General features: G+C 45.4%; 90 protein-coding genes, 1 pseudogene, 1 riboswitch and 1 other annotated feature. Of the genes and pseudogenes, 37 read left to right on the top strand and 54 right to left on the bottom strand.

The features are described 5' to 3' along the window. Window positions 1-141: pseudogene (locus KI655_RS21580) on the top strand (IS110 family transposase); the annotation flags it as partial. A 33-nt stretch (window positions 142-174) separates the two neighbouring features. Here the strand turns inward: KI655_RS21580 and KI655_RS21575 are convergent. Continuing rightward, window positions 175-867, bottom strand: coding sequence for a hypothetical protein (locus KI655_RS21575; RefSeq protein ID WP_285408552.1), 693 nt, complete (start codon window positions 865-867; stop codon window positions 175-177). Between the two features lie 232 nt (window positions 868-1,099). Here KI655_RS21575 and KI655_RS21570 point away from each other — a divergent pair, with 232 nt between their 5' ends. Further along, window positions 1,100-2,074 carry an integron integrase gene (locus KI655_RS21570; protein WP_285408550.1) on the top strand — a complete coding sequence of 325 codons (975 nt, stop codon included), beginning with the start codon at window positions 1,100-1,102 and terminating at the stop codon, window positions 2,072-2,074. Between the two features lie 127 nt (window positions 2,075-2,201). After that, window positions 2,202-3,407: a GTP-binding protein gene (locus tag KI655_RS21565; protein ID WP_285408548.1), complete on the top strand. Its 1,206-nt coding sequence runs from the start codon at window positions 2,202-2,204 to the stop codon at window positions 3,405-3,407. Window positions 3,408-3,469: 62 nt separating this feature from the next. Here the strand turns inward: KI655_RS21565 and KI655_RS21560 are convergent, their stop codons facing one another. From KI655_RS21560 to KI655_RS21535, 6 genes are all read right to left on the bottom strand, one after another. Further along, on the bottom strand, window positions 3,470-4,348 hold the full coding sequence (locus tag KI655_RS21560) for a 6-carboxytetrahydropterin synthase (RefSeq protein WP_285408546.1): 879 nt from the start codon (window positions 4,346-4,348) through the stop codon (window positions 3,470-3,472). 277 nt (window positions 4,349-4,625) lie between these two features. After that, entirely contained in the window at window positions 4,626-5,426 is an 801-nt protein-coding gene (locus tag KI655_RS21555) for a PhzF family phenazine biosynthesis protein (RefSeq protein ID WP_285408544.1), read from the bottom strand. A gap of 74 nt (window positions 5,427-5,500) precedes the next feature. Then, a complete protein-coding gene (locus tag KI655_RS21550) occupies window positions 5,501-6,001 on the bottom strand; it encodes a GNAT family N-acetyltransferase (RefSeq protein WP_285408542.1) in 501 nt (166 codons plus the stop codon). A 118-nt stretch (window positions 6,002-6,119) separates the two neighbouring features. Then, complete coding sequence (locus KI655_RS21545; RefSeq protein WP_285408541.1) at window positions 6,120-6,713, bottom strand: hypothetical protein; 594 nt, start codon at window positions 6,711-6,713, stop codon at window positions 6,120-6,122. A 94-nt stretch (window positions 6,714-6,807) separates the two neighbouring features. Beyond that, the gene (locus KI655_RS21540) at window positions 6,808-10,083 is read right to left on the bottom strand and encodes a mechanosensitive ion channel domain-containing protein (protein ID WP_285408540.1); all 3,276 of its coding nucleotides are present in this window, start codon (window positions 10,081-10,083) and stop codon (window positions 6,808-6,810) included. 199 nt (window positions 10,084-10,282) lie between these two features. Beyond that, window positions 10,283-10,519: a hypothetical protein gene (locus KI655_RS21535; protein WP_285353431.1), complete on the bottom strand. Its 237-nt coding sequence runs from the start codon at window positions 10,517-10,519 to the stop codon at window positions 10,283-10,285. Window positions 10,520-10,797: 278 nt separating this feature from the next. Between KI655_RS21535 and KI655_RS21530 the strand changes: the two genes are divergently transcribed. Continuing rightward, complete coding sequence (locus tag KI655_RS21530) at window positions 10,798-11,688, top strand: LysR family transcriptional regulator (protein ID WP_285408539.1); 891 nt, start codon at window positions 10,798-10,800, stop codon at window positions 11,686-11,688. 138 nt (window positions 11,689-11,826) lie between these two features. Here KI655_RS21530 and KI655_RS21525 read toward each other — a convergent pair whose 3' ends face one another. The 5 genes from KI655_RS21525 to KI655_RS21505 form a co-directional block, all read right to left on the bottom strand. Beyond that, the gene (locus KI655_RS21525; protein WP_285408538.1) at window positions 11,827-12,345 is read right to left on the bottom strand and encodes a membrane integrity-associated transporter subunit PqiC; all 519 of its coding nucleotides are present in this window, start codon (window positions 12,343-12,345) and stop codon (window positions 11,827-11,829) included. Beyond that, complete coding sequence (pqiB, locus tag KI655_RS21520) at window positions 12,345-13,970, bottom strand: intermembrane transport protein PqiB (RefSeq protein ID WP_285408537.1); 1,626 nt, start codon at window positions 13,968-13,970, stop codon at window positions 12,345-12,347. The genes KI655_RS21525 and pqiB overlap by 1 nt, the downstream gene beginning before the upstream one ends. Before the next feature lie 24 nt (window positions 13,971-13,994). Then, window positions 13,995-15,242: a paraquat-inducible protein A gene (locus KI655_RS21515; protein ID WP_285408536.1), complete on the bottom strand. Its 1,248-nt coding sequence runs from the start codon at window positions 15,240-15,242 to the stop codon at window positions 13,995-13,997. Window positions 15,243-15,436: 194 nt separating this feature from the next. After that, window positions 15,437-16,786, bottom strand: coding sequence for a polysaccharide lyase family 7 protein (locus KI655_RS21510; RefSeq protein WP_285408535.1), 1,350 nt, complete (start codon window positions 16,784-16,786; stop codon window positions 15,437-15,439). A gap of 223 nt (window positions 16,787-17,009) precedes the next feature. Beyond that, window positions 17,010-17,879 (bottom strand): LysR family transcriptional regulator, encoded by an 870-nt coding sequence (locus KI655_RS21505; RefSeq protein WP_285408534.1) that lies wholly within the window; start codon window positions 17,877-17,879, stop codon window positions 17,010-17,012. Between the two features lie 110 nt (window positions 17,880-17,989). Between KI655_RS21505 and KI655_RS21500 the strand changes: the two genes are divergently transcribed. Both KI655_RS21500 and KI655_RS21495 read left to right on the top strand, forming a co-directional pair. After that, window positions 17,990-18,361 (top strand): nuclear transport factor 2 family protein, encoded by a 372-nt coding sequence (locus KI655_RS21500; RefSeq protein WP_285408533.1) that lies wholly within the window; start codon window positions 17,990-17,992, stop codon window positions 18,359-18,361. A gap of 231 nt (window positions 18,362-18,592) precedes the next feature. Then, complete coding sequence (locus KI655_RS21495) at window positions 18,593-19,324, top strand: HAD-IIB family hydrolase (RefSeq protein WP_285408532.1); 732 nt, start codon at window positions 18,593-18,595, stop codon at window positions 19,322-19,324. Window positions 19,325-19,396: 72 nt separating this feature from the next. On the opposite strand, the gene KI655_RS21490 is transcribed toward KI655_RS21495, so the two are convergent. From KI655_RS21490 to KI655_RS21470, 5 genes are all read right to left on the bottom strand, one after another. Beyond that, window positions 19,397-19,609: a TIGR02450 family Trp-rich protein gene (locus KI655_RS21490; RefSeq protein ID WP_285408531.1), complete on the bottom strand. Its 213-nt coding sequence runs from the start codon at window positions 19,607-19,609 to the stop codon at window positions 19,397-19,399. 123 nt (window positions 19,610-19,732) lie between these two features. Then, a complete protein-coding gene (locus KI655_RS21485; protein ID WP_285408530.1) occupies window positions 19,733-21,958 on the bottom strand; it encodes a TonB-dependent siderophore receptor in 2,226 nt (741 codons plus the stop codon). A gap of 353 nt (window positions 21,959-22,311) precedes the next feature. Continuing rightward, window positions 22,312-22,782 carry a DUF2846 domain-containing protein gene (locus KI655_RS21480; protein ID WP_285408529.1) on the bottom strand — a complete coding sequence of 157 codons (471 nt, stop codon included), beginning with the start codon at window positions 22,780-22,782 and terminating at the stop codon, window positions 22,312-22,314. Window positions 22,783-23,032: 250 nt separating this feature from the next. After that, window positions 23,033-25,480 (bottom strand): molybdopterin guanine dinucleotide-containing S/N-oxide reductase, encoded by a 2,448-nt coding sequence (locus KI655_RS21475; protein WP_285408528.1) that lies wholly within the window; start codon window positions 25,478-25,480, stop codon window positions 23,033-23,035. A gap of 24 nt (window positions 25,481-25,504) precedes the next feature. Continuing rightward, entirely contained in the window at window positions 25,505-26,599 is a 1,095-nt protein-coding gene (locus KI655_RS21470; RefSeq protein WP_285408527.1) for a NapC/NirT family cytochrome c, read from the bottom strand. 317 nt (window positions 26,600-26,916) lie between these two features. On the opposite strand from KI655_RS21470, the gene KI655_RS21465 reads away from it, so the two are divergent. Beyond that, window positions 26,917-27,192, top strand: coding sequence for a nitrogen fixation protein NifW (locus KI655_RS21465; protein WP_285408526.1), 276 nt, complete (start codon window positions 26,917-26,919; stop codon window positions 27,190-27,192). Window positions 27,193-27,266: 74 nt separating this feature from the next. Then, window positions 27,267-28,391 carry a M14-type cytosolic carboxypeptidase gene (locus tag KI655_RS21460; RefSeq protein ID WP_285408524.1) on the top strand — a complete coding sequence of 375 codons (1,125 nt, stop codon included), beginning with the start codon at window positions 27,267-27,269 and terminating at the stop codon, window positions 28,389-28,391. Window positions 28,392-28,547: 156 nt separating this feature from the next. Here KI655_RS21460 and KI655_RS21455 read toward each other — a convergent pair whose 3' ends face one another. Together KI655_RS21455 and KI655_RS21450 are read right to left on the bottom strand one after the other, a co-directional pair. Next, window positions 28,548-28,904 (bottom strand): PilZ domain-containing protein, encoded by a 357-nt coding sequence (locus KI655_RS21455; RefSeq protein WP_285408522.1) that lies wholly within the window; start codon window positions 28,902-28,904, stop codon window positions 28,548-28,550. A 192-nt stretch (window positions 28,905-29,096) separates the two neighbouring features. Then, window positions 29,097-29,723 carry a LysE family translocator gene (locus KI655_RS21450; protein WP_285408520.1) on the bottom strand — a complete coding sequence of 209 codons (627 nt, stop codon included), beginning with the start codon at window positions 29,721-29,723 and terminating at the stop codon, window positions 29,097-29,099. 178 nt (window positions 29,724-29,901) lie between these two features. On the opposite strand from KI655_RS21450, the gene KI655_RS21445 reads away from it, so the two are divergent. Beyond that, the gene (locus KI655_RS21445) at window positions 29,902-31,134 is read left to right on the top strand and encodes a DEAD/DEAH box helicase (RefSeq protein WP_285408518.1); all 1,233 of its coding nucleotides are present in this window, start codon (window positions 29,902-29,904) and stop codon (window positions 31,132-31,134) included. 375 nt (window positions 31,135-31,509) lie between these two features. Beyond that, window positions 31,510-31,731, top strand: coding sequence for a hypothetical protein (locus tag KI655_RS21440; protein ID WP_285408517.1), 222 nt, complete (start codon window positions 31,510-31,512; stop codon window positions 31,729-31,731). Between the two features lie 133 nt (window positions 31,732-31,864). Here the strand turns inward: KI655_RS21440 and KI655_RS21435 are convergent, their stop codons facing one another. Continuing rightward, a complete protein-coding gene (locus KI655_RS21435; RefSeq protein ID WP_285408516.1) occupies window positions 31,865-32,032 on the bottom strand; it encodes a hypothetical protein in 168 nt (55 codons plus the stop codon). Window positions 32,033-32,128: 96 nt separating this feature from the next. Next, complete coding sequence (locus KI655_RS21430) at window positions 32,129-32,392, bottom strand: DUF1289 domain-containing protein (protein ID WP_285408515.1); 264 nt, start codon at window positions 32,390-32,392, stop codon at window positions 32,129-32,131. A 177-nt stretch (window positions 32,393-32,569) separates the two neighbouring features. Here KI655_RS21430 and KI655_RS21425 point away from each other — a divergent pair, with 177 nt between their 5' ends. From KI655_RS21425 to KI655_RS21405, 5 genes are all read left to right on the top strand, one after another. After that, window positions 32,570-33,016 (top strand): META domain-containing protein, encoded by a 447-nt coding sequence (locus KI655_RS21425; protein WP_285408513.1) that lies wholly within the window; start codon window positions 32,570-32,572, stop codon window positions 33,014-33,016. Window positions 33,017-33,341: 325 nt separating this feature from the next. Further along, window positions 33,342-34,505, top strand: coding sequence for an ABC transporter substrate-binding protein (locus KI655_RS21420; protein WP_285408511.1), 1,164 nt, complete (start codon window positions 33,342-33,344; stop codon window positions 34,503-34,505). Window positions 34,506-34,510: 5 nt separating this feature from the next. Further along, window positions 34,511-36,211 (top strand): thiamine ABC transporter permease, encoded by a 1,701-nt coding sequence (locus tag KI655_RS21415; protein ID WP_285408555.1) that lies wholly within the window; start codon window positions 34,511-34,513, stop codon window positions 36,209-36,211. After that, window positions 36,177-36,824 carry an ATP-binding cassette domain-containing protein gene (locus tag KI655_RS21410; RefSeq protein ID WP_285408509.1) on the top strand — a complete coding sequence of 216 codons (648 nt, stop codon included), beginning with the start codon at window positions 36,177-36,179 and terminating at the stop codon, window positions 36,822-36,824. The genes KI655_RS21415 and KI655_RS21410 overlap by 35 nt, the downstream gene beginning before the upstream one ends. Then, entirely contained in the window at window positions 36,817-37,434 is a 618-nt protein-coding gene (locus tag KI655_RS21405; protein ID WP_285408507.1) for a CDP-alcohol phosphatidyltransferase family protein, read from the top strand. Before KI655_RS21410 ends, KI655_RS21405 begins: the two co-directional genes overlap by 8 nt. A 132-nt stretch (window positions 37,435-37,566) precedes the next feature. Here KI655_RS21405 and KI655_RS21400 read toward each other — a convergent pair whose 3' ends face one another. The 4 genes from KI655_RS21400 to KI655_RS21385 form a co-directional block, all read right to left on the bottom strand. After that, window positions 37,567-38,514 carry a class I SAM-dependent methyltransferase gene (locus KI655_RS21400; RefSeq protein ID WP_285408505.1) on the bottom strand — a complete coding sequence of 316 codons (948 nt, stop codon included), beginning with the start codon at window positions 38,512-38,514 and terminating at the stop codon, window positions 37,567-37,569. A gap of 8 nt (window positions 38,515-38,522) precedes the next feature. Next, a complete protein-coding gene (locus KI655_RS21395) occupies window positions 38,523-39,221 on the bottom strand; it encodes a TIGR01621 family pseudouridine synthase (protein WP_285408503.1) in 699 nt (232 codons plus the stop codon). A gap of 131 nt (window positions 39,222-39,352) precedes the next feature. Then, window positions 39,353-40,969, bottom strand: coding sequence for a methyl-accepting chemotaxis protein (locus tag KI655_RS21390; protein ID WP_285408501.1), 1,617 nt, complete (start codon window positions 40,967-40,969; stop codon window positions 39,353-39,355). A gap of 193 nt (window positions 40,970-41,162) precedes the next feature. Further along, the gene (locus KI655_RS21385; protein WP_285408500.1) at window positions 41,163-42,596 is read right to left on the bottom strand and encodes a sodium-dependent transporter; all 1,434 of its coding nucleotides are present in this window, start codon (window positions 42,594-42,596) and stop codon (window positions 41,163-41,165) included. A gap of 368 nt (window positions 42,597-42,964) precedes the next feature. Here KI655_RS21385 and cls point away from each other — a divergent pair, with 368 nt between their 5' ends. Together cls and KI655_RS21375 are read left to right on the top strand one after the other, a co-directional pair. Further along, complete coding sequence (gene cls, locus KI655_RS21380; RefSeq protein ID WP_285408499.1) at window positions 42,965-44,419, top strand: cardiolipin synthase; 1,455 nt, start codon at window positions 42,965-42,967, stop codon at window positions 44,417-44,419. Window positions 44,420-44,741: 322 nt separating this feature from the next. Next, complete coding sequence (locus KI655_RS21375; protein WP_285408498.1) at window positions 44,742-45,926, top strand: cystathionine beta-lyase; 1,185 nt, start codon at window positions 44,742-44,744, stop codon at window positions 45,924-45,926. An 81-nt stretch (window positions 45,927-46,007) separates the two neighbouring features. On the opposite strand, the gene KI655_RS21370 is transcribed toward KI655_RS21375, so the two are convergent. From KI655_RS21370 to pspA, 9 genes are all read right to left on the bottom strand, one after another. Continuing rightward, on the bottom strand, window positions 46,008-46,478 hold the full coding sequence (locus KI655_RS21370; RefSeq protein ID WP_285408497.1) for a hypothetical protein: 471 nt from the start codon (window positions 46,476-46,478) through the stop codon (window positions 46,008-46,010). Beyond that, on the bottom strand, window positions 46,466-47,377 hold the full coding sequence (locus KI655_RS21365) for a winged helix-turn-helix domain-containing protein (protein ID WP_285408496.1): 912 nt from the start codon (window positions 47,375-47,377) through the stop codon (window positions 46,466-46,468). Before KI655_RS21365 ends, KI655_RS21370 begins: the two co-directional genes overlap by 13 nt. 133 nt (window positions 47,378-47,510) lie before the next feature. Further along, entirely contained in the window at window positions 47,511-48,077 is a 567-nt protein-coding gene (locus tag KI655_RS21360) for a DNA-3-methyladenine glycosylase I (RefSeq protein ID WP_285408495.1), read from the bottom strand. An 87-nt stretch (window positions 48,078-48,164) separates the two neighbouring features. After that, window positions 48,165-51,260, bottom strand: a complete 3,096-nt coding sequence (locus tag KI655_RS21355; RefSeq protein ID WP_285408493.1) for an efflux RND transporter permease subunit — start codon at window positions 51,258-51,260, stop codon at window positions 48,165-48,167. Beyond that, window positions 51,253-52,338: an efflux RND transporter periplasmic adaptor subunit gene (locus KI655_RS21350; RefSeq protein ID WP_285408492.1), complete on the bottom strand. Its 1,086-nt coding sequence runs from the start codon at window positions 52,336-52,338 to the stop codon at window positions 51,253-51,255. Before KI655_RS21350 ends, KI655_RS21355 begins: the two co-directional genes overlap by 8 nt. Window position 52,339: 1 nt before the next feature. Next, a complete protein-coding gene (locus tag KI655_RS21345; protein WP_285408491.1) occupies window positions 52,340-53,374 on the bottom strand; it encodes an efflux RND transporter periplasmic adaptor subunit in 1,035 nt (344 codons plus the stop codon). Window positions 53,375-53,532: 158 nt separating this feature from the next. Further along, entirely contained in the window at window positions 53,533-53,919 is a 387-nt protein-coding gene (gene pspC / locus KI655_RS21340; protein WP_285408490.1) for an envelope stress response membrane protein PspC, read from the bottom strand. Further along, on the bottom strand, window positions 53,912-54,145 hold the full coding sequence (gene pspB / locus KI655_RS21335) for an envelope stress response membrane protein PspB (protein ID WP_285408489.1): 234 nt from the start codon (window positions 54,143-54,145) through the stop codon (window positions 53,912-53,914). Before pspB ends, pspC begins: the two co-directional genes overlap by 8 nt. A gap of 14 nt (window positions 54,146-54,159) precedes the next feature. Further along, window positions 54,160-54,831 (bottom strand): phage shock protein PspA, encoded by a 672-nt coding sequence (gene pspA, locus KI655_RS21330; protein ID WP_285408487.1) that lies wholly within the window; start codon window positions 54,829-54,831, stop codon window positions 54,160-54,162. A gap of 241 nt (window positions 54,832-55,072) precedes the next feature. Between pspA and pspF the strand changes: the two genes are divergently transcribed. The 7 genes from pspF (at window position 55,073) to KI655_RS21295 (ending at window position 62,247) form a co-directional block, all read left to right on the top strand. Further along, window positions 55,073-56,086, top strand: coding sequence for a phage shock protein operon transcriptional activator (pspF, locus tag KI655_RS21325; protein WP_285408485.1), 1,014 nt, complete (start codon window positions 55,073-55,075; stop codon window positions 56,084-56,086). A 102-nt stretch (window positions 56,087-56,188) separates the two neighbouring features. Then, window positions 56,189-57,814, top strand: a complete 1,626-nt coding sequence (gene sapA / locus KI655_RS21320; RefSeq protein WP_285408484.1) for an ABC transporter substrate-binding protein SapA — start codon at window positions 56,189-56,191, stop codon at window positions 57,812-57,814. After that, window positions 57,814-58,776 (top strand): ABC transporter permease subunit, encoded by a 963-nt coding sequence (locus KI655_RS21315; RefSeq protein WP_285408483.1) that lies wholly within the window; start codon window positions 57,814-57,816, stop codon window positions 58,774-58,776. The genes sapA and KI655_RS21315 overlap by 1 nt, the downstream gene beginning before the upstream one ends. Next, entirely contained in the window at window positions 58,763-59,650 is an 888-nt protein-coding gene (sapC, locus tag KI655_RS21310) for a putrescine export ABC transporter permease SapC (RefSeq protein ID WP_285408482.1), read from the top strand. The genes KI655_RS21315 and sapC overlap by 14 nt, the downstream gene beginning before the upstream one ends. Continuing rightward, on the top strand, window positions 59,650-60,651 hold the full coding sequence (locus KI655_RS21305; RefSeq protein ID WP_285408481.1) for an oligopeptide/dipeptide ABC transporter ATP-binding protein: 1,002 nt from the start codon (window positions 59,650-59,652) through the stop codon (window positions 60,649-60,651). The genes sapC and KI655_RS21305 overlap by 1 nt, the downstream gene beginning before the upstream one ends. Beyond that, window positions 60,648-61,430, top strand: coding sequence for an ATP-binding cassette domain-containing protein (locus KI655_RS21300; RefSeq protein ID WP_285408479.1), 783 nt, complete (start codon window positions 60,648-60,650; stop codon window positions 61,428-61,430). Before KI655_RS21305 ends, KI655_RS21300 begins: the two co-directional genes overlap by 4 nt. A 37-nt stretch (window positions 61,431-61,467) precedes the next feature. Next, on the top strand, window positions 61,468-62,247 hold the full coding sequence (locus KI655_RS21295; RefSeq protein WP_285408478.1) for a DUF2927 domain-containing protein: 780 nt from the start codon (window positions 61,468-61,470) through the stop codon (window positions 62,245-62,247). A gap of 9 nt (window positions 62,248-62,256) precedes the next feature. Here the strand turns inward: KI655_RS21295 and KI655_RS21290 are convergent, their stop codons facing one another. Both KI655_RS21290 and KI655_RS21285 read right to left on the bottom strand, forming a co-directional pair. Next, window positions 62,257-62,646 (bottom strand): DUF2750 domain-containing protein, encoded by a 390-nt coding sequence (locus KI655_RS21290; RefSeq protein ID WP_285408477.1) that lies wholly within the window; start codon window positions 62,644-62,646, stop codon window positions 62,257-62,259. Window positions 62,647-62,842: 196 nt separating this feature from the next. Further along, on the bottom strand, window positions 62,843-63,748 hold the full coding sequence (locus KI655_RS21285; protein WP_285408476.1) for a manganese-dependent inorganic pyrophosphatase: 906 nt from the start codon (window positions 63,746-63,748) through the stop codon (window positions 62,843-62,845). A 216-nt stretch (window positions 63,749-63,964) separates the two neighbouring features. Here KI655_RS21285 and KI655_RS21280 point away from each other — a divergent pair, with 216 nt between their 5' ends. Continuing rightward, entirely contained in the window at window positions 63,965-64,495 is a 531-nt protein-coding gene (locus tag KI655_RS21280) for a putative manganese transporter (RefSeq protein ID WP_285408475.1), read from the top strand. 246 nt (window positions 64,496-64,741) lie between these two features. Here KI655_RS21280 and torA read toward each other — a convergent pair whose 3' ends face one another. The 3 genes from torA to torE are packed head-to-tail and all read right to left on the bottom strand — an operon-like array spanning window position 64,742 to window position 68,643. Then, window positions 64,742-67,204, bottom strand: a complete 2,463-nt coding sequence (gene torA / locus KI655_RS21275) for a trimethylamine-N-oxide reductase TorA (RefSeq protein WP_285408474.1) — start codon at window positions 67,202-67,204, stop codon at window positions 64,742-64,744. 24 nt (window positions 67,205-67,228) lie between these two features. After that, window positions 67,229-68,410, bottom strand: coding sequence for a pentaheme c-type cytochrome TorC (gene torC / locus KI655_RS21270; protein WP_285408473.1), 1,182 nt, complete (start codon window positions 68,408-68,410; stop codon window positions 67,229-67,231). 50 nt (window positions 68,411-68,460) lie between these two features. After that, entirely contained in the window at window positions 68,461-68,643 is a 183-nt protein-coding gene (gene torE, locus KI655_RS21265; protein ID WP_285408472.1) for a trimethylamine N-oxide reductase system protein TorE, read from the bottom strand. 437 nt (window positions 68,644-69,080) lie between these two features. Here torE and KI655_RS21260 point away from each other — a divergent pair, with 437 nt between their 5' ends. Then, window positions 69,081-69,875, top strand: coding sequence for an ABC transporter permease (locus KI655_RS21260; protein WP_285408470.1), 795 nt, complete (start codon window positions 69,081-69,083; stop codon window positions 69,873-69,875). 283 nt (window positions 69,876-70,158) lie between these two features. On the opposite strand, the gene focA is transcribed toward KI655_RS21260, so the two are convergent. Next, window positions 70,159-71,001 (bottom strand): formate transporter FocA, encoded by an 843-nt coding sequence (gene focA, locus KI655_RS21255; RefSeq protein WP_285408468.1) that lies wholly within the window; start codon window positions 70,999-71,001, stop codon window positions 70,159-70,161. 359 nt (window positions 71,002-71,360) lie between these two features. Then, the gene (locus KI655_RS21250) at window positions 71,361-72,674 is read right to left on the bottom strand and encodes an ATPase (protein WP_285408466.1); all 1,314 of its coding nucleotides are present in this window, start codon (window positions 72,672-72,674) and stop codon (window positions 71,361-71,363) included. 263 nt (window positions 72,675-72,937) lie between these two features. Between KI655_RS21250 and KI655_RS21245 the strand changes: the two genes are divergently transcribed. The 3 genes from KI655_RS21245 to KI655_RS21235 all read left to right on the top strand — a co-directional run bounded on the left by KI655_RS21245 (window position 72,938) and on the right by KI655_RS21235 (window position 74,822). Next, window positions 72,938-73,168 carry a TIGR02647 family protein gene (locus KI655_RS21245; RefSeq protein ID WP_285408465.1) on the top strand — a complete coding sequence of 77 codons (231 nt, stop codon included), beginning with the start codon at window positions 72,938-72,940 and terminating at the stop codon, window positions 73,166-73,168. Between the two features lie 183 nt (window positions 73,169-73,351). Then, window positions 73,352-74,194 carry an NAD-dependent epimerase/dehydratase family protein gene (locus tag KI655_RS21240; protein WP_285408464.1) on the top strand — a complete coding sequence of 281 codons (843 nt, stop codon included), beginning with the start codon at window positions 73,352-73,354 and terminating at the stop codon, window positions 74,192-74,194. Continuing rightward, window positions 74,187-74,822 carry a YdcF family protein gene (locus tag KI655_RS21235; RefSeq protein WP_285408462.1) on the top strand — a complete coding sequence of 212 codons (636 nt, stop codon included), beginning with the start codon at window positions 74,187-74,189 and terminating at the stop codon, window positions 74,820-74,822. Before KI655_RS21240 ends, KI655_RS21235 begins: the two co-directional genes overlap by 8 nt. Window positions 74,823-74,934: 112 nt before the next feature. On the opposite strand, the gene KI655_RS21230 is transcribed toward KI655_RS21235, so the two are convergent. Then, window positions 74,935-75,513 (bottom strand): thymidine kinase, encoded by a 579-nt coding sequence (locus KI655_RS21230; RefSeq protein ID WP_285408460.1) that lies wholly within the window; start codon window positions 75,511-75,513, stop codon window positions 74,935-74,937. 97 nt (window positions 75,514-75,610) lie between these two features. Further along, window positions 75,611-76,993 (bottom strand): cysteine--tRNA ligase, encoded by a 1,383-nt coding sequence (gene cysS, locus KI655_RS21225; protein ID WP_285408459.1) that lies wholly within the window; start codon window positions 76,991-76,993, stop codon window positions 75,611-75,613. A 191-nt stretch (window positions 76,994-77,184) separates the two neighbouring features. Between cysS and KI655_RS21220 the strand changes: the two genes are divergently transcribed. From KI655_RS21220 to KI655_RS21205, 4 genes are all read left to right on the top strand, one after another. Continuing rightward, window positions 77,185-77,679: a peptidylprolyl isomerase gene (locus KI655_RS21220; RefSeq protein WP_285408457.1), complete on the top strand. Its 495-nt coding sequence runs from the start codon at window positions 77,185-77,187 to the stop codon at window positions 77,677-77,679. Between the two features lie 79 nt (window positions 77,680-77,758). Further along, window positions 77,759-78,502 carry a UDP-2,3-diacylglucosamine diphosphatase gene (gene lpxH / locus KI655_RS21215; RefSeq protein WP_285408456.1) on the top strand — a complete coding sequence of 248 codons (744 nt, stop codon included), beginning with the start codon at window positions 77,759-77,761 and terminating at the stop codon, window positions 78,500-78,502. Window positions 78,503-78,618: 116 nt separating this feature from the next. Then, a complete protein-coding gene (locus KI655_RS21210) occupies window positions 78,619-79,836 on the top strand; it encodes an EAL domain-containing protein (RefSeq protein WP_285408455.1) in 1,218 nt (405 codons plus the stop codon). Between the two features lie 100 nt (window positions 79,837-79,936). Further along, on the top strand, window positions 79,937-80,446 hold the full coding sequence (locus tag KI655_RS21205) for a YchJ family protein (protein ID WP_285408453.1): 510 nt from the start codon (window positions 79,937-79,939) through the stop codon (window positions 80,444-80,446). A gap of 216 nt (window positions 80,447-80,662) precedes the next feature. On the opposite strand, the gene hisIE is transcribed toward KI655_RS21205, so the two are convergent. The 9 genes from hisIE to KI655_RS21160 form a co-directional block, all read right to left on the bottom strand. Next, complete coding sequence (gene hisIE / locus KI655_RS21200; RefSeq protein ID WP_285408452.1) at window positions 80,663-81,298, bottom strand: bifunctional phosphoribosyl-AMP cyclohydrolase/phosphoribosyl-ATP diphosphatase HisIE; 636 nt, start codon at window positions 81,296-81,298, stop codon at window positions 80,663-80,665. After that, the gene (hisF, locus tag KI655_RS21195; protein ID WP_032552105.1) at window positions 81,295-82,068 is read right to left on the bottom strand and encodes an imidazole glycerol phosphate synthase subunit HisF; all 774 of its coding nucleotides are present in this window, start codon (window positions 82,066-82,068) and stop codon (window positions 81,295-81,297) included. The genes hisIE and hisF overlap by 4 nt, the downstream gene beginning before the upstream one ends. Then, entirely contained in the window at window positions 82,050-82,787 is a 738-nt protein-coding gene (hisA, locus tag KI655_RS21190; protein WP_012604374.1) for a 1-(5-phosphoribosyl)-5-[(5-phosphoribosylamino)methylideneamino]imidazole-4-carboxamide isomerase, read from the bottom strand. The genes hisF and hisA overlap by 19 nt, the downstream gene beginning before the upstream one ends. A 44-nt stretch (window positions 82,788-82,831) precedes the next feature. Continuing rightward, window positions 82,832-83,446 (bottom strand): imidazole glycerol phosphate synthase subunit HisH, encoded by a 615-nt coding sequence (gene hisH / locus KI655_RS21185; protein WP_285408449.1) that lies wholly within the window; start codon window positions 83,444-83,446, stop codon window positions 82,832-82,834. A 9-nt stretch (window positions 83,447-83,455) separates the two neighbouring features. After that, the gene (gene hisB / locus KI655_RS21180; RefSeq protein WP_285408448.1) at window positions 83,456-84,544 is read right to left on the bottom strand and encodes a bifunctional histidinol-phosphatase/imidazoleglycerol-phosphate dehydratase HisB; all 1,089 of its coding nucleotides are present in this window, start codon (window positions 84,542-84,544) and stop codon (window positions 83,456-83,458) included. Window positions 84,545-84,636: 92 nt separating this feature from the next. Next, window positions 84,637-85,677: a histidinol-phosphate transaminase gene (gene hisC / locus KI655_RS21175; protein ID WP_285408447.1), complete on the bottom strand. Its 1,041-nt coding sequence runs from the start codon at window positions 85,675-85,677 to the stop codon at window positions 84,637-84,639. 16 nt (window positions 85,678-85,693) lie between these two features. Continuing rightward, window positions 85,694-87,004, bottom strand: a complete 1,311-nt coding sequence (gene hisD / locus KI655_RS21170; protein WP_285408554.1) for a histidinol dehydrogenase — start codon at window positions 87,002-87,004, stop codon at window positions 85,694-85,696. Continuing rightward, window positions 87,004-87,900, bottom strand: a complete 897-nt coding sequence (gene hisG, locus KI655_RS21165; protein ID WP_285408446.1) for an ATP phosphoribosyltransferase — start codon at window positions 87,898-87,900, stop codon at window positions 87,004-87,006. The genes hisD and hisG overlap by 1 nt, the downstream gene beginning before the upstream one ends. Before the next feature lie 53 nt (window positions 87,901-87,953). After that, window positions 87,954-88,090, bottom strand: a sequence feature (His leader region). Between the two features lie 190 nt (window positions 88,091-88,280). Further along, window positions 88,281-89,873 carry a Na+/H+ antiporter NhaC family protein gene (locus tag KI655_RS21160; RefSeq protein WP_285408445.1) on the bottom strand — a complete coding sequence of 531 codons (1,593 nt, stop codon included), beginning with the start codon at window positions 89,871-89,873 and terminating at the stop codon, window positions 88,281-88,283. A gap of 114 nt (window positions 89,874-89,987) precedes the next feature. Then, window positions 89,988-90,165, bottom strand: a riboswitch (Lysine riboswitch). A 366-nt stretch (window positions 90,166-90,531) separates the two neighbouring features. Here KI655_RS21160 and KI655_RS21155 point away from each other — a divergent pair. Further along, window positions 90,532-90,942: an H-NS family nucleoid-associated regulatory protein gene (locus KI655_RS21155; protein WP_285408443.1), complete on the top strand. Its 411-nt coding sequence runs from the start codon at window positions 90,532-90,534 to the stop codon at window positions 90,940-90,942. A 933-nt stretch (window positions 90,943-91,875) separates the two neighbouring features. On the opposite strand, the gene KI655_RS21150 is transcribed toward KI655_RS21155, so the two are convergent. Both KI655_RS21150 and KI655_RS21145 read right to left on the bottom strand, forming a co-directional pair. Continuing rightward, window positions 91,876-93,180 carry an inosine/guanosine kinase gene (locus KI655_RS21150; RefSeq protein WP_285408442.1) on the bottom strand — a complete coding sequence of 435 codons (1,305 nt, stop codon included), beginning with the start codon at window positions 93,178-93,180 and terminating at the stop codon, window positions 91,876-91,878. Window positions 93,181-93,282: 102 nt separating this feature from the next. Then, window positions 93,283-93,552: a hypothetical protein gene (locus KI655_RS21145; protein ID WP_285353861.1), complete on the bottom strand. Its 270-nt coding sequence runs from the start codon at window positions 93,550-93,552 to the stop codon at window positions 93,283-93,285. A gap of 204 nt (window positions 93,553-93,756) precedes the next feature. On the opposite strand from KI655_RS21145, the gene mnmA reads away from it, so the two are divergent. The 3 genes from mnmA to purB all read left to right on the top strand — a co-directional run bounded on the left by mnmA (window position 93,757) and on the right by purB (window position 97,067). Beyond that, on the top strand, window positions 93,757-94,893 hold the full coding sequence (gene mnmA, locus KI655_RS21140; RefSeq protein WP_285408440.1) for a tRNA 2-thiouridine(34) synthase MnmA: 1,137 nt from the start codon (window positions 93,757-93,759) through the stop codon (window positions 94,891-94,893). Window positions 94,894-94,936: 43 nt separating this feature from the next. After that, window positions 94,937-95,554 (top strand): high frequency lysogenization protein HflD, encoded by a 618-nt coding sequence (hflD, locus tag KI655_RS21135; protein WP_032552093.1) that lies wholly within the window; start codon window positions 94,937-94,939, stop codon window positions 95,552-95,554. A gap of 142 nt (window positions 95,555-95,696) precedes the next feature. Further along, window positions 95,697-97,067, top strand: coding sequence for an adenylosuccinate lyase (gene purB, locus KI655_RS21130; protein ID WP_285408439.1), 1,371 nt, complete (start codon window positions 95,697-95,699; stop codon window positions 97,065-97,067). Window positions 97,068-97,082 lie beyond the last annotated feature (15 nt).

Below are 97,082 nucleotides of genomic sequence, written 5' to 3'. Positions count from 1 at the left end.
AAAGCCACTTATGCTCGACTTCTAGCAGCAGGAAAGCCCAAGAAAGTCGCAATAATCGCGTGTGTAAGAAAGATGGTTGTGACCCTTAATTCTATGCTCAGAGATGGCGCCATGTGGGATGAAAATATAGCCAAAAACTAATCATTGACGCCATAGTCGTTTGTTATAAAGCAGTTACACCGCATTTCTCACGTCAATCATAGCACTTTCTCCTAGTTTGGCAGTTGTAATATACAGCTCCATTGGAGTACCAGTTAAGCCACCATTAAAAGCGATTCGGAAAAACTGTAAGCTAGTATCAAGCATCAAAGTCGAGTTCACAGCAATAGACTGGCGACTACAAACGATTTCTCCTGATTTAGCGAGCCTAGCATAATCAGACGCTAATGATTTAAACCGTTTTGCAGGTCTGAGGAAGTCATCAATGTCATAAACCATACATTCTGATACCGATAGATTATTTCGTGATGAAGTATCTAACGTATAAAACAACTTTATTGTGTCGTTAAGTTCGATGATACATTTATCTAGTTGGTCATTTAGATCATTTTCACCAGCGAGTAAAATGTGCTTTGACAAGGTACGGTCTAGTATAGAAATGTTCTTAATAATATCTAGCTTTACACCAATGATAGATTGATCTAATTGTTGGCTATGCCATGATTTATATACATGAATCGCTAAAATAAAACCCAGAACGGTTACAACCGCAGAAATAATAGTAGCAATAAAGCCACCTAGATCAAAAATCGTTTTCGTTGGCACCTCTTCCACTTCAACATATACAGTTTCAACGCCAAGCCAGAGACCAAAACAACCACCAATAAATAAAATTAAGACAGCCAACAAAATTTCATAGATTTTCATACGTTCTCTCTGCTTTATAACAGCTATATTAGACAGAAAAATTCTGCACTTAAATACGGAATTATTCTGTCTAGTATCTTAATGACGTAAACGATACCCCGTTTTTATGAAAACTAACAGTAACTTAAGCACTACAGCTCTCTGCCTACATCCCAAAATACAGAATTTTTCTATATAACATGAATTGGTGTGCCAAACTGAAACTTATGTATGCATAACCAGTTAAAGTTTAATGAAAAAATCACCATTTCTGTCGTATATACAAGAATATATGCTTGGACGACACTATGCCCTTCGTACAACGGAGGCGTACATCTATTGGATCCACCAATACATTCTTTATCATGATAAAAAGCACCCAAAGACCTTAACCTCTAGGCATGTAGAGGATTTTCTAACGCATCTGGTTGTTAACAAAAAGTCAGCAAGGAAAACGCAAAGTCTAGCTCTCAATGCATTAGTCTTCTTATACAAAGAAATTATTCAAGAACCCATAAAACTTGATATGCAGTTTCGGCGCTCAGATAAATCAAGAAAATTACCAACAGTCATGACTCCAGAGGAGATTGTTAGGCTATTCAATCACTGTTCACCTAACTACAAATTACCTTATCAATTAATGTACGGGTCAGGGTTGCGTTTAATGGAATGTTTACGCTTACGCATACAAGATATCGACTATACATATAAGTCCGTACGTGTATGGCAAGGGAAAGGAGGTAAAAACCGCGTAGTTACAATAGCACCAGAGATTTTTCCCGCTATCAAGCAACAGCAACAGAGATCCGCGAGTTACTATCATCAAGACATGAATGACACAGTTTTTTCTGGTGTATATATTCCTGAAGCTCTCGCTAGAAAATACCCAAACGCAGAAAAGAGTCTAAATTGGCAATTCCTTTTTCCTTCTAACCGTTTGTCATCAGATTTACGAACGGGCGAGCTACGTAGGCACCATATTCACCCAACAGCGCTTCAAAAACACATTAAGATAGCTGGCCAAAAAGCCAACATTGAGAAAAACATCTCATGCCATACTTTAAGGCATTCATTCGCTACGCATCTTCTTCAAAGCGGAGCGGATATCAGAACCGTCCAAGAGCAACTTGGGCACACCGATTTGAAGACAACACAAATCTATACTCATATCATTGATAGAGGTGCGAACGGTGTCGTAAGCCCTCTATCTAAACTCTTCAACACTTAAAAAGTGTATTCCAAATACCAAAACAGAAGCTCTGCCATCAATTGTGACTCTTTCACAAAGACCCTTACGACAATAGTTATTGTTATGTTATAACGTTTACTTTGTTTTCTAGTTAAAGGTTAAAGACATGTCTACCATCCCAGTTACCATTTTGCATGGCTTTCTTGGTTCGGGTAAAACCACCTTGTTACGCAATATCCTTCAGCAAGCCAGCGACCAGCAGATCGTTCCATCGGTTGTGGTTAACGACATGAGCGAACTGGACGTTGATGGGGTGTTGATTGCCAATACCGATGTGGTTAATGAAGAGCAAGGCAACTTCGTGACCATTAGTGGCGACAGTGTCAGTAGCCCGAGTGGGATTGTGCAGCTTGAGCAAGCCTTAAAAGAGCTTTGTGAAAAGCAATCACCAAGTTGGATCGTGATTGAAACCTCTGGAAGCAGCCACCCTCTCCCATTAGTTGAGTTCTTCAAGCATCGACCTCAATTTGCGCTCAAAGATGTGATTACCTTAGTTGATGCTATTTGGTTACGCGACGATTACCGCCAAGGTGTAGATTTGATTCCGAAATGGCAAGAGAACCTTCAGAAAGGGATTCGAGGTATTGAAAACCTGTTGGTTGAACAGATCATGTTCTCTAATCGTGTGCTGTTAACCAAAACAGACCGACTCGATGACGATAGTGTGGCTAAGATAGCACAGGCGATACATCCGCTTAATATCTATGCCAATATTATCAAGACTTCTTGGGGCAACATTAATATTGCGTCCATTAACAACCAACAAGACTACAACTATTTTCTGGTTGAACAACTCACTGAAGAGTTGCGTGGTGGCGTAAACACACCATTGAACTTGTCAGGAAAGGCCAATCAAAGCTTGGTCTCTAAAGTGCTTAAAGATGACCGCCCTTTCCACCCTCAACGTTTGTGGGACACTTGCCATCAATACATGACTAAGGGTGTTTTTCGTAGCAAAGGCTTTTTCTGGTTCCCAACTCGCGATGACGTGTCGCTACTTTGGAGTCAGGCAAATGGCAATGTAGGTTTAGAAGTCACCGGGTTCTGGCGTGCTTCTGTCATCAATGATGAGTCTCAGAACTACACCGAAGAGCATCGAAAAATCCTTCAAGATAAAATAGACAGTGTCGATAGCCGCTTTGGCGACCGTCGTTGCCGTTTAACGGTGATCGGGCAGCAAGACGAAGTAGATAGCTTTATGCTTGCGCTAGAAAAGTGCTTTTTGAGTGATTTTGAATTGGAACAGTGGGCAAATGGAGCGAGCTTTGAGGACCCTTGGCCACAGCAAGTCGCCAAGTTGAAACAGCCTTAGAGAGCTGCTCAAAATGGAATTGCACTGATGACACACCATGTATCATCAGTGCATTTATCTGATTATCTGAACGCCATAGCGCCTTTACCGACACCTTCGTACGCCACAATCTGAAGAGACTGCCCATCGTTTAGGCTCGGCTTCACTTGGTCTGCAATGTAGCCAGCTAGCAATTCAACCGTGGTGTCGGTTGGAAGAATTTCGGTTTCACTTTTAGCGATCGCTAGCTCGAACTCACCTTGTGGCGCGGTATAGCGGAACGCGTAGTGGCTTTCGTCGGTAACGGCTTGTGCGTTCTCGCTCAAGTTAAGCGCTTCCAACATCACTACGTCTTCTTGAGAGCCTAGGTAGATATCTTCCCAACGCTGTGCAAAAGCCTCTTCTCTTTGCGAATCACGGCTACCATCCACCACAATCTCAACTGGCGAGCGGTGACCATGAGCAATACGCTGACAGTTACCATCGTGCTTTTTAAGGCCATGCGTGTAGTGGTAAAACGCACCATCAATCTTTTCGTGGCGTAGCGTAATTTCAAGGCCAGTCACATTGCTTGGTAGGTTATCGCGCAGGATATCGTAGACATGAGCAGTAATGCTTTCGATGGTGATCGCTTCTGCGTCAATCAAGCAATACGCTTCATCAGGGCATTGTAGGTGAATGCTCTTATCGCCACGCATGACATCAAGTGTTGAGTAACCTGGCTTGGTCGCCTGATGGATGATGGCTGGGTTTTTCATTGGCACCAGTAAGCGATGGTCAACATACTCATCAACAAGGTGTTTGATCTGTTTCTTTACCCTGCTGAAATCTAGCACCATGCTCATTTCATTGAGCTCGCCAGACATGATGACATCTAAAATCCAACTATCTCCCACGACTCCTCTGTGTTCACAGATGTATGAAGAATCGATAACGGTAAGATCTCTTACAAATAGGTTCAAGTTGAACTCCTTACTATTAATGAGATACGGGAGGCTGATTAACATTTCAGCAGACACTTCGTCTCATTGCTTAGGTTGAATGAAATTGGAGACGCAGGATGGTACAACCGCTTTGTAAAGTCCACCTTTTTAACGCGCCTCTCATAAGAAAAGACCAATCTCTGTACGATTTTCTTGAAAGCCTCGCTCAAAGCCTAATTCAACGCTACGAAGTCAACGCAACCTCAAAGCTTATCATTACATTTAGTAAGGGTTTGTTGCATAGTCGCGATAATAACTACATGCTCATCACGCCCTTAATGGTGGTCTTGGCAGTCCCTTTTAGTTTAATGCGCTGGTTGGAAAGCACTTCAACTGTGATATCACCGCCTCGCTTCGATGCCTGATACGCTGTTAGCGTAGTTTTATCCAATTTTTGGCACCAGAACTGACCGAGGGCACAATGGGCCGAACCCGTTACCGGATCTTCATTTACACCGACCCAAGGGGCAAAATAGCGCGAGATGAAATCTAACTGTGGTTGCTCTGATTGAGCCGTCACCACCACACCTCGTCCAACAAGCTGCTTCATCGCATCGAAGTTAGGCGTAAGAGCAAGCAACGCGCTTTCACTGTTCACTTGAATAAAGACTTTAGAATCGAATTCGCCATATGCCGCAATATCTTGAGGCTTAATACCTAACGCTTCTAACAATGGTGCATTAAACTCTTGGTCTAATTGAAGGTTGGTTTGCGGAAAATCGAGCTCAATTCCGTCTTCTAATACCGCCGCATTCAAAGGACCAGACAGAGTTTGAAAGGTGACACTTTCTCCGACATTCAAATCACCGCGCTCAACCAGAATGTGCGTCATAGCTAAAGTACCGTGTCCGCACAATTTCACCTCAATTTCAGGGGTAAACCAACGCAGCCTCATGTCACTTAGCGTGAGAAATGCGGTTTCTGATACGGCCATCTCTTGAGCGATGGAAAACATTAGCTCTTCACTCAATGGCTGTTCGGTAATACAAACACCCGCGGGATTGCCCTTGAAAGGCGATGAGGTAAACGCATCGACTTGGTAAATATCTATATTCATGTCACCTTCTTATCCTTTGTCTGGTTCATCTGAACTGGCTTATCCTAATCAATGATAGAAGTTGCTTAGCTCGACTATAAGAACTTCTCGATTAGAACTTCATCAACGTATACGCCGTCGATTTTGGCGTGCTTTTTCGCGGTGCCGACCACTTCAAAGCCTTGACGTATATAGGCAGCTAATGCGCGCTCGTTGTCTGCTCGAACATAAGCAAACAGTTTTTCATAGCCTTTCTGTTTTGCTACTTCAAACGTCGATTGGAACAGCTTTTTAGATACACCCTGTCCACGGCTTTCGCTATCCACAAAGGTACCAATAATACCCACATGATCAAAGGCTTTGGTATAAGAAGCAAAAGGCTCGATGTTTTGGAAAGCGATGACTTTGTTTTGCTCTTCATTCACAGCAACAGTAAACACGCCTTGCTTTGGGAAATCCGCAATAAAGCCCTTCTCTTCTTCAACCGTGAATGTGGTGTCGAGGATGGTGTACAAACCTTCTTCAATGATTGGGTTAAGCACTTCAGTGATGCCTTGCGCATCTTCGATGGTGACTTGTCTTACTACTAAACTCATGCAATTACACTCTTATTCTTGTTTGAGCGTTCGTTGTACATCAGTTGCATGGCTTCAGCAATGGGCTGAGGTATTGATATATAGATTCTTTCTATTCACTGACATAACTGATCAAGTTCTAAACGACGACCGCTTTCACAGACAACACAATCGTACACTGACCAAGACCTGCGCCATAAAAACTCGAACATAAATAGCCACTATCTGGGAAACGAGTGAGTAGCTCATTGGTAGCCTGCTCATATTGCGACAGTTCAACTGTACCATGAGCCAAGTAAACACCTCCGACGACTTTACCAAGGTTCTGTGCATCTAGAAAATCGAGCGCAGCGCTGTGGTTATCAAACCCAAACAGCAAATCACCGCTTTCAGACAGATTACGCAAATCCGCCACATCAATGTTATTCGGCATTTCGTGGGATTGAAGTTTGCCCATCAGGTTATCTATCACGCGAGCCACTGCCGCCGCATCGTTCGATGGGTTTTCAAAACAAAGCAGCGAGGTGTTGCTTTTCTCACAGAGGCTAATTAGACATTCAGACTGTTCTTCATCGAGCGCTGAAACCAACAATGCGTCTAGCTGTTTATTATTAAAGGTTGCCTCAGATAAATCAGATTCCGACAAGTTGTCAGAGGTATTCGTCAACTCGCTGTTATTTAAATAACTGGCGATCTTAAGTGGGTCTAACTCTTCCGTGCTTGGTTCAAACATACCCCCTAGGCCCTTAATTATTGGTATTGATGGAACATGAAAAAGGCTGTCATAATCCACAATCGACAGCCTTCAGTTTTAATCAAATCTCGCTTTAACCGGGTTGATTCGGCCAATCGCGAACGTGAATGTCCATTTGTGGGAAGGCGATTTCAATGTTGTTCTCACGAAACAGCTTATCAATATTCTTGTTGATGAGGTGAATCGTCGTTAAACGGTGTTCAATAGCCGTGATATGGACACGTAATTCAAAATCTAGACTGCTCGCACCAAAGGCAAGAAACACCACATATGGAGAAGGCTCTTCAAGCACTAAAGGATTGTCGTTAGCAATTTGATAGAGAATCGATTCAACCTTCTCCACATCTGTTCCATAAGCGACGCCAATTGGGATCACAACACGGGTGACCGGATCGGTCAGCGACCAGTTGATCAACTTCTCGGTGATGAAGGCTTTATTCGGCACCACAATCTCTTTGTTATCCCAATCGATGATCGTGGTTGCACGGGTTTGTATCTTGCTCACAGTTCCTGACAGGTCATTAATCGTCACGATATCACCAATACGGATCGGTCTTTCAAACAGCAAGATCAAGCCAGAGATGAAGTTAGCGAAGATCTCTTGCAAACCAAAACCTAAACCGACACCAAACGCCGCCACCAGCCACTGCAAGCGTGACCATTGGAAGCCAAGCATCGCAAACACCGTTAGCACGCCGCCAACCAGAATCAGGTATCTCAATAATGTAGTAATCGCGTAGCCTGAACCCGGAGCAAGGTCGAGTCGTCTTAAGATAAGCAGCTCAAGCACGCCGGGTAAGTTACGCACCCCTACCATAGTCACCAATAGCGTGATCACCGCATAAATCAGCGATTGTATGGTGATGTCCACCAGCCTAGCACCCGTTTCGGTGGTTTCGCTCACCTGCCAAACCACAACATTATTTAGCTGACTGGTCATCTCTAACGCACTCGACCACAGGGTCAACAGCGCTATCACAAGACCAATCAGTGACAAACCTCGGAGCAAGGTGATGGATTGCTCACTGACCTGTTCACTATCGAGCGCTCGCTCTTCTACATCGGGTAAGGAGTCTCTCAGCTCCGCTAATTCTGGTGGTTCATCGGCTTGCTCTTGCTGCTGGGCAATCAACTCTTCTCGGCGTTCTAATAGGCGTTGATACGTGAGTTGACGATGCTCCAGCTTTAAGAAGCGCTCGGCTAGCTGATAGATAAACAAACCACCTAAAATGACGAAAATAGTCAGCTGCTGATAAATCAATAGTACCCAAGATGCGACATACAAACCGACAATCGCCATGGCCAGAATGCCAACAAACGATCCTAATACCACGGCTCGAATCACAAACAGCGATACACCTTGGTTAAAAGGCGAAGGAAAGGTGGAAGGCAGATGCTGCTTTTTGAGCAGTGAGCTATACACAGCTAGCATTGAGCCAATCAGCACTAGAAATAGGACTCGTGAAATCTCCGCCTCTTTGGTTCCTGCTGCCAGTTCAGCGGCATAAATAGAGACCAACAACAGGATTAACGGCCATCGAACGCGTTTCGCGCCAGAGTGCAAGTATTCGCAGATATAGCTTGGCCAGCTTAGGTGCAGATCCAGCACCCCTTTAGGCGAGCTCAATGAAAACAGTACTTCGACGACAAACAAGCCGCTCATGGCAGCGAACGTGATGGTTTTTATCTCCTCGGAGCTGGTGATCGGCCATATCCAATGCACAACATACGCCGTCACCCCAAACCATAGCGGTAAGGCGACCGCTCTTAACGATGCCATTAATGACAAAATCAGAGTAAAGCGGAATTTGTCTTTCAATGGGTGGCCAAAGATTTTCTGATATTCCAAACGCCGGCTAATCGCTCGTTTAGAAAAACGCACATAAAGGACAAACAACGTCGCACTGTAGAAAGCAATTAAGGAGCCAAGACTGATGAGTTGTTCTCGGGTTAGCTGATCAAAGCGCTCAATAAACGGACGCGGATCGCCCAGCCATACCTCGCGGTCAAAACTGGTGAGGTGCTCCCACAAAGGCACATTACTGCGGCTCCAGAGTTGCTGTTGTTGTAAGAAGGTGCGCGCACCATTGACCTCTAGGACATATTGGCTTTTTGAGGTCTGCAGTTTGCTGAGGGCGATAATCAATTTATCGTAGCTGTCTGTTAACTGCTTTAAAACAAGTTGCGTCAACTGGCTCAACTCATCAACGGGTTCTGTACTCTGCTGAATCTCAGAAACAGATTTGTTTACCGCAAGATCATCTAATGTCTGCCCAATTTCATACTTCCTGATGTGCGCATTCGCAATGCTGTTGGGAATTTCGCTGCTGTCGACAACCGCTGGCAATCGCTGTAGCTGAGCACGAATGGAGTCCCCAAAGGCGGTACTGTCACGCAGCCAATTGAGGTTATCCTTAATCAAACGCAGTTCACTGGTGAGGCTTCTTCGTTCTGAATCTACTTCATGTACTGTGATTCTCGCTTGGTCTATTTCAACCAGAACTTGCTCTAACTCCATTGCAAAATCAGTGAGTCGATCCACTCTTTGCTGCTCAGGGATCGTCAGAGTATCTCGCTGCTCTCTGAGCGTGTTGGCTTGATCAATCAGCTCACGCACCGATGCTTGTTCGACTTGAGTTAAACGCTCTTGAAGATCAACCACCAGCGGGGTCGCCAATTTGATTTTTCTATCTAGCAGCTGACGCTCTAATCGAACAATCTCGGTACGTTCATCCAGACTTTGTAACTCTGCGGCCAACACTTCTCGGTCAAGCTTTAAACCTGTAAGGTTACTCAGCTCTAACCACTGGTCGATCAATTCACCTTTGCCACTCTTTGCTAAGTTGGCTTTTTCGATCTGTCTATCGAGCTGAGCTAAGCTGCGCGGTAACTCCGTTCGAGCCGTGCCCAGTTGTTTGGCTTGTTCTGATTTGGCTTGATAAGAGGTGCGCCACTCGACCAATGCGGCTTGCAAGGAAGCGATGGCCTGCGACAAATCACTGAACTTAACGAGCTGATCCGTTTTGAAGATATCTAACGATTCAACATCGTTAATGTTGGTCATTAGGCGTTCGCGTTGAACAGGGAATTGAGTGATCGCTTTAAGGTAATTATCACGCTTGTTGCGTTTTTCTTCGTGACTTGCCACACCCGCCTTTAAGGTCTCATATTGACCAATAAGCCCCTCGTTTTTGGGATTCTCCGCGCTCAGTTTGGTGATTTCACTGTCTATGTATTCTAGATCTGGTAACGCTTGCGCCCACGCGTTCACGGTTGTCACCGCAACACACAATGTCAGTATCCATAACATCAAAGCCTTTGATGCATGACTAGGCCTCCAATTGAACACACTTTTCTCCCTACACAGGCTAACTAAACTTACCTAAGTGTAGGAACGATTTAACGATTCTGCTTTTTAATTCAATTAATTAGATGAAAATAAAACAGCCCGCACATTTTCAGTACGGGCTGTTCGATAAGACAATGAATTTCACAAGATTTTGGCTCTATAAAGGCTTAAGCTTCCTCAATACTGAGCACTTTCTGTGTTAGTCACGACGACCGTTAAGCACAAACTCATGCTTGTCAGAAGGTGTCATGAAACGCACACCACCGTCAGACGCTTCGTTGCGACCCTGCAGTTTTGGCTCTGGTGCAATGCGTTCAGATTGAACTTGGTTGTCTGAGGTAAGGGTCATATCAATCGTGCCTGTGTAGTTACCGTCAGAAGCAAAAGCAGTATTCATTGAGATTGCCATTAGACCTAGTGCGATTAGCTTTTTCATACATCACCTCATTTTTCTTTCTGTATTATTCGTTGAGTCGATATCAATTGCTGTTCAATTGAATCTTTCGTTTTGGTGTCTTCCGTTTCGATGTAGTTACTTTAGCGCTAAGCCCTTATTCTCACGAGGAAAACCAAGATTTCCAAAATAGAAACTCACTCGCGGCGCCCCATCTATCAAGGCACATAGATAAGTAAATAAGATTTTGACGTGCCCCTGTCTTTCCAACTAATACTTAAGATTAGGATGAGCGTATGGATGCGTATTCGGAGAAGGAAATGAACACCAATCTCGATATTCAAAATATTTTAGTGTTAAAGAAGATGTACGAGCTGCGCCATGTTGGATTGGTCGCTGACGCGTTGGGTAAGACCCCAAGTGCCATCAGCAAAAATCTATCAAAGCTCAAAACGCAGCTCGACGACCCGTTGTTCATTCAAACTAAACAGGGCTTTGAGCCCACTTCATTTGTGGAAGCGAACATTAAGCACTTCGACAGCATTCTTGATAGCGTTGCATCAATTAAACCCGAAGGCTTTTCGCCAGAAACCTACCAAGGGTCGATTAAGATCTATGCCAATAACCATTTTTGGCAACAGCTCGGTGATAAGCTGTATCTGGCACTGTTAGAGCAGGCACCTAAGGCCACCGTTTCATTTTTACATTGGGACAATAATGCAAGAAACCGACTGATTGATGGTGAGAGTGCGGTTGCGGCGCACTACTTTGATGAAGGGTTGCCTCAGTCTATTGCTCAAGCTGAATTTGGGCGAGGAACCGTAGTGTTCTTTGTTCGAAATGGTCACCCCGCAACCGAGTTCGAGGAGCTCGCTCAATACCCAATGATTATCTATAAATCTGCGGGCTGGAATGACAACAAGTACCCCTTGGTTGAGCGTCTGTCGAATATTGGCTTTAAATTTACACCAAAGGCCGAAGTTGCCCATCCACAGACAGTGCATGAGATTGTGATGCAAACTGACCACTTTGGTGTGATCACCGATGGTAGCGTGCCCAACGGATGCCGCAGTATTCACCTACCACAAGACCTAAATATTGAGCTCTCTTTCGTGATGAGCTGCCGACGCTCTCAACAATATGACCCGATTAACCAGTGGTTGCTGCGTATTTTAAAACAGACCATCATCGCCAACCGCAGTCAGAATTAACACAGCCGACATCCCCCACCGAATTAGGTTTGATTTAACGGGTATGTGAAGAATCAAACAAACAACAAAAAGCCCGCGTTATTGTTCATCTGAAGTAGATCAATAACGCGGGCTTTTTGAATATTAGACTGAGTACTTTTACTGATTAGAGCTTTGTTTTAATTGCGACTGAATATCGGCCAGCACCTCATCCAAGCCTTCCCCTAGAGCTTCGACAAGCGACTCATACCCTGACTCTTTTAACGGTGTCATAGATTCAAATTCCGCTCGTGCCAGTTCCACGTCTTCCTCGCTCAGTACCCAAGTTCCTTTTACTTCAGCATTACCAGTGTAAGAGCCGTTGAACTGTTCGAAAGTAATGGTCAACTCTTTATCCGATTCTCCTGATACATCGGAAGAGTCAATACGCTCTTCAAGCAGCCCTTCAAGGTTTTCAGCCCACACATGTTTACGCGCAGAAACCAGTTCATTTTCAGACTTGCGATACGCAATGCCGATAGTGTCGAGATAATCAGGCAAATCGACTCGAGTCTTCACCTTAAAAATCGGCTTATCCAATGTACTCTCTGGTAGAAGATAGGCATGAGTGCCATCTGTGGGAGAAGTGCACCCTAAAAGCCCGAACGATACAAACAGTGATATAAATAGTTTTCTCATTATTCCACTCCCTTAACTGGAATCGGGTCTTCTTCCGCATCGCTCCCAAACACCAACGCATTGGGTTTGTCGTTTAGTACTTTGATTAACGGGCGAAGCTCTTTAAGCACATGCTCTAACTCTTCAGATGCGCTAATGAGCTGTTTGTAAGCATCTGAGTCATCATCATAACTATCTAACGTCGCCTCAAGCTGCTTCATGGTTTCACTGATGTCTTGTGGCAAGGCTTTCGCTCCTTCGCTATCAAGCAGTTCATCCATACTCTTCAGCGTACTGTCTAACGAAGCCAATGAACCATTTAAATTTGCGATCGTGGCGTCTAGTGGAAGCTCATTGACCTTATCTAAGAAATCGGTGATCTGTTTTTGAATTTCCGTTAAACCACCAGCCACAACTGGGAACACGGGATAACCATCAAACTCTCTTGGTTCGTAAGGCTCTTCGTCTTCATAAAAGTTAATATCGACAAACAGTGCCCCGGTAAGAAGGTTACCCGTTTTTAAGGTTGCTCTTAGCCCCTCGCCCATCTGCAGTTTGACGCGTTCTGCAAAGGCTTCGGCATTCACGGCTTTGAATACTTCAGAAACTCGTTCAATTTCGAGTTTAATGAGAATAGGGATACGGTTCGAAACCTTGCCTTCTTTGTCCATACGTATCTGCAACGGCACGGTATCCACCGTACCAATTCGCACCCCTCGATACTCAACCGGTGCACCTTTTCTTAACCCACGGACCGACTCTTCGAACAGCAGTACGTAATCAAGTGACGTGGTGTATTTACCCTCTACTACCGCATCGTAATTATCATAAAGCGTGTACTCTTTTAGGTTCTCTTTGATTTGGGCCCCCGGTTTAATGCTCTCCGCCACATCAAAACTTACCCCACCAGTCAAAATACTCTCTATCGAAGCAAAGTTGACATCTAAGCCATTAGCACCAAACCTCACATCAATGCCAGAAGAGAGCCAAAACTGTGTTTTTTCAAAGATAAGCCCATCATAGGGAGCAAAGATGAAGAGTTGATATTTGCCCTCTTTCTTTTGATAGTCGAAACTGGTTTTCTCTACTCGCCCTACCACAAAACCATGATGCAACACGGGTTCACCGACTGCGAGCTGATTCGCTTTCTTATGAGAGACAACCACCCTGATCCCTTTAGTATCTGGCCCTGCTACTGGAGGTGTATCTAGCACATCAAACCTCAATTGGTCTTCACTCGATTTACCCGGTTTCAGCTCGATGTACGAGCCCGACAAAATAGTCTCAAGCCCACTAATACCATCGGTTCCGACATGCGGCTCCACGACCCAAAACTGGGTATCAGCATTGATCATACGAGAAGCTTTCTTGTCTATTTGAGCTTTTGCAATGATGTACTCATAGTCTTCACTCAAGGCGACATCGGTAATGGTACCCACATGAACATTCTTAGATTTAATCGCCGTTTTGCCCGCTTCAATACCAGATGCGTCCGGTAAGATCAGGGTGATCTCTGGCCCGCGATTATTGAAGTATTGAAACAGCATCCAACACCCCACCAAAACCGCAATGATTGGCACAATCCAAACTGGCGACAACTCGCTTTTTTTGGATACCTTCGCATCCGAAGTACTTTGCTTTTCCATCTGTTCCACACCTCTTTGAGGAGATTACTTCCATATAATTCGAGAATCGAAAATCATCGCTGATAACATCGTAAATATTACAACCGCCGCAAATGACAGCGCCGCAGGCCCCGGGTAAATGGCCATAACACCATCCAATTGAACCAATGCCACCAATATTGCAACGACGAAAATGTCTATCATCGACCAGCGACCAATGAATTCCGTCACGCGGTAAACCTTAAGGTAGCGATTCGCTTTTTGCTCAGTCAGCCCATGCACCCTTTTCGCATTCCAATACAGGTAAGCCAAGGCGACCATCTTCGCCATCGGAATGAAAACGCTCGCAATAAGAATGATCAGTGCCACGGGGTATGAACCCATATTCCAAAGTAAGATGACCCCCTCCATGATGGTTGAACCTTCACTGGTTCCAAATGCAGAGGTATACATCATCGGATACAAATTGGCTGGGATATAAAACACGACTGACGTGAACAACAACGCCCATGCGATTTGTAGATTTTTAACTGGATCAAAGCGATGCAAATGAGTATTACAACGAGTGCAATGGTGAAGGCTGTCGCTGTACTGGTGTACCTGCCCACAGATATGACAAGCAAGATGCTGCTTACTTTGAAATAGACTCCCGACCATTGGTTCTTGCGGGGCGTTATTTGGGACTAAGCGGTCCCACAGCCAACCAAAATCGACTAAAGAGATGGTCTTAACCACCAGCATGGCATAAATACAAAACGCCCAGAAAGACAAGCCCATTGAAACGTCAGCCAAGGCGGCTATCTTAATCAAGCTCACCAACACACCAATCAAGAACACATCGACCATCAGCCACGGCTTTGCCCAACTCAGAGACTTGAGAGCCAGAAATGTAAATCGATTGGAGGCATAGTTAATTCGTTTTTTGCGCTCTACCAACAGGCAGAACCACAAGGAAAGCACCAGAAAATAAGCAGGCAAAAGAATCACTGCCAAAAACAACAATATGGCGATCAAACTGTTATCCATGCGATTCATCATGTCGACCGCTTGATATAACGTGATCTGTTGGCTGATACCTTGAACGCTGAATGACATGTACGGAAAAGTCAGACTCATGATTAAGGTAATCAGGCTCGCCAACGCATACGCTATTACCCCCTGCTGCTGATGGTGTCCAACGCTCGATAAAGTATGAGAGCATCTTGGACAAGACGCTTCACTGCCCGCAGACAACTCTTCAAACTGACTGACCAGCCCGCATTCGTGGCATGACTTGGTAAAACGTTCAGGCAAAGACGTCCCCTTTGAAATTAATAAGCAACTAGACACTCTAGGTAACTATAAGTACGGGTTGGTTTTTTTGCCAATCTGCACACCATTAAAGGGGCTCGATATATTAGAAGTGAGAGGTGAAAAGATAAAAAAAGAGGTGACCAATTGGCCACCTCTACGTTAAGTATTCCAAGTTTCCTTATCGACTAAAAAAACTAGTTGTGACTATTTTCCAGCTGATAGAAGGTCACTTGCGCATAATCGCTGTCGTTACTGGTGTTATCTTGCAAGTAGATACCCGCTTTGAAATACATGTAGTTATCTTCGTCGTCATAACCACTGTTTTTCATGTCGACCTCTTTCGCTGCAAGCTCAGTCCCATTCTGACTGATGGTGGTAATCAACTTATCACCCTCAACCACAATCGAATATGAGAAGGTTTCATCCAGCACGATACCATCACTTGGGTTACTTTCACTGTTCAGGTCACCTGATGATGTCACCATGTTTCCAAGCAGGTTGTACCAAGTTTCATCGCCGCCCGTAGACTTCGAGGTTTCATGTGCAAAGTAGATGGCACCTTTGTCGTTGTTTGGCAGTTTATGATAGTAGAGACGAATCGGCTCATTCTTCTCTGCATGGATTTGACCAATCACAATTCGACCAACTTGTTCGGTATTTGAGGTGGTGGTTGTTACATGATTAACTGCCAAAGTGGCATTCAGTGTGCCGTCAATGCCACCAAAGGCGGCTTGCTCGCTCGAAGGAATCGAAGAGAACGCCCAGTTATTATCTTTGCCAGACGTTGAGTAAGACGTATCACCACGGCGTAGCATTTCACGCAGCTCAGTTCGCACATACTTAGTACCGCTTGATGTGGTAACCCCTTCCACTGGCGTATAGAAGACCAAGCCACCATCACTTCCAGTGTAGAAAAACTCATCTTCGTAGCCCGCGTCTAGCGTGTTCTCTTTGATTGACGTCGCGTAACCGTCGCCCTCATCGACAGGAATACTCACGTACCAATCCAACAGGTCAAAGTTGTCTGAAGGTGGAGCATTCGGGTCGAGGCCGTAATCTGGGCTGTCATTACCGTGAATTTCTACTTCGGTAATGTTGGTCCAAACGCTTTCAGCGCTATTCGAGAACACCTTAATTCGAAGCCAGCGAGCTTGAACATCTTCCACATCGTAGGTTTCAAATTGGGATGTCGTGCCACTGCTGTAGCCATAGTAAACCTTATCCCAGTTGCTTGAGCTCTCGTCGGCTAATGCCCGAATCTCAAACTTGTAGGTTTGCTGTTCACCTTTGCCCCAAGCGATCTTAACGTCTTGAACGTTTTGAACAGAGCCGAGATCGAGAACCAGATTAACCGGAGCGTTTTGCGCCGCCCAACGGGACGACCAATTAGTATCGCCGTCGATAGCGTTTGAAGCAGGATAGGAAGAGTGTGCCCCACCCCAATCTGATGCAGACTGAATCGTTAATGTTTCAGCGGCAACACTGCCAGAAAAAAGAGCAGCAAGCACGGCATAAGACAGCGGTTTGCAGGGTTTAAAAATCATACAAGTCTCCATGATTTGTTTCACGTTTATTATTTTATTTTCATAGATTGCACAGCGTCCTCTGTGCAACGACAAATAATATAGATGAAGATTTGTACGACAAGTTAGCTAAACATCACACTAATGAATTATTATATTACAAATATCTTAATGTGTGATATCACCCACCCTTATACCAGAAGGTACATCTAACAACGCGGCGATATCATTGTTGAGGTTAATATTAGGGAGTCAATTCGCGAGAGAGTCGAGTCTCTAGCGCTTGTATACACAAAGACACAGCCGGCGGTGTATGACGAGAATAAGGGTTTAAGGCATAGACGGTATTGATTGGAAGCTGATGATCCGGAAGAAGATTTACTAAGTCGCCCCCAATCTGACGGAGATAGAAATCCGGTAGCACACCCACGCCAGCCCCTGCCTTAATCAGTGCGACACAGCTATGGATCGAGTTCGTGACGCAGTTTGCTCGTTTATGCAGACTAATGTTCTCGACTGTATCTGATATAAAATGATGCTCAATGTGCTTGCCTTGCCATGCATTCGCAACATATGGCAACTCACTGACTTGTCGATTCTGCATTTCAGCCACACCACATAATTGATCTCTAAAACCGCCTAAACGCTTTTGTTTTAGCGTGCTATCGGGAGAGCTGCCAACACGAATCGCAAGGTCGATATCATTATTCATGAAGTCGAGTCGCTTATCATCACTCAGCAGCTCAGGTTGCAGCTTTGGATAAGTTTTCATGAGTTCTGCTATCACTGGCGCGACGAGCACATCCATCAATGCATTCGGTGCAGTGATCCTAATTCGCCCTTGTGGCTCTCCTTGTTCTGCTTGTGCCACTTCCCACGCAGAATCTGCCAAGCTATTGAGGTCTTTACAACTTAAGTAAAAACGCTCGCCCATTGGAGTAAGAGTTTGTCGACGAGTCGTTCGCTTTAATAAAGCAGAGCCCAACTCTTGCTCCAACTTTTTCAAGTGCTGACTGACCACAGATTTTGAAAGGTCGAGTTTAGCCGCTGCCGCAGAGACAGAGCCTTGCTCGACGATGTGCGCGAAGATCGACATCTGTCTTAGCTTATTCAATTTATTGTTCTCTTTTTATAAACAGTCATTTCTATTATCTCTGTTTTTCAAATTAAAGAGTAGACCTAAACTGTATCCCAGTTAATCAACACGACAAATTGGAGTTAGAGATGAGTAATCAAGTATTAGAAGCGTGTAAGAAAGGTATCGCAGCGTGGCAAGTTGCTTTCAATAGCCAAGACGCAGCTGGCTGTGCAGCCCAGTACAACGAAACATGCGTGATGCATGCACGCCCATTTGGCACCTTTGAGGGGCGCGAAGCAATCCAAGGCTTTTGGCAGAACATCATTGACCAAGGCTTTAAAGACGTTGATTACACCGATGTGAAGTGGGAAGAGCACCAAGATGGCGGCTACATTCTGACATCGAGCTGGACCATGAATAAGGCGTTTGGCGTTGTACACCGTGAACATTGGGTTATTGAAGAAGATGGTCACGCTCGCCTAATCAGCGATGACTTCGAAGTGCAAGGCGAACGCTAGAAGCTAGAACAAGAATACGTCTCAGGTCGACCTCTATGTAGTGGTCGGCCTTTTTTGTTTTCCCCTCCGACAATCGTTTTGCAATCAATTAAACAAAGCAAACACACCGAGTGTGATACTAGCGGCAAACTGATCTTTTTGTCATAGCATGACGTAATCTGACCTTGTTATTCACGACTTAGTAGGCCAACCTTGAATGAGGTAATGGCGGACGTTAATGGAGCTAAAACAATGATTAAGATGCTAGTGTGTGATTTCGATGGCACGTTAGATGGCGGTTCATCTGATGGTGTCAATCAACTGTTCGACTACTTAAGTGACCAGCCTAGCATTCGTTTTGTCATTGCGACCGGGCGGACTCTGCCCTCTATAAAAGTCGGTTTAGCGTCCGATAACTACCCAACACCGCACAGCATCATTAGCGACGTCGGTACTCAGATTCACCATCATCAGCCTATCCACCAGCCTGACACACACTGGCATCAACAGCTCAAAGCGACGTGGGACAAACAAAAGGTCGAACAAGCTTTGTGTGATTTCGATTTTATGGGAAAACTCGATCCTAACCATCAAGGCGACTACAAGGTAACGTTTGAAGGGTCTCTCACACCCCATCAAAGAGAGCTAGTTGCTCGAGCTCTTGCCGCTCATGGTGCGCAAGTCGATCTCACTTACTCCCATGACTGGTATTTGGACGTAACGCCGAAAAACGTCAATAAAGCCTCAGCCATCCATCACCTACTAAAACAGCATGACCTCAACATTGATGAAGTTTGCGTAGCGGGTGACTCAGCCAATGACACATCGATGCTGACGATCAATGGCGTTAACTCAATATTGGTCGCCAATCACTACCCTGAAGTCGCACACCTTTCACAACGTGACAATGTGTACACCAGTAAGGCAACTCATGCAGCGGGTGTTTTAGAGGGGCTGCAATACTGGCAAGGTCAACCGCGATAGTATCCTATGCTTGTCGATTGAAAGTCGAGGGATAATGAGAACGGCCAAGGCAATGGAAGCTCGAGATTAGGCTCACTTCCAACCCATTTTCCACTGTGAGTTGTCTGTCAGATCATGCCAATCTATATCACGTGCTCGCTTCGTCATGACTGCTTCAAGAACACAGCGCACAACCACATCTTCTTCGAATTCCATCTCAGTGATCATGAAGTGTTTCTCTCGATTGACTGGAGAAACTGCCGTCCACTTACTGTGCAGTAACTTCCTGGGGTTGATTCGATTCATACTACTCTCCTACTTTCTGATTTTGTCTATAAGCTTCAAAGAGTTATTTAGATCACTTTCAAACAAAAAAAGCATGGTGCAACTATCACCATGCTTTCAAACTCACCTGCGTTTAAGTGAAAATTACCAGTCGTAAGTCAAGCTCGCGATAACATTGCGACGGTCGCCGTAGTAACAGTAATAATTACAGGTTGCGACGTACTCTTTATCAAACAAGTTCTTTGCAGCGACTTGCAGTTTGTAATCAGCAAATCGGTAGCTCACGGTTGCGTCATAGAGGGTATAAGACGGTACTTTATTTTGTTCAAAGTTATCGCCATAAGTTTCGCCAATGTATCGAACGCCGCCACCGATGCTCAATCCATCTAGCGCACCATCAAAGAACTGATACTTCGCCCAAGCAGAACCAATCATATCGGCCACTTGTGCTGGCGTTTTACCGACTTGATTCTGATCTTGGTCTTTAGTGATTTCAGAGTCTACAAACGCTAGGTTACCGATCAGCGTCAGTGATTCAGTCACGTTAGCTACAGCGCCCAATTCAACGCCGCGGTTACGGATTTCACCAATTTGATTGACTTGGTTGCTGCCAGTAATTACATCGACAACGTCTTTCTTAGTCGCCTCATATACCGCGACATTAAACTGCCCTTCAAAACTCTTAGGTAGGTATTTCACACCCGCTTCGTAGCTCTCACCACGTTCTGGTTTCGCCGCTTGATTGGCAACGGAGGTTTTGATGATAGGCTCAAAAGACTGTGCATAACTAAAGTAAGGTGTGAACCCTGCCGACGTTACATACGCGACACCTAGATTGGTTGTCCACTCCTCGTAATCCGCTTTAACTGTATTACCAGTGGTCTTATTAGATTGCTCATTTGATGTGTCGTCGTAACGAAGCCCAGCTTGAACAATCAAATCATTAAATCGAATTTGGTCTTGAATGTAGAAGCCTAACTGACGATTCTTAGTGACTGAATTTTGCAGGTCAGCATCAGACACAGGAGATAGAGTCGGTGAACTTGGGTCAAGCAAGATAATGTTGTTTGTATAACTTGGGTTGTAAACATTGAAGGTTGGATCATAGACACCTAGCCCAGTTAGTACATTGCCATCGGCAACAATCGGATCCGCGGCATAATCATTACTATCAATGTCGATCATTTGGTAGTCAACACCCGTTAGTAGGGTATGCTCGACAGATCCAGTTCTGAAGTTAAACACTAATCGATTATCGGTATTAAAGGCATCTGAATGTCCTTCCTCTGTAGACGCCTGACGAAGCACCGTTTGTCTCGACCCTGTAGGATCTAAAGCTGCACCAAATGTTGGGTGATCCGCGGCATACATCAGTGAATAAATCTGCTTTAAGTTAATATCCATACGGCTATAGCGTGCTGACTGACCAAAGCTCAATGCTGAATTAAACTCATGGTTAAACTCATACCCTAAAGAGAGCTGCTCACGTTCGAAGGTTTCCCAATCTGGGTTACCCACTGCCGTATCATCCGAGATTTTACCGTTAGGGTTATCGGTTAATGTCCCTTCCATAGGCAAGAACTGTAAGTATGGGTCCGAATCATCTTCTTGGTAACTGGCTAGGAATGTGATGTCTGTTTTGTCACTCATTCTCCAAGTGAGTGATGGCGCGATCATCAATCGTTCCGCTTCTACATCATCCACCTTGGTGCCGTTCTTTCGGCCAAGCGCCACTAAGCGGAATGCCACATCATCACTCACCTCTGTATTCACATCCAGAGTCACCTGTGTACGGTCAAAAGAACCAACATCAATGCCCACTTGACCTGAACCCCCATCAAACTGTGGGCGCTTACTGACAACATTAATCAGACCACCCGGTGGGTTTTGTCCATATAGCACAGACGCGGGACCACGGAGTACTTCTACACGTTCTAAAGCGAACGGGTCAATTTGCCAACTGTAGAAACCCGCAGAGTAAAGGCGTGTCCCGTCTTGGTATAAACCCGTACCTGCTTGCTGGAAGCCACGCACAACAAACCAGTCTTGTTTGTTATCTTCGCCAAAATAGTTAGTTTGAATACCCGGAGTATATTGCAAAGCGTCTGAGATACTGATCGACGCTCGATCATCCATTTGCTCACGAGTGACTACAGAGATAGCTCTCGGGGTTTCATGGATAGCCAACGGTGTTTTGGTTGCGGTTTGGCTTTTCTCGCCGACATAACTAAAGTCCGGGCCAACAGCAGTGTCATCAACTTGTTGTCCAATCACGATGACGGTTTCGTCTTCTTCTGCATGAGCAACTCCTCCACTCAGCAGTGCAGTCACTGCAATTGAAAGCGGGGTGAGCTTAAATTGCCACTTCATTCCTTTCTCCTTAACGAAATCCACACAAATAAATGTTGAATGCAAATTATTATCATTAATATTCATAAGCGAGAGATAGTAATCAGTGAAATAGCGAATGGGAATTTATAAATCAAACAGATACCAATAAAGTGATCGATAGCACATGTAAATGGTTGACTATGTGGTTAATTGCATTGGGAGAACGTTGAATAGCCCTGTAAGTAAGATGCTAAGGAGCTAAGAAAAAGACGTGGTTAACGGGAGGGATAAGATCTACAAGAAATAAAAAAGCAAGCTAAGTATTGCTACTCAACTTGCTCTATCGATTCGCTTCAGTAAACATCAGTGCTAAAAACTGATTTGTCGCTACACTACTCCGCTGAAGCGGTACAAATGCCTTTCACTGCTAGGTCTGTTTTAGCGACTTCTGCTTTGCCTTTCTCTTCATCAACTGGCTCTAGTGCCGCACCGCCGACAAACACACCCATTTTGATGTACTGCTGAACAAAGTAGTTGCGGCCTTCTTCTGTGTACAGAGTGATGTCGTTAGCGGAAAATTCTGATTCTGTACTGATGGTGTGCTCTTTATCACCCGCAACTTCTTGGTAGAAGAATACGCCCGGAGCCGTTTCGCCAATACACTCACCATTGATGTAAACATCTTTCTTCAAAGCACCGCCAAGGTGTGAATTGTCACGATACACGTAGACGCCAGATTTACCCTCAGATGGTGCATCAAACTGTTTAAGTTGATTCGATTCTGATTTATCAGCCGTTGGAACTGTTGCACAACCAGACAGAATAGACAGTGCAAATGCACTTAAAATAAGTTTAGTTTTCATTATGTTACCTTTGCCAAATTACGTATTTGTATAATTCATCGAGATAATATATTTCTAACATTATAAAATCCTGCAGTTTTATAAACCCACGCGACTTGGGTAACAGAATGGGTAAAGAGGCTGTTTAAATTTTTAGGTTGCCTCACAAAAAGTGAAGGTGTTTTATCTCCATTTTCAGTTGTAGTTAGTTGTTTTTCATAAAAAAAGCCAGCTATGCGCTGGCTCTTTGGATTAGATTTAATGGGGTCGATTATCCGTTTTTAGGTGGGACAAACGCCGTTAGCTCTAATGCTGGTCCTGTGTATTTCTCGATCTTCACTAGCGCGGAGTTCGCTGCACAGCCATTTGCTAGGCGTGACGTTGGAATGTCTAGCGTCAACACGTTAGCACCACCGTTTTTACATAGACCTGTCTCTTTATCAAGATCTGGCCAGCCACCCTCGTGAATACAAACAGCACCTTGCTTAATACCATCTGTTACCAAGGCACCGACAAGTACCTGACCACGGTCATTGAATGCGCGTACTAGGTCACCAGTTTTGATACCGCGTGCTTTCGCATCTTCGGTGTTGATCGAAATAGGTTCACGGTTCGCAATCGCGTACTCATCACGGATCTTCGCGTAGTTGAACTGGCTGTGTAGACGGTGCGCCGCGTGCGCTGTCATCAGTTGCAATTCACCATCTTTTGATTTGCCGAAGAACTCTGTTGGCTCCATCCATGTTGGGTGAGCCGGACAATCTTCCAGTTTGTAACCTTCAATCGTCTTAGAGTAGATCTCAATCTTACCTGACGGTGTGCCTAGCGGATTCATTACTGGGTCTTTACGGAAGTCTGCATGACGAACGAATTGAGCTGCCTTCTTATTGAACTTCATCTCAATCAGTTGGTTGTCATCCCAGAACTTACCGAATTTAGGCATACGAACGCGCGCTTTCTTACCCGCTTGCTGAGCTGCATCGTAGAAGCCTTTCAGCCAACCCATTTCATCTTTGCCTTCAGTAAAGACATCACGGCCACCCGGTTTGATCATCTCTGCCATATCAGCAAATACGTCAAAGTCATTACGCGCTTCACCTTGAGGCTCAACCACTTGCTTCATTGGAACTAGGTGTTGGTTTGAGTAGTCACCAGTCATCGTCATATCATTACGCTCAAATGAGGTCGTGATTGGTAGGACGATATCGCCGTGTTTCGCTGCCGCAGTCCAGTAAATTTCAGAGATAACCACCAGCTCAGGTTTCTGCCATGCATCGATTAGACGGTTAGTGTCTTGGTGGTGAGTAAAGTTACCACCGCCTGCCCACCAGATCATCTTGATATCAGGGAATGTAAGTTCATGACCATTGTGCATGAATTTAGCACCTGGATTCTCTAGCGCTTCAACAATACGTGCCACAGGGAATGAGTTCACTGCGCCTGAAACTGCCCAATCGTTACCCGCAGAAGAACCACCACCGATAGAAGCAGAAATGGCAGGAAGTACACCCGCATCGCGAGTTGGGTTACCACCGTTTGAGTAGTGGTAAGAAAGACCAAAACCACCGCCTGGTAGACCGATCTGACCCAGCATAGCGGCTAGCGTTACTACCATCCAGTGACGTTGCTCACCGAACTGTTGACGTTGAATACCCCAACCTGCCATCAGCATAGTGCGGTTTTCGCTAAAGATGTCAGCCAACACTTCCATCTGCTTAGCCGGTACGCCAGTGATCTCTTCAGCCCAAGCCGGAGTCTTCTCAATTCCGTCTTCTTTACCCATCAGGTACGCTTCAAACTTGTCGTAGCCTGCTGTGTACTTGTTTAGGAAATCTACATCGTGTTTGCCTTTCTTAACCAACGAGTGAGCAATACCCATCATCATCGCCACGTCAGTCATTGGACGTGGTGCAATCCACTGAACAGCGTCACCAAAGAATTCGATGGTTTCCGACTTCATTGGGTCAATCGCAATGATAGTCTTGCCTGATTTTTTCAGCTGGTTGAAGAACTCTAAGCCAGAGCAGTCCGTTGAGCTCCATGCGATCTTAAGCGTGTTCAGAGGGTTCATACCCCAAAGAACGACCACATCAGAACTCTCTAGAACAACTGGGTGTGTCGTTTGCTGCTCGTACACCTCAATCGAGCCCATAACGTGAGGCATGATCACTTGTGCAGCACCTGTCGAGTAATCACCTAGGTGACCCGAGTAACCGCCCGCCATACTCATGTAACGTTGTAGAAGAGTTTGCGCCTTGTGCAGCACGCCACTTGAACGCCAGCCGTAAGAGCCTGCAAATACAGACTCAGCGCCGCTCTCTTTACGAATACGCATATGCTGTTCGTGGATCAGCTTGTACGCTTCATCCCAAGAAACACGAACAAACTCATCATCACCACGCTTGCCTGTTGGCGCAGCTGGATTCTCTAAGAACCCTTTACGAACCATAGGGTATTTGATTCGAGCTTTAGTATGAACTTGATCTGGGCCTGTTGTTTGTAGGCTGTTTGGCACTGTTTGAGCAAGTGCATTGGTCGTTGATACCAGTTTGCCATCTTTCACTTCACAGAGCATTGGCCCCATACGACCAGCGGTTAGAACGCCTTTGCCACGCTTGTTTGCAGCTGCGGCTGTCATTGGTGTGAGCGATGTGAAGGCTAGAGCCCCGGCTGCCATGCCTGTTCCTTTAAGGAACCCGCGACGAGTAATATCAGTCATTATTGTTATCCTTTCGTTTCTAATTTAATGGCCAGCCACATCTTTGGCGTGGTTCTGGAAGAATTTGGTTAGAAGTTCTAAGTCTTCAGAGGAGATATCGGTGCGGTCACCCATGCCTTTCGCAACTGGGCCCCATGCGTTAACCGTAAAGTGGCCTGCTGGAATTTTTGCGTGACACGTAGCGCAGTACACGTTGTCGAGCTCTTCTGCGTAGTCCCAGATAGGCTCAAGAGAGTCCAATACATCTGCATCGATCTGCGCTGTAATTGCTGCTGTACGCCACTCATTGCCGTATTCATCAGCGTGGTATTCACCGGCTTCTACAGCGTTTTGGCCCGCTTCTGTCAGCATTGCGACGATAGCGCGTTGGCCTTCACCGTAGTAAAGCACTTGTTCGGCACCTTTCATTTGGTAAGCATGCAGCTCTACTGTGCGTTGCGTGCCTTCTGTCGAAACAACATCCAGTTTCGCCGTCGGGTTAATCGTGCCAAGCTCACCCATCTCGATGGTTTCAACTGGGTAAACCACTTTTGCATCTGGTGATGTTTTCTCTGTGAACGCCATTAAGTTATCGAACGCTTCGCTGTCCATTTCTGGCTCTGGAGCAAAGTGCGCCACGCCTTTATGACAATCAATACAGGTTTGCTTGTTCTCTTGAGCGTAAGCGTGCATTTTGGCTGCGTCTTCAGATTGCTCGTAGCTGTCCATCGCATCAAAGGTGTGGCAAGAACGACACGTTGCTGAGTCATTTTCACGCAGTTGTGCCCATACCGTTTCGGCCATCGCCATACGGTGTTCTTCGTACTTCTCTTCGGTATCAATTTTGCCCGTCACAAATTCGTGATAGATGTCCTTAGAGGCTCTGATTTTTGTGATTACGTAGTCAATAGGATCCGAAGGAATGTGGCAATCTGAGCATTCTGCTCGAATCCCTTTGGCGTTACTGAAGTGAATAGAACCTTCATATTCTTCGTATGGGATCTGCATGGTGTGACAAGAAACGCAGAACTCTGTGCTTGATGTGTAGTGCATGACCGCAGCCGTGCCCCCTAACGTCAACCAGCCGATTCCTATACCTACAGCGGCGATAACAGCGATGTAACGTTTTTTAATAGACATATTTAGTAATCATCTTTAACAATTAGTTGCAATTGCGATCAGACTAATACTTTAGGGCTACCCCTTATTGATTTGAGTCATAAATTGTCATTATTCATAATAAATATGGCGTACAGTGGGAGCTAGATTCAAGATTTCATAACCTCTGAATGCGCACCCAATATAAATATCAATAGGTATATGCGAATCCTATAAACAACCCAAATAAATCCAAATTAACTGCGCGCCTAAAAAGCCATCTTTTCAGGGGTTATATCAAGTTAAAATTCCGTTAATTGAGTTAAAGTCATCGACAATTTCTGAACCATGAGACGATGATGAGTCAAACTGAACTTCTGCAAAAAATTGCTGGTTTTACCCGTATTGAACAGGCGCTTGATTATTTTGAGATTGGCTTTGATAGCCGATTTATAGAAGAGAACTGTACAGAGTTAGTAAAACGCTTTAACGGCTACCTGATTTTGACCAAACCTGATGATTGGTTTTCAGGCCGAAGAGCACTCAAAAACGCCTACTGTAAGGTTCAGCGGAGTAAGTTAGACAAACATACGCGCTCAGCGTGTCGCGGTTGTACATCCTGCCAGCGTCGTTAGGCCAGTTCAGAGTAGTTTGGTTGAAATGAAGTGTGCTAATCTTAGTGCAACTCAACCACGAGATAATAACTACAATGAAAATTTTCAGTAATTTCGAAAGCGGCAACATCAATGTCGTTAACGCAGATTCACCACAAAACATCCAACTGACCATTCCAGCAGATAAACACACCGATATTGCGCAGTGGTTTCACTTCCGCCTAGAAAGTGAGGCGCAACTTGCTCACCACTTTGAAATTCAAGGCCTAGCAAAATCGGCATACCCTGAAGGTTGGAAAGACTACGATGTGGTTGCTTCTTACGATCGCGAAGAGTGGTTCCGCATTCCTGCAGACTTCGATGGCGACACTGTAAAGTTCGACATCATCCCTGAACATGAGTCAATGTTCTTTGCTTACTTTGCGCCTTATTCTTACGATCGCCACCAAGACCTGCTGCACAGCGCACAAACACACCCTGCATGTAAGCTAGAAACACTTGGTGTGACTAACGACAACAATGACATCAGCCTGCTGACGATTGGTGAACCAAGCCCAGAGAAAAAGAACATCTGGATCATTGGCCGCCAACACCCGGGTGAGACAATGGCAGAATGGTTCATTGAGGGCTTCTTACAGCGTCTTCTCGATGAAACTGACACGGTTGGTCGCGCGCTGCTGGATAACGTAGTGATCCGAGCGGTACCAAACATGAACCCAGATGGCAGCATCCGTGGTCACTTGCGTACCAATGGCTTAGGCGTCAACCTAAACCGTGAATGGCAAACACCATCAATGGAGCGCAGCCCAGAGGTTTACTTAGTGCGTGAGCGTATGCTGGAAACCGGCGTTGATATGTTCCTAGACATTCACGGTGATGAGGCTATCCCTTATAACTTTGTTGCAGGTAGCGAAGGTATCCCATCTTACGATGCGCGCCTGAAAGGCCTTGAAGATCACTTCAAACAAGCTCTATTCACGATCACACCTGAGTTCCAAGACGAGATTGGCTACGATAAAGATGAGCCGGGCAAAGCGAACCTGACTGTAGGCTCTAACTGGGTAGGCGAACAATTTAAGTGTCTTTCTTACACGGTTGAAATGCCATTTAAAGATCACATTAGCCACGCAGATGAACTTTACGGCTGGTCGCCAGATCGCAGTGTCGCGTTTGGTCACGACATGCTAGCAGCTGTTTGGGCGACAGTGCCAAAACTGTAACCCCTCAAACCATCTGCAGGTAGCTTAATACCATCTACAGTTAGCTTTACAGAGTTATCATCACTGTAAATACAAAAAGCCCGAGAGTTCTTTCACTCTCGGGCTTTTTAATGTTCTCAACGACTTTAATCGACTCAGCTACTTTAATCTACTCGCCTATGCCGCTCTTAAACTTGCGAAAAATGCGGGGTAGCGTTGGCGAATGTGGCGTTGTTCCGACACCATGTCTTTAAAGCTTGGGCCACGAGATAATTGAATAATGACTTCATTACCATCAAAGCGTAATACCGCGCCAGTGACATCGACCTGCTTTTCATCATGTAGATCGAGTGTACCCGCCATCGAGAGTCCACGATAAAAGTGACTGACATTTCGTGTCATGACACGCACGCCCTTCTCCGAGACCTCACTGACCTGAAACAGCTCATCTTTAATGCGCATGATCGGCCTAGCCCCCTTCGGGTATTTTAAGCGGTAGTACTGACGTTTTTGGGTAAATGCCCCGTCACTCATTTATCTGTCTCCCTGCCTGTGATGTTGTGTACCAATAAACATCAACTCAATATCCATTCAGCCAACATCCATTCCATCAATCAACCAGTGAATGAAGATAGCACAAATCATAACTCTATTTAATTATCGGCCACGCTAGTCAGACCTTTAGCGCGAATATCCATGCGTTAGAAAATTTATAACTCACTGAAATTATAGCTGAAACAAAGCCAGTTGTACGCTGAACCCCACGAACAGGCATCCACAGACTAAATTCAACATTTGCGACGTACGTTTTTGTGTCAGCAGTTTTTTGAAGGTATCGGCCATAACAATCACCACCAAAAACCAAGCCGCTACGACTGTTGCTTGTAAGCCACCTAATATTAAGCTCTGTGTGATCACGTGCTCAGGAGAGACAAACTGAGGAAAAATCGATAGGTAGAAAAGCACAATTTTAGGGTTAAGCAGATTCGTTAACAGCCCTTTGGTGAACTGCTGGTACAGATGTTGCCCCGAATTTTTGACCACAGCGAGCACACCATCTTGAGCAAACCTTGCTGCCTTAAAGTGGTTGTAACCAAGCCAAATAAGGTAACAGACACCAAGCCACTTCAATCCTTGGAACGCCACTGGTGTTTGCGTTAGAAGCAGGCTCATCCCATTTGCTGAGATAAATGCGTGGAACAGAAATCCTAGCGAAACACCCAAGATATTAACAAAAGCGAATAGCTTTCTTTGAGTCAATGCGGTGCTTAAAACCAAAAGTGCATTAGGCCCCGGGATCACAGCAATAAAAAACACGATGACGACAAACAGCCAGATACTTTCACCGCTCATGGAGATCTTTTTCCTACTCTAATTAAGAGCCCGCATTGTACGACGATAAATGGCTATTACAATACAACCTGCGATTAAATCAGAACGATTCTGAGAACTTAACTGTGATACGCTAAAATGGTTCACTAAGCCGATCACCGCTGTTAGACTCCTCGTCCATTTTCAATTGGTTCACACTATGACGTTCAACTCATTAAACCTGCATTTAGAACTTATCGATGCCCTACCACCAGCGTTACAAAAGCCAACCGAAATCCAATCTAAAGCGATTCCCGCGATTTTGGAAAAAAGAGATGTGTTGGCTCTGGCTCAAACTGGCAGCGGTAAAACGCTCGCATTTGGCCTAGGTGGGTTACACAACATTGAACGTCAGTTAGAGACACTGCAGTGCCTTGTCATGGTGCCAACTCGTGAACTGGCTACCCAAGTAACCAAAGCGCTGCAACCCTTCGCAAGTGCCTGCTCGATTCGTATGGCGACACTCATCGGCGGCATGAACCAAAAAGATATTGACGATGTTGTTAACTCATCACCACAGATAGTCGTTGCCACACCCGGACGTTTGGTGTCCCTAGTTGAGCAAGGCTCACTTTCGCTAAAAGATTGTCAAACCTTGATACTGGATGAAGCTGATCGCCTTGTGGACATGGGATTCTGGCCAGATGTTCAAGCGGTCAAAAAGTCACTACCCGCGAAGCATCAAACGTTATTTTTCTCTGCGACACTGCCGAAAGAGTTAGAACAGCAAACCGATGATCTGTTGTTCAAACCAGTCAAGATAACCGTCCACCCAGAAAACAGCGTCGCTGAAAACATCCAAGAGACCTTGTATCTGGTGAACAAAGGTAGCAAACCGCAAGCGCTGATCAGTCTGTTGCAGCAAAACCAAAGCACTCAGACACTCGTTTTTATCGGAGCAAAGGATAATGCCGATGCCCTAACCAAACGACTAAAGAAAGCGAAACTGAGCGTTGAGGCACTACACGGAAATAAGAGCCAAGAAGAGCGTAATCAGATCCTTGACGATTTTAAACAGGGGCGCATTGAAACCCTGATCGCCACTGATGTGATGGCGCGTGGCATCCATATTGATGCATTACCACTGGTGATTAACTTTGAACTCCCAATGCACTCTGCAAGCTATGTGCATCGAGTGGGTCGTACTGCCCGTGCTGGCGCGAGTGGTCAAGCTATCTCTTTAGTTAGCCATAGTGAAACAGACACCCTAGAAGCAATACGTAAGCTCACTGGCAGAGCGTTACCTGTTCAGTCACTTGACAGCTTTCCCGTGACCGATAAGCCGGCTACGGAAGGAGCACAGCGCAAGCGTCCGCCAAAAGACAAACAAGCGAACCGCCGTACAGCGAAGAAGAAAAGCATCAAACAATTTAAGAGTAAGCCTTCTCGCTAACCTTGATGTGATACCAAAACAGACATTCACCAACCTGTTTTCGAATTAATCACGCTTTCGATTAAATCGCGTTTTCGTTTAAATAGCGTTTTTGAGTAAATAGTGTTTTCGAGTAAAAATAACACTTTCAGCCAAAGCCCGGTTAATAACTGGGCTTTTTCACACCTGACACTCTTCAAATAATCACCTGAACACATATTAAACAGCCTATTTTACCGCTTGCTCCCTAACGCATTTAGATGACATTTTTATGAATAACGCGTCCAACTGATTGATTCCTCGTTGCTCAAAAAAAATACTTCAAAATCGCGTTGACGGTCACAAAACCGCCAACTAGATTTTTCTATTAGTGTCTATAACCAGGAGGTCATTGAAATGAAACGTGCTAGCTCTGCATACCGATTACAACTGATAAAAGAAGTAGCGACCCGACGCGATCGTCAACGTTCAAATGACCCGATGGCCAACTACATTCAAACGCTACTAGACAACAAAGACGAGAGTGATAATTCCGTAGAACGAAATCATCGATTCAGTGGTAATCATTTTGATGAGCATATAGGTGGTTGGGTAAGCGACCACTGGGGTTCGAAATAGCTAAACGGTCGAAAAAGGCCAATCAAGCCAGCAAATACGTAAAAGCCACCCAATTGGTGGCTTTTTTAGTGCTTCGATTTTTGAGCGTAGGCGTGTCACTGTTTAATGGCAGCTATGGGAATATTCCATAGCACTATTGGAAAGGCATATCGGACAAGTGAGACAGCACTTCCATCTGCTCTTCTTCCGTCATACTGTGCCAATCACGCGGGACTTTCTCTGGATCGTCCTTATCTTCAATGCGTTTCTTATCGAGCGCGTTTATGGGTTTGCTCTTTATTTTTCTCTCTTTCTTACTCATACCAACATCATCCCTTCTGGCATCGTATTCTCTTTAATATTACACCCGCCGAATGATGTAAAGAGTTTGTTAATGATCGAGCTAAATACGTCGCAGTTATCCAAAAAGATCTTGTTGCGGACTGTTTGTCTCTTCTGCTGGTTGATCCGGTTTCGCCCCACTATTTAGCTGAGCAAGGCGTTTTCGTCTGTAGCGTTGTCGACATAACTTAATCACATGCAACTGCTGAGAGGGTGTCATCGACATCCAATTGAAGCGCTCTTCACGCTTGCGCATACATCCGTTGCAATAGCCCTTTTCATCGGTTGAACATACGCCAACACAGGGGCTTGGAACTTGAAAAAACTCTAACTGCTCCACGACTCCTCCTGAGTATTCCATGTGCCTAAAACAATGATTATTAAATCATCGAACCTAACGAAAACATACTAAACTATGACCGTATACTGACACATATAGCGTTTTGTTAACTATACTTTTCACCAATCAAGTTACGCATATTTGGTAACTTCGTTTATTCCTTTGGAGCCATATTATATGAAGTTTAGTTCAAAAAAATTACTAGCAGTAGCCGCTTTACCTATCATGTTAGCTGCATGTACAACAACAGGTGATGACGCAATGCAAGTAACAGCTACCGATCTACAGCACCATAATTGGGAACTGGCACAAATCGACGGCAAAGACATTGAGAAAAGCGAACATCAAGCAGCACCTCGTCTAGAAATTGGCGAAAAGATGACGGCGAACGGCATCGCAGGTTGTAATAATTTCTTCGGTCAGGGTGAACTGAAAGACGGTCAGTTCCGCATTAAGCAAATGGGCATGACGATGAAGATGTGTCACGGTGCAGCAATGGACATCGAACAGTCTGTATCTGCAACACTTGCTGAATGGAGTGACGTAACACTGACTAAAGACACGTTGGTACTGAAAAATGACGTACACACTCTGACTTACACACTGAGCGATTGGAAAAACTAATCCAATCAGTATTTCAGTGACTGCTAGCCTAGAGTAGGCAACAAGTCAGACAGCCACCACGGCTGACGTGATAAGAACCCTTTAAAAGGAGCCAATTGGCTCCTTTTTTCGTATCTGATGGTTATTTCCGGCCTATTTGAAAAATTTACGATTTGTTCTGTAATTATTTACGGTAAAACACGGTCATAGGTAAGGTCACAGAATTTAAGTAGTAATTGGTTGAATTTACTATTGAATTAGAAATTATTTCAGAAATAGATAGAATAACCTTAAGGAAGTAACAAATGCACTGCCCTCACTCGTTCACAAAAATATGGAAAGCTTTATGAACAAACTAGTTAGTACGATTGGAATTTTGGCCACAACTGCCTATAGCGCAACACTTTATGCAGACAACACAAACACTCAGGAGTGGAGTCAAATCGAACGTGAAGCAGAAGGACAAACTGTCTACTTTCACGCTTGGGGTGGTAGCCAAGAGATCAACCGCTACATTCAATGGGCAGGCAAACAGCTGCAACAAAACCATGGTGTAACACTCAAACACGTTAAAGTGACTGACATAGCGGAGACGACCACTCGTCTGGTCGCTGAAAAAGCCGCAGGTAAAAACAGTGGCGGTAGTGTTGATATGGTCTGGATCAACGGTGAGAACTTCCGTTCTATGAAAGACAACGCGCTACTGTTTGGTCCTTTCACGCAAACACTGCCTAACTGGCAATATGTCGACAAATCACTTCCGATTGATGTCGACTTCTCAGAGCCAACCGAGGGCTTAGAAGCACCTTGGGGCGTTGGTCAACTGGTCTTCATTCACGACCAAGAGACATTAAACAATCCGCCTAATTCATTCTCAGAGATGTTGAGCTACGCGCAAGCTTACCCAAATCGTCTGAGCTACCCTCGCCCACCGGAGTTTCATGGTACAAGCTTTGTTAAGTCTCTGCTGATTGAGCTGACCAAGAATAACCCTGCTCTGTCTAAGCCGGTCGATGAGAAAACCTTCCAAGCCATCACTCAACCGCTTTGGGCCTATCTTGATGAGTTCCATAAGGTCGCATGGCGTGGTGGTAAGCAATTCCCAGCCGGTACCTCAGAGAGTATCCAACTTCTTGATGACGGCCAGATTGATCTAGCAATCACCTTCAACCCAAATGCGGTTTTCTCAGCGCAAGCCAACGGTACACTGGCAGAGAGCACCAAGGCATTTGCTTTTGAAAGTGGCGCTCTATCGAACATTCACTTCTTAGCGATTCCGTGGAATGCCAATGCCTCAGCAGGCGCACAAGTGGCCATTAACTACCTTCTGAGCCCAGAAGCACAATCACGTAAAGGCGACCTCAATATTTGGGGTGACCCATCTGTGCTGAGCAGTAAGTACCTAACCGGAAGCGCTCGCAATACACAGCAGTTCAAATCTGTTGACGAACCACATCCAAGCTGGCAAACCGCACTCGAGTCTGAGTGGTTAAAGCGTTACGGTAACTAGGTTTGATTCTTCACGCTCTATATTTTGTTGTTATAGCGGTGTGCATTCTCCCAACTATCCCCGGGGTAGTTGGGGTTATTGCCTCATCACTCAGTTATATACCACCACTGGGTTTAGACGAGTTTTCTGCGACAGGCTTTCAACAGGTGTTCGCTTGGGAAGGCGTTTTCCATTCGATTGGTTTAACCCTTAGCTCTGCAGTCATCAGCAGTTACCTAGCCTGTTTTCTTACTTTCTGTATTCTGCAAGCGAGTTGGGACAAGCCTTTCTGGCGCAAGATTGAATTAACACTGTCACCGATGCTGGCCATCCCTCACGTTGCTTTTGCTATCGGCTTCGCCTTTCTATTTAGCCCAAGCGGCCTTGGCATGCGTGCATTGCAAGGCGTCTTTGGTGAACCTTCAACAAACAGTGAATTAGCACTACTTATCAAAGATCCATACGCGCTTGGTTTGATCGTGATGCTAGCATTAAAAGAGATCCCATTTCTATTGCTGATGAGTATCTCTATCTTGCAGCAGTTAGATATTCCCAAAATCTCCAAGGTCAGCGCATCGCTCGGTTATAGCCGCTCACAAATATGGTGGAAATGTATCTTCCCACAATGGTTCAACAAGCTGCGTTTCCCAATGCTAGCCGTGCTGGCTTATAGCTTATCTGTGGTCGATATTGCGCTCATCATTGGCCCTACCAATCCACCCACGTTTGCCGTGTTAGTGTGGCAGTGGTTCAACGACCCAGACCTCAACCTACTGCCAAGAGCGGCAGCCGGTGCCATGGTATTATTTGGATTAGCCAGCCTTCTGATTGCCTTCGCTCGATTCGTAGAATGGGCAGTGTTGAAATACTTCCGTCAATGGCAATTCTCTGGTCGTCGTGGCATTACCCTTCCAGGTCGCAGTCTGTTTTCTTTCCTTGCACTACTGACCGCTGCGATGTTCCCACTAATGTTGTTATGGAGTGTCGCACAACGTTGGCGTTTTCCTGATCTGCTTCCAAGCCGCTACAGCACCCGCTTTTGGGAGTATGAGTGGGATGCGATCACCAGCACTATTGGTCAAAGTTTATGGATAGCGCTGATCTCTGCCACCATCGCCTTGGCACTGGCCTTGATTGCGCACGAATATCGTATTAAGCATCGCTGGCAGGTTCCGGGATATATTATCGCGATTCCAATGCTTATCCCTCAACTATCTGTACTGTTTGGATTGCAGGTTACCACTCTCTACCTCAATAGCACCGCTTATGAGTTTTGGGTAATTTGGTCGCATGTGTTTTTTGCTTTTCCCTTCGTCTACCTGTCATTGGACGGCCCTTGGCGCAGTTTCGAACCTGGCTTGATCAAAGCGGCGCTCAGCCTTGGAAAATCGCCACTTCAAAGCTGGCTCACGGTTAAATTACCGATTCTGTTACCAGCAATGGTTTTTGCATGGGCTGTCGGCATTAGTGTTAGCCTTGCTCAGTATTTACCAACCTTGATGTTAGGTGCAGGTAGAATCAGTACCATCACCACAGAAGCGGTTGCACTAACCAGCGGATTTGATCGTCGGGTCACTGCGATTTACGCCATTTGGCAAGCCTTGTTGCCTCTGTTCTTTTTCTCTTTTGCGATTCTTATCAGCCGCTTACAGGTGAAGTATCGCCGTCTTTCATTCAAAGGTTTATTGCCTAATGAGTCTATCTCTCAACGACCTCGCCATCCATAAGCTCGATGGAAGCGAGTTATTCTCATCGCTCAGTCTTCATTTAGAATCCGGCGAAGTGCTGGCATTAATGGGGCCAAGTGGCTGTGGCAAGTCGACTCTGCTCGACGTGATCGCAGGTCACCTTAGCAACGAGTTTGAATACACAGGACAAGTCCACGTCAACGACATGCGAATTGATCAAATCGCTCCGCACCAACGTGAGGTGGGAATCCTGTTTCAAGACGATCTGCTCTTTCCCCACCTAAAAGTGTGGGAAAACCTTGCTTTTGCTCTACCGAATCACATCAAGGGCAAAGAGCGCCAACAACGCGCGTTCGATGCTTTGAAAGATATTGAATTAACTCGACTTGCCGACTCTTTTCCCGACCAGATCTCGGGCGGGCAACGAGCGCGTGTCAGCTTAACCAGAATGTTACTGGCAAAGCCTAAGGTCGCCCTGTTAGACGAACCGTTCAGTAAGCTTGATCCTGAACTTCGTGTGCAATTTCGGGATTGGGTATTTGAGCAGCTATCTAAGGCGAATATTCCAACCTTAATGGTGACTCATGACGAGGCGGATATTCCGACCTCAGCACGTGTACTGACTTGGCCATGGAGTGTTGAGCATGCTTGATAAATATTCGATTAAGGTGATTCGCTGGCCGCTCACTCAGTCAGCCAAGGTACTAAATAAAGCGGGTGTCACTGCCAACCAAACCACTTTTTTTGGTTTCTTGATTGGTTGTTTGGCCTTCCCATCACTTGCATTTCAACAATATGAATTGGCACTGCTATTCATTGTTCTAAATCGTGTTTGCGATGGGCTTGATGGTGCACTTGCGCGTATCCAAGGGATTACCGATGCTGGCGGATTTCTCGATATCAGCCTCGATTTCTTGTTCTATTCATTGATTCCGTTTGGCTTCGTGATTGCCAACCCTGAGGCCAATGCCGTCGCAGGCGCCTTTCTGATTTTCTCCTTCATTGGTACAGGCAGCAGCTTCTTAGCGTTTGCGGTAATGGCTGGAAAACAAGGCATCGAGAACCCGGTTTATAAGCACAAATCGCTCTATTACATGTCGGGATTAACTGAAGGGACAGAAACCATCGCCAGCTTTATCGCTTTCTGCATCTGGCCGCAACACTTTGCTATGATTGCTTACGCATTTGGCGCCGCGTGTTGGCTAACGACGTTCATGCGCATCTATTTTGGTTTCCAAACCCTCAACAACGCAAACGCCTAGAGCCAGAGCATCTAGTTCATTAGCCTGTTGCTCTATTCAACTATTGATTTGGATTTGGCTAATCGCTTTCTGTAGATACAAAAACGCCGCACTGTGATGATGCGGCGTTTTTATTGATATCGGTAAACGATATTACTCAGCAGATTCCAGCTTGAAGCGAAGTACTTTTAGACTCGATTCTGTATCCACATCGACAAACTCAGGCGGATTAGCTAAACGCTCTAGGAACTTAACGTTTGGTGCCTCTTCTGCCATGGTATCAATCAAGAAGTTTGGTGACACCATTGGAGAGTTAACACAAGCAATCACTTCACCGCCCTCTGTAAGAAGCTCAGGGAGACGACGCAGAATCCTTTTATAGTCTTTGGTTAGAGCAAAACTGCCTTTTTGGAAAGAAGGTGGGTCAATGATCACCAAGTCGTAAGCTCCTCCCTTCTTGATTTTTCCCCAACACTTGAAGATGTCATAACCAAGAAAGTTCACTGAACGCATGTCATGTTCATTTAAGCGGTGGTTATCACGGCCTTTGCTTAGCGAACCACGAGACATGTCCACATTAAGACACTGACGTGCGCCACCTGCTAGAGCGGCTACAGAGAAGCCACAAGTGTATGCAAACAGGTTTAGTACGTTCTTACCTTTCGAGTTCTCTTGTACCCACTGACGGCCATTGCGCATGTCTAAGAACAAACCAAAGTTCTGGTTACGACCAATATTCAACTGATATTTAAGACCATGCTCAACAACCACTGGTGATGAGTCTAGCTCACCCCAAATCACTTCTGATGGGCTACCTTCAGCATAACGATGTTGCAAAACGACACTGGTACCTTGCTTCTGTTGCCAAATAGGTTGTGCTGTCAGGTTTAGAAGCCCTTCCTTCAAACCCGCTAGGAATTCCTCATCAACCTGTTTAAAAATGTTGACTAATAGCTGACCATCAACCCAGTCACACGTTAACTGTTCTAGCCCAGGCCAGTATTTACCACGACCGTGAAAAATACGACGTAGTTCGTTAGGCACTTCGTTTAACTGTTGTTCAATATGTTCAAAAAAGACCGGTAAAGCAGATGCTTCCATTATATCTCTCACTTAATGTTTAGCTTTGGCCACGCCAGTGACCAAGGTTCAAGCCAAGTATCCAACCCTGTTGATACGATCTCATGCGACCACTTTTGGCCTAGCGACTGATGTGTTCTCGGGTCACACACGTGCTCAAATACTTGAGATTGATAGGTGAATCGGATCGCAAAGGCATGCAGATAGCCACGATCAGATTGACTCGATGAATTATAAATTGGGTCGCCGACGATAGCAGAGCCTATAGACTTCATCGCCACGCGAATTTGATGAGTGCGCCCAGTATAAGGCTTGCAGAGTAGTAGTCTTTCACCCGGCTCTGCCGCTGCAGATAAAAACTGCGTTACCGCTGGGTTCTGTTTGGTGTTGATCAGCTTCCAGCTAGAGCGTCGCGAACGCTCCATGTCACCCACGATCAGCCCCTGCTTCTTCTTCGGCTTTTTAGAGCCAATCGCAAGGTAGTACTTTTCTACCTCTCTATTCGCAAACAACTGAGACAGCTCACTGGCCGCTGCTGCATGTTTGGCGAGTAATAGAATGCCTGATGTCATTTTATCTAAGCGATGCACAAGGTAGAGCTTTTCAATGTCGAGTGATCTAGCCACCTCTTGAAGCAGCATCGTATCACCGTCATCCTTATGGACACTAACGCCCGGATGCTTATTGATAAGTAAAAAATCTGAGTGGTTTACAAGAATGTCGAACATGAAAAGGCTTACTCCGTAATCGAGCGTGAAGTATACCTTGTCTAACACCAGATAACAGTAATGAAAAAGCCCACGACTGATTGTTCAACAGTCGTGGGCTCAATAATGCCTTCCCCCATCTTTACGATGGTTTAAGCAAGTTTAAATTGACCAAGTAAGGTTTCTAGCTCTTTAACCTTAGCGTTCAAGCTCATTGTGCTCTCTGAGCTACGCGTTGCCAGTTGCAAAGAAGATTCAGAGATATCACTGATTGCAGTGATGTCAGCAGCAATCTCTTTAGTTACGGCTGTCTGCTCTTCTGCCGCGGTTGCAATTGAGTTAACCATGCTTTGTACATTGGCTGCTCCGTTTACAATCGCTTCTAGAGCCTGAACTGCACCTGAGCTCTGCTCAACACCAATGTCCACCAATCGGCAGTTATCTTGAGTATAAGTCACCGCTTCTTGCGTACCCGATTGAATCGCTTGAATGATGCCCGAAACCTCTTGAGTCGCTTTGGTCGTACGCTCAGCTAGCGCTCGAACCTCATCCGCTACCACTGCAAAGCCACGACCAAATTCACCGGCACGCGCCGCTTCAATCGCCGCATTCAATGCTAATAGGTTAGTTTGCTCAGCAATATCTTCGATCACTTTAATCACGCTGCCAATCTGCTCACCGTGAGAGCCAAGCGTATTCATCTGCTCTGACATCTCACCCATTTGCGTCGATACTTGCTGGATGCTCGTCACCATATCTACGATCACCGAGCGACCATCTTCTGCTGAAGTCTCTGAACGACGTGCTTCTTCATAGGTGGATGTACCCTGCTGAGCAACTTCTGAAATCGTCAAGCTAAGCTCTTCAGCTGCCGTTGCAATCAGCGTCGCTTTATCAGCTTGTGCAGAAGCACCAGATACAATGTCACGGCTGATAGAAGAGAGCTCACCCGTCGCTGTTTGAACTTGGTTTGTCACAGAGGAAATAGATCCGATCAGGCCGACGAGCGATTTCTGCATCTGATTGATCGACTGACCTAAGTACGCCAGTTCGTCATCAGAACTATCCACAATATCTTCCGCAGTCAGGTCGCCACTCGCCACTTTGCGTGCAACCTGCTCCACTTTTGTCAGACGACTCGTAATTGAGTTCGACAATAGGTAAGCGATAACCGCACCTGTCACGATTGATACTGCCGTCAGGATTAGAATCATACGTTCCATTGACGTAAATGAGTCTGTAAGTGTTAGTAGCGCCTTGTCCGTCTGAACTTCCTCAGCAATAGATGCTTCGTCAAGTAGGGCTTCGATGGGCACTAGGTACTGCTCATAAAGGCTACGTAAATCGCGGATATTATCTAAGAATGCACTCTCTTGGTTGGCTCTAGGCGCTATTTGATTCTCAAATGCTGCCGAGAAGTCTTTCATTAAGCTCTCAACACGCTCAATTCGACGGTAATCTGGAGTCCCTACGCTCTCTAGTGCCTTGACCTTATTAATCGCTTCAAAGAACTGACCTTTGTTTGCGCGGTAGTCGTTAATCGCACCATTCACATGGGTAATCGTACCCATTGCGTCACGGTATACGTCCGCTGTTTCGTCAACCAGAACGAGGTAGTTCACCAACTCTGGTACGTCATCCATTCGGATCTCGTCCGCGACACGGTGAGAACTGGTCACTTCAATCCAGACAAAAGACACCAATACAATCATTAGCGCCAAAATAGAGCTAAAGCCTGCATACAGTTTTTTTCTTACAGACAATTTCACGTTTCACCTTCCTAAGGGAGTCAATATTCACTTCGCATATCTTTATGCTAAATATATATCGACAACTATACGAATAACTTTAGAAAAAACAGAACGAGAAACTATTAAAAATATTAAGGAGTTGGTAATGGGCACAAAAAAACGAGAGTCCTAAGACTCTCGCTTTCGATTCGTTTGACTTTGAAGGTCGTGATTACAATTTCTTAGAAATTAGCGCTGAACCTGCAATGATACCGATACCTAGAAGCATGATTGCACCTTTACCGCTATCGAAACCAGAAGAGATACCCATGAATGCAACGATTGCGATTGCTACTGGGATAACAAACTTAACTAGGTTGTACCATAGACCGAATAGTGGGAAAGATACTTCACCGTCGTTAGTGATTTCTTTCTCTAGGTCTGCACGGTTTAGTCTCCAACCAGCGAAGATACATACCAACATACCGCCAACTGCTAGGAAGATCTTGTCAGTTAGTAGGTCGAAGATGTCGAATGCGCCAGTGTCGAATAGTGTTGGACCTACGCCGCCTAGTGATAGAGAAGCGAAGATACACAGTGTCGCCATTACTACACTTGCAGACAGTACAGCTGTTACACGCTTCATGCCCTTCTCGTCGATTAGGTAAGAAACCACAACCTCAAGTAGAGATACTGAAGATGTTAGAGCCGCAACACTTAGACCGATGAAGAACATCAGTGCAAACAGAAGACCGATTACGCCGCCCATTTCAGCAAATAGCTGAGGAACAACAACGAATACTAGACCAGGGCCTGCTGCTGGCTCCATGCCGAATGCGAACATTGCAGGGAACATTGCAACACCAGCTAGGATAGCAACACCTGTATCCATTGCTGTAACCATTGCTGTTGTTTGAACTAGGTTTTCTTTCTTCTTAAGGTAAGAACCGTAAGTCAACATACAACCCATACCTAGAGATAGAGAGAAGAATGCTTGACCAAGTGCAGCAAGAATTACATTGCTGTCTACCTTAGAGAAATCAGGGCTGAATAGGAATTCTAGACCCGCCATCGCGCCCGGAAGCATGATGCCTTTGATAGATACTACGATAAGGATGATGAACAGAAGTGGCATCAGGATCTTACCTGCTTTCTCGATACCGCCCGAGATACCTTTCATAACAATAACAATGTTTAGAAGTAGGTATAGGCCCATCCACATTAGTGGTTGAACAGGGTTCGAGATGAAGCCACCGAAGCTGTCGCCGATTGCTTCAGGTGCGTCTAGAAGACCACCAGCAATCTTACCGATGTATGCGATAGACCAGCCACCTACTACAGGGTAGAAACCCATGATAAGTAGACCACTTACTACGCCGATAACACCAGCGAACGTCCAACGACGGTCTGTTGTTTTGAATGCACCTACTGCTGATTTTTGCGTATGACGGCCAATAGCAAATTCAGTCAGCATGACGCTGAAACCAATGAAGATTACAAAGAATAGGTAGATTGCAACGAACGCACCGCCGCCACTCTCACCTGCTGTGTAAGGAAATTTCCAGATGTTACCTAGACCAACAGCAGAACCTGCTGCAGCCATTACGAATCCAAGTTTCGAACCCCAGGTATCACGAGGTTTTGTGGTTGTATTACTAGTAGCCACTTTAACTCCAAAATTTGTATGTTGTGTAATGTTGTGTGTTGCTTTGGGTGGCGTCTTATTAAAAGAAAGGTGTAAATCTTTGTTTACATCCTCAAGAATTTGATTGACGCTCAATGTATAGCAAGTAAACCAGTTTAAGATTAAAATTGGAAGCCCGAACCGTACATATTTCGTTACCAATGTAAAATTTTATGGTTAAATGCCGACTTTTCATACAAAACAATCGTTTTCTTCTTAAGTTAACTTAAACTTAACAACTTTCACCTATTTACAGCTTTAGCTCTAATTTGTAAATAGTTGTTCTCTTAAATTCCCATATTGTCAAAATAGCATTACTATCTAAGTGTCTCTTTTTTCGAGTATTAGATGTGGAAAAGCTCTATCACTTTTTGACTTTGGCAGCCGTTGTACTCTATTGGGTACTGGTCGCCGGTGTTACGCTACGAGTTGTACTGAAAAGACGCTCTGTTAGCGTATCGTTATCTTGGCTTCTCGTCATTTACATAGTCCCAATTGTGGGCGTTGCCTGCTATTTTTTATTCGGTGAACTCAATCTAGGAAGAAAAAGAGCGGAACGTGCCCAGCGTATGTTTACTCCTTTCGGCGACTGGTTCCGTCAACTCAATCATTGCCAAGTGCATTTGCCTGGCAAAGTAGGCTCACCGATCCATAAAATCGATGAGCTGTGTAATAACCGTATGGGCATTCCAGCGCTCAGCGGCAATACCCTCTCTCTTCAATCTTCACCGAATGAAATCTTACATTCGATCATTGAGGACATCGAAAACGCGCAAACCAGCATCAAGATGGTCTTCTATATTTGGCACCCTGGCGGACTTACTGATTCTGTTGCTTCAGCATTAATCCGAGCGGCTAAACGTGGAGTGGATGTCAAAGTATTATTGGACTCAGCGGGGTCACCACGTTTCTTCAAAAGTCATTGGCGTTCAATGATGAGAGATGCGGGTGTTCAAGTCGTTCAAGCTCTTGAGGTAAGCCCTTGGCGTATGTTCCTTCGCCGCCTCGACCTCAGACAGCACCGTAAAATCATCGTCATCGACGAAGCCGTTGCCTATACAGGCTCAATGAACATGGTCGATCCAGCGCACTTCAAGCAAGGCGCTGGTGTTGGACAATGGATCGATGTCATGGTGCGCGTTACAGGCCCAACCGTAAATGTGCTATCAGCAATCCACGGTTGGGACTGGGAAGTAGAAACTGGCGAACGTATTCTGCCTGCGCTCCCGGAATGCAAAGTCGAAGACTCTGAGGTTAGACACCCGGTACAAGTAGTACCATCGGGCCCTGGCATGCCTGAATACCTCATTCTTCAGGTATTGAGTATTGCAATCAATCAAGCTAACCGTTCGGTTCGTATCACTACTCCTTACTTTGTTCCGAGTGCTGATTTGCTTGAGACCCTGAAAATGACCGCGCAGCGAGGCGTCAATTTTGAGCTGGTGATCCCACAAAGCAACGATTCGCTAATGGTGAAATGGGCCTCTCGCGCCTTTTATACGGAATTGCTCGAAGCGGGTGTGAAGATCTATGAATTCTATGGCGGCTTGCTGCACACCAAGTCCGTAGTGATCGATGAGGAGTTCTGCTTGATCGGTACGGTCAACATAGACATGCGCAGCTTCTGGCTCAACTTTGAGGTGACGTTAGCCGTCGATGACGTCAGCTTCACGCGCCAACTGGCTGATCTTCAGGAATCGTACATCGAAACGTCTCACCCTGTTAGCCTAGAGAAGTGGCAAGAGCGAAGCTTACAATCTCGCTTCTTCGAGCGTCTATTTTACCTGTTCAATCCATTACTCTAGGTTTTGAATTCCTTCCTCTATAGTTTTCCTAGACCCTTTTTCAACAAAGGGTCTGTATACCAATCGTAGTAAATAATTGCTCATTCTAGCTTGTTAAAAGGCTTGATAACTGCGTTAGAATTTTTGATTGTAGGGCTACTACTTATCGAAGCTTCCCTATTGTAGAAAAGCTGCCTTGTTCTCAAGCCTTTTCCCTGCGCTATCTCTGCTCACTTACTTACTGTGATTGGTATTAATTACAAAAACTCTTTAACTCCCCTTGCTTTCGTACCCAATGGCATGTTTTAAATAGAGCATAATAGATAGATAAGGAATTCAGAGTATGTCCGAAAGCAAAACAACCAAATTGATCACGGCGGGCCGCGATAAGAAGTGGACCAATGGTGTGGTAAACCCACCCGTTCAACGTGCATCAACCGTTGTGTTTGATACCGTTGCTGAAAAGCACAAAGCAACCGTAAACCGTGCCAACAAGACCCTCTTCTACGGCCGCCGTGGCACAAACACACACTTTGCTTTCCAAGATGCAATGGTCGACCTTGAAGGTGGTGCGGGTTGTGCCCTATATCCATGTGGTACGGCGGCGATTTCTAATGCCATCCTTTCGTTTGTAGAAACTGGCGACCATATTCTGATGGTCGACACTTGTTACGAACCAACACGTGACTTCTGTGACACCATCATGAAGAAGATGGGCGTTGAAACAACCTACTATGAGCCAACCATTGGCGAAGGCATTAAAGACCTAATTCAGCCGAACACTAAGGTGCTATTTACCGAGTCTCCGGGTTCTATCACCATGGAAGTGCAAGACATCCCAACGCTTGCACGTATCGCGCATCAACACGATATTATTGTCATGCTTGATAATACGTGGGCAGCAGGTTTGAACTTCTCGCCGTTTGACTACGGTGTCGATATCTCAATTCAGGCAGCAACCAAATACATCGTTGGCCACTCTGATGTGATGCTTGGTACAGCTGTCGCGAACGAAAAGCACTGGGATCAACTGCGTGAACAAAGCTACCTAATGGGTCAATGTGTATCACCAGATGATGCATACCTAGGGCTACGCGGTATTCGAACGCTGGATGTACGCCTGCGTCAACATGCCGAGAACAGCTTGAAAGTGGCTCAATGGCTACAGAGTCGTCCAGAGGTTGATCATGTTCGTCACCCTGCTTTAGAAAGCTGCCCAGGTCATGAATTCTTTGAACGCGACTTCACAGGCGGTAACGGCCTATTTTCATTCGTGCTTAAAACTACCTACCCTCGTGCAACCACAGCACTGCTCGATGGTATGAAACATTTCAGCATGGGTTACTCATGGGGTGGCTTTGAGAGCCTGATTCTTGCGAACGAGCCGAAGAGCTTTGATAGCCTGCGAACAGTTGCTAACCCGAACTTTGAAGGCACACTTATCCGCCTACATATCGGTCTTGAAGACGTTGAAGATTTGATTGCAGATTTAGAAGCTGGCTTTGAGCGTTACAACGCGCTACTTTAATCGAAGTGCTCAGATTGAGCATACCGAGATAACCAATGAAGAAGGCAGCCAATGAGCTGCCTTTTTTGTGCGGAAAGCCTACTAATTCACTTGATAACACGTCGAGTTAAATATCTCTGAGCGGCTGTCATTAAACAGATAGAGGAAGTTATCTTTGAGCTGATAATTGTAGTCAATCGTGACACCTTGATACTCACTATACTCTTTGTTGATCACCAAGTCTGGATGCTCTACCAAGGTGCGCACATCATCAACCGTCACCGAGATGTGATCGCCACTCTTCTTATAGTGTCCGCTATATAGGTTTTCGACATCGTGCCTCGACTGGTCTTTGCCAGTTATGGTGACAAACTCTTTGATGCTAAACGTTTCATCAGATTGAAAAGTGAAGATCATCCTCTCATACATAGACTGATAGGGCTGATAGGCTTGAGAAAGAAAATCGGTTTTCATGGTTTTACAGTGCCAACGCGTGCCAGAAAGAGACTCTGTATCTAGGGTAAAGCTCATCCCTGCAACCAACATCAACACCACTAATATTACAATCCGCATAGGTAATCTCTTGTCACTACATACTCTGAAAGCGAATCAAAGGACGTTTTGGGGTCAAAGATAGAGGCAGAGTAATTAAACGAATGCCCACTCCCATTAAGTATGAACAGGCTCAAGGCATCGTCGTCCGGTGAGTCAACCGATGGGTAGATACGCATAAACACACTCAATTGGCATGGCTTTGGCAACAGCCTCGCGAGTACAAGCTTTAACTCTTCAATGGAGTAACGCCCCTCTCTCACCACATGTAGATAGTGATGGTTACTGCCATCTACTTGGCTATATTTATAATTGGACTTGTCGACGAAATAAGGCAATGAAGAGTCAAAAGTTCGATACAAGTTAAATACCACCACCGCTAGGCACAGTGCGACTGCCACAAAAAATCCAACATTGAGATAACCACGAGATTGCTCTTCTAAAGCCACTGTTTTTGGATTTACACTCGATGTCGCGGATTGTTCTGGTGTTTGTTCAGACTGCTGTGATTGAGTAGGTTGCGATTGAGTCTCAAAATCTGCATTCTGGCTTGCGTTTTCTGTGCCAATTGAAGGCTCATCTGACTTATCTAGCTCATTGGGTTTTAGTGATGAGACCTCAAGTAAGTAGCCTGTCTTGCTGACCGTTCGAATCGTTGCACAATCACAGGTTACTTTGGCGAGCGTTTTACGCAGCTTTGAAACAACGTTGGTCAGCGCTTGCTCGGAGACAATCACATCCCCCCAGCATTCATTAAAAAGTACGCTGCGTTCGACACAATCGCCTAGGTTCTGTAATAAGAAAAGGAAGACTTTTCCTTCAAGTGGAGAAAGGGTTTCAACCTCACCATCATTGAAGTGAAACTGCCTACGTAGTGGATCATAGGTGGCCTCACATATTTGATAATTTTGTCTTTTCACAATCTTTTATAAATATTACGCATCAGCCGTATATAATATTGAAAAGTATAGAAAAGACTAGTCCATTTTCCACTAGAGACTAAATAGGCTGTGTTTGGTGATGCCCCTTCCTAGTGTCAAACAAGCTATTTGGTTACCTCTTTGGGCAATCAACCAAATGGTCGTTTACCATGCCTACAGCTTGCATAAACGCATAACAGATCGTCTCTCCAACAAACTTAAAGCCGCGCTTCTTGAGAAACTTGCTCATTGCCTTCGACTGCTCGGTTGACGCCGGAACTTCCGACATCTCTTTCCAATGATTCATCACGACTTGATGGTCGACAAATTGCCACAGTGCATTGGAAATTGAGCCGAACTCTTTCTGCAACTCTAACGCTGCTCGAGCATTGCCAAACACAGAGGCAATTTTCCCTTTATGCTTCACCACATCGTACTGTTCGATAATGCCGGCTACATGTGATTCATCCATCGCAGCCAGTGCCTCTAAATCGTATCCTTTAAACGCAGCGCGGTAGCCCTCTCTCTTTTTCAAGATGGTAATCCAGCTTAAGCCAGCCTGTGCTCCCTCAAGAGTTATAAACTCAAACAGAACCTTATCATCATGAACCGGAATGCCCCACTCGTTATCGTGATACTCCCTTTCCAGTTCATGTTTCAATGCCCATGCGCAGGTCTGTTCAGCTTGTTGTGATGTCATTATTCTTCTCCAGTGTGGTCAAACGGCCGACCAAACAAATAGTGCCCCAGCTAGGGGCACTATAGTGATTAACTCCAACCTAAAATGTTAGGCAACTTTGATTTTGTGGAATAGGCGATACAAAACTGGCACTACGATTAGCGTAAGTACGGTTGCAAAACCCAAACCAAACATGATGGTTACCGCCATCGGCTTGAAGAAGATATCAGGAAGCAGCGGAATCATACCCAGAATCGTGGTGATTGCAGCCATACATACTGGTCTTACACGGCTTAAAGCCGCGTCGACTACCGCAACGTATGGGTCTTTACCTGACTTCATTTCAATATCAATTTGATCGAGCAGTACGATACCATTCTTCAAAAGCATGCCTGATAAACTCAAGAAACCAAGCAGTGCCATAAAGCCAAACGGCGTATTAAGCGCCAGCAAGCCCGTGGTAACACCAATGAGGGCAAGCGGTACGGTACACCAGACGATCAACGGCTCTTTGACCGAGTTGAACAGGAATACCGTGATCAAGAACATAAACAGGTAACCCAATGGCATGGTGGTAAACAGTGAAGCTTGCGCGTCAGTAGAAGACTCATATTCCCCACCCCACTCTAGTGAATAACCCGGTGGCATCTCAATCGCTTCAATCTCTGGCATTAAGCGTTTTTGAAGCGTAGAAGCGGTCTCTTCACCTAGCAAATCGGGGTCAGCAAAAACCGTCAGCATACGCTTACGGTTCTTACGAATGATAAGTGGATCTTCCCATTGCAGTTCATAACCCAAAGTCACTTGTTGCAAAGGGATAAACTCGCTCAATGCTGGGCTCCAGATTTTCATCCCTTCGATATTACGAATATCGATACGCTCATCATCAGGGAGACGTGCCACGATAGGCATCAGCGTAGTACCGTCACGATATACACCAATTGATTTACCAGAGAACGACATCGCAAGGAAATCATCCACATCGGATTTGGTAATACCGTAACGACGCGCTTGGCTCTCATTGAACTGAGGCTCTAAGACCTTGGTTCTTTCACGCCAATCGTGACGAACGTTAAAGGCACCCGGATCAGCGTGCATAATGTCCATCACCTGCGCAGCAATAGAACGCAGCACGGTTGGATCAGAACCCACAATGCGCGCTTCAATCTTCGCACCGCCACCAGGACCAAGTTCAATCTGCTTCAACTTGTAGTTAATTTCAGGGAAGCTAGCGTCCACATACTCTCTAAAGCGAACCATCAGCGGAGCAAGCACTTCATAACTTTTCACACGTGTCGTGATCTCACCATAAGCACTGTAGCTCTTCTCTGGCGAGTACGTCAGCATGAAACGTTGTAAACCCTTACCGGCGGTCGTCGTGATATGTTCGACCTCTTCTTGCTCAGACAGCCAGTTTTCCAACACTTTTAGTTTAGTGTTGGTTGCTCGGATATCCGTACCTTCTGGCATCCAAACATCCACTTGGAACATCGGTGTCGTCGACGATGGGAAGAAAGCTTGCTTAACAAAGCCAAAACCATACACGCTCGCACCAAGACCAACGATCAATACAACAACCGTCAACCATGCGCGTTTCATACAAAACTCTAAGAATTTCTTATAGATAACAAACACCATACCTTTGTATGGGTCGTTATCTTCACCCTCTCCGCTCAGCTTTTGTCCTCTAAAGAAGATGTCTGCAAAGAAAGGCGTGATAGAAATCGCGGTGAACCAACTCAGCATCAGAGAAATCAGCAGAACCGTAAACAAGGTACCACAGTACTCACCCGTCGCATCTTCTGATAAACCGATCGGTGCAAACGCTGTTACGGCTATCACCGTCGCCCCTAATAGTGGCCATTTGGTTTGGGTAACGATGTCTGTGGCGGCTTGCATACGCGTTCGGCCTTTTTGGGTGCCTATGAGTATGCCTTCCACCACCACAATGGCATTGTCCACCAGCATCCCCAGTGCGATAACCAAGGCCCCCAATGAGATACGCTGTAGATCAATCTTGAAGTACTGCATGAAAATGAAGGTACCAAACACGGTGAGCAGCAGAATCAGACCAATCAACAAACCCGAGCGCAGTCCCATAAAGAACAGCAGTACCACAATTACGATAGCTACCGCTTGACCGAGACTGACCACAAAGCCACTAACTGATTTATCCACCTCTTTCGGCTGGTTGTATACCTCGGAGATATCAATACCGACAGGTTGTTGATATTTCAACTCAGCAAGGCGTCGGTCGAACGCTTCACCCACCGCCACTACGTTAACCCCTTGTGCAAAGGAGATCCCCAAGTTAAGCGCGAGTTTGCCATTGTAGCCAATGATATTGGTTGGTACTTCGATGTAGCCGCGCTTCACTTCGGCTACGTCTTTTAGGTAGATGAGACCCTGTGCGTCTCCCTCGGTTAAGATTAAGTCGCCCAACTGTTCGACATTTTCGAATTCGCCGGTTGGGTGAATACGGATATATTCGTCACCAATTCGAACCGCACCAGCATCCGAAACCACATTCTGGGTGGAAAGTAAGTTAAACACCGTATTGGGAGAAATACCCAAGGAGCTGATCTTTTTCATCGAGATCTCGATAAAGACTTGCTCTTGCTGCTCCCCAGAGACCGAAACCTTACTCACCCCTTCCACCAGCTCTAATTCTCGACGCAGATAGTCAATATAATCAAGCAATTCTCGGTAGGAGTACCCTTCACCGGTAACGGCAAGTAAAATCCCGTACACATCACCAAAGTCATCTATTACTTGAGGGTCGTTTACACCCGGAGGCAATTGCCCCTTCAGGTCATTGACTTTACGACGCAATTCATCCCAGATCTGAGGAAGATCATCTGGGCCATAGTTATTTTTCATGGTCACCGTGACTTGAGATAAACCACGACTCGAAATCGAGTTCACCTCATCCACATAAGTCAGCTGCTGAATCGCTTTCTCAAGTGGGTAGGTCACCTCTTCTTCAACTTGTTGCGGCGTAGCCCCCGGATAAGAGGTAACAACCATAGCATCTTTGATGGTGAAGGCTGGGTCTTCTAAACGCCCCAAACCAAAGAAGGCAGAAACACCACCAATCAAGAAAATAAGGGATAGCATCCAACTGATCACCTTATTGCGAATGAAATAGGCGGCAACGCCCGTTACTTCATCGTCGCTTTGAGGCTTGCTATTCACTTCACTCATTATTCGTCTCCTGAGACAATACGTCCACTGTCATCCCATCTCTTAGCTTTGAAACGCCGGCTATTACAATGCGCTGCCCAATCTCCAGACCTTTGATAACTTGTAGTGTCTTTTGGTTGGCCTTGCCGAGTTCAATCTGCTGTTTTGATACTGTGTTGTCTTCGTTAAGCACCCACACATAAGAGTCTTTATTATCGAGTGGATCCCCATCGGCATTAAATACTGCCTCAATCGGGATAAGCACACCGGCTTTCAATTCAAGACCGATATCTCGTCCATAAGAGGTCACTTCCACCGCCATGCCATCGAGAATTAAATCATCTGCTGGCATCGGCAGCGCCAGCGTTACTGTAAAGGTTCCAGTACTTGGATCTGGCTCTGTTGTGAACTCTTTAATCCCTGCTTCATACTCATTACCACTTGGTACACGAACCAGAGCGCGGATATCGGAAACGAGAGTTTCGGTGGGTTGATTCACATAAATACGGTCAGGTAGCTGGATAATGACTTCAACATCTTCAACGCTGTGAATATTGACAATCTGTTGCCCAACTTGAATATTCTCAAACTGGTCAACACTGACGCGTGAAATGATGCCATCTACTGGTGCACGTAACTTGGTGAAAGACAGGCGCAGTTTTGCCAGCTCCAACTCAGAAAACGCAATTTGACGTTGCGCGGCAATTTCATCGAACTGCGACTTTGCCAATAAGCCTTTCTTGACCAAAGGGCTAGAACGCTTGTATTGGTTGTTCACCACCGTGTAGCGGGCGCGAGCATTATCCACTTCTAACTGGTAATCGGTTGGGTCTAACTCAGCAATGATGTCGCCTTTCTCAACACGCTCACCTTCTTTAACAGTCAGCCTATTAATCTCTCCAGCAACGCGAAAACTCAAACGCGCTTTTTCTGCTGCATTCGCCACCGCAGGGAAATACAACTTATCGTGAAAATCGAGCACTTTCACTTCCATCGCACCGACCAGAGGCACATAAGTTTCAGGAGTCACAACGGCACGCTCACAACCTGCTAGCAATGCGATACAAGAGAGCCCAACAACCTTTTTTAGATTATTCATATTACAGACCTCTCTCTTTAACCCATTCGCGAACTTTTTCGCCGGATTGCAATTCGTTGACACCTGACGTCACGATACGGTCACCGTCATTAAGGCCCGACACAATATGTCTTTTCTCATCTATCACAATCGCGACTTTTTCAACGATGCCGTTATTGTTAACCCGCCATACATAGGTATTGTCGTTCTCTGAGATCATCGCAGCGGTCGGGATCTTGGTTGCCGCACCACGGTTCGAAGAGAGGTAGACGTTACCCGACATGCCCGGCAAAATCCCGATATCACTTGGACGCTCCATTACCATGGTGACTTTGTATGAGCCCGTTTTAGGGTCAGCCTCCGTATCAACCTCTTGGAAGGTCAACGGATAGGAATAGTCAGGGAAGGCATCAAAGATCATCTTTGCTTCAGTTTCAAAACCGGCAGAATATCGAGTAATTAACTGGTCAGGGAGTAGAAAGACTACCTTCATGATCTGGTTAGTCTGGATGTTCATGATCCCTTCTTTGGCCGCGATGTATTCATGATTTTCAGCTGGGATAATGGAAATCGTACCGTCATATGGAGCAACAAGTGTGGTATAGCGAAGGTTCGCTTGAGCCTGGTCTAAAACCGCTCTAGCGGAGTTATGATTAGCTTTAGCTTCATCGAAGTCTTGCTCAGAAACGACGCGGTCTTTGCGCAGTTTTTTTGCTCGCTCATATTGAACATCAGCCAATAGATAGTTCGCCCGCGCCTGTTTCTCTAAAAGTTGGTATTCGTCAGGGTTTAGCACCGCCAATGGATCACCTTTGGTAACTTCCTGGCCTGCGTTCACCTCAATACTTTGTAAGAGTCCGGGAACTCGGAATGCTAGAACGGCTTTGTCACCGGCTTCTGTTGTGGCTGGGAAATCGCGTTTAAAAGAGTTGTTGCCTACAGAAACGGTGAAGAGTTTGGCTGGACGTGATTCGGGTTCGGGGACAGGAGGGAGCTCCTTACCGCACCCAGACAGCCCTGCTAATGCTGTCACAAGGACAAGGGAGGCTTTGTACATTTGAGATCATCCATATCTATAAATATTTTATTAACATAGATGAATCGCATCTAACTTACCAGTTAATGCCCGGATTTCTTTTGAGAAAATATCCAAAAAAAATAACGGCTTGGATAGAATTCATCCAAGCCGTTATCTTCAATTAAAGGTGTGGCGACCTATATGTTTTTAAAGGCGCGATTTACTTTAAAAGTATCGGATGTGACATACGCTTCGATATTGCGCACATCGCGCTCTAACTTTTCAAAATCACCCTCTAAGGTGTTGAGAAGGGACTCTGGTGTTTGCCCCTGCTCCCACGGTTTTTGCTTGAGGGTGTGCTCCTGTTTTGACTTTAATTCGTCGACATAATGCCTTGGTTGCTTTTCTAGCATGAAGGTCATTGCCAAGTAAGCCAGAATCACGAGGAAGCTGCCGCCCAACAGTGCCGCTGAGATCACCATGATGCGAACCAACCACACTTCTAACCCAAAGTAGTTTGCCAAGCCTGCACAGACACCAGACAACTTGCCGTTTATTGGGTCTCGATACAGTTCTCTACTCATAAGTTCGTCTCCAGCTTGGGGACTCCGCGTCTAGAATCTTCTCTAAGGTTTTAACACGCTCTTGCATAGACTCAGCCTGTTGCGACAGCGTATGCAAGCGTTGTAAATCTGTTTCCGATAAACCGTTGCTCGACTTCTTCTTACTGCGGTAGTGCAAAAATAACCATAGCGGAGCAACAAAAATCAGAAAGACAATCAGTGGGCCAGCTATTAGAAATGATGACATAGATAACTCCTAGGTTATTTATCGCGGTTTTCGACTTGCTCTTTTAGTTTTGCGAGCTCTTTTTCAATCTCGTCTTGAGCTTGCAGTTCAGCAAATTCTTGGTCGAGGGATTTCGCACTACCTGTTTTAGCATACAGATCCGCTTCTGCCTCAAGTTCATCAACTTTACGTGACATTTGCTGGAATTTCGCCATTGCTTCATCGGTTTTGCCTGAATGAAGGTGTCTTTGAACATCACGGCGGTTGCTCGCTGCAGTATTACGAATCGCTAGAGCCTGCTGCTTTGCACGTGTCTCTGCAATCTTGGTTTCTAACTTACCAATTTCGCTGGTTAACTTCTCGATGGTCTCTTCAACCAGAGTTTGCTCAGTGTGAAGGCTCTTGATGACATCTTCTAGTTTTTGCTTCTCGATTAGAGCCGCTCTTGCTAGATCTTCACGTTGCTTTGTTAGCGCCAGCGTCGCTTTTTGTTGCCAATCAGAGATTTGGTTCTCGATTGATTCAACTTTACGAGCCAACTCTTTTTTGTCCGCAATGGCTTTTGCTGAGTTAGTGCGTACTTCGACTAGCGTATCTTCCATCTCTTGGATGATAAGGCGAATCATTTTTTCTGGATCTTCAGCCTTGTCGAGAAGTGCGCTGATGTTTGAATTTACGATGTCTGCAAAGCGAGAAAAAATACCCATAAGGAACTCCTTAAATAATCAACTTAGCCAATGGTATAACCATGGATACTGTGCGAATGGTGTTATCACTCGCGGATAAACTTACTCTTAGTAATCCAAATTACGTGCCAAATTTATACCCATTAAAAATCAACAACTTAATATTATATGGTGATTATACCAACAGATGCTATGATGAATTTAACCAAGAGTTGGTATTTTTCACCACTGATAAAACAGCATCACATTAAGAAGGTCGTCCATGCAGCAAAACTTAATTGGAGAGTCTCCGAGTTTCCTTTCTGTTCTCGATAAAGTGTCACAGCTTGCCCCAATCGAAAGGCCAGTTTTAATTATCGGTGAACGTGGTACCGGTAAAGAGTTGATTGCACAGCGTCTTCACTACTTATCAAGACGTTGGGATCAGCCACTCATCTCGCTCAACTGCTCAACGTTGAGCGAAGGCCTGATTGATTCTGAGCTGTTTGGTCATGAGTCCGGCTCATTTACTGGCTCGAAGGGTCGCCATCAAGGTCGATTTGAGCGAGCGGAAGGTGGCACTCTATTTCTTGATGAGTTAGCCACCACGCCACTTGCCGTCCAAGAGAAGCTGCTGCGAGTGATTGAATATGGGCAGTATGAGCGTGTGGGTGGTCAAAAAGCGCTGAATGCGAATGTTAGATTGGTGTGTGCAACGAACGCCGACCTTCCCGATATGGCAAGCAAAGGGGAATTTAGAGCCGACCTGCTCGACCGCTTGGCGTTTGACGTGATTACCCTGCCACCACTTCGAGAACGAAAAGAGGACATCACACTCCTTGCTGAGTACTACGCCATCAAGATGTGTCGCGAGCTAGAACTTGAACTGTTTGTCGGTTTCTCCCCAGAAGCAGCCCAAGCTCTGTTGGACTACCCATGGCCGGGTAACGTGCGTGAATTGAAGAACGTCATTGAAAGAGCAATCTACCAACATGGTCGTAATCCTAACCCGATTGAATCATTGGTGTTTAATCCATTCCAACCAACGTGGGATGAGACTTCCATCGAAACTGACAATGAGGCATCAAGCGACCATACTTCTAATGAGCGTACATTTTCTCTGCCACTGGATTACAAGGCGTGGCAGGAAGAACAAGACATAGCCCTTCTTAATCAGGCACTAAAAACAAGCAAGTACAATCAAAAACACGCCGCTGAACTGCTTGGCCTCACTTACAACCAACTGAGAGGGATGGTGAGGAAGTATTCGATAGTCGGGCAAAACAGCGATAAATAACTGCTAGCACTGGATTATTATTTGGAGCGCAATAAATAAAATGTTAAATTGTCCGGATCTTGAGGCACCTCTTCCGCCTCGTTTCGAAAAGTATTTCTTTTTATGAAAGCACTATTAAGACTGTCACTAGGTATCTTCACTCTTGGCTTTTTAGCTGGATGCGGAGAGAGCGTCGATCACGACCAAATCCGAGAAAAAGGCTTTATTTATTGCGGCCAAGGAAACCCGAGTACCTTCAATCCACAACTGGTGGATAGTGGTATCACCGCTGAATCTTTAAGCCCTCAGATTTTCGATACCTTGCTGCAACTTGACCCAGAGACTTATCGTCCACAGCCAAATATCGCTACCGAATGGTCAGTGAACAAGGCGGGTACCGAGTACACCTTCAAACTGCGTCCTGATGTGAATTTCCAGACAACAGACTGGTTCACCCCAACACGTACCTTAAACGCACAAGACATCGTATTCAGCTTCGAGCGTATTACCAACAGCAGCCACCCATTCCACTATGTGGGCGGCGGTCTTTACCCTTGGTTCGCCGGGATCGACTTTCAAAATTTGGTAGAAAACATTGAAGCGCTCGACGAGCTGACGGTTAAATTTACATTAACGCGCCCTGACAACTCTTTTCTGACCAATATCGCCACCAGCTATGCGGTGATCCATTCAAAAGAGTACGCTAATCAACTCATTGAGCTGGATGAAAAAAACCGTCTCGATTCAAACCCTGTCGGAACCGGTCCTTTTTATCTCGATGATTATCAGATCAACGATCTTGTTCGTCTGAAAAAGCACGCTGGTTACTGGAAGAGCGACGTAAAGATGGATCAAGTGGTATTTGATACCTCTCAGCGTGGTACAGGTACACTCGCCAAGTTGCTGCGTAATGAGTGTGATGTGTTGAATTCTCCAATCTCCAGTCAGATTCCGATCATTCAAGCTCAAGAAGAGCTAGAGATCACGGCAACACCCGCTGTGAATGTGTCGTTTATTGCCCTAAACACTGAGCACCCTGCCCTGCGCGATGCTCGCGTGCGTAAAGCGTTGAATCTAGCGATCAACCGCCAGAATATTTTGGATTCGGTTTACTACGGCACAGGCAGCAAAGCTTATACCTTATTGCCGCCAACCTCTTGGGCATATCAAAAAGACCAAGTACAGGTGCGTTACGACCGAAACTACGCTGTCGCTCTTCTAAAAGATGCAGGCGTAGAACCGGGGCTTGAGCTTTCAATGTGGGTTCCACTTGAACCAAGAGCCTACAACCCAAGTCCGCGTAAGACGGCGGAGCTTATTCAAGCCAACCTCGCTGATATCGGCATTAGCTTAAAGCTCTACACAGACGATCGATTCGATCGTACTCAGCTCTCTTCAATCGCATCGACCGACCTATTGCTCACCGGTTGGATTGGTCACACTGGTGACCCAGACAACTTCTTGCGTCCGCTGCTCTCTTGTCAGTCTGAACGCGCAGGGTTGAACGTTTCGATGTGGTGTAATTCCGATTTCGATTTTCTTCTCGACCTCGCTTTAGAGATTAATCAACAGAGACACCGTGTGAACCTGTACCACCAAGCTCAGAATATTCTTAATGAAGAGTTCCCTGTGATTCCACTGGCTCATGGCGTGCAATTCCGTGTACACGATCGTTCGTTAACGGGCTTCAAGCAAAGCCCATTCAACGCACAGCCTTTCGACCAAGTTCGTAGAGAGGTGCAGCCGTAATGTTTTGGTATACGTTAAGACGCATCAACCTCTTTGTTATTACGCTAGCGATTCTGACGATTGTTGGTTTTGCTCTGCTGCGATTGGATCAAACTTCCCCTTGGGCAATTCAAGATTTCTGGCCGGGGTGGCTTAGCTATATCGGTGAACTGTCGACGCTGAACTTTGGTATCAGCAAGCACGGTGTGCCGATTTATGATGAGCTGGTTGTAGTGTTCCCTGCCACTCTTGAGTTGTGCTTCTTTGCCTTCGTACTGGCGCTACTGATCGGTATACCACTTGGTACGGTAGCGGGCATGCGTCAGGGTAAATTTGTTGATACTACGATCTCATTTACTTCAATGGCCGGCTATTCAGCGCCTATCTTTTGGGTTGCGCTGTTGATGATCATGATTTTCTCTCTGCACTTTGAGATGTTCCCTGTCGGCGGTCGTTACGACCTGCTTTATCAAATTGAGCCCGTTACAGGTTTCGCGATCATTGATGCCTTCTTTGCTGAAGGTAAATACAAGGCGCACGCACTGCAAAGTGTGATTGAGCATATGGCACTGCCATGTTTGGTGTTAGCCCTCGCTCCAACCACACAAGTTATTCGTTTGATGCGTGCTTCTGTAGCAGAAGTCATGACCCAAAACTACATTCGAGCGGCTCGTATTAAGGGTCTATCAACTCGCGAGATCGTGACGCAACACGTACTGCGCAATGCGATTCCACCGATTGTTCCTAAAGTCGGTGTTCAGTTATCCAGTATGTTAACGCTCGCTATCATCACAGAGTCCATCTTTAACTGGCCGGGCATTGGCCGCTGGCTACTTGATGCACTGTCGAATCAAGATTATGTCTCGATTCAGGCAGGCGTTATCGTAGTGGCAACGCTGGTTTTAACAGCCAATATCCTATCGGATTTGATCGGCGCGATGATTAATCCTCTAGTAAGGAAAGAGTGGTATGCTAACAAGTAACGTTTACCAAGAAGAGCGCATCCCGACTCAGTTTGAGCGTTTCTGGCGCAGTTTCCGCAATAACAACCTAGCGATGTTTGGTCTGTGGTGCTTGGTACTGATTATCTTCGTCACTATCACCGCGCCTTGGCTAGCACCTCATGATGCCCAAGAACAAACAGGCCACTTGTTGACGCCACCATCGTGGGATCCAGCGGGTACTGTTGAATACTTCTTAGGTACAGATGACCTTGGACGAGATATCCTGTCACGGCTGATCATTGGTTCACAATTAACCTTCGGCGCAGCGGTGGTGATTACTTTCATTGCGGCTGTCATTGGTTGTTTGATTGGCGTATTGGCGGGTATGACTCGAGGCTTGTTATCAAGTACCCTAAACCACCTGCTTGATACAGTGATGTCTATTCCTTCACTGCTACTGGCGATCATCTTTGTCGCATTCCTTGGCTTTGGTGAATTCAACATTCTGCTCGCGATCTGCTTAGCGCTGATCCCGCGTTTTATCCGCTCGGTTTATATCGCTGTGCACGCAGAGGTTGAGAAAGACTACATCATGGCATCTCGTCTGGATGGCGCGAACGACTTCTACCTGCTGTGGAACTCGATATTGCCGAACATCCTTACCGTGGTCGCGTTAGAAGTGACGTTGGCACTGTCCGTTGCCATTCTCGATATTACTGCTCTGGGCTTCCTAGGATTAGGCGCTCAGGCTCCAAGTACAGAATGGGGCTCAATCCTTGGTGACTCTGTAGAGCTTATCTACCTTGCGCCTTGGACCGTAACCCTGCCCGGCCTTGCCATTATGTTTACAGTTATTGTCATCAACTTAGTCGGTGAAGGCGTACGCCAAGCACTTAACGCAGGAATCGAATAATGCCGTTACTAGATATTCGACATCTGACTATTGAAATCGAAACACCACAAGGCCTAGTGAAGGCTGTGGACCGCATGAGTATTACCCTTAATGAAGGGGAAATTCGCGGTCTAGTGGGTGAATCAGGTTCAGGTAAGAGCTTGGTTGCTAAAGCGATCGTTGGCGTATGTAAAGAGAACTGGAAAGTCTCCGCCGACCGTATGCGCTTGGGCAATATTGACCTACTACAGCTGACACCGAAAGAACGTCGTCGAGTAATTGCCCGTGATATCGCGATGATATTTCAGGAGCCTTCTACCTGTCTCGACCCTTCTGAGAAGGTTGGACACCAGCTGATTGAAGCGATTCCGTCGCACGCCTTTGAAGGCAAATGGTGGCAACGCTTCAAATGGCGGAAGAAACAAGCCATTGCGCTGCTGCATAAAGTCGGCATTAAAGACCACTCACGTCTCATGGACAGCTATTCCTATGAGTTAACCGATGGTGAGTGTCAGAAAGTCATGATCGCAATGGCGATCGCAGCCAAGCCGAAGGTATTGATTGCCGATGAACCAACCAACGACTTAGACCCAATCACTCAGTCTCAGATTCTACGTCTGTTGAGCCGAATGAATCAGCTCCACAACACCACCATCATTCTGATCGGGCACGACTTAACAACGATCACTCAATGGGCTACACGAATCACGGTAATGTACTGTGGACAATCGGTTGAATCAGCGGATACGCCTAAGCTGCTCGACGCGCCTAAGCACCCGTATACCGTGGCTCTGCTCAAGGCGATGCCAGATTTTAACGACTGGATACCGCACAAAGAAAAACTGCAATCTCTACCGGGTTCAATACCGCCACTGCAACATTTACCGATTGGCTGTCGCCTTGGTCCTCGCTGCCCTTACGCGCAAAGACAGTGTGTTGAGATCCCGCACACCAGTCGCGTTAAGAATCATAAGTTTAGTTGTCACTTCCCGCTGAATATGGAGAAGAAAAAGAAATCATGAGTGCATTATTAGAAGTCAGCGATCTTTCCAAAGATTTCACGACACGCTCTGGGCTTTTTCGTAAGAAGATTCATCAGGCGGTGAAACCGGTGAGTTTTACTCTAGAAGCGGGTCAAACCATTGGATTTATCGGTCAAAACGGCTCGGGTAAATCGACACTTGCCCGTATGTTGGCTGGCATGGTTGAACCAACCTCCGGCGAAATTCGCGTAAACGGCGAAAAGCTCGAGCACAAAGACTACTCAACACGTTGTAAGCTGATCAGGATGATCTTCCAAGATCCCAATACGTCACTGAATCCACGAATTCAGATCGGTCGTATTCTTGAAGGTCCACTCAAGCGAAACACCAATATGCCGCCAGAAGCGCGTATGAAGCGTGTAAAAGACACTCTACTGCGTGTGGGTCTGTTACCCGAGCACGCTTACTTCTACCCGCAGATGCTTGCGGCAGGACAAAAGCAGAGGGTTTGTTTGGCGCGAGCATTGATTCTGCAGCCTTCCATCATCGTTGCTGATGAGGCGTTGAACGGTCTTGATATGGCAATGCGCTCACAGATCATCAATCTGTTCCTAGAGTTGCAAGAAGAGATGGGCGTTTCATTCGTTTACGTGTCTCAACATATCGGCATCGTAAAGCACATCACCGACAAAATCATCGTCATGCATGAGGGGGATGTCGTAGAAGCGGGAGAAACCCACGAAGTGCTATCGAACCCTTCTCACCAAATCACACAACGTTTGGTAGAGAGTCACTTCTTCAAAGCACCAAACTACTAGTCACAGTCGTTAAGCACTCAAACAATTAAGGGAATAAATGAAACAATACCGGTTCTACATTTATTCCCTTTTTTTGGCGTGCTGTTCAATACCAGTTCAAGCGGCAGGGTTGACTTGGCTTGACCCAAGCTTTGTTGAGCGGGCCTTCTACAGCGTTGCGCTTGAGCGCGAATATACGAAAGGAAGCCATCCCCTTGCCAAGTGGAGCCAACCCATACGTATTTGGGTAGATCACAAAGTTGGCGACCAAGACCTTCACCAAGAGCTCGCTGAGCTGCACGTCCAACACTTAGCGAACATCACCGGGTTTTCAATTGAATTTGTCACCAATCGATCAGAGGCGAATGTCGTCTGGGTATACACGCGTGAATCACGCTGGATAAAAGATGCCAAATCAACGCTCAATCTAAAATCCACTCAACACTTACGAACGGCAATATGTACTGCTGGTTATAAAACCGATTCGAGCGGTCACATCGTATCTGCAGGTATCGTAATACCCGTCGATTTAGCGAGATCCCGAGGAAAGTTATTGGCATGTGTGGTTGAGGAGATCACACAAGCACTAGGGCTTCCTAATGATTCAGAGCACGCTTACCCTTCAATATTTAACGATCACACACCAGAAGAGCTCCTAGCGCCTTTAGATGTGGTTTTATTAAAGCTGCTCTATGAACCAGAGTTGCAAGCGGGAATGTCTCTCTCGGAGGTGAAACCAATCGTAAAGCGACTGGTGAGGAAGTATCAAATAGAAGGGAAATTAAACAGCGCCACAAAGGAAGCCAGACAGGCTCCCTTATATGAACTGTTTCGTTAGCAACGCAGATTAGCGCTTAGCTGCTTGCTTCTTTAGTTCGAAATCAAACTCATCAGGGAAAAGTACAACGCCCTCTTCCTGCTCATTTGGGAACACAACAACAGCCAATTCGTCATCTTCTAGGCCCATTGTCCAACGGCTGTGCCACTTGTTCAGCGAAATAGCTTCTGCTTTACATTCAGACCATTCACCCGTTGCCCAAGACTCAGCAAACTCTTTGTTTGGCCAAACAGGAACACAGTCTTCGTCTTCTGTGTTCAACATTACACAACCGTGTTCGTCAGTTAAGATCCACACTTCACGGTTAGCTACAATTTCTTTTACACAGTATTTTAAGCGTTGCTCACCTGTGTACTTGTTGATTTCTGCGATTTTTTGCTCGTCTAGAGGTGTAGTCATTGTTGTTTCCTACTTTTGTCAGTGCGTCGCTCTCATACAGTGTATCCCGAGCTTTTCGAACTGCAAATACTTCTATTCAAAGAAATAGTCTAATGAGATGCAATTTATTGCCAAAGAAATAGTCTAATGAGATGCAATTTATTGCCAAAGAAAAACGCCTGCTAAAAAGCAGGCGTTTATTAAGTCAGCGGCTTGATTAAGCAAGCTCACCTTGAAGCCAAGGCCAACCTTGCTTCTTACGGCTTAGTGTATTTTCCATCATCAATACACCGTCTTGCTCGTGCTTAACTAGCTTCTCAGCCCACTCACCTTTGTAAAGAAGGCGAGTTTGAGCCGTTGTGATATCAGTCAGCATTACTGCAGCAAATGCTAAACCGTCTTTCTCACAACGAGCTTCTAGGTCAGCTTCAAGTGCTTCAATCATGCCGTCTACTTGCTCAAGAGTTGCAAGCTCAACTTGACCAACAACAACATCACGACCGTTGAACGGGTAACCTTTCAGGTCTTTTTCTACTAGCTCAGCTGCAGATAGACCTTCAATGTTTGTTTTCGCGATAAGTAGTGCTTTGATGAAAGCATCTACGTCAGTTACGCCAGCGATTTCTGCTAGTTCAGCAACTGCATCTTTGTCTTTTTGAGTACAAGTTGGAGATGCGAAACCTACAGTGTCAGACAGGATAGCAGACATCATAAGCTTAGCGATTGTCTCGCTGATCTCGTGACCTTCAATCTTGAACATGTTGAATAGTACAGTGTTTGTACAACCTACAGGCCAGATCCACGCTTCCATTGGGTTTACTGTCATCACGTCACCTAGACGGTGGTGGTCAACAATACCAAGGATTTCTGCGTCAGCAACGTCGTCTGGTGCTTGAGCTAGGTCTGAGTAGTCTACTAGCCAAATTTTTTCACCAGCAACAGAAGTACGAAGCTCTGGCATGTCAGCGCCAGCTACTTCTAGAATGTGTTGAGTTTCGCGGTTGATCTCGCCTTGGCGAATTGGTGTCGCTTCTTCGCCACGAGCTTTAAGAAGCTCAGTTGCAACTAGCGCGCTACAAATACTGTCACTATCAGGGTTTTTGTGACCAACAACTAAAATCATGTTTCTTCCTATTACACTAAAATTACAGCTCTACCTAATAGAGCATCTCTTTATTCCGCCTACTTTACCCTATTTTTTGACAATGATCATCGCTTCGTTGCTGCCTGTTAGACTATTTGCGTATGCGAAGTGGTAAGAAAACCACCCAATACAATTGATAATCATTCTTATTCGTATATAGTTGTATCTAAGCCTTTATATACTGGGTATATTGTTATGAATCGAAGAATCCAATTCGCACCAGAACATCACAACACGGAATCAATGCCATCATCCCTATTTCGTAAGCGAATATTTCTTACCGTTCCACTTGCTGCTCTGATTGTGACTGCCTTGCTATTGGATCTCACGGTCATAACGATGACAGACTTCGCTTTTGCCTCCTTGCTCTACACACTCTTGAGCTTAGTGGGCTACCAATGGCTAACTCTCAACGCCGATGACGAGCAATTACTCACACATCAATGCCGCTCCAATCAAATCGTTTGTGCTTCTGTGATGGCCGCAATCCCGGGTTGTGGCGGTATGGTGTCAGTCATGTCTCAGTTTGTTTCTGGGAAGCTAGGCATTGGTGCGCTTGTCGCAGCCCTAATCAGCACACTGGGTAACGCGACTTTCTTGTTCGTTGCCAGCGACGTTAGTACCGGCATCGCCGCGATCGCATTGAGTGTGATTGTGGGAAGTGCTTTGGGCAAAATTATCAATCTATCTCATGTCGATGACTTACTCCGTCTGAACAAGCTTTAAGAGCAAATCATCTCGGTCTTCAATTATCCATTTCCGCGTTTCCGTTCGTTCCAAGGTTGCCAGTCAGGATTACTGGTGACCTTGGAGCGTTCTCCATAGCCCCTGCTTATACGCATAGAATGCCTTCAAAGGCTCGTAGACGATTCCAAATAATAAAAGCTCTAACAACCTCAAATGTAAAAAAGCCCCTGTGAGCATCGCTTACAGGGGCGTTTAATTATCTTTCAGTGTTTGATATCGATCGCATTAAGCGACTTCGATTGGACCACCGAATGAAGTAACTGGAGGCAGCTTGCCAGTGAACTTCTCAAAGTCGACTAGACATGTGTTTGCAGATGTCGCCTGAGCCAGTTCAGAACTTGGAATATCCTGAGTCAGTGTGTTTGGATCGCCGTATGTATCTAGCGCGCCCACTTTCTCGTTCATTGGACCGTACCAAGCACCTTCTTCGATACGTACAACGCCCGGAGCGTAGCTATCCATAAGAACAGCACCCGCCAGAAGTTGACCACGATCGTTGAACACACGTACTACGTCACCGTCTTTGATGCCTTTCTTCTTAGCATCTGTTGGGTTGATGTAGATTGGCTCACGACCTTGTACCGCGTAAGTCGCACGCCACTCTTCAGATTCACACATCTGAGAGTGAAGACGCTTATCTGGGTGACAAGATTGTAGCCAGTACGGGTGTTTGTCAGAGCCTGGACCACCGTGTGAACGTTCAGATTTCTCGAACCACATTGGGTGTTCTTGACAGTGCTCGTAGCCCATGTTGCCAACAGTACGGCTTGTGATTTCGATGAAACCAGAAGGTGTACCTAGTGCGTTGATCTCTGGATCTTCACGGAATGAAGCGTGACGAGTCCATGGCTTACCTTTACCGAAATCTAGGAAACCTTTCTCCCAGAACTCAGCGAACTCAGGCATCTCGAAGCTGCCTTCGTTTGAAGCGCGACATTCGTCGTACAGTGATTTAACCCACTGCATCTCATCCATACCACGCGTGTAATCGTCGTAACGACCCCAACGCTTGGTCAGGCTAGACATGATCTCAAAGTCAGTCTTAGACTGGAATAGAGGATCCACTAGCTTGTGCATCGCGATCAAACCGCGACCAGAGTACGCGCCGTAACCATCAATATCGTTACGTTCCCACTGAGTACATGCTGGAAGCACGATATCAGAGTGACGACAAGTTGCAGTCCAAGCGAAATCAACAGCCACTACAGTTTGTAGGCTCTTGAATGCTTTACGCATCTTGTTGCGATCTTGGTGGTGATGCCACGGGTTGTTACCACTGAATACCATCATCTTGATATCTGGCAGTGTTACCGTTGCGCCATTCGCTTTAATCTTCTTACCTGGTTCAACTAGGCTGTCTACCCAACGTGCCACTGGGATTACGCGGCTGTAGCCGTTGTAATCTGTATTCGTGTACTTAGGCTTCTGACCTTGGTCGATGTTCAATGGGAATGAACCCGGAGCTGAGAAGCCCGTTGAAGAAACACCGATACCAGAGTAGTGGTGACCGTAAGAGATACCACCGCCCGGTAGACCAATTTGACCAACCATTGCTGCGATAACTGCACACATCCAGTAAGGCTGTTCACCGTGCTCTTGACGTTGAATACTCCAACCAACAAGAATCTGTGTACGACCGTTTACTAGCATCTTAGCGAAGTCACGGATAGAGTCTGCGCTTGCGCCACAGATAGCCGCAGCCCACTCAGGTGTCTTCTCAACTTTATCTTTCGTTTCACCTTGAACGTACTTGATGAAGTCTTCAAAACCTAGACAGTAAGTCTCAATGAACTTCTTGTCGTATAGGCCTTCGTTGTAAAGAACGTGAGCCACACCTAGCATGAACGCCACGTCAGTTTGTGGGTTGATGTAGAACTGTTCGTTCTCTAGGTAGCGACCTGTTTTGTTCTTAACCGGGTCAACCGAAACAACGTTGATCTCTTTGTTAGCAACTTTTTCTTTCAGTTGTTCTAGGTATGCGAAAGACTCGTGAGTTTCACATGTCCAACCTACCTGCAGGTTCTTAACTGGATCGTTACCCCAAAGGATAATGTTGTCACTGTTTTCTAGGATAAGTTCCCAAGATGTACCTTGTGCGTAAACTTCAGTAGAACCTAGCACGTAAGGCATGATCGTTTGACCAGCACCTGTTGAGTAGTCACCGATTTTCTTCACAGAGTAGCCGTGAAGCGCCATTGCACGTTGCATGTGGTTAGTACAGCTGTGGAACTGACCAGTTTGTCTCCAACCAGTTTGACCTGTGTGAAGCGCCCATGGACCGTAATCTTTCTGTACGCGCTCAAGCTCGCGGTAAACAAGGTCTAGTGCCTCATCCCAAGTCACACGGATAAAGCGGTTGTTACCACGTGTGTCTGCGCTGTACTTGTGCTTCTTCAACCAATCTAGGCGAACCATTGGGTAACGCACACGAGATGGGCTGTAAATAATACCTTTGATACCTTTCAACATCTCTGTTGGGTGGTTATCGATTTCTAGCGGCTTAATTTCTTGAACTTTACCAGCGTAAACACGTGCACGGAATGCACCCCAGTGAGAACCTGATACTTTCCAAGTGCCGTCAGTTTCTGCTGCAGATGCAGACGCCGACACTAATAGGCTTGGGCCCATAACCGATGCCGCACCTGTTGTCGCGACACCTTTCAGAAAACTTCTTCTTGTAATTGCCATTGTGTTACTCCAATTGACGTCTTATTAGTGATGGCCTTCAGAAAAATCTGATGAGTGCTTCTGTAGATACTTAAGAACAAGTGCTTCTGTATCAGTGTCGAAGTTAACGAATGCGATCATACCATCTAGCATGCCTACCCAGCCGTTTGCACTGAAGTGTGCTTCGTCTGGCTGTGAGTGACACGTTGAACAGTTAGACTGGTAAGCCTGACCTGCTGCATTCCAGATTGGATCGAAGTTATCAACCATAGACTCTTTCTTCATCCATAGCGCTAGGTTAACTTCTTCCCATGGAAGACCTGTTAGCTCATCTTCTTTCTTCTCACCAATAGTGATAACGTCGCTTTGAGACACTTCTTTGGTCAAGATTGCAGTAGAGATGTTCATACCGAAATCTTCTTGGATTACACGACCGAAGCCTTTCGCTTTACGCCAGCCATCGATCTGAACCTTGATCATGTCGCCTTTTTCGTCGATCACTGCCACTTTACTTGCAGGGCTTAGTAGACCGGCTTCAACTTCACCCGTTTCGTCTGTGTACATTGGTAGGTGACGGATTGAAATCACATCAGAACCATTTGCGTAAGACGTGCTACCTGCAACTTGCTCTAGCTCACCAACGATGCCGCTCGCCGATTCCATATCTAGAGGAAGGTTGTGCGCGATACCTTTGTGACAGTCAACACAGCTCTGGTCACGCTCTGCTGCATTCTTCATTTGAATACGCGCAGTAGGACGCATGTTGTCGAAGTCCATAGAGTCGTAGTTGTGACAGTTTTTACACTCTAGAGATTTGTTTGCAGAGAAACGATCCCATTCGTGTTTTGCTAGCTCGATACGACGTGCTTCGAATTTCTCTGGTGTATCTAGGTCACCAAATACTTGTGCGAATACTTCTTTAGATGCTTGCATCTTACGAGCGATTTTAGCTGTCCATTCGTGAGGAACGTGACAGTCTGGACAAGTAGCACGAACACCAGATGTGTTTTTCCAGTGAACTGTTTCTTGTAGTTCTACGTATACATTGTCACGCATGGTGTGACAGCTGATACAAAATTCTTCAGTGTTTGTTGCTTCTAACGCGGTGTTGAAACCACCCCAGAAGATAACACCCGCGATAAAACCACCCATGGTTAGTACACCAAGGCTGATGTGTACTGCAGGGCGAGTCATAGTGCGCCACAGTTTAACTAAAAATGACTTCATGATTAGCTCTCTTAAATATTTGGTCTAAAAAATGTTGTTACTAGAGGGCATTACATGCCGCCGTGAGCACCTGGAGGTCCGAATACGAACACTTGCAGAGCCCAAACTATGAAGCCATAGCCGCCTACAAAAGCAACACTCAATATAGGAAAGAGAACCACTGCGATGAAGAGGAATGACTTCCACTCCAACGAGCGTTTTTCGCCAGTTTCAATTTTATTAACATCACTCATACATTTTGCCTATTTTGTATTTAGTAATTTCGATAAGCCCATTCTAAGGGGCTAAAGTTCATCAGTATCTAACACCAAATTTTAGACCATACTCAAAGTAGGGTTCAATCAAATCCCCCCTCTTAACCCTTGCTAATCAATACTTTTTTGAGCTCATCCAGAGTTGTTTTCAGTTAAAGAAACATATTAAAAAGTATTAACAAATGTGAAGAATTAAGCAGATCTGCAATTTGTTAAAATGACACTAAATGCTTACATTAAGGCAACAATTTGTAACCTTTTACCTACTAAGTAGTAGCCAAATTAGACGAAAACAGCGAGATTTATGTGCAAATTTTGTTAAATTTTTGGTGTCAAAGCACAGTGCAATATGGCTCAGAGAAAATGAATTCAAACTCGGTTTCAGATATGATGGAGGGATAAAAAAAGGAAGCTTTATGCAAGACGTAATCGATATCTCATGGTGGCAATTGCTGCTCTTCAGCTCGCTACTGATTCTTCCCTTCGGCATTAATCATCACTTTAAACTCGGCCTAGCGAAAGAGGCCAGTATCAGCATAATTAGAATGGCAGTGCAGCTGTTCTTGGTCGGATTATATCTTGAATATCTTTTTGAGCTTGATAGTGCATGGATAAACCTTCTTTGGTTAACCATCATGATCGTGGTGGGTGCCAGTTCCATCGTCGATAAAGCAAAACTGCCCAAAAAGCTGATTTTAGTGCCCGTCGCAACAGGATTAACCGTTACCTGCATTCCAATTGTCCTTTTCATCAGCTTCTTTATTATCAAGCCTACTCCACTGCTAGGTGCGCAGTACTTAATCCCGATTGCAGGGATGTTACTCGGTAACAGCTTGAGCAGTAACATTGTTGCGTTGCAGAACCTGTTTGGTTCGTTCGAGACGCAAAAGTCAGAGTATGAAGCGGCAATCGCCTTAGGTGCCTCTCCTAGGTATGCATCTGCACCATTTGTACGTAATGCTATGCAAAAGGCAATGTCACCCATTATGGCCTCTATGGCGACGACAGGCCTAGTGACGCTGCCAGGTATGATGACAGGCCAGATCTTGGGAGGAGCTTCTCCAATGATCGCCATAAAGTATCAGTTGATGATCATGCTCGCCATCTTCATTATGATGAGCTGCTCATTAGCCGTTGCTTTGAACCTCTCGTTAAAAGCTTCTGTAACCAAAGAAGGTCGCGTAAAAGCAAAGATCCAAAATAATGCTTGATCACGCTTTTGATCCTTATAAATAGGGTTACTCACGGAATTTAAGACAGGTTATCCACAGAAATTGTGGATAACCAAATGCAACAAAGGTGACCCAGTCACATTCGACTTATCAACAGGTCAAGTCAACCTCATCTCTCCCCTTTTCAAGGATATATAAACACCCTTTACCGGATAGCTGATTTTTCAAGCAACTTTAGGGCTTGGTGAGAAGTCTTGGTTGTCCACAATCGAAAACGGCCCACTGAAGTGAGCCGTTAAAACTATCAATAAATTGGTCAGGATCAGTCTCGTAAGTAGATCAGCCAGTACCACATGCCAACGAAAATACCGCCACCAATAATGTTACCTAGAGTCACAGGCAATAAGTTGTTCATTAAGAAGTCCAGCATATTCAAGTCTACGTAATCTGCAGGGTTCGCGCCTGTCATCGTCCAAAATTCTGCCGGAGCAAATGTTTTGATACCAATCGCTAGCGGTACTTGGAACATGTTAGCAATACAGTGTTCAAAACCCGCCGAAACAAACATGGCAACCGGAAGGATCATCACGGCAATTTTATCTGTCAGTGTTCGACCGCTAAAAGTCATCCATACAGCAATACACACCAATACGTTACACATAATGCCCAAGGCAACAGCTTGAATAAAATCATGGTGAAGTTTGTGCTGAGAAATCGCCATAGCATTCAGGCCAACCTGACCATGGTCAAACATGTATTGCTTGGTCAACAGCATACAAGCCACCAGCAACAATGCACCAATCAAGTTACCGATATAAACTGTCGCCCAATTTTTGATTAAGGTTTTCCAAGAAATCTTACCGCTTGCTCGTGCGACGAGCGTCAGTACCGAACTGGTAAACAGTTCACCACCGGTTACAACCACTAAGATAAGACCCAAGCTAAAAGCAAGGCCACCAATCAAGCGTGTGATACCCCAAGGTAAATCACCCGCTCCTGTCGTCACTATGGTATAGAAAACAAAGGCGATACCGATATGAATACCTGCTGAGATAGCCAGTAAGAAAGATTTGATCGGATCTTTAGTTGCTTTACCTACGCCGATATCTGCAGCGCGCTCAGCCATTTGAGGCGGTAATAATGAGTCAAATTGATTTAGGTTCATGGTTGTTTACATTTTGAAACATGTCGTCGGGAGCGCGATAATCCTCTCTTTTATTTTGTATTTCAAGTGCTATTTTTGATGCTAATTATAGTGATCCAGATCTCATTGAAAAAATGCATAGAATTTTGCTAAAAACATACGACTTTAGGATTAGACCACATCGAACTACTCTTTTAGCCTGTTGATCTTAGAGATAGACAACTTATTAAAATTCAATAGATTAGCTAAAAACACTAAAGCGAACCCTCTTAAGAAGGCGTTGATTCATTGTCCAAAAGATAAATTTTGACATAGATCAACAGAAAGCAAAAAAGCGCCGTTAGGCGCTTTTTGTCTAATGAAACGGTCGTGACTTGTGGTTATGAATTTTCAACATCCACAGCCGTTTCCGTATCGGCTTGAGGCTGTGTCACTTCCGTTACTGGATCAGCCACTGCATCAACCGCCGGTTGCTCAACAGATTCAGACGATGCCGTGTTAGCTTGAATCTTTAAGCTCGACACAAGGTCTTCTAAGCTCTTGATATGCGCATCACTTTTCGAAACTTGTTCGGTCAGTAGCTCACTCTGCTTACTTGTATCAATCAATTGCTGTGCTTGCTTCTGGTTCTCAGTCTCTAACTTAGCCAGTTTCGCGGTAAGCGATTCAATTTCCTGCGTCAGTTCAGAGGTTAAATCAGAGCTTTTTAACTTCTTCACGCTATCGACAATCTTCTGAGACTGAATACGTAACACAACGTCGCGATAATCTTGGTCGTTGATCGCTTTAGAGATGCTCAGTAGCTGATTCTCTGCACTTAATACCGCTTGTTCAAACTTGTCGTCTTCAATACTCGCAAGCAGCTTCACTTCATGAGCAACACTACGAACGTGGTTTAGCTCGAACTCAGCTGCTGTTACCGCATCTTCAATAATCGACTTTTCACGTGGGCTCGCTTTGATTTTGTTCTCAGCCAATTCGATTTGCGAATTCGCTTTAGCAAACGTCAAAGGCACCACTTCATGGAAGTCTTCATCTTCTAGCAACTCTAGCTTCTCTTTCAGCGGCGTAATGTACTTCTTATGCGCGACTTTCACTTCAAGCACGCGAGCGTTGTTCAAAAACTCGACCTGCGCTTCTTGAGCATCTTCCAGCTCATCTACTAATACATAATTAAAGAGCTCGCTGTACTCTGAATAAAGTCGCTCGTAGTTCGACTTAAACATGGTGTCAGCACCGAGCAGCTTCAGATAATCCATCTGTGCGATAGAATCTGCTAATACTTGGTCTGCTTTTTCCTTAAGTACAAGAATCGCGTCGTAGTTAGACTGTACTGTCTCTACTTTTTCATCGAATGCTTGCGCGTATGTCTGACTTGAAAAGATCGAGTAACTGTCCGTAATCAACGTGTGATCTTTTGCGATGTCGGCATAAATCTCCTGAGCATCTGCCCATGCACCCTTCAACTCTTTATAGTTTTCAGGGGCATACAGTGCGTATTGTGAGTGCTCTTCTAGCTTAGTTTCCCATTGGGTATACGTTGATTGAATAGAATCAAACGAACGTACTTCACTGGATACTTGAACATCCTTATTCGTCGCTTCGCTATTACCACTTTGCTCCGCAGGCGTACTTTGACACCCCGCAACACCCAGTAGCATACCGACCACTAATGCTATCTTCTTGGCTCTCACTGACATTTTCCTTTTTATATAATTCACACCATCTCGGTGCCATTAGATTTTTGTGACATCAAATATATTACAAGCGTCTTTAAATGAACATCACTCATTGCTCGAGAGAATATAATTCATCCAATTTAATTCAAACAACAAAGCTATTCGTTGATTAAACACCCAATTTGGTATCAGTTATCAATTCTCTTGATTTTCTATTGCCTGCATTATCATTGCGCACTATTGTGAAAACAGAAGACATCAAAATTTATAGGTCAATTATGAAGTACACCACTGAACACATTGCAGATTTAAACCTTCTTCTTCAATTTGATGTAAGCAGTGCCGCAACGGGCATTAAGGTACATCAAGAAGCATCTCCGGAAATGAGAGATGCGGTACAGCGTTTGTTCGATAAAGGTCTATGTACTCAGCCAGACGGCGGCTACCTCACTGATGAAGGTATTGAAACTGCAGAACGTGCTGACAAACTGCTTCGTATTCTAAAATAGGCGTCACTTAAGCAAAGTAAGCCACTTTCTATCTCTTAAAACTCCATTCGCTTCGGCAATGGAGTTTTTTCGTTTTGAGGATTTTCATTTTTAGACAAAGGTTTGTTAGGCTTAAGAGAGTGATTGAGACCAACAGTTTGGTCCATTAAGCGATTCATCATTGATGACGATAACGAGGGATTTATGGCATCTATATTGATAGTAGGCGCAGGATGGGTAGGCGCTCCCTTAGCAGCGCATTTATCAAGGCACGGACACAGTGTGGTGGCGACTAAGACTAGCCAGCAAGGTGTCGATGCGCTCCAAGAGCAACAACTAAACGGACATGCCTTTCACTTTGGTGAGCAAACAGACACGGTTTCTCAGCTCTATTCCCTGATGTTAGAAAACCATATTGAAATAGTGATTGGCAGTTTTCCACCCGGTTTCAGAAAGGGCTCTGGACAAGCCTATGCTCAACACTGGCACCAACTCGCAGAGGCCAGTCAAAAAGCCAACATTAAAAAGCTGATCATGGTCAGCTCGACGACAGTGTATCCAGAAAAACCTGGCACCATTGATGAAAACGACGCTGCATTGCATTTAGCCAAGCAAGACTCCCCTTACGCTTTTTCTGATAACGCAACCATTATGCTAACCGCAGAACAAGCGGTCATTGATTCTGGCATCGACTACACGATTCTTCGTTTCAGTGGGTTGATTGGCCCTAACCGCCATCCATCACGTTTTGCGAGCAAGTTAAAGCAGGTTAGTTCGCAGGCTCCCGCCAACATGCTTCACTTAGATGATGCGATTCGTGCGGTTGATTTCGCAATAACCCAGCTGCACAACCAAGTCGTCAACGTCACCACACCCAACACCGTAAGCAAGGCGGAGTTTTATGCTGCGGCACTCAAGAGCGCCAACAGCAAAGAGCCATTACCACCGATTGTCGATACACCTGACAAGAGAGTCTCATCTGAGAAGATCATTAATTTAGGTTTCTCCTTCAAATACAACTCAACCTTGGATGCATTAGATGACTAAATTACATCGAGCGATTGATACCTTGTGGGATTACATGAAGGTCGGTGATACGCCATCAAAGTCTGACTGTCTGTTTGTATTATGCAGTAACGACACCCGTGTTGCTGAGTATGCCGCGCAGCTCTATAAACAAGGTATTGCGCCCTACATCGTATTTTCTGGTGGCGTAGGTCGATTTACTGAAGGCCAGTTCAACCGAAGTGAGGCAGAAGCCTTTGCCGCAGTGGCGCGCGATTGTGGGGTTCCCGATTCGGCTATATTGCTAGAAACACAGGCAAGCAATACTGGCGAAAATGTCCGTTTTACTTATGAACTGTTAAACAATCGCGGCAAGGTGCCAAAGCGCTTAACTCTGGTTCAAAAGCCATTTATGGAGAAGCGAACCTATGCAACGTTTAAGCAGCAATGGCCTGATGAGGATGCCGAAATCACCGTGACCTCTCAATGGCGACACTGGATAGACTATTGTAATGAAGATCTGCCGCTGGACATGGTTTTAGGCGCCCTGCTTGCAGACTTTGAACGCATTAAAGATTACCCAGAACGCGGCTTTCAAATCGCACTTCCTATCCCAGATAATGTGGAATCAGCTTACCAGCAACTCAAAGCGGTTGGGTTTGAGTCTTAAGAAGACAGTACGCGTCTAATAGCTCTTTATCGAGCAAATAAAAAAACGGTGGCCTATCACAGACCACCGTTTCCTATTCTTAGCGCTAACGTTTCTATTCTTAGACCTAAGGTTACTTGCCGAGCGCTTCTTTGTAGTGCAGACGACACACAGAGACATATTTGTCATTGCCACCAATTGCAACTTGGTCACCCTCTGCAATCGCTACACCGTGCTCATCGGTACGAATTACCATGTTCGCTTTACGACCACAGTGACAAATCGTTTTCAGTTCCACCAGCTTATCAGCCCAAGACAGTAGATACTTACTGCCTTCAAACAATTCACCAAGGAAGTCTGTTCTTAGTCCGTAACAAAGCACAGGAATATGCAGTTTATCCACTACCTCAGTTAACTGATATACCTGCTCTTTCGATAAGAACTGGCACTCATCAATCAGAACACAGTGGCGCTTTTCTTCTTCATTCAGCGCTGCAATCGCTTGGAATAGATCCGTATCACTTTTGAACAGCTGAGCTTCTGACTGAAGACCAATACGAGAACTTACCTTCCCTACACCGTAACGGTCGTCTAGGGCTGCGGTAAAGATGACGGGAGTCATGCCACGCTCTTGATAATTAAAAGAAGACTGTAGGAGCGTTGTTGATTTACCCGCGTTCATCGCAGAGTAATAAAAATACATCTGAGCCACAGAAATATTCCTGTTTAGTATAAATTGAATATGGAATTAAAGGTGTATATAGATTTTTGCTAGAAAAAAGGGCTGAAAATCAGCCCTTTTTATAAGATTACTTACGACGCCAAGTTGTGCCTTCTGGCCCGTCTTCTAGGATGATTCCTAGCTCGTTCAGCTTGTCACGTGCAAGGTCGGCGTTAGCCCAGTCCTTAGAGGCACGAGAGTCATTACGCAGCTTGATTAGTGCTTCAATTTCAGCCACTTCATCGTCATCACCCGCTTCACCTTGAAGGAAAGACTCAGGCTCTTGGTGAAGGATACCGATCACGTCAGCCAGCTCACGCATTAGCGCACCAAGCTCGCTCGCTTTCTCTAGGTTTTCTGTTTTCAGGCGGTTCACTTCGCGCGCCATGTCGAACAGAACTGAGTATGCTTCAGGCGTGTTAAAGTCATCGTTCATCGCAGTTGTAAAGCGAGTCACGTACTCTTCGCCACCCGCAGGTGCAACCGTTAGGTCAAGACCACGTAGTGATGTATATAGACGCTCTAGTGCAGAACGCGCTTGGTTTAGGTTATCTTCGCTGTAGTTCAGTTGGCTACGGTAGTGACCAGACATCAGGAAGTAACGAACCGTTTCAGCATCGTAGTGACCAAGAACGTCACGAATCGTGAAGAAGTTACCCAGAGATTTAGACATCTTCTCTTTATCAACCATCACCATACCGCTGTGCATCCAAGTGTTTACATAGTCAGTACCGTGAGCACAGCAGGATTGTGCGATTTCGTTCTCGTGGTGCGGGAACTGAAGGTCAGAACCACCGCCATGAATGTCAAAATGGTTACCTAGAATTGAAGAGTTCATTGCAGAACATTCAATGTGCCAACCTGGACGACCTGGGCCCCATGGAGATTCCCATGTTGGTTCGCCTGGCTTAGACATTTTCCAAAGAACGAAGTCTAGTGGGCTGCGTTTTGCTGATTCGATATCAACACGAGCGCCCGCTTGCAGTTGGTCAAGGTCTTGTTTAGACAGTTTGCCGTACTCTTCAAACTTCTTCACTTCGAACATCACGTCACCGTTGCTTGCTACATAAGCAAAGCCACGAGCGATCAGAGTCTCTACCAACTCGATGATCTCGGTAATGAATTCTGTAGCGCGTGGTTCAACGTCTGGACGCTTCATGTTCAGCGCATCAAAGTCCGCGTGCATCTCACCGATTAGACGCTCAGTTAGCGAGTCACAAGATTCACCGTTTTCGTTCGCACGTTTGATGATTTTGTCGTCGATGTCAGTGATGTTGCGAACAAACGTTAGGTCATAGCCAAGGTAACGCAGGTAGCGTGATACTACGTCGAAAGAGACGAAAGTACGGCCATGACCGATGTGACAGAGATCGTAAATGGTTACCCCACAGACGTACATGCCGACTTTGCCAGCTGTAATTGGTTTGAATTCCTCTTTCTGTCTTGTGAGTGTGTTATATATCTTCAACATGATCTCTATCTATATTGTGGATGAATCGAAATAAGACTCGCAGTATAACAAGTCATTACTTAATAGGTAATACCTTTAGCCGCCAAATCGGCTAAACTCCTTGTTATCTATTGGTGATTTCGTATTTTGAAACTCAATCAAACTAGGCTAGAATCGCCTTTCATATTAAAAAAGACAGTAAGGTAACAATCATGATCATCCTTCACACAAATTTTGGTGACATCAAAGTTCAACTAAATGAAGAGAAAGCACCAGAAACAAGCGCAAACTTCCTACAGTATTGCCGTGACGGTTTCTACGACAACACACTATTCCACCGTGTTATCGATGGTTTCATGATTCAAGGCGGCGGCATGACTTCTGGCCTTAAAGAAAAAGCAACTCGTGCAACAATCAAGAACGAAGCAAACAACGGCCTAAGCAACAAAGTAGGTACGCTAGCAATGGCTCGCACAATGGAACCGCATTCTGCAAGCTCTCAGTTCTTCATCAACGTTAACGACAACACATTCCTAGATTTCCGTAGCGAAAGCCTAGACGGTTGGGGTTACTGTGTATTCGCTGAAGTTGTAGAAGGCATGGACGTTGTAAACCAAATTAAAGGTGTTAGCACTGGCTCTATGGGTATGCACCAAGACGTACCACTAGAAGAAGTGATCATCACTGGTACAACAATCGAAGCTTAATCAGCCTCCGATTCGTATTCACCATTGATACATCAATAATTAGGACAAGGGAGCACTCGCTCCCTTTTTTTAAAACTGTATGAAAACATATTTTATCTCAGACCTGCACCTCACCCCTTCTCGCCCAGACATTACCGACTGCTTTTTTACTTTTATGGAAAATGAAGCGGTAGAGGCTGATGCGCTTTATGTACTCGGTGATCTTTTCGAATTCTGGATCGGAGATGATGATAAGAGTGACTTTGCACAATCTATCCGCCAAGCATTCATCGATCTGATTGCCAAAGGCGTCCCTTGTTACTTCACTCAAGGTAATCGAGATTTCTTGGTTGGCAAAAGGTTCGCTAAGCAGACGGGTGTTCAACTGCTCGATGAAGTTGAAGTCATCGACATCTATGGTAAGAAAGCCGTCGTTCTTCATGGCGATACGCTCTGTACTGAGGATGTTAAGTACCTCGCATTCAGAGAAAAAGTCCATCAGCCATGGCTACAATGGGTTTTCAACCGTATTCCATTTTTCGTTAAGAAGAAGATCGTCTCTAAGGTTCAGTCTGATATCAAAGACGACAAACAGACCAAGTCACTAGACATCATGGATGTGACGCAGTCGGAAGTTGAAAAGGTGATGCAAGACAACCGTGTTGACCTAATGATTCATGGCCACACCCATAGACCCAACGTTCACTACTTTGATAACGATAAACAAGAGCAACAAACCCGAATCGTATTGGGTGATTGGTACACACAAGGCTCTGTTTTAGTTATGACTCCAGAAGGGTTTGAACTAGAAAGCAGAAAGTTTAGCAACCGATTTCATAACTAAACCCGCTGTTTCATACGGTTTATTATTATGGGTCAGACTTTCTATGATTGTATATGGTAATTTCCTCAGAATTAGCTATTATCAGTCTATTAAAACTAAACCGAACGCAATACTAAGTGAAATATTCATACGTAGCACGCCAGCCAATACTCGATATTGATAAGAAAACCATAGGTTACGAGTTACTTTTTAGAGACGGTCCCAAAAACACGTTTCCAGAAGTCGAGCCTGAGCTTGCTACTAGTCGCTTACTGTCCGATCACTTCTTATCTACCCACTATAACACCCTTGGGGATAAGCTCGGTTTCGTTAACTTTCCTTACGCTAGTCTCATCAACTTAGTCCCAACCCTATTCCCAAAAGAGAGTTTGGTGGTTGAAATTCTCGAAGACTGTGAACCAACAGACGAGTTACTTCACGCCATCCAAACCATCTATGACGCGGGTTACACGATTGCGTTGGATGATTTTGTGCCGAGCAAAGCTTGGAAACGATTCCTTCCTTACGTCTCAATCATTAAGTTTGATATCCGACTTGTGCCGATCGCAAAGGCATCAATGTTTATGAGTACCCTTCGTGGTCTCGACATTAAGTTCCTTGCTGAAAAAGTCGAAACGCACGAAGAATATGAACAAGCAAAAGCCGCCGGTTTCTGTTATTTCCAAGGCTATTTCTTTAGCAAGCCTGAGATGATTCAAACGCGCGCTTTAAACCCAGCGTTTCTCACCACCATTCAATTGTGCAAAGAAATTGCTAACGACCCGATCGATTTTAATGAGGTCGAGCGACTGATCACCTTAGATGTGACGCTATCTTATAAATTACTCACCTATGTAAACTCTGCTGGCGGCGCAGTGACAACCATTCGCTCCTTCCGACAAGCTCTGGTTTATTTGGGTGAACAGAAACTACGTAAGTTTGTCTCTTTGGTGGCGATTGCCTCTGCCAAGGAAGATAAGCCAGATTCGCTTTACGGATTAGCCGTTATCAGAGCAAGACAATGCGAGCTCCTTATCGAGAAAATGCGCGTTAAGGAAGAGCCCGGACAAGCGTTCTTAACCGGTATGTTCTCACTGCTTGACTCATTGCTGGATCAGCCTCTGCATGAAGTGCTGGATGCAGTGCCTATTGACGAAGAGATCAAGCAAGCCTTAGTTAATCGCAAAGGGGTTCTCGGTGCGATCTTAGCGATGGTTGTCGCTTATGAGCAAGCTCGCTGGGATGAAGCAACACGAATTCGTAATCTACTTAAGCTAACAGAGGCGCAATTGGGTCAAACTTACGACGAGGCGACGAACTGGGCTCAGGACCTGCTCTCCCCTACAACAGCGTAAATGAGTTTATTGCTCACAATAGTTTTTGTTAAACTACCCGCAATGTTCATCCAAACAACGTTTATGGCCTCTTAGAGGCCATTTTTATAGGACTCGATTCATGTCTCAATGCCCTTGCGGTAGTAAACAATGCTACGCTACGTGCTGTGAAATAGCACATAACGACCACCACAGTGTAACCACCCCTGAGCAACTAATGCGTTCTCGATACAGCGCACACGTACTTGGTCTCGTAGATTATGTGGTGAATACCTATCATCCAAGCTGCCACGCTGAAGAGCAACGCGAAGGTATTGCTGAGTCGATTGATAGTGATTGGGCTGGGCTTGAGGTAGTAAACGCAGAGCCGGGTGCTAATAACGACGAAGGGTATGTGGAATTTAAGGCTTACTTTAATGAAGACGGCGCACAATACTGCATGCAAGAGCGTTCCCGTTTTGTGCGTGAAGACGGCCTGTGGTTCTATATCGATGGTGAATTCCCAGAGCAAAGTCAACCAGAGCCAGAGATTGACCCTCGCCTCAACCAAACGGTAGAGAGCTTTAAAATTGGCCGCAACGATCCATGTATCTGTGGCAGTGGTAAGAAGTATAAAAAGTGCTGCGGATAACTCGTACGACGAAGAGATTAGATTAAGAGAAGAGATTCCTGATGTCGCTCTGGCTCCTCGGAATGACAAATAATCAGGGGTTAGAAAAGCAACACAGGAACTTAGAAGTCTTGAAGCTTTAAAGCTCTGAGGTTTGGAAAACTAAAAGCCCCATAAACATGTTTGTTTACGGGGCTTTTATCTACCTTTATGTGGTTCGATTAATCCAAAGAGAGCTTACTTATGACGCTCTTTTAGCTTGTTCACCACATCGTTCATCGATAACCCTTGGTCTTGAAGCAGAACCATTAGGTGGTAAATCAAATCCGCAGATTCGCAAACTAGCTCCGCCTTATCGCCCGACGTCGCCGCAAGCGCGACTTCAACGCCTTCTTCGCCCACTTTTTGCGAAATACGCTTGGTGCCACGGGCATATAAGCTGGCAGTATAAGAAGATTCAGGGTCTGAATCCTTGCGGGCAGCCAATAGCTGCTCAAGTTGATGAAGCCACACCATCTGTGTCTCTTCTTGTGGATCCACATCCCAACAGGTGGTATTGCCGAGGTGGCACGTTGGACCAATCGGGTTCACTTTTACCAGTAACGTATCGTTGTCACAATCGAGTGACATATTCACCAATTGAAGAACGTTGCCCGACGTCTCGCCTTTTGTCCACAGACGCTCTTTGGTGCGTGAGAAGAAAGTCACTTGACCCGTTTCACCCGTTTTCGCTAACGCATCTTGGTTCATGTAACCCATCATCAGCACTTGGCTTGATTGAAAATCTTGTACAATCGCAGGAACGAGACCGTCCACTTTATCCCAATTGATACGTTCAGCTAGCGTGTTTACTTCTGTCGCTGCGAAACTCATAGACGCACCTCTACACCTTGTTGTTTTAGATATTGCTTCAGTTCACCAATATTGATGACTTGCTTGTGGAATACAGAAGCTGCCAGAGCTCCGTCCACGTTTGTTTTGTTGTAAGCTTCAGCAAAGTGCTCCATAGCACCCGCGCCGCCTGATGCGATGAGTGGTACCTTACAAACCTCACGAACCATGTTCAGCTGCTCTAAGTCGTAGCCGTTACGCACACCATCTTGGTTCATCATGTTTAGTACGATTTCACCCGCACCACGCTTTTGCACTTCCTGAACCCAATCTTTGGTTTCCCATTGAGTCGCCTTAGTACGCGCTTCATCACCAGTGAATTGGTAGACCTGATACTTACCCGTCTCTTTGTCGTAGTAAGAGTCAATACCAACAACAATACACTGCACCCCGAATTTATCAGCAAGGTCAGTGATGAGCTGAGGGTTAGCCAGTGCAGGCGAGTTAATCGATACCTTGTCAGCACCGAACTCTAAAATACGCGCGGCATCTTCAGCCGACTTAATACCACCAGCGACACAGAAAGGAATATCAATCACCTCTGCAACACGCTTTACCCAGCTCTTATCAACAACACGGCCATCGCTTGATGCTGTGATGTCATAGAACACAAGCTCGTCTGCGCCCTCTTCTGCATAGCGCTGTGCTAGTGGAACAATGTCGCCAATGATCTCGTGGTTACGAAACTGAACGCCTTTGACCACCTGTCCATCACGAACGTCTAAACAAGGAATTATTCGCTTTGCCAACATGCAAATGCCTCCTCTGCTGTGAACTTGCCATCCAGAAGCGCTCGGCCAACGATAACGCCAGCGACGCCGCTTCCCTTAAGTGCTTCGATATCGGCTAGGCTGCCAATGCCACCTGATGATTGGAACTGAACCTGTGGATACTGCTTACAAAGATCAACGTATAGTTCAACGTTAGAGCCTTCAAGCGTGCCATCACGTGAAATATCGGTACACAGCACGTGTTTAAGGCCAACAGTTAGGTAGTCTTCAATCAGGGCTTCAATCGTGACACCTGAATCTTCTTGCCAACCTGAAATCGCCACTTTACGTGTGCCGCTTTCGTCAATATTGATGTCCAAAGCCAATACGATTTTTTCAGCGCCGTACTTTTCCATCCAGCCTTTAACAAGCTCAGGCTGCTTAACCGCTGTTGAACCTACCACTACGCGCTGAGCGCCAGCTTCAAGCAGGTCAACTACGTCTTGTTCATTACGAACACCGCCGCCAATTTGAATGTTAGCTGGGGTGCTAGCAAGCAGCTTTGCAATCAAGTCAAGTTGACGTGCTGTGGTGTCTTTAGCGCCTGTAAGATCAACAAGGTGCAGCCAGCCTGCACCCGCTTGGTGGTATAGGTTGAACTGCTCTGCTGGGTCAACTTTGTATTCGGTTACTTGCCCGTAGTCACCTTGGAATAAGCGAACTACTTGGCCTTCAATTAAATCTAATGCGGGAATAATCATGTGCATTCCTTTTATGGCAGCCTTAGCGACTGCCTAATCCTTTATTACAATTCCAAGAAATTCTGAATCAGTTTTGAGCCAGCTTTTGAAGAACGCTCTGGGTGGAACTGAACACCATAGTAGTTTCCACTCTGTACTGCTGCCGTGAACGGGTTGCCATAATCACACTGAGCGACAGTGTAGTCACCGACTGGCATAGCAAAGCTGTGTACGAAGTAGAAGTACTCACCCTCTTCAATATCTTTGAATAACGGGTGTTCTGGTGTTGATTTCACCGTGTTCCAGCCCATGTGAGGAAGTGGTAAATCACCGGTATCCATCAGGCGAACTTCGCCTTCACACAGCCCCAAACACTCAACCAATTCGTCCGCTTTCTGACCTTTCTCTTGCGAGAGTTTACCCAGAAGCTGCATACCTAAACAGATACCCAGAAGCGGCTTTTCAACCTGCTTTACCAACGTAATCAGATCACGTTCAGCTAGGTTTTTCATCGCCTCACTTGCAGTACCAACGCCCGGTAAAAAGAGTTTGTCGGCTGCTAGTACGACCGCAGGATCTTTTGAAATCTCAACGGCATAACCAAGGCGTTCAATAGCAAACTTTACTGAAGAGACGTTGGCACAACCGGTATCAATAATAACGACTTTCTGCTCTTTCATGCTCATTCCTTAGAGTACGCCCTTGCTGCTTGGTAGCTCATTGCCTTCGACTTTGATCGCTTGACGTAGAGTACGGCCGAATGCTTTAAACAAACTTTCGATAATGTGGTGATCGTTATCACCTGCTGAAGATAGGTGCAGCGTACACGCCAATGTATCTGTCAATGAGCGGAAGAAGTGAACCACCATTTCGGTAGATAGGTCACCTACTTGCTCACGGCTAAACTTGGCATCGAATTTAAGGTATGGACGACCAGATAGGTCCAGTGCACATTGAGCTAGACACTCGTCCATCGGAAGGCTGAAACCAAAGCGGCCAATACCACGCTTATCGCCCAACGCATCCTTCAATGCTTGGCCTAGAGCCAGTGCTGTGTCTTCTACCGTGTGGTGGTCATCGATGTGTAGGTCACCCTTCACCGATAGGTTCATCTGGAAACCACCGTGTGTCGCGATTTGATCTAGCATGTGGTCAAAGAAACCCATGCCTGTTTCAATCTTATTTCCACCCGTCTCATCAAGATTTACCGCTACTTTAATGTCGGTTTCTTTGGTGGTGCGAACCACTTCAGCAACACGAGCTTTAACTGTTAGATCTTTCAGGATCTGTGGCCAGTTCATCATGCCTTCTGCATTTGGATCTGGGTTATACTGAATACCACGAATAGCCATGTTTTCAGCCAACTGAAGGTCTGTAATACGGTCGCCAATCACAACAGAGTTTTGGAAATCAACCTTACCCGCCTGTAGGTATTCTTTAACCAGACCTAGCTTAGGCTTGCGGCACGAACAGTTGTCTTCATCAAAGTGAGGACAAATAAGCACGTCATCAAACTTCACGCCTTGAGATTCGAAGAAGTCCATCATCATATTGTGTGGTGCATCGAAATCTGCCTGCGGGTAACTGTCGGTACCTAAACCATCTTGGTTAGTGACCATCACTAGGCGGTAGCCAGCGTCTTGCAGTGCTAATAGACTTGGGATAACAAGCGGTTCAAATTTAAGTTTATCTAAACGGTCTACTTGGAAATCGACAGGTGGCTCAACAATTAAGGTGCCGTCACGGTCGATGAATAATATTTTCTGTTGTTTACTCACTGGAACTTCCTTTTAAATTTAAATCTTGTGGCTTAGACAATCGCGTCTAAGCCAAATCAATCTAGTTACTTCGCGTAATAAAGAGCCGTTCTCTATTGGTAAAAGTTTCGAATAAAGCCAAGTGTCTTTTCGCACTCTTCTCTATTACCAACACTGATTCGAACGCAGTCTTCAATTGGAGAATTACGTAAGATAATGCCGTTGTCCCATGCTGCTTTAAACAATGCATCACCGTCAGGGAATTTAACCAATAAGTAGTTACCCCAACCGTCAAATACCGTCAATTGTGGCATCCCCATCAGCCCAGCTTGTAAGTAAGCGCGATTGGCATTGAGATCAAGAACTTGGAACTTAGCACGCGCCAACCCTTCTTGAGACAGTGCTTGAGTCGCAATCTCTGCGACAGGAACAGGCACTGGGTATGGAGCAATCACTTTAAGCAGCACATCGATAAGCTCTTTGTTGGCCAGAGTAAAACCACAGCGCAGGCCAGCGAGTGCAAAAGCTTTTGATAGCGTTCTTAGAATCGCCAGATTTGGATACTGTTCAAGCAGATCAACCGTTGACGCTTCAGGACAGAAATCGATATACGCTTCGTCCATCACCACAATCGCTTTGTCTTGAGTCATCTCAAGCAGTTTCACGATGTCTTTGCGCTCAACTAGGTTACCCGTTGGGTTGTTTGGACTACACACAAATACGACTTTTACGTCATCAAGCTGCGCTTCAATCGCATCGAGATCCAGCTGCCAATCAGGCGTCAGTGGCACAACTTTGCGCTCAACACCTATGGTTTCAGCGCTGATAGCATACATGCCGTAGGTTGGTGGACAGTAAAGAATCGCATCCTCACCCGGCTCACAGAAAGCACGAATCAGAAGTTCAATGCCTTCATCTGCACCACGTGTTGTGATGGTCTGCTCTGCCTTAACACCCGCGTATTGCGCGTAGGCTTCGACCACCTCTTTTGGTTGGCACTCACTGTAGCGATTGAGACGCGCTAAGTTAAGCGAGTACTCGTTATCAAAAGGCGATTCATTAGCGTTTAGCCACACATCACCGCTACCACCAATACGTCGAGCCGACAAATAAGGGGTTAATGCTTGAACTTGTTTTCTTGCTAGCTTTTCCATGAACGACTTACTCTTATTAATTCAATTTGTCAGCGCGACTTAGCTTTTCAACTCGGATGGTAACAGCGCGTTTGTGGGCATCTAGCCCTTCTGCTTCTGCCATTGTCACTACCGTTGGTGCTAGACCTTTCAGACCATCTGCAGACAGCTCTTGTACCGTCATTCTCTTCGAAAAATCAGCTAAGCCTAGGCTAGAGTAGGTTTTGGTGTAACCGTAAGTAGGCAGAACGTGATTAGTACCCGAAGCGTAATCACCCGCGGATTCTGGTGACCAGTCACCCAAGAAGATTGAGCCCGCATTATCCAGCAATGGAAGCAATTCACGTGGGTTCTTAGTCTGAACGATTAAGTGTTCTGGACCGTAGAAGTTCGAAATTGCCACTGCTTGGGTAATAGACTCAGCGATAATGATCAAACTAGACGCTAATGCCTGCTGTGCGATATCAGCTCGAGATAGCTCTTTAAGTTGCTTTTGCACCGCTTCTGTCACTTGGTCAGCAATCACTGGTGAAGGCGTTACCAAAACAACTTGAGAATCTGGACCGTGCTCCGCTTGGCTTAGCAAATCCGCAGCAATGAAATCTGCATCTGCGGTTTCATCAGCAATAACCAAAACCTCAGAAGGACCTGCTGGCATATCGATTGCCGCGCCGCGGAAGTCGTTGCTTACTTGACGCTTAGCTTCAGTTACATAAGCGTTGCCCGGGCCGAAAATCTTATCTACCTTTGACACCGTCTCAGTACCGTAAGCCATCGCAGCAACCGCTTGGCCGCCACCCACATTGTAAACTTCATCAATATTACAAAGCTTAGCGACATACAGAATTTCGTCAGCGATTGGCGGAGGCGAACAAAGTACAACTTTGCGACAACCTGCGATCTGAGCTGGTACACCCAACATTAGAACCGTTGAAGGAAGCGGTGCGCTGCCTCCAGGAATGTACAAACCAACCGTATTGATGGCGCGAGTTACTTGCTCACAGACAACACCCGGTTGTGTCTCGACCTTAATAGGTTGAGGCTTCTGAGCTTCGTGGAACTTTGCAATGTTGCTATATGCCTGTTCTAGAGCTTGCTTCATTTCAGGTGTAAGTCGTGCGCTTGCTTCTTCGATTTCGCTTTTCGATACTCGAATAGACTTTGGCGTTACTCGGTCGAACTTTTCAGTTAACTCAGTAATTGCAGCATCGCCTTCATTACGTACCTTTGCGATAACCTCAGAGACAGCCGCAGTGATGTTCGCTCCCTCACTAATCGCAGGACGCTCTAGTACAGAGTCCTGCTGAGATTCACTTAAAGATTGCCAAACAACGGTTCTCATGCGGATTACCCCATCATTTTTTCGATTGGTAATACTAGGATTGAGCTCGCACCTAGTTCTTTTAGCTGCTCCATTGTTTCCCAGAACAGGTTCTCTGTACTTACTAGGTGAATAGCAACTTTGTCTTTGTCTGTAGAAAGAGGCAGAACCGTTGGATCTTCAGCACCTGGTAGTAGCGCTTTGATTTGCTCAAGCTGAGATGTTGGCGCGTGTAGCATGATGTACTTTGACTCTTTCGCCTGTTGAACGCCTTGCATACGCGTTAACAGTTTTTCAATCAGAGCTGTCTTGTCAGCATCAAACTCGCCAGTACGTTGAATCAGTGTCGCTTTAGATTGGAAGATAACTTCTGCTTCTTTTAGGCCGTTCGCTTCTAGCGTCGCACCGGTAGAAACCAAGTCGGCAATGGCGTCAGCTAGGCCAGCGCGAGGAGCCACTTCAACCGAGCCTGTTAGCATACAAGTGCTGAAATCAACACCCTGCTCGTCCATGTAGGCTTTAAGTAGCTGAGGGTAAGTCGTTGCGATGCGTTTGCCCGCTAGGTCTTGTGGTCCGTTGTACTCTTCATCTTTGTTGATGGCGATAGATAAACGGCAACCACCGAAATCAAGACGACGTAGTGTACGGAACTCTGCAGGCTCTTTTAGTGCAAGGCGATCAAGGCGAACTTCTTCTAGCTCGTTCTCACCAATGAAGCCAAGGTCAACGACACCGTCCATGATCAATCCTGGGATATCATCATCACGAACTAATAATAAGTCGATTGGCATATTTAGTGAGTGTACAACTAGACGCTCACCCATGATGTTGAACTTAACACCACATTTTTTTAGGAGGTCTTGGCACTCTTTACTAAGGCGACCTTTCTTTTGAATTGCGATTCTTAGGCGTTGTGTCTGCATTGCTTTATCCCTGTGCAAATATTTGAATTTATTAAATAATTTAAAGTGCTAAAACTAAAAAACCCTCGGAAGACTCTGTCATCCCGAGGGTTTAAATCTAAATTCTTTTGACTTAACCTCCGGGAGTAATCTTGCTCCCGGGTACGCGTAAATCTCCCCGAAAGACTAGATAGGGTGATGATGGTGATGAATGTTCATTACTAATTTACGCATACTTATCAGCTCTTAGGTTGTTTGCTGTCTTGTCTCCACACTAACTAAGGTGAGACCCTTTTTCAACCATTTATTCGAACTTTTTTCACGAAACTTAAAATTAATTTAACAGGCACAAAAAAGGGAGGCTAATGCCTCCCTGATAGTTTACTGATTAACTTTCGTTTTTAGCTTTTGCACGTCGCCATTTTGCAACGAGAGAAGTAAGCCAGAGCGAAACACACACCAACAAACGTCACCGCTGCAGCGCTGAATGCGATACCGATAGAAGCCGTCATACCTAGGGTAATGAAGCCAATGCACGATACAAACGCAACTGAAAGCGCGTAAGGAAGCTGTGTCGATACGTGGTCGATATGATTACAACGAGCACCTGTCGAAGAGAGGATCGTTGTATCTGAAATTGGAGAACAGTGGTCACCAAATACTGCACCCGCAAGAACCGCACTTAGCATAGGTAGAATCAGCGCGATGTCTGACGCCGCAGCCATGTCACCCGCGATAGGCAGCATGATACCGAACGTACCCCAAGATGTACCTGTTGAGAACGCCATAACGCCAGCAAGAAGGAACAAGATAACTGGTAGCCAGTGGTAATCAATGCTGCCGGTTACTAGAGACGATAGGTACGAACCTGTTTTCATGTCGCCGATTACAGAACCGATAGTCCAAGCGAATACAAGAATTAGGATTGCGCCAAACATAGAGCTTGCACCGATCCACATTGTTCTTGCGATCTCTGCCATAGGCAGTTTCTGCTTAAATACAGTCGCAAGTGCAACTAATAGGCCGATTACGCCACCGTAAACAAGAGACTTACCTACATCCGTATTCTCGAAAGCACCAAGTAGGTTGAACGCTTCACCATCAGCAGCCAATGCTTGACCACCTGTGTATAGCATTGCAGTAACGGTTGCCACGATTAGAGATACGATTGGCATCACTAAGTCAGAAACCGAACCGTTTTCGCTCTCTTCGATATCCAGCTCTTCGTTTAGATCGTGAGCTTGTTGGCTGTCGTTGTCGCCTTCAAAACCACGGCCTTGAGACGCTTCGATTTCGTGATCGCGCATCTTACCAACATCTAGACCAAACCATGCAACTGCAAATACCATAAGCAGTGCGAACACAGCGTAGAAGTTCATTGGAATAAGACGAACGTAAGCACCCAGTGCTGAATACTCTGTTACACCGTGTGTTACTAAGATGCCACCGATAATGGTAATAATGTATGCACCCCAGCTAGAAGCCGGCATGATTACACACATTGGCGCAGCAGTAGAATCCAGAATATAAGCCAGCTTAGCGCGAGATACGTAGAAACGGTCGGTAACAGGACGGGAGATTGCACCAACGGCTAGACTGTTGAAGTAATCATCAACAAAGATGAATACACCTAGGAAAGCTGCAAGTAGTTTTGAACCGCGCTTGCTTTTAACACGAGACTGCGCCCACTCAGCGAATGCACGAGTACCACCAGACAGTGTTAAAAGTGCGGTTGTCATTCCAAGGATAATAAGGAAGGCAACGATGCTCATGTTCCAAGTGTTGATGCCACCATCTTCGATGAAAACACCAGATGCTTTAGTAAATACATAGCTTGCTGCGTTACCTAGTGAGTAATCAGCAAGTAAAATAGCACCCATAACGATACCAACACCCAAAGAAACCAATACACGGCGGGTGACAATAGCAAGGCTTAAAGCCACAAGGGGCGGAAGCAATGATAAAGGCGATGTTGCAAAATCTATTAAATTCATGATCTTCAAAAACCAGTTATTTTTATTTGGCTAGAGATCTACTGCAGACAAACTCGGTACTGACGACCAAGCTCATGTTGAACTAAGCGAAAGGGAAGTGAACACTTCACCCAACCCTACAGTAGCGCTCCATAGTTTAAAATTAAGACTATGGCAGTGTTGTACCTATTTAGCACAACCCCAGCAAGCTGCTTAGATATACAACTTACTTCGGCAATTACACCTTTTGCTCCCATTCATTGGCATCACCCCAATGAGAGTTACTCTTTGCAATTGCACCTCTACGTGCGATAACACTTTTAACTGTTGTTAGCTTAATTTAACAACAATTTAACCAGCGTAGCGCATCAGGTAGCCGCAATTGTACTCAACAAAAGCAACATTGCAACATATCATTCCGAGAAAACTAACTTTTTTGTCAGTAAAATAGTCAAGGTGCTCACAACATAACCACCACCCTATTCCATTAGTCACATATCACATTTATAGAGTAGTACTAGAATTATTATATCTTAAACTTAGCTTTCCATCGGGTTTTCTAAACTTTCTGCCCTCTTTTTAATATTTAAATAACTTCGATAAAAAATACTATTTGTTTTCTTTTATACCTCTGTTTATTATTAGGAGGATTAATTAGTTTATCTTGATGGGAAATATCATGTCTGAATTAACAAAAACACTATTAAATATCCGCAGCCTTCGTGCATTCTCACGTGAATTAACTCTTGAGCAACTAGAGGAAGCATTAGACAAACTGACTACTGTTGTACAAGAACGTCAAGAATCTGAAGCTGAAGAACGTGCTGCGCGTGCTGAACAAGAAGCAAAATTGGCAGCAATCGCTGACCAAATTGCAAAAGACGGTATCGACGTTGCTGATCTAATTGCTGCCCTTTCTGGTGAATCAAAAGCAAAAGGCACTAAATCTAAGCGTGCTCCACGTCCTGCTAAATACAAGTACGTTGATGCAAACGGCGAAGAAAAAACTTGGACTGGTCAAGGTCGTACACCTTCTGCAATCCAACAAGAACTTGATTCTGGTAAATCTCTAGAAGATTTCGCTATCTAATAATTAGCAATCAAATTCATATAATAAAGGCCTATCTCGATAGGCCTTTATTTTTATCTGTACCAAGCAAAGCAGTTATATCTCGCACCAGTTGATTACCTCACATTCCTCTTAACGTCCGATTGCTGTTGCCCCCTAAGTGCTATTTACGCCGATGACCTCTAGAGCTTTTCCTTAGCCAGCGAGACTAGGCCAAAGCACTCTTGTTCATACCCTTCTGTTCAGGCAAGTGTATGTAACCTTAAGGTCGAGGCACCCGATAATCATCCGAGACATCTTCCGTTAAATAGATAATGCACCCATACGTCACTTTCTCTATGTGCTACAGACTCAGTTGTTAGTATTTATATTAAGAGACGACTCCAAATTGACGCTAAACCTTTTGGGGTGAGTAAAGTCCAGATGTGTAAGCCCCTATTCGATAGTTAAGAGCAAATCGATAGTTAATAGCGGTTCGATGATTAAAAGCAACAATTACGAAAATGTTTCGATTATCAAGTTGCCGAAGCTTATCAATAAACTGACGACAAATACTGTTAATTAGAGTCCTCAGTTCATACCCTTTCTGTTATCCAACCTTGATTGATATTCCAAAGCAAACGCCATCTGTGAACAGCGTTCCATTTACCACCATTTAGAATAATGCACTCATCAATAAGTCACTTTAGCTCTAAATACTCCTATTAATATTATGTATATACACGCACATAATAATCACTTGAAGGCTGCATGCTATATCTGAGTGAAATGAGGCTTTTGAAACTTAAGTGTCAATACAAAACATCGTCACATTATTGAGATTCTGCTTTATTTTTATTTCCCGCACCATTGGCTAAGCCAATTCGGCAATTTGATTGTTTATAAAAATAAAAAAACCTCAAGCGAGTGCTTGAGGTTTTATAGATAGGATTTGGCGACTTTAGTAGCCAGCGATTAACGCTCCCAGTATGCTTCTTCTAAGCTGTCTTCGCGCTCAGGGAGGCCGCGAGATAAACGTGGGGAGTGCTGAACCAACACTTCATAACTCGCGCGGTTTGAATACTTACAAACTTGAGAGAATGAAGAATAGGTTAAGAATGAGTGTTGGTGCTTGCTGGAGTTTGGCACGTTCTCTTTATGGTACTTGTTAGCAGCCATATCGTGCAGTAAAGCAGAAAGAGCAGCATCGCCCGCACCATTGGTGTTCTTGATCTTCTCAGGACCGCCCATGTAAGGCGCAATATGAGAGTAAACTTTCACTGGCGACTCACACAGTGCTTTATGTGCTGGACGACTAAACTCGAAACGGTTGAACTCAGCAATAGAGCCAGGAAGTAGTGGTAGTGTTGTTTCACGCTTAGCCGCTTCTTCTGTATAACCCGCCATAAACAGACCAACTGGGCCTGCTGTACATAGTACTAGGTCTACCCAGTCCAACGCTTTATCAGAAGCAGCTAGTGGATCGCTCTCGCCCGTTAGAGCTTCAGCTTCATCTTCGTTCATCGCAACCACGGTCACGTGCTGCTCTAGGAAATCTTTCCAGAACTCAGGGTCGTCTTGAATCACAAACTTAGTACCCAGTGTCAGAACGACTGGCACATCGTATTTCTTCGCGTACTCGATCGCTTTCATTGTTGCTTCTGGCATTGGATCGCCAGGCTTACAACGCACTAAGTAAGCAGTCAGAACCAAGGCAGATGCACTCTTGAAGATTTTCTCTGGAATGCTGTCTGGGTTTAATTGGTTCATTTGACCTTCACTGATTGCAAAGGTACGTTCGCCATCTTCAGTGATCAAAGCAAAACAACGACCAATTGCGCCATCTACCCCTTGTAAATGGTTCAGATCCATTCTGCTTGATGTGTTACATAGGTAACGGTAGCCGTAGCTGCCAATTTTGATGTCTTGGCTCATAACACCTAATAGTGTTGAGCGGTCATCGGCCAATACTGAATAGTTGTGTAGCGTATTACCAATGGTGCCACCCGCATATTCATTAGTAATAAGGCACTGTTCTTTTAGCTCTTGGTATAGAGACTCTGCCGCTTCATCATTGATAACTAATGAATGGCCTTTACTTAAACCGTACTTCTCAATCAGTTCTGAACTTACTTTCGCTTCAATATCCACCAGAGTTTGGTCAATACCGATAATATGAGTGCGAGACATCTTCTTGCTGTTCTGAGATTGACTCACTAATGGGTCACGAGCGTGAACCGGAAAATAGTGCTTTGATTTACGTTGTCCAGGAAATTTCATAAGGCTAGTCTAAGTCAAGGGGAAATAGGGGGCGGATTCTACCGCGCTATATTTAGCGCGGCAATCATTCAAACTATAGCAAACGTTTGCACGCCTATTTTTTTATTCGCCTTCCATAAAGCTTAGATCTGGCAGCATATCTAGATGCTCTGAGTAACGCTTCTGGTTAAATTCAGCATTGTTCTTCATCACATCAAATACTTCGATAGCAAGCGCACATGCCATTGCAGCAATAGCATCTTCGCGAGAGTGACCTGTCATCATCAGACGCATTAACGTCTCTTTTACTTTGATCGGTTGGCCATCTTCCAGCTGATTTTCAATAATCTCGATCAACTGCTCTTCTTGCATAAATTCATCTTGTTCAGACATTTTTTCATCTCAGGTCTTGGATTTTGAGCGACTATGCCACATATAGGTCTGACATCCTAGCGACTCGCCTCGCTTTCATCAGATTCATCCAAAAAGTCAGCACACTTCTTGTGCAAAAGAAACTGTGATTCCGGTCTCGGATCTGTCACGTTGTTTCTCTTTCTGTTAGAATCTGCGACCAAGTAATAGTAACGGTGTTTAGACATGTCAGATATCAGCTCTGGAAACAGCCAAAAGAAAGTAATTGTCGGTATGTCCGGCGGTGTAGATTCGTCAGTTTCGGCGTATCTTCTCCAGCAACAAGGCTATCAGGTAGAAGGCCTTTTCATGAAAAACTGGGAAGAAGACGATAACGAAGAGTACTGTACGGCAGCTGAAGATCTTGCGGATGCACAAGCGGTTTGTGACAAGCTAGGTATCCACCTTCACACCATTAACTTTGCAGCAGAGTACTGGGACAACGTATTCGAATACTTCCTTGCAGAATACAAAGCAGGTCGTACGCCAAACCCAGACATTCTTTGTAACAAAGAAATCAAATTCAAAGCCTTTCTTGAATTTGCGGATGAAGTACTAGACGCAGACTACATTGCAATGGGTCACTATGTTCGTCGTACTTTCCCAACTCAAGAAGAGCTAGATGCAGGTAAAAAGCCTGAAATGCTTCGTGGTCTAGATAGCAATAAAGACCAAAGCTACTTCCTATACACGCTTAGCTCAGACCAAGTTGCACGCAGCCTATTCCCTGTAGGTGAGTTAGAAAAGCCAGAAGTACGTAAGATCGCTGAAGAGCAAGATCTGATCACTGCTAAGAAGAAAGATTCAACAGGTATCTGCTTCATCGGTGAACGTAAATTTACAGAATTCTTAGGCAAGTACCTACCAGCACAACCAGGTGACATTGAAACACCAGAAGGCAAAGTGATTGGTAAGCACAACGGTCTGATGTACCACACACTAGGTCAACGTAAAGGCCTGCACATCGGTGGCACTAAAGGCGGCGGCGGCAACGAAGCACCATGGTTCGTTGGCGAGAAAGATCTTAAGCGCAACGTATTGATTGCGGTACAAGGTAAAGACCACCCTCTTCTAAAATCTGAAGGTTTAATTGCGTCGCAACTGCACTGGGTAGACCGCGCACCAATTACTGATGTTTTGAAGTGCACAGTAAAAACTCGTTACCGCCAAACAGATATTCCTTGTACAATCATTCCAATTGACGATGAGAACATCAAGGTTATCTTCGACGCGCCTCAAATTGCAGTGACTCCAGGTCAGTCAGCAGTATTCTACCAAGGCGAAGTTTGTCTTGGTGGCGGCATCATCGAAAAACGCATCTAACTGATCGAACGACAAACGATAGAAGACAACTAGGAGTTACTACGTGGCCAACACACTTTATGACCGTACAATCGCTTTCGCTGGAATCTGCCAAGCAGTCGCTTTGGTTCAACAGGTAGCAAAAGACGGCTATTGTGATAAAGATGCCTTTGAAGCTTCACTCAGTGCGATTTTAAATACCAACCCAGCGAATACTGTGGGTGTATTTGGTCGCGAATCCAACTTAAAGCTTGGTTTAGAGTGCCTAGTAAAAGGTATCGATAGTACTCCTGCAGGCAGCGACATCACGCGTTACATCATTAGTTTGATGGCACTTGAGCGTAAGCTGTCAGGTCGCAATGATGCAATGTCTCAGCTAGGCGACCGCATCCAAACCGCAGAGCGCCAAGCTGAGCACTTTGATCTTTTTGATGAGCAGATGGTAAGCAACCTAGCGAGTATCTATCTTGACGTGGTAAGCCCGATTGGCCCACGTATTCAGGTCTCAGGTACACCTTCAGTTCTTCAACAGACATCAAATCAACACAAAGTACGTGCCCTGCTTCTTTCTGGGATCCGCAGTGCAGTTCTTTGGCGTCAAGTAGGAGGCAAACGTCGCCACCTAATCTTCGGACGCAAGAAGATGGTTGAGCAAGCTCAAATCCTCTTAGCAAGAATGTAATACACCAGCTCGCGCACTGTCGCGAGCTTATTCTTTGTACCAAAACAATCCTCACGCAAACGTTTGCGCAATATGCGTGACAAACAGCAAAGTTACTGGTATAAAGCTCACAAAATTTAGAAACTCAATTCAGGAGAACACCATGGAACTGTCAGCATTGACTGCTGTTTCACCAGTAGACGGCCGTTACGGAAGCAAGACAACTGCACTTCGCAGCATCTTTAGTGAGTTTGGTCTACTAAAGTACCGCTCTATCGTTGAAATTCGTTGGCTACAAAAGCTTGCGGCAACAGACGCAATCGCAGAAGTACCGGCATTCAGTGCAGAAGCAAACAAGTTTCTAGATGAACTAGCAGCAAACTTCTCTGAAGAAGATGCAGCACGCATCAAAGAGATCGAGCGTACGACTAACCACGACGTTAAAGCGGTTGAGTACTTCCTAAAAGAGAAAGTAGCTGGTGTTCCTGAGCTTCACGCTGTAAACGAGTTCATCCACTTCGCATGTACTTCAGAAGACATCAACAACACGTCTCACGCTCTAATGCTAAAAGAAGCTCGTGACGAAGTGATTCTTCCTGAAATTCAAAACATCATCGATGCTATCAAAGCACTTGCTGTTGAGTACCGCGACATCCCTCTTCTATCTCGTACACACGGTCAGCCTGCTTCTCCATCAACAATGGGTAAAGAGATGGCAAACGTGGCGTACCGTATGGAGCGTCAATACAAGCAAATCGCGAACGTTGAAATCCTTGGTAAGATCAACGGTGCTGTAGGTAACTACAACGCTCACCTTTCTGCTTACCCAGAAGTTGATTGGCACCAGTTCTCTGAAGAGTTCATCACTGAGTCTCTAGGCGTAACTTGGAACCCATACACAACTCAAATCGAACCACACGATTACATCGCTGAACTATTCGATGCAGTTGCACGTTTCAACACAATCCTAATCGACTTCGACCGTGACGTTTGGGGCTACATCGCTCTAGGTCACTTCAAGCAGAAGACAATTGCTGGTGAGATCGGTTCTTCTACTATGCCTCACAAAGTTAACCCAATCGACTTTGAAAACTCTGAAGGTAACCTAGGTCTAGCGAACGCAGTATTTGGCCACCTAGCACAAAAACTTCCTGTTTCTCGTTGGCAACGTGACCTAACTGACTCTACGGTTCTTCGTAACCTAGGTGTTGGTGTTGGCTACGCGATCATCGCATACACTTCTACTCTGAAAGGTATCAGCAAGCTAGAAGTTAACCGTGAAGCACTGCTTGCAGAGCTAGACCAAAACTGGGAAGTTCTTGCAGAACCAGTACAAACAGTAATGCGCCGCTATGGTATCGAAAAGCCATACGAGAAGCTAAAAGAGCTAACTCGTGGTAAGCGTGTAGACGGCGAAGCAATGCGTAACTTCATCGACGGTCTTGAGCTTCCAGAGCACGAGAAAGCACGTCTGAAAGAGATGACGCCGGCTAACTACATCGGTCAAGCAATCGAACTGACTGACAAGCTGTAATTCGAGATTCGAGAT

Source organism: Vibrio sp. D404a (genome assembly GCF_030248535.1).
Lineage (GTDB): Bacteria > Pseudomonadota > Gammaproteobacteria > Enterobacterales > Vibrionaceae > Vibrio.
The sequence above is the reverse complement of the archived record's forward strand: the minus strand, read 5'-3'. Positions and strand labels throughout refer to the sequence as shown.

What these genes read in the sequence shown, in the direction of transcription:
- KI655_RS21575 (WP_285408552.1), bottom strand. Translation starts at nt 867, where the DNA reads ATGAAAATCTATGAAATTTTGTTGGCTGTCTTAATTTTATTTATTGGT.
- KI655_RS21570 (WP_285408550.1), top strand. Translation starts at nt 1,100, where the DNA reads ATGAAAAAATCACCATTTCTGTCGTATATACAAGAATATATGCTTGGA.
- KI655_RS21565 (WP_285408548.1), top strand. Translation starts at nt 2,202, where the DNA reads ATGTCTACCATCCCAGTTACCATTTTGCATGGCTTTCTTGGTTCGGGT.
- KI655_RS21555 (WP_285408544.1), bottom strand. Translation starts at nt 5,426, where the DNA reads ATGAATATAGATATTTACCAAGTCGATGCGTTTACCTCATCGCCTTTC.
- KI655_RS21550 (WP_285408542.1), bottom strand. Translation starts at nt 6,001, where the DNA reads ATGAGTTTAGTAGTAAGACAAGTCACCATCGAAGATGCGCAAGGCATC.
- KI655_RS21545 (WP_285408541.1), bottom strand. Translation starts at nt 6,713, where the DNA reads ATGTTTGAACCAAGCACGGAAGAGTTAGACCCACTTAAGATCGCCAGT.
- KI655_RS21535 (WP_285353431.1), bottom strand. Translation starts at nt 10,519, where the DNA reads ATGAAAAAGCTAATCGCACTAGGTCTAATGGCAATCTCAATGAATACT.
- KI655_RS21530 (WP_285408539.1), top strand. Translation starts at nt 10,798, where the DNA reads ATGAACACCAATCTCGATATTCAAAATATTTTAGTGTTAAAGAAGATG.
- KI655_RS21525 (WP_285408538.1), bottom strand. Translation starts at nt 12,345, where the DNA reads ATGAGAAAACTATTTATATCACTGTTTGTATCGTTCGGGCTTTTAGGG.
- pqiB (WP_285408537.1), bottom strand. Translation starts at nt 13,970, where the DNA reads ATGGAAAAGCAAAGTACTTCGGATGCGAAGGTATCCAAAAAAAGCGAG.
- KI655_RS21510 (WP_285408535.1), bottom strand. Translation starts at nt 16,786, where the DNA reads ATGATTTTTAAACCCTGCAAACCGCTGTCTTATGCCGTGCTTGCTGCT.
- KI655_RS21500 (WP_285408533.1), top strand. Translation starts at nt 17,990, where the DNA reads ATGAGTAATCAAGTATTAGAAGCGTGTAAGAAAGGTATCGCAGCGTGG.
- KI655_RS21495 (WP_285408532.1), top strand. Translation starts at nt 18,593, where the DNA reads ATGATTAAGATGCTAGTGTGTGATTTCGATGGCACGTTAGATGGCGGT.
- KI655_RS21490 (WP_285408531.1), bottom strand. Translation starts at nt 19,609, where the DNA reads ATGAATCGAATCAACCCCAGGAAGTTACTGCACAGTAAGTGGACGGCA.
- KI655_RS21485 (WP_285408530.1), bottom strand. Translation starts at nt 21,958, where the DNA reads ATGAAGTGGCAATTTAAGCTCACCCCGCTTTCAATTGCAGTGACTGCA.
- KI655_RS21480 (WP_285408529.1), bottom strand. Translation starts at nt 22,782, where the DNA reads ATGAAAACTAAACTTATTTTAAGTGCATTTGCACTGTCTATTCTGTCT.
- KI655_RS21475 (WP_285408528.1), bottom strand. Translation starts at nt 25,480, where the DNA reads ATGACTGATATTACTCGTCGCGGGTTCCTTAAAGGAACAGGCATGGCA.
- KI655_RS21470 (WP_285408527.1), bottom strand. Translation starts at nt 26,599, where the DNA reads ATGTCTATTAAAAAACGTTACATCGCTGTTATCGCCGCTGTAGGTATA.
- KI655_RS21465 (WP_285408526.1), top strand. Translation starts at nt 26,917, where the DNA reads ATGAGTCAAACTGAACTTCTGCAAAAAATTGCTGGTTTTACCCGTATT.
- KI655_RS21460 (WP_285408524.1), top strand. Translation starts at nt 27,267, where the DNA reads ATGAAAATTTTCAGTAATTTCGAAAGCGGCAACATCAATGTCGTTAAC.
- KI655_RS21455 (WP_285408522.1), bottom strand. Translation starts at nt 28,904, where the DNA reads ATGAGTGACGGGGCATTTACCCAAAAACGTCAGTACTACCGCTTAAAA.
- KI655_RS21450 (WP_285408520.1), bottom strand. Translation starts at nt 29,723, where the DNA reads ATGAGCGGTGAAAGTATCTGGCTGTTTGTCGTCATCGTGTTTTTTATT.
- KI655_RS21445 (WP_285408518.1), top strand. Translation starts at nt 29,902, where the DNA reads ATGACGTTCAACTCATTAAACCTGCATTTAGAACTTATCGATGCCCTA.
- KI655_RS21440 (WP_285408517.1), top strand. Translation starts at nt 31,510, where the DNA reads ATGAAACGTGCTAGCTCTGCATACCGATTACAACTGATAAAAGAAGTA.
- KI655_RS21435 (WP_285408516.1), bottom strand. Translation starts at nt 32,032, where the DNA reads ATGAGTAAGAAAGAGAGAAAAATAAAGAGCAAACCCATAAACGCGCTC.
- KI655_RS21425 (WP_285408513.1), top strand. Translation starts at nt 32,570, where the DNA reads ATGAAGTTTAGTTCAAAAAAATTACTAGCAGTAGCCGCTTTACCTATC.
- KI655_RS21420 (WP_285408511.1), top strand. Translation starts at nt 33,342, where the DNA reads ATGAACAAACTAGTTAGTACGATTGGAATTTTGGCCACAACTGCCTAT.
- KI655_RS21410 (WP_285408509.1), top strand. Translation starts at nt 36,177, where the DNA reads ATGAGTCTATCTCTCAACGACCTCGCCATCCATAAGCTCGATGGAAGC.
- KI655_RS21405 (WP_285408507.1), top strand. Translation starts at nt 36,817, where the DNA reads ATGCTTGATAAATATTCGATTAAGGTGATTCGCTGGCCGCTCACTCAG.
- KI655_RS21400 (WP_285408505.1), bottom strand. Translation starts at nt 38,514, where the DNA reads ATGGAAGCATCTGCTTTACCGGTCTTTTTTGAACATATTGAACAACAG.
- KI655_RS21395 (WP_285408503.1), bottom strand. Translation starts at nt 39,221, where the DNA reads ATGTTCGACATTCTTGTAAACCACTCAGATTTTTTACTTATCAATAAG.
- KI655_RS21375 (WP_285408498.1), top strand. Translation starts at nt 44,742, where the DNA reads ATGTCCGAAAGCAAAACAACCAAATTGATCACGGCGGGCCGCGATAAG.
- KI655_RS21370 (WP_285408497.1), bottom strand. Translation starts at nt 46,478, where the DNA reads ATGCGGATTGTAATATTAGTGGTGTTGATGTTGGTTGCAGGGATGAGC.
- KI655_RS21360 (WP_285408495.1), bottom strand. Translation starts at nt 48,077, where the DNA reads ATGACATCACAACAAGCTGAACAGACCTGCGCATGGGCATTGAAACAT.
- KI655_RS21355 (WP_285408493.1), bottom strand. Translation starts at nt 51,260, where the DNA reads ATGAGTGAAGTGAATAGCAAGCCTCAAAGCGACGATGAAGTAACGGGC.
- KI655_RS21350 (WP_285408492.1), bottom strand. Translation starts at nt 52,338, where the DNA reads ATGAATAATCTAAAAAAGGTTGTTGGGCTCTCTTGTATCGCATTGCTA.
- KI655_RS21345 (WP_285408491.1), bottom strand. Translation starts at nt 53,374, where the DNA reads ATGTACAAAGCCTCCCTTGTCCTTGTGACAGCATTAGCAGGGCTGTCT.
- pspC (WP_285408490.1), bottom strand. Translation starts at nt 53,919, where the DNA reads ATGAGTAGAGAACTGTATCGAGACCCAATAAACGGCAAGTTGTCTGGT.
- pspB (WP_285408489.1), bottom strand. Translation starts at nt 54,145, where the DNA reads ATGTCATCATTTCTAATAGCTGGCCCACTGATTGTCTTTCTGATTTTT.
- pspA (WP_285408487.1), bottom strand. Translation starts at nt 54,831, where the DNA reads ATGGGTATTTTTTCTCGCTTTGCAGACATCGTAAATTCAAACATCAGC.
- pspF (WP_285408485.1), top strand. Translation starts at nt 55,073, where the DNA reads ATGCAGCAAAACTTAATTGGAGAGTCTCCGAGTTTCCTTTCTGTTCTC.
- sapA (WP_285408484.1), top strand. Translation starts at nt 56,189, where the DNA reads ATGAAAGCACTATTAAGACTGTCACTAGGTATCTTCACTCTTGGCTTT.
- KI655_RS21315 (WP_285408483.1), top strand. Translation starts at nt 57,814, where the DNA reads ATGTTTTGGTATACGTTAAGACGCATCAACCTCTTTGTTATTACGCTA.
- sapC (WP_285408482.1), top strand. Translation starts at nt 58,763, where the DNA reads ATGCTAACAAGTAACGTTTACCAAGAAGAGCGCATCCCGACTCAGTTT.
- KI655_RS21305 (WP_285408481.1), top strand. Translation starts at nt 59,650, where the DNA reads ATGCCGTTACTAGATATTCGACATCTGACTATTGAAATCGAAACACCA.
- KI655_RS21300 (WP_285408479.1), top strand. Translation starts at nt 60,648, where the DNA reads ATGAGTGCATTATTAGAAGTCAGCGATCTTTCCAAAGATTTCACGACA.
- KI655_RS21295 (WP_285408478.1), top strand. Translation starts at nt 61,468, where the DNA reads ATGAAACAATACCGGTTCTACATTTATTCCCTTTTTTTGGCGTGCTGT.
- KI655_RS21290 (WP_285408477.1), bottom strand. Translation starts at nt 62,646, where the DNA reads ATGACTACACCTCTAGACGAGCAAAAAATCGCAGAAATCAACAAGTAC.
- KI655_RS21285 (WP_285408476.1), bottom strand. Translation starts at nt 63,748, where the DNA reads ATGATTTTAGTTGTTGGTCACAAAAACCCTGATAGTGACAGTATTTGT.
- KI655_RS21280 (WP_285408475.1), top strand. Translation starts at nt 63,965, where the DNA reads ATGAATCGAAGAATCCAATTCGCACCAGAACATCACAACACGGAATCA.
- torA (WP_285408474.1), bottom strand. Translation starts at nt 67,204, where the DNA reads ATGGCAATTACAAGAAGAAGTTTTCTGAAAGGTGTCGCGACAACAGGT.
- torC (WP_285408473.1), bottom strand. Translation starts at nt 68,410, where the DNA reads ATGAAGTCATTTTTAGTTAAACTGTGGCGCACTATGACTCGCCCTGCA.
- torE (WP_285408472.1), bottom strand. Translation starts at nt 68,643, where the DNA reads ATGAGTGATGTTAATAAAATTGAAACTGGCGAAAAACGCTCGTTGGAG.
- KI655_RS21260 (WP_285408470.1), top strand. Translation starts at nt 69,081, where the DNA reads ATGCAAGACGTAATCGATATCTCATGGTGGCAATTGCTGCTCTTCAGC.
- focA (WP_285408468.1), bottom strand. Translation starts at nt 71,001, where the DNA reads ATGAACCTAAATCAATTTGACTCATTATTACCGCCTCAAATGGCTGAG.
- KI655_RS21245 (WP_285408465.1), top strand. Translation starts at nt 72,938, where the DNA reads ATGAAGTACACCACTGAACACATTGCAGATTTAAACCTTCTTCTTCAA.
- KI655_RS21240 (WP_285408464.1), top strand. Translation starts at nt 73,352, where the DNA reads ATGGCATCTATATTGATAGTAGGCGCAGGATGGGTAGGCGCTCCCTTA.
- KI655_RS21235 (WP_285408462.1), top strand. Translation starts at nt 74,187, where the DNA reads ATGACTAAATTACATCGAGCGATTGATACCTTGTGGGATTACATGAAG.
- cysS (WP_285408459.1), bottom strand. Translation starts at nt 76,993, where the DNA reads ATGTTGAAGATATATAACACACTCACAAGACAGAAAGAGGAATTCAAA.
- KI655_RS21220 (WP_285408457.1), top strand. Translation starts at nt 77,185, where the DNA reads ATGATCATCCTTCACACAAATTTTGGTGACATCAAAGTTCAACTAAAT.
- lpxH (WP_285408456.1), top strand. Translation starts at nt 77,759, where the DNA reads ATGAAAACATATTTTATCTCAGACCTGCACCTCACCCCTTCTCGCCCA.
- KI655_RS21205 (WP_285408453.1), top strand. Translation starts at nt 79,937, where the DNA reads ATGTCTCAATGCCCTTGCGGTAGTAAACAATGCTACGCTACGTGCTGT.
- hisIE (WP_285408452.1), bottom strand. Translation starts at nt 81,298, where the DNA reads ATGAGTTTCGCAGCGACAGAAGTAAACACGCTAGCTGAACGTATCAAT.
- hisF (WP_032552105.1), bottom strand. Translation starts at nt 82,068, where the DNA reads ATGTTGGCAAAGCGAATAATTCCTTGTTTAGACGTTCGTGATGGACAG.
- hisA (WP_012604374.1), bottom strand. Translation starts at nt 82,787, where the DNA reads ATGATTATTCCCGCATTAGATTTAATTGAAGGCCAAGTAGTTCGCTTA.
- hisH (WP_285408449.1), bottom strand. Translation starts at nt 83,446, where the DNA reads ATGAAAGAGCAGAAAGTCGTTATTATTGATACCGGTTGTGCCAACGTC.
- hisC (WP_285408447.1), bottom strand. Translation starts at nt 85,677, where the DNA reads ATGGAAAAGCTAGCAAGAAAACAAGTTCAAGCATTAACCCCTTATTTG.
- hisG (WP_285408446.1), bottom strand. Translation starts at nt 87,900, where the DNA reads ATGCAGACACAACGCCTAAGAATCGCAATTCAAAAGAAAGGTCGCCTT.
- KI655_RS21160 (WP_285408445.1), bottom strand. Translation starts at nt 89,873, where the DNA reads ATGAATTTAATAGATTTTGCAACATCGCCTTTATCATTGCTTCCGCCC.
- KI655_RS21155 (WP_285408443.1), top strand. Translation starts at nt 90,532, where the DNA reads ATGTCTGAATTAACAAAAACACTATTAAATATCCGCAGCCTTCGTGCA.
- KI655_RS21150 (WP_285408442.1), bottom strand. Translation starts at nt 93,180, where the DNA reads ATGAAATTTCCTGGACAACGTAAATCAAAGCACTATTTTCCGGTTCAC.
- KI655_RS21145 (WP_285353861.1), bottom strand. Translation starts at nt 93,552, where the DNA reads ATGTCTGAACAAGATGAATTTATGCAAGAAGAGCAGTTGATCGAGATT.
- mnmA (WP_285408440.1), top strand. Translation starts at nt 93,757, where the DNA reads ATGTCAGATATCAGCTCTGGAAACAGCCAAAAGAAAGTAATTGTCGGT.
- purB (WP_285408439.1), top strand. Translation starts at nt 95,697, where the DNA reads ATGGAACTGTCAGCATTGACTGCTGTTTCACCAGTAGACGGCCGTTAC.